Consider the following 115,343-nt stretch of genomic DNA (forward strand, 5'->3'; position numbering starts at 1 on the left):
GATTTGGATCGTGGCGATAAAGCTGGCGATCCTGCTGTTGTTCGTCGGTGTCGGTATTTTTGGCATCAACGCCTCCCGAATCGCGCCAGGCTCATGGTCGCCGCCGCTGCAACTGGCCGCAGGCGGGATGATCATCTTCCTGGCTTACGAAGGCTTCGAGTTGATTGCCAACACGGCCAACGATGTGCGTGACGTGGCAAAGACCCTGCCACGCGCGTACTACACGGCGGTCGGGTTCGTAATCGCGCTTTATGTGCTGGTTGCGCTGGTCACGGTGGGCAATCTGCCGGTGGACAAGATCGTTGCGGCCAAGGACTTCGCCCTGGCGGAAGCGGCCCGGCCGTTTCTCGGGCAGACCGGCTTCACGCTGATCGCGATTGCGGCGATGTTGTCCACCGCTTCCGCGATCAACGCCACGCTCTACGGCGCGGCGCGCTTGAGTTACTGCATCGCGCGCGACGGCGAATTGCCGGCAATCCTGGAGCGCAAAGTGTGGGGTCAGCCGGTGGAAGGACTGCTCATTACCGCCGGGCTGACGCTCATCGTGGCCAATGTCTTCGACCTGACCAGCATCGCGACGATGGGCAGCGCCGGGTTCCTGTTGATCTTCGCCGCGGTCAACAGCGCCAACGCGCGCCACGCGCCGCACACCCATAGCCGCGGCTGGATATCGGCTGCCGGCGCGCTCGCATGTTTGCTTGCCCTGGGCGCGCTGGTCTGGCAGACGGCGACGACCGGGCCGGCCAAGTTGTGGGTCCTTGCGGCGATGCTTGCCTTGGCGCTGCTGATCGAGGGCGCTTTCCGGCTGGCGAAACGCGAGATCCGCTTGCATGAATAAGCAGTCAACGCAAGGGCGCCGGGCCCCATCACGGGTCCTGACGATCAACGGCGGCTCCTCCAGCATCAAGTTCGCGCTGTTCGAGCCGGGCGAGCCGCCCCGCCTGGTGCAGTCCGGTCAAATAGAACGTATCGGGCAACCGACGGCGAGGTTTTCGGTCAAGGGCGCCCCTGCGAGAAACATCGCCGCGCCGGATCACACGGCGGCAGTGAATGTGTTGATGGATTGGCTGGAGAAATCCACGGCCCGCGGCGCGCTGGCCGCGGTGGGACATCGCGTGGTGCACGGCGGGCCTAAGTACAGCGAGCCGGAGCGAATCACCGCGGAATTAGTGGAGGAGCTGCGCCGGCTCAGTCCCTTCGATCCTGAACATCTGCCGGAGGAGATCCTGCTGACCGAAGCGTTCCATCGCCGCTTTCCTGAGTTGCCCCAGGTGGCGTGTTTCGACACCGCTTTTCACCATGATCTGCCGCGCGTGGCGCAGTTGTTGCCGATTCCGCGCCGCTACGAGGCGCAGGGCGTGCGGCGCTACGGCTTTCACGGCTTGTCGTATGCGTTTCTGATGGAAGAACTCGCGCGCCTCGCCGGAGCGGAAGCGGCACGCGGCCGGGTGATCCTCGCCCACCTCGGCAATGGCGCGAGCCTGGCGGCGGTGTGTGAAGGCAAACCCATGGACACGAGCATGAGTTTCACCCCGGCAGCCGGAGTGCCGATGAGTACGCGCTCCGGCGATCTCGATCCCGGACTGGTTTGGTATCTGGCGCGCACGGAAAAGATGAGCGCGAAGCAATTCAACGAAATGGTCAACTTCCATTCCGGACTGCTGGGCGTCTCGGAGACCAGTGCGGACATGCGTGATCTGCTGCAGTGCGAGGCGCAGGACGTGCGCGCGGCCGAAGCGGTGGCGCTGTTTTGCTACCAGGTCAGGAAATGGATCGGCGGCTTTGCCGCTGCGCTCGGTGGATTGGACACGCTGGTGTTTGCCGGCGGCATCGGCGAGAACGCACCGATAGTTCGCGCCCGGATTTGCAAGGGATTGGAGTTCCTGGGCATCGAACTGGACGACCCGAAAAACGAGGCAACTGCCGGGGTGATTTCCACGCCAACCGGCCGGGTCGCGGTGCGCGTCATCCACACGGACGAAGAACAGATGATCGCCAAGACGGTTTGCAGCGTTCTCGGCCTTGTCTGAAATTGGGGAGATGACCCATGGCGAAATCCAGGACTAATTCGTTTTTCGGCTTGCTGCTCAGCCCCAGCATTGCCGGCGCCGCGATGAGCTTGAGTTCCGCGTCGATCACATTGCCGACTGGAGAACATTCATGACTACCAACGCACTCTCGCCTGAGCTCTTGCACAAGATCGACGCCTACTGGCGCGCCGCGAACTACCTGTCGGTCGGGCAGATCTATCTTTACGACAATCCGCTGCTGAAGCGGCCGCTCGCGCTCGTGGACGTGAAGCACATGCTGCTCGGGCACTGGGGCACGACCCCGGGGCAGAACTTCATCTACGCGCACCTGAACCGGGTCATCAAGAAATACGAGCTCGACATGATTTACGTCGCCGGCCCCGGGCACGGCGGCCCGGCAGTGGTGGGCAACACCTACCTCGAGGGCACTTACAGCGAGATCTATCCCGACATCAGCCAGGACGAGGCCGGGCTGAGGAAGCTGTTCATCCAGTTTTCCTTTCCCGGCGGCATTCCGAGTCACGCCTCGCCCGAGTGCCCCGGTTCGATCCACGAGGGCGGCGAGCTCGGCTATTCGCTCAGCCATTCCTTCGGCGCGGTGTTCGACAACCCCGATCTGATCGTCGCCTGCGTCGTCGGCGACGGCGAAGCGGAGACCGGGCCCCTGACCACGGCCTGGCATTCCAACAAGTTCCTCGATCCGGCCACAGACGGCGCGGTGCTGCCCATCCTGCACCTGAACGGCTACAAGATCTCCAACCCGACCGTCCTCGCCCGCATCGAGCACGAGGAACTGGAACAACTGCTGCGCGGCTACGGCTGGACGCCCTATTTCGTCGAGGGACACGAGCCCGAACTGATGCATGAGGCCATGGCCGCGACGCTGGACACGGTAGTGGAGCAGATCAAGCACATTCAGCACAAGGCCCGCGTCACGGGTGACTTGACGCGCCCGCGCTGGCCGATGATCGTGCTCAAGTCGCCCAAGGGCTGGACCGGACCGAAGGTGGTCGACGGCCTGCAGATCGAAGGCACCTTCCGCGCGCACCAGGTGCTGCTGTCCGATCCGGCCACCCATCCGGAACACCTCAAGCTCTTGGAAGACTGGCTCAAGAGCTACCGGCCAGACGAACTGTTCGACGCCGAGGGCCGCCTGAAGCCGGAACTGGCCGAATTGGCACCGAAGGGCGAACGGCGCATGGGCGCGAACCCGCACGCCAACGGCGGCATGCTGCTGCGCGATCTGAGGATGCCGGATTTCCGCGACTACGCCGAGAACGTGCCCACCCCCGGTGCGCCCGGCGCGGGCGACACGTTCGTGCTCGGGCGCTTCCTGCGCGACGTGATGAAGCTGAACGCCGAGCAGCGCAATTTCCGCGTCTTCGGCCCCGACGAGACGCTCTCCAACCGCCTGAACGCCGTGTTCGAGGCGAGCGATCGTCAATGGGACGCGAGGACGCTGCCGAACGACGAGTGGCTCGCGCCCAGCGGCCGCGTGCTGGATTCCATGCTGAGCGAGCACCAATGCGAGGGCTGGCTCGAGGGCTACCTGCTCACCGGGCGCCACGGACTGTTCAACTGCTACGAGGCGTTCATCCACATCATCGATTCGATGTTCAACCAGCACGCCAAGTGGCTCAAGGTCACCGCGCACCTGCCGTGGCGGCGCAAGATCGCCTCCCTGAACTACCTGCTCGCCTCGCACGTCTGGCGCCAGGACCACAACGGCTTCACCCACCAGGACCCCGGCTTCATCGACCATGTCGTCAACAAGAAGGCCGATGTCGTGCGCGTCTACCTGCCGCCGGATGCCAATTGCCTGTTGTCGGTGATGGATCACTGCCTGAGGAGCCGCCACTACGTCAACGTGGTGGTCGCGGGCAAGCACCCGGCGCCGCAGTGGCTGACCATGGACGCCGCGCTCAAGCACTGCGCCGAGGGCATCGGCATCTGGCAGTGGGCGAGCAACGACCAGGAACGCGCCCCCGACGTGGTCATGGCCTGCTGCGGCGACGTGCCCACGCTGGAGACGCTCGCGGCCGTCTCCATCCTGCGCGAGCACCTGCCCGAACTGAAGATACGCGTGGTCAACGTCGTCGACCTGATGAAGCTGCAGCCGCAGACCGAGCATCCTCACGGGCTTTCCGACATGGATTTCGACGAACTGTTCACCAAGGACATGCCGGTGATCTTCGCCTACCACGCCTACCCCTGGCTGATCCACCGGCTGACCTACCGCCGCACCAACCACGACAACATCCACGTGCGCGGCTACAAGGAGGAGGGCACCATCACCACGCCCTTCGACATGACGGTGCTGAACGAGCTGGACCGCTTCCACCTGGTGATGGACACGATCGACCGGCTGCCGCAGACCGGCGACAAGGGCATCTACCTGAAGCAGCAGCTGAAGGACAAGCTGCTCGCGCACAAGCAGTACATCGACAAGCACGGCGAGGATATGCCGGAAATCCGCAACTGGAAATGGAGCGAGCGCAAATGAAATCCAATGCCGACCAAGGCAAGGCTCCCGAATCCAGGCCAGGATCGAAACCCGAGGCGAAGGACGATCTGAAATCCCTGCCGCTGGAGGAAGTGGAGAAGAAACTCGGCTCGTCGCCGGACGGCCTCACCCAAGCCGAAGCGGCAAAGAGGTTGACCCAATATGGGCCCAACGAGATCGAAGAAAAGAAAACCAATCCTCTGCTGAAATTCCTCACCTATTTTTGGGGTCCGATCCCGTGGATGATCGAAGCCGCCGTGATCCTGTCGGCGGTAGCCCGGCATTGGCCGGACTTTTTCATCATCCTGGTTCTGCTTCTGGCCAACGCCATGGTCGGATTCTGGGAGGAACACGCAGCGGGCAATGCCATCGAGGCCCTCAAGGCCAAGCTGGCGGTCAAGGCCAGGGTGATACGTGACGGCAAGTGGGTCAACCCGGCGGCGCGCGAGTTGGTGCCGGGTGATGTCATTCGCATGCGCCTGGGCGACATTGTGCCGGCGGATGCGCGCTTACTGGACGGCGATCCCATGTCGATCGATCAGTCCGCGCTGACCGGAGAGTCCTTGCCCGCCGAACGAAAACCGGGCGACGCGGTGTTTTCCGGTTCGATCATCCGCCGGGGTGAGAGCAGCGCGCTGGTGTACGCCACGGGTGCGAATACCTACTTCGGCAAGACCGCAGAACTGGTTCAGGACGCGCACACCGTTAGCCATTTTCAAAAGGCGGTGTTGAAGATCGGCAACTACCTGATCATTCTCGCGGTGGTGCTGGTGGCGGCGATCATTGCCGTCGCGATTTACCGCGGTGACCCGATCCTTACCACGCTGCAGTTTGCCCTGGTGCTGACCGTGGCCGCGATTCCGGTGGCGATGCCCACGGTGTTGTCGGTCACGATGGCGGTCGGCGCGCGCCTGCTCGCCAAGAAGCAAGCGATCGTCAGCCGCTTGGTGGCCATCGAGGAACTGGCCGGCGTGGACATCTTGTGTGCGGACAAGACCGGCACGCTGACCCAGAACAAGCTCACGCTGGGCGATCCGTTCAGCGTGAACAATGTCTCTGCCGAGCAGGTTATCCTCGACGCCGCACTGGCGTCGCGCGCGGACGACAAGGACACCATCGACCTGGCCGTGCTGGGCGGCCTGAAGGATGACAAGGCCCTGAAGGGCTACCAGGTGGTGCATTTCCAGCCGTTTGACCCGGTGCACAAGCGCACCGAAGCGACCGTCAAGGGGGCGGACGGAAAACCATTCAAGGTGACAAAGGGCGCGCCGCAGGTGATCCTGGCGCTGGCGGCAAATGCGGGCGAAGTCAAGTCCGCCGTCGACAAGGCAGTCAACGACTTTGCGGCGAGCGGCTTTCGGTCACTAGGCGTCGCCCGGGCAGAGGAGGAAGGCAAGTGGATGCTTGTCGGCGTATTGCCCTTGTTCGATCCGCCACGGGAGGATGCCAAGGCAACCATTGCCACCGCGCTGGCGATGGGCGTGCAGGTCAAGATGGTGACGGGGGACGCACTGGCCATCGCCAAGGAAACCGCCAAGAAGCTGGACATGGGCGCCAATATCCTCGATGCCTCCAGCCTCGGCGACTCCAAAAAGGAAGAGACCGCAGAGGTGGCCGAGTCCATCGAAAAGGCCGATGGTTTCGCCCAGGTGTTTCCCGAACACAAGTTCCACATCGTGGATGTCCTGCAAAAACGCGGCCATATCGTCGGCATGACCGGCGACGGGGTGAATGATGCCCCCGCGCTGAAGAAAGCCGACTGCGGCATCGCCGTATCGGACGCGACCGACGCCGCGCGCGCGGCAGCGGCCATCGTGCTGATGACGCCGGGCCTGTCGGTGATCATCGACGCGATCAAGGAAAGCCGGAAGATTTTCCAGCGGATGAACAGCTACGCGATTTACCGCATTGCCGAAACGCTGCGCGTGCTGCTCTTCATGACGCTCTCGATCCTGATCTTCAATTTTTATCCGGTGACGGCGGTCATGATCGTGATGCTCGCCTTGCTCAACGACGGCGCCATCCTGTCCATCGCCTATGACAACGTGCATTACAGGGACCAGCCCGAGGCCTGGAACATGCGCATGGTGCTGGGGATTGCCACAGTGCTGGGCCTTGTCGGCCCCATCGCCGCGTTTGGCCTGTTTTTCCTTGGCGATCGGGTCTATCACCTCAACCATGCGCTTCTCCAGACAATGATGTATCTGATGCTCTCCGTAGCGGGGCATCTGACTATTTTTCAGACGCGCACGCGCGGTCCATTCTGGTCGATACGCCCCGCGCGGATTTTATGGATGGCGGTACTCGGCACCCAAACCGTGGCGACGTTGATAGCGGTGTACGGGCTGTTCATGACACCTCTGGGCTGGAAATGGGCCGGGTTCGTGTGGGGTTATGCACTGCTATGGTTCTTCGTGACCGACCCTGTGAAACTGCTTGCCTATCGGATTCTTGATCCAGTCAAAGCTGGAACCAAGCCCGGTTCCAAAGTCGAGGTCAAGCCGGAAGCAAAGGACAAGAGCAAGCCTGATACCAAAGCCGATGCCAAACTCGAAGTTAAGCCCGAATCCAAAGCGGAGGCCAAGCCCGACGCCAAGGACGACTCGGAACCTGACGCTAACCTCGAAACCAAAGCTGTTGACACTAAGCCTGATGCAAAGGTCGAGCAGAAGCCGTACGCCAAAGCTGAACCCAAACCTCAAGCCCAAGCTGAGGTTGAAGCCAAACCGGCCGTCGAGCCAAAACCTGAAGCAAAAGCCAAAACAACTTCCGATCTGACACCGCAGATCGCCACACGGGCGTATGAACTCTATGAGGAGCAGGGCCGCAGGGACGGTCAATCAGTTCAGAATTGGGATAAAGCGGAGCGGGAGATTCGGAAAGCTGATGTCAAGGCTAAGCCCGAAGCGAAAGCCGAGGCCGAGCCTGAAGCAAAGGCATCTGCCATGCCCGAAGCCAACGCCGCGGCCAAGCCAGAAGACAACGCCAGGACACCAACCGATTTGACGCCAGGACTTGTCAAGCGAGTTCATGCGCTCTACGAGGAGCTTGGGCGCAAAGACGTTCAAGCAGTTGAAAGCATGGAAAAGGCGGACCGCGACAATCGGTCAGATGAAGCAAAAACTGATGCCAAGCCTGAAGACAAGGCGAAACCTGTGGACGGAGCGTAATGATCATTCCGTACTGGCTCTACGTCGCCTCTATTTTCGCGCTGGTGTTCGGTTTCGCCGCCGCCGGGGTGATCATGATTGACGAGATGCGTGATCCGCAACACATGTGGATTATGAACGTCGTCTGGCCGGTCGTGGCATTGTTCGGAACGGTGCTGGCGGTCTGGGCCTATTTCCGTTATGGACGGCGCGCAACCATGGAGGCGGGCATGAACGCGAAAACCGACGCGCGCGAGCCGTCGGGCAAGAGCGTGACGCCATTTCCCGTGATGGTCGGCAAGGCCACGCTCCATTGCGGCAGCGGCTGCACACTTGGCGATATTGGCGCCGAGTGGCTGGCCTTTGCCTTCCCCGCAATCGCCGTGTGGTTCGGTTGGCACTGGCTTTTCAGCGAGAAGCCGTTCGCCGTCTGGGTACTCGACTTTATCTTCGCCTTCGTGATTGGCATCGCGTTTCAATATTTCACGATCGTGCCGATGCGCCATTTAACGCCGACGGAGGGAGTCAAGGCGGCGCTAAAGGCGGATGCGCTGTCGCTGACGGCCTGGCAGATCGGAATGTATGGCTTCATGGCCTTTGCGAACCTCTATTATTTCCCACACGTATTCGGCGTCAGACTTGAAGTTGATAGCGTTGAGTTCTGGTTCATGATGCAGATTGCAATGCTGTGCGGTTTTTTTATCACCAGCTACCCGGTCAACTGGTGGCTGCTCCGCTCTGGCATCAAAGAGATGATGTGAGGTTCATGAGAAGAATCAGAGAGATGAACCCGATAAATAAACAGCGCCTGGCAGCGCAGATGACTGACTGAGAGGATGAAGATGAAGATCAAATCGCAGGATTTCTGTGTACAGGAAGGCGAACAGGTCGATTTGAATAAGTGGCCGACGCTGGTGAAACCAGCGTACAAGTCGAAAAAGGAGTACAAAAAATGCCTTGATGAACACGTGGAGGAGCTAAGTGAGCTGCAACGCCTTCACTACGCATCCAACCGCTATGCGTTGTTGCTGATTTTTCAGGCCATGGACGCCGCTGGCAAGGATGGCGCCATCCGGCACGTCATGTCTGGTGTCAACCCACAAGGCTGCCAGGTATTCAGCTTCAAGCATCCGAGTGCTGCGGAACTGGAGCACGATTTTCTGTGGCGCACCACGCGTGATCTACCGGAACGCGGCCGGATCGGCATCTTCAACCGGTCCTATTACGAAGAAGTGCTGATCGTTCGTGTGCATCCTGAGATTCTCCGCGGTGAGAGGCTTCCAGATGAGTTGCTCGACGAGAAAGCGATTTGGCAGGATCGATATCGATCCATCGTGGACCTGGAGAACCATCTCTATCGCAATGGCACCCGGATCATCAAATTCTTCCTTCATCTTTCCGAGGAAGAGCAGCGCAAGCGCTTTCTCGATCGCATCGATGAACCGGAAAAAAACTGGAAATTCAGTCAGGCAGACATTGTAGAGCGGGGATTTTGGAAGCAATACATGCAGGCCTATGAGGCATGCCTGAGCGCAACGAGTACCAAAATCGCGCCCTGGTATGTGGTTCCCGCCGACGACAAGGAGAACGCCCGGCTGATTGTTTCCAAAATTGTCCTCGATGGGCTCAATGAACTTAAGATGACATATCCCAAGACCACTGCAAAACGTCGGCGGGAATTGAAATCCATTCGCAAGCTGCTGGTGAAGTAACGTTTGAATCATGGACTCTCAATGGAGCAGAAAAAAACTGGCCATCGAAACCGAGCTGGAAATTCTTCAGCGCGAAACATTCAGCTATTTTGTGCATGAGACCAATCCCGTCAACGGGCTGGTTATCGACAAGACAGCGCCAGACTGGCCTGCCAGCATTGCCGCCACCGGCCTCGCCCTGGCGTCCTATCCGGTCGCGGTCGCGCGCGGCTTCATCACGCGCGCGACCGCGACCGCGACAGTCCTCGCCACGCTGAGGTTTTTCCGGGACAGCCCGCAAGGCCCCGAGCCGGACGCTACCGGCTACCACGGTTTTTATTATCATTTTCTCGACATGCAGACCGGACGGCGTGCGTGGCAATGCGAATTGTCGACCGTGGACAGCGCCATTCTGCTCGCCGGTGCATTGACTGCCAGCGCGTATTTTGATGCGAACACGACTGAAGAAAGGGAAATACGCGTCGTCGCTGACGCCCTTTATCGCCGTGCCGACTGGCCGTGGGCGCAAAACGGTGGTCTAACGGTTACGCACGGCTGGAAACCCGAAAGCGGATTTCTCAAATACCGTTGGGAAGGCTACGACGAGGCGCTTGTGCTGTACATCCTGGGACTAGGCTCACCCACCCATCCGCTGCCGGCAAGCAGCTACGCGGCGTGGGTTTCTACTTACGAGTGGAAAAATAACTGCGGATACGATTATCTTTACGCAGGGCCGTTGTTCACGCATCAGATTTCTCATCTCTGGATCGATTTTCGTGGCATTCAGGATGCATTCATGCGCGAAAAAGGCATTGACTACTTCGAGAATACCCGCCGCGCTACCTATGCGCAGCAACAATACGCGATTGACAATCCGCTCAAGTTTGTAGGATATGGAAAAGACTGTTGGGGCATCACCGCGAGCGACGGACCCGGTCCCGACACCATCAAAGTGAATGGCATCGAGCGGCAGTTCTTCAATTACCTCGGGCGTGGCGTACCGTACGGACCGGACGATGGCACCGTCGCACCATGGGCGGTGGTGGCGTCGCTACCGTTCGCGCCGGAGATCGTGTTGCCGGCAATCGACTATCTGGTGCATCACGTCGACTTGAAAAAGAGCAACCCTTACGGCTTCAAGGCGACGTTCAACCCGACCTACCCGGACAAGTCCGCCAATCCCTACGGCTGGGTATCGCCGTGGCATTACGGCCTGAATCAAGGTCCGATCGTGCTGATGATCGAGAACTATCGTAGCGGCTTGTTGTGGCAATTGATGCGCAACTGCCCATATATTGTCAGCGGCTTACGGCGAACCGCTTTCACGGGAGGTTGGCTATGAATGCATCGGTGACATGGCAATTGTGGGCAGATGGCCGCGGATACTGGTCCACTTCGGTAAATTTGGGTCAGAAGTGAGTCAGGCGGCCTTTTTGCAGGGCGGGTCATCGGCGTCGGCCCAAAAGGCGGGGGTGGAGCACTGGAATTTCCCGGACTTCGGGTCGAAACCCTTCCAATGGAAGATCGGTTCGATCTGCCGGCGGTTGCTGTCGAGGGAGACGATTTCGCTGGCGGTCAAGTGGGTCTCGGAAGCGAGATAGCAGCACGGTATCTTGCGCACCTGGCCGATAAACTGGCCGTGCTGACGCAACAGGGGCAAGAGCAGGCGCCGCCGCATGAACCAGGCATCCGTCAGCAGTCGAACAGGTACAGGAATGTGGGGTATAAATGCCCGCAGTTAGGAAATCCACTCTGAGAGGCGGAGGGCAACGAGACGATGAAAGGGCATGGTAGTGATTCCGAGAAGCCTAAAACGCTTCTCATTGCCGACCCTTTTTTACAAGGGGCGGCCGCACGGCGCCATCACCGTGTCAAGCACTTTCGCCGGAAAAAAGGCGATAAAAAACCCGGCGGAGCCGGAGAGGTTCATACATGTCTAAACTTCAGCCATCAGTCCTGGTATACATGTACTCACGATTGAACGGATAGTCGCATTGCACCGCGCGCAGCTTGGCCGGGCTGGACTCGCGCGTCTCCACCACACTGTCAGGGCGCGAGCCCAGTATCTGGAACAACGACATCCAGCCCTGCTCGAAGCCCATGGCCGAACCCGCCAGGTATAGCCGGTAGGCCCGCAGGATTTTCTCGGCATGCGCCCCCAGCACCTCGCGGGCCTCCCTCTCACGAGCTTCCAATGCGTCGAGCCAGTGCCACAGAGTCTGGGCATAGTGCGGGCGCAGGCATTCGGCGTCCAGCGCTTCGAGTTTGCCGCGCGCCATGGCTTCGAGCATCACGCTGGCGTGCACGAGTTGGCCTCCGGGGAAAATGTATTTTTCGATGAAGTCGCCCATGCCGCCAGCGAGTTGGGGATTGTCGGTGCCGCCGGCAGTAATGCCGTGGTTGAGCACGAGGCCGCCGGGCTTGAGCAGTCGGTAGATCTTGGCGAAGTATATCGGCAGATTGGGCCGCCCGACGTGTTCGCACATGCCGACCGACGCCACCTTGTCGTAGGGCTGGCTTTCGTCAATGTCTCGGTAGTCTTGCAAGAGCATTTGTACGCGGCTTTGCAGACCTTTGCGCTCGATGATCTGGTTGACATAGGTGTATTGGTTTTGGCTGAGGGTAATGCCAGTGGCGTGCACGCCGTAGTGTTCTGCGGCCCACAGCAGCAGGCCGCCCCAGCCAGCACCAATGTCGATAAAGCGCTCACCAGGCTGCAGCCGGAGTTTTTTGCAGATGTGGTCGAGCTTGGCTTCCTGGGCTTGGGCCAGGCTCATATCGGGGGTTTGGAAGTAAGCACAGGAGTAGACGCGCAGAGGGTCGAGCCAGAGCGCGTAGAAGGCGTCGGAGATGTCGTAGTGGCTTTGCACTTGTGCGGCGTCTTTGGCGCGGCTGTGGTGGCTGCGCTCCCATAAGCTGCGCTGCATGCGACCGAGCAGGTGAGGAAGCATGTTGGTGGATTCGTGGGTGGGATCGGTACCGAACAGCGCGGGCACGGCGAGCATCAAGTCGCGCAGTCGGCCCTCAATCTCCAGTCGGCCTTCGACATAATCTTCTGCCAAGCGGCCGATGGCACCCTGGGCCAGATGCATGAAGGCGCGCCCATCGCGCACGATAAAACGCAGCCGGGGTTGGGCGGCACCGATACGCTGGCCGCCAGGAAGTTGGACGGAGCACGGTAAGGGCAAGTTCGCGAGGCGTTCCTCGGCGGGCTGCAGCAGAAACCGATTGAAGAGGGGCATATATGTTCCTTTGTCCAAGGGGCATTCCAGAAGTCGAGCCTGATCTCAAGAATGCACAGGCAGAGGTCGGCTGGACAGCAGGCGTTCATGGCTGAGCGTTCTATTGCGCAGGCTCTTTGCGGATTGGTCACCCCCCTTCAAAATGCCCAGAATTTAGGCTCGGATAAGTCAACTGTCGATACCAAGCCCAGTCAGGGTCTCGGTACAGGCGTGATTGCATAGCGCCACTTCCCGGGCCTTTATCGTGGGTGGAGATGTCCATGAGAGTGTAGATCAAAGTCTCCTCTCCGGCATACATTGCGGGCGCCGTGTCTGCTGCCCGGTGTCCACCGCACCTTCTGGGGCCAGATGCTGCGCCCGCGTGATCGGTCCGTAAACTCCGACCCCGTCCGGCGCGAAACCGGGAACCGAATGGAGCACCCCTTCCCACCCTCTGCATTTTGCTTCGGTACATGGCCATGTCGGCAAGATCAATCAGTCGCCCCACATCGGCACCGTCATCCGGATAAATGCTGATACCGCTAGCTGTTGGATTACGGTTCGCTGTTGTGAGGTCGAAACATTATCCATAGAAATGATTGCACGCTATGAATATGCCGGATGGGAGTTTGAACTACACTATGTTTGTTAGGACAAGGCTAGGCTTTTATAAATAATCTATAAATGATGTTAGCCCTTCATATTTTAAATGATTCAGTAATCCTTGACCGCTCGAAGGAGTCATCATGGCCAACCCACGCGATCAACTATGCATCAACACGCTGCGCTTCCTGTCTGTGGACATGGTGCAGCACGCCAACAGCGGCCATCCGGGCCTGCCGCTCGGCGCCGCACCAATGGCCTATGTGTTGTGGACGCGCCTGCTCAAGCATCACCCGGCCAACCCGCACTGGTTCAATCGCGACCGCTTCGTGCTCTCGGCCGGACACGGTTCGGCGCTGCTCTACAGTCTGTTACACCTGAGCGGTTATGACCTTGCGCTGGACGACATCAAGCAGTTCCGTCAGTGGGGCAGCAAGACGCCCGGGCATCCCGAGCGCGGACACACGCCAGGCGTGGAAACCACCACCGGACCATTGGGGCAGGGCTTTGGCAATGCGGTCGGCATGGCGATCGCCGAGGCGCAGCTCGCGGCCCGCTACAACCGACCCAATCACGCGCTCATCGATCACCATACGTTTGCCATCGTCAGCGATGGCGATCTGATGGAGGGCGTGGCCTCCGAAGCGGCCTCCCTTGCCGGTCATCTCAAGCTCGGCAAGCTCACCTGCCTTTACGACGACAACTACGTCACCCTGGCTGCCGGTACTGATATCAGCTTCACCGAGAATCGAGCACTGCGCTTCGAGGCCTATGGTTGGCACACCATTTCGGTGGCGGACGGTAACGATGTGGCCGCGATCGAAGCCGCGCTGACCGCTGCACGCGCGGAAACTGCACGGCCGTCTCTGATCCTGGTGCGCACCCATATCGGGTTCGGTTCGCCCGAGCAGGACAGTTTCAAGGCGCACGGCTCACCACTCGGCGTGGACGATGTGCGCAAGACCAAACAGAAGCTGGGCTGGCCGACCGAGCCGGACTTCCTGATACCGGACGAAGCACTGGCGCATTTCCGCGAAGCGGTGGAGCTGGGTGCGCAGGACGAGGCAGCGTGGGACGAGCGCATGAGTGCCTACGCCAAGGCGTTCCCGGACATGGCAGAAGAGCTTCGGTATCGTTTGCGCGACGAACTGCCGCCGGGCTGGGACACGGACATCCCAGTATTCGAAGCCGACGCCAAGGGTCTCGCCACGCGCGATGCATCTGGCAAGGTGATGAACGCCATTGCGCCCAAACTGCTCGCGCTTACCGGCGGCTCGGCCGACCTCGACCCGTCGACGAAAACGGCCTTGAAGGGCATGGGCGACTTCAACCCGCCGCAGCTGAATAATACAGACAAACAAGGCTCCGACAGCGCTGGCTGGAGCTACGCCGGACGCAACCTGCACTTCGGCGTGCGCGAACATGCGATGGGTGCCATCGTCAACGGCCTCGCCGCGCACGGCGGTTTTATTCCGTATGGCTCGACCTTTTTGATCTTCTCCGACTACATGCGCCCAGCTATCCGGCTGGCCGCACTGATGGGGTTGCACGTCGTGCATGTATTCACGCACGACAGCATCGCCGTCGGCGAAGACGGCCCCACGCATCAACCGGTGGAGCAACTGGCGAGCCTCCGCGCCATTCCAAACCTCATCGTGATTCGTCCCGGCGATGCCAACGAAACCGCAGTCGCCTGGCGCGTCGCACTGGAAACACGCAAGCGGCCGGTGCTGCTGGTGCTGACCCGACAGGCGCTACCCACGCTCGATCGCAGGCATTATGCCGAGGCGGATGGTTTGCGCTGTGGTGCCTATGTGTTGAGCGATGCTCCGACCGGCAGGCCGGATCTGATTTTCATTGCCAGCGGTTCTGAAGTCGCACTGGTCGTGGCTGCGCAGCAGAAATTGCTGGGGGACAAAATCCAGGTGCGCATCGTCTCGATGCCAAGCTGGGAACTGTTCGATGCTCAGCCTCTCGAATACCGTAACGCGGTACTGCCGCCGGTGGTTGGCGCCAGGCTCGCGGTCGAAGCCGGCGTGTCGCAGGGCTGGCATCGTTATGTCGGCAGTCACGGCGATGTGCTCGCCGTAGATCGTTTTGGCGCATCGGCTCCTGGCGAGCTTGTGATGCGCGAGTATGGCTTCACCGTCGACAAGGTTTGCGCGCGAGCAAAGGCCCTGCTGGTCGGCTGATGCGCTGTCTGCGTTGCTCTACAGCTGGATCGCAACACACGCTTTTTCGAAACATTTTTTGTTATCGGTGGTAGCTGAAGAAACGCAGCAAGCGAGATCGGGATCACCCACCTCAAATAAGGAAACCCAAAGATGCAGATCGGAATGATAGGCCTGGGACGTATGGGCAGCAATATGGTGCGACGGCTGATACGGGGAGGACACCAATGCGTGGTGTACAACCGTCATCCCGGAGCCGTCAAGGCGCTCCACAGCGAAGGTGCCGTTGGCACGAACTCGCTTGACGATTTTGTCGCCCGTCTGACCAAACCACGCGCGATCTGGATGATGGTGCCGGCGACGGTTGTGGATGAGGTGCTGGCGCAGCTGGTACCGCTGCTTGAAGCGGGCGATATCGTCATTGATGGTGGCAATTCCTACTACCGCGACGATATTCGGCGCGCTGCTGAATTGCAGCAACATGGGCTCCATTATGTGGATGCGGGTACCAGCGGCGGAGTCGCGGGTTTAGAACGCGGCTATTGCCTGATGATGGGCGGTGAGAAAGATACCGTCCAGCACCTTGATCCGATCTTCGCCACGCTTGCCCCCGGCCTAGGCACGGCAACTCCAACCCCGGGCCGGGACAAGCCCGCAGCCACCGCAGATCAGGGCTATCTGCACTGCGGTCAGCACGGTGCCGGGCATTTCGTCAAGATGGTTCACAACGGGATCGAATATGGCCTGATGGCGGCGTATGCCGAGGGCCTGAATATTCTGCACAATGCCAATGTCGGCAAGCGCTCGCACGATAGCGATGCCGAGACCGCGCCGATGCGCAACCCGGAATTTTATCAGTATGACCTGGATCTGCCCGAGATCGCGGAAGTCTGGCGACGTGGCAGCGTGGTGGCGTCATGGCTGCTTGATCTGACTGCAGCTGCGCTGGTTGAGGATGCTGATCTCACCGGGTTCTCGGGGCGGGTGTCGGATTCGGGTGAGGGCCGCTGGACGGCACTGGCCGCTATCGATGAGGGCGTGCCGACACCGGTTATCAACGCGGCGCTGTTTGAGCGTTTTGCTTCGCGCGGCGATGCTGATTATGCCAACCGGATTCTGTCCGCGATGAGAAAGCAGTTTGGTGGGCACGACGAGAAAAAAGGCGAGCGCTGAGATGGAGCATACCGCAAACCGCATGATGCCGGCGGATGCGCTGGTGATCTTTGGCGTAACTGGCGATCTTGTCCACAAAATGATTTTCCCTGCGCTCTATGCGATGGCCAAGCACCGTGTACTCAACGTGCCGGTGGTAGGTGTTGCCGGTTCGAAGTTGAGCCTGGCGCAACTGCGTAAACGGGCGAAGGATAGCATCAAGCAAACCGGCAAGATCGATGACCGGGATGCCCTCGAACACCTCCTTTCCCTACTCCAGTATGTGGGCGGCGATTACAACGACCTGGAGACGTTCAAAGCCCTGAAACAGACCCTGGGCGATGCACAGCATCCTGCGCATTACCTTGCCATTCCCCCCGCACTGTTCGCGAAGGTGATCAAAGGGCTGGGTTCTTCTGGTCTGGCAGATCAGGCGCGCGTCATCGTCGAAAAGCCGTTCGGACGCGATCTGGCCTCGGCGCGGGAGCTCAACCGTATTGCGCTATCAGTGTTTAAAGAAGATTCGATTTTCCGCATTGACCACTATCTCGGGAAAGAGGCGATCATGAATATCCTTTATTTCCGATTCGCCAATTCGTTTCTCGAACCGATCTGGAACCGTAACCACGTGGCCAGCGTGCAGATCACCCTGGCCGAGGATTTCGGTGTAAAGGGTCGCGGAAAGTTTTACGAAAGCGCCGGTTGCCTGCGCGACGTCATCCAGAACCACATGTTCCAGGTTGCCGCGCTGCTGGCCATGGAGCCGCCGGCCTGTCAGGGCTATGGCGCCGTGCACAGCGAGAAAGCCAAAGTGTTTCAAGCCATGCGCCCCTTGCAGCCGGACGACATGGTGCGCGGCCAGTACGCGGGCTACCGCAAAGAGCCGGGCGTGGCGAAGGACTCGGACGTCGAGACATTCTGCGCATTGCGGCTGTTCATCGACTCGTGGCGCTGGCAAGGGGTGCCGTGGTACCTGCGTTCCGGCAAATGCCTGGCGGCAACAGCGGCTGAGGTTCTGGTGGAACTGAAACCACCGCCACAAAGGCTGTTCGACGATTCCGCACCGGCGGATGGGCGCGCCAATTACCTGCGCTTCCGGCTCTCTCCCAACGCTGCCGTCGCCCTCGCCGTGCGCGTCAAGCGTGCTGGCAAAGAGTTCGTCGGCGACCAACGCGAGCTCTCCCTGCTGGATGAACAGCCGAACGAAGAAACACCCTACGAACGACTGCTGGGTGATGCCATGGCCGGCGATGGCGCGCTCTTCACCCGTGAGGATGCGGTGGAGGCTGCCTGGGCGGTAGTCGATCCGGTCCTTGAAACGCACCACCCGGCGCACTCCTATAAGCCGGGCAGCTGGGGACCGAAACAGGCTGACGCGCTGATTGCGGCAGACGGAATCTGGCACAACCCGAGGTTTTCTGATGTCACTTCCGATTGAAGACTATGCCCTGATTGGCGACTGCCATACGGCAGCGCTGGTCGGCAGCGATGGATCTATCGACTGGCTGTGCTTTCCGAGATTTGATTCGGGTGCTTGTTTTGCTGCACTGTTGGGCGAGCCTGAACACGGACGCTGGTTAATCGCGCCAGTCGCAGAAGTGCGTAATATCCGGCGCAAATATCGCCCCGGCACACTGATTCTGGAAACCGATTTCGAGGCCGACGCAGGCGCTGTGCGGATCATCGACTTCATGTCGCTCTCGGAAGATCGTTGGGATGTCCTGCGTATCGTTGAAGGATTGCGTGGGCGAGTGGCCATGCGCATGGAGCTCATCATCCGCTTCGATTATGGTTCCATCATGCCTTGGGTGCAGCGGTCGGGCGATACGCTGCTGGCGACCGCCGGGCCGGACCGGCTGGAATTGCGCAGCGAAGTCGCCGTCCACGGAGAAAACATGAAAACCATGGCCGAGTTCCACGTGAGCAAGGGCGAGAGGATAAACTTTGCGCTCAATTATCGTCCTTCTTATGAAGCAGCTCAATCAACCATCGATCCGGAACAGGAACTGGTGGCAACCGAGAACGAGTGGCGTAAATGGTCCAAACGCTGCACCTACCAGGGACGCTGGCGCGACGCCGTCTTGCGCTCGCTGATCACTCTAAAGGCCCTGACTTATGCGCCCACCGGAGGAATTATTGCAGCGCCCACAACTTCGTTGCCGGAGCAGCATGGTGGCGTGCGTAACTGGGACTACCGTTACTGCTGGCTGCGTGATGCCACCTTCACGTTGAACGCGCTGCTGCTCGCCGGTTACCACGAAGAGGCCGTGGCCTGGCGCGAGTGGTTACTGCGCGCCATAGCGGGTAGCCCCGAAAGTCTGCAAACACTCTACAGCGTGACGGGGGAGCGGCGTCTGGAAGAATACGTGGTGGACTGGTTGCCCGGCTATGGGCGCGCGGTGCCTGTGCGGCTGGGCAACGCGGCATCTAAGCAGTTCCAGCTTGATGTCTACGGCGAAGTCATGGACACATTGCATCTGGCGCGAACCGTCGGCCTGGACCCGGAGCCGGCCGCCTGGCGGGTACAAGTCGCCATACTCCAATTCCTGGAATCGAACTGGCAGCAGCCGGATGACGGCATCTGGGAAATGCGCGGGCCGCAGCGCCATTACACCTACTCCAAAGTGATGGCATGGGTGGCTTTCGATCGGGCGGTCAAGGATGTCGAGGCCTTCGAGCTTGACGGCCCGGTTGAGCGTTGGCGGCAGGTGCGCGATGCGATTCACGCGCAGGTTTGTTCGGAGGGCTATGATGCGCAGCGCAACACATTCGTGCAGTTCTACGGCGCGCCGCATCTTGATGCAAGCCTGCTGTTAATTCCGCAGGTGGGCTTTCTGCCATCGGACGATCCGCGCGTACTGGGTACGATAGAGGCCATCAAGCGCGACCTCGTGGTCGATGGATTGGTGTTGCGTTATAAGACCGATGCCGACATAGATGCACTGCCGTCTGGAGAGGGCGCGTTTTTGCCTTGTTCATACTGGCTGGCCGGCAGTCTTGCGTTGATTGGACGGCGCGAAGAAGCTGAAGCCTTGTTCGAGCGCCTGCTTGGCTTGAGTAACGATGTTGGATTGCTGGCGGAAGAATACGATACACGCGGGCGCTGCATGCTGGGTAATTTTCCGCAGGCGCTGACGCACACGGCACTGATCAATACGGCCTATTTGCTGTCTATTCCAGAGGAACAGGCCAAACGCGCCAGCGAGGCAGGCGAACGGCCAGCCGCTGTGCTCCAAACGTCATGAAGCTGCAATTGGGGAAGAATATGAAGATACTTGTTATCGACGTCGGCGGCTCGCACGTCAAGTGTATCGCTAGCGGGCAAACAAATCCCGTCAAATTCAAATCCGGGCCGAAGCTGACCCCGCACCAGATGGTGCGAAAAGTTCTGAAGATCACCAAGGATTGGCAATTCGACGCGGTTTCGATTGGTTATCCCGGCGTGGTTCGCTACGGCAAGATTGTCCGCGAACCGCACAATCTGGGTTCGGGCTGGATTGGCTTCGATTTTCAAGCGGCCTTCGGGCGCCCGGTAAAGGCCATCAACGATGGGGCAATGCAGGCACTCGGCGGCTACGAAGGCGGAAAGATGCTGTTTCTTGGCCTGGGAACGGGGCTGGGATCGGCACTCATCGTCGATGGTGCGATTGCGGCGATGGAACTTGGGCATCTGCATTACTCGGAGGGGTGCAACTACGAAGACTATCTGGGCAAACAGGGGCGCAAGCGGCTGGGAAACAAGAAATGGCGTGGCAAAGTAATGGATGCCTTGGAGGGTTTCCGCAAGGCACTGTTGCCCGATTACATCGTGCTGGGCGGAGGCAATGCCGCAAAGCTGAAGCGAATGCCGCCGCAGACCCGTCGTGGCGACAACGCCGATGCGCTTCTTGGCGGTTTCCGTTTGTGGGAACGGCAAAACCGGAATGCTGCAGGGCCAAGTGGAAATGCATGGACCTTGCCTATCTGGTTTGTTGCCAATCATGCTATCGAGTGAATCCGTTGAGCGCTGCGGTGCATTTCTGCAGATGGCGCAAACAAGCACATCCTGCTTCCGCATCCGTCGCGTATTCGATTATCTGCGCATGACGAATACTCGGCGCCCGCAACGCTCGGAGGTGGCTGAGAACAAATTTACCGCAACCTATTTACTGATACAGGAATCTATGGTATGAGTTGTAACTCTTCAGTGGTTTACTATTATGGGGGGGTAGCTTTCGTATGACCCAGCTCATCGTCGCTGTGCCTCCAATACTTTGGCCGCTAGTCGTCTATTTTTTTGTTGTTATTGCTCTCGTTGTCACGATCCTCGCTGTCTCTTCGATACTCGGCGAACGCACGATCGGCCGAGCAACCAACGACATATTCGAGTCCGGCATTGTCACGGTCGGCAATGCCCGCTTTCGCGTACCGGCAAAATTTTATCTTATCGCCATGTTCTTTGTGATATTTGATCTAGAGACGGTATATCTCTTTGCATGGTCCGTCGTTGTGCGCACGGTCGGTTGGCCCGGCTATTTTGAGGCGCTCGCATTTATCATGATGCTCGTGGCGGCATTGGCATACCTGTGGCGAACAGGGGCACTTGAGTGGGCGCCAACCGGACGTCGGCCACTGGTGGTCACCGCAGAACGACGAGGGGAAACGAAGCAATGAAGTGGCAATTAACTGAAACATCTAACAAGCCCCCTGAATCAATCGATACAGGGACGATCGACGACAACGTCCGGCGCAACGTGCTGCTAACGCGCCTTGAAGATCTTGTTTCCTGGGGTCGCAAAAACTCTGTCTGGCCTTTTAACTTTGGGCTTTCTTGTTGCTATGTAGAAATGGCAACAAGTTTCACCAGCAAATACGACATTGCACGGTTTGGTTCGGAAATCATTAGAGGCAGTCCACGACAAGCGGACTTGATGGTCGTGTCAGGGACTGTGTTCATGAAGATGGCGCCCGTACTGAAGCGCTTATATGAACAGATGATGGCCCCACGTTGGGTGATATCCATGGGCTCCTGCGCTAATTCTGGGGGGATGTACGATATTTACAGTGTCGTACAAGGGGTCGACAAGATTATACCCGTCGACGTGTATGTGCCAGGTTGTCCGCCTCGGCCGGATGCCCTGTTGCAAGGCCTCATTTTGCTTCAAGAATCAATAGGAAAAGAGCGGCGTCCATTGAGTTGGACTTTAGGGCCACAGACCACAGAGCGGTCTCCGAAACCAAGCCAACGCGACTTAGATAACGCTGAAAGAATCAAAGTTACAGGTCTTAGACATATGGATAAGGTTTAAGGGACATACTGCTTGAGCTGCAGATTGCCAGTTGTTTGCACAAGAGCTGATGTTGAGCACGTGAATTTACCGGATACTGATGCAAAGCGTTGACGCAATGTTAACTGGCGCACGGACACAAGACAGACTATGCCTGCAGACTGTTTTGTAAAATAGGATGCGTTAGGAGAGATGCTGGATCTCGGGGAGTTCACGCGGAACTGCATACGGTACGCCGCCCCTCGCCCTTAAAACATTCTTGGTGGCTCATGCCACCCGCAGAACGTCAGGAGCCACAATGGGCAGTTCGGATGCCGCCATCTGCGATTTACACCGTATATTCGGGCAAGATCATTTCGTCTCGCAACCTGCATGCGATGCAGACATTCCCATGATTTGGGTCGCGAAAGATACATTTCATGCCGTGCTTCGCTACCTAAAATCGAGCATCGACAGGCCGTACCGGATGCTATACGACATGACCGCCATCGACGAACGGGTACGCAATCACCGTGAAGGCCAGCCGCCAAGCGATTTTACGGTTGTCTATCACCTCCTATCTTTTGAGCGCAATGCCAGTCTGCGAATAAAAGTGGCCCTGCTCGGGGAGTATCCGTCGCTTCCAACCATCACCGATACGTGGCCCGCGGCAAATTGGTACGAGCGTGAGGTTTGGGACATGTTTGGCATCACGTTTGATGGGCACCTACACATGACACGACTCCTGCTCCCACCAACATGGGACGGGCACCCACTGCGCAAAGAGCACCCCGCACGCGCTACCGAGATGGGCGAGTATAGGCTCCCCGACGACAAACAGGATCGGGAACAAGAGGCTTTGCGGTTCAAGCCTGAAGACTGGGGCATGAAAAGCGGCGACGGCAATACCGACTTTATGTTTCTTAATCTTGGACCCAACCACCCCGGCGTACACGGCGTATTCCGCATTATCTTGCAATTGGATGGTGAGGAGATCGTCGACGCCGTGCCTGATATCGGGTATCACCACCGTGGTGCCGAAAAAATGGCGGAGCGCCAGTCTTGGCACAGCTATATCCCCTATACCGACCGCATCGATTATTTGGGCGGCGTGATGAATAACTTGCCCTATGTTTTAGCAGTCGAGAAATTGGCGGGGATCGTGGTACCCGATCGCGTCAAGGTAATTAGGGTCATGATGGCGGAGTTTTTTCGAATTGCGAGTCACCTCGTTTTTTACGGTACGTTTGTCCAAGACATCGGTGCCCTGTCGCCGGTGTTTTATATGTTTTCTGACCGCGAGCGCGTTTTTGACATTGTCGAAGCGATTTGCGGTGGCCGCATGCACCCGAGCTGGTTTCGCATTGGCGGGGTCGCGCATGACTTACCGGAGGGCTGGGATCGTTTGGTGGCGGATTTTTTGACGTACTTCAAGCCGCGCATGGATCACTACGATCGCATGCTTATGGGCAATAAGATTTTGAAAAAACGCACCCAAGGGGTCGGTCAGTATACCGTGGATGAAGCCATCGAGTGGGGTGTCACGGGTGCCGGCCTGCGGGCTTGTGGCTTGGAGTGGGACTTTCGAAAGAAACAACCGTATTCCGGGTACGATCAATTCGAGTTCGACATTCCTATAGCCACGCATGGCGACTCTTATGACCGGTGTTGGGTCCGCGTCCAGGAGCTCCGTCAGAGCGTGCGCATAATAGAGCAGTGCCTTGCCCATATGCCAGTAGGCGAATATAAGGCCCGTCACCACCTTACGACACCGCCGCTCAAAGACCACACCATGCACGATATAGAAACGCTGATTAACCACTTTTTAGGCGTCAGTTGGGGCCCAGTTATGCCTCCCGGCGAGGCATTCCAGAATATTGAGGCCACCAAGGGGGCGAATGGCTATTACTTGGTAAGCGATGGAAGCACGATGTCCTACCGCACGCGCATTCGCACACCCTCTTTCCCCCACCTGCAAATGATTCCTTTGATTTCGCGCGGATTCATGATTCCCGATCTGATCGCCACACTCGGCAGTATAGATTTTGTTATGGCCGACGTTGACCGCTGAGGATGCCCATGCTGACTATCGACGAACAACAGGAAATAGAGGCCCAATACCCCCGTTACGCCACCAAACAAGGGGCGAGTGTTGAGGCATTAAAAATTGTCCAACGCCGCTGTGGCTGGGTGTCCGACGAAGATGTCAAAGAGGTGGCTGCGTTTTTAGATATGCCTTACGAGGAATTGGAGGGTGTGGCGACTTTCTATAACTTGGTGTTTAGGCGGCCCGTCGGAAGACACACCATTCTTATCTGCGACAACGTCAGTTGCTGGATTACAGGTTATCGGGCCATACGCGATGCCCTCATTACCCGTCTGGGCGCTGAACTCGGCGAAACAACCGCCGACAAGCGATTTACTCTCTTGCCGATACCGTGTTTGGGGGCCTGCGACCATGCACCGGCTATGATGGTCGGACTGGATCTACACGGTGACCTTCAGGTGGATCAGATCGATGTAATTTTGCAGAAATATGAATAAAAACATTATGCCATACGACAAACCCCTTACGGCCAACATCGATCCCGGTCGTGAACCTCTTAACCTGCGGGAATATGAACAAGCGGGGGGGTATCGGGCTCTGCGTACCGCACTTCTCAGTCTGGAGCCCGCCCATATTACGAACTTGGTGCTCGATGCCGGCTTACGCGGTTGCGGCGGCGCCGGCTTTCCTACGGGAAAGAAATGGAACCATATGGAGCTCGGCAAGGACGCGCGGCACCCGAAGTATTTGGTCGTCAATGCGGATGAAATGGAACCGGGAACATTTAAAGATCGCTTCCTTTTAGAGGGGGATCCGCATCAGATGATTGAGGCGACCATCGTGAGTGGTTATGCCATTCAAGCTGATATTGCCTATATATTTTTGCGCTGGGCCTACAATCGTGCCGCGCAGCGGCTCACGAAGGCCATAGCCGAAGCCTACGACAAGGGCTACCTCGGAAAAAATATCCTGGGTTCCGGATATAGCTTGGATATCTATCTGCACACCAGTGCAGGTCGCTACATATGCGGAGAATCGAGCGCCATGTTAAACGCCATTGAAGGGAAGCGCGCCATGCCGCGCAAAGATAGCCATGCCACAGCAAGTGGCTTGTGGGGCAAACCGACTGTTGTTAACAACGTTGAAACCCTTTGCAATGTGCCGCACATCGTGAATAACGGGGTCGCCTGGTACAAGGGCCTCAGCATCACTAAAGCCGGCGGCACGAAGATCTATGGTGTGAGCGGCAAGGTGCGGCATCCGGGCGCGTGGGAACTGCCGATGGGCACTTCCATGCGTGAAATTCTTGAAGAACATGCCGGCGGGATGCGCGCGGGACTGAAGTTTCGGGCGCTGTTACCGGGCGGCGCGTCGACCGCGTTTGTCCTTGAAGAAGGGTTAGACGTCAGCATGGATTTTGATTCACTGCAGGCGTTGGGGAGTCGTATGGGCACCGGCACGATGATTATCCTCGATGATAAGACCTGTCCGGTGGATATGTTGGTGAGCCTGCAGCGCTTCTTTGCGCAAGAATCTTGTGGCTGGTGTACCCCCTGCCGCGAAGGGCTCCCATGGATCGCGAAAATGCTGGTTGCGATTGACGAGGGCGCAGGCAAAACAGAGGATTTAGACGAACTGGCGGTTCATGCGAAATTTTTGGGTTCCGGATATACCTACTGCGCACTGGCTCCAGGCGCAACTGCATCCCTCGAAAGCGGCCTAAAGTATTTTAAAGCCGATTTTGAACGTCATGTGCACGACAAACATTGTCCTTGGAGAACGTAAATGGCGACAATCTTCATTGACAACCAGCCTTACGAGGTCTGTTCGGGCCAGAGCCTGCTTCAGCAGTGCCTAACGTTGGGTATGGATATTCCCTACTTCTGTTGGCATCCAGCACTGGGGGCAGTCGGCGCTTGTCGCCAATGTGCGGTAAAAGAGTTTCGTGATGAAAAGGACACCCAAGGACGCGTGGTCATGTCTTGTATGACGCCCATAAAAGATGGTATGCGCATTTCTGTGAACGATCCGCAAGTGCGGGAATTTCGCGCCCACGTCATTGAATGGCTTATGGAGAATCACCCCCATGATTGTCCCATCTGTGACGAAGGCGGTGAATGTCATTTGCAGGACATGACGGTGATGTCCGGTCACACTTATCGCCGGTACCGATTCAAGAAACGGACGTTTCGCAATCAGGATCTCGGCCCGTGCATTAACCACGAGATGAATCGTTGCATTACCTGCTACCGGTGCATCCGCTTTTATCAGGATTACGCGGGAGGCCATGACCTTCGGGCCTTTGCCTCCAAAGATCATGTCTACTTCGGGCGTCATACGGACGGTACCCTAGAAAGCGAGTTTAGTGGCAATCTTGTCGAGATCTGCCCGACCGGTGTTTTTACTGACAAGACCCTAAAAAAACACTACACGCGCAAATGGGACCTACAGACATCGCCATCGGTATGCGTCCACTGTGGGTTAGGTTGCAACATTATTGTCGGTGAACGATACGGGAAGGTACGCCGCATCTTGAATCGTTACAATGGCCAGGTAAACGGCTATTTCCTTTGCGATCGGGGCCGGTTTGGCTATGAGTTTGTCAACAACGATAACCGGTTGCGCCAACCTTCGCTGGGCACTTATGAACGATCGGCGTTGGCGACGAAGCCGCAGACGTTGGCGGCCATGGCAGACCTTGTCCGTAACGACAGGAGGCTTATCGGTATAGGCTCGCCGCGCGCTTCCCTTGAAGCCAACTTCGCACTCAAAACACTGGTCGGCGCCGATCGGTTCTATTTAGGTACGTCGGACACTGATACCCACCTCGTGGCGATCATCCTCGATATTCTACAGCGAAGCCCCGCCAAAATTGCCTCTCTCTACGATGTAGAGCGAGCCGACGCGGTCTTTATTCTCGGCGAGGATGTGTCCAACACCGCTCCCCGCTTGGCGCTAGCCTTACGCCAGGCCCTGCGTACCGCGTTTGGTGGACTTCTTGAAACTTTGCACATCGCGCCCTGGCTTGATCGTGCGGCGCGCCAAGCCAGCGCTTTGGAGGCCGCCTCCCCGATTTACATCGCGACCCCCAATGCCACACGTCTTGACGATATCGCAAGGGGGCTTTTTCGCGCCGCGCCCGACGATATCGCACGGCTGGGATTTGCCGTCGCCCATGAACTGAGCACCCAAGCACCGGCAGTAACGGACTTGACCGACGAGATGGGAAGCCGGGCCGCCGCGATCGCTGCGGCGCTGCGGCAAGCAAGTCATCCGCTGATCATCTCCGGGATCGGCTGCGCCAGTCCGGCAGTGATCCACGCCGCGGCCAATGTGGTGGCGGCACTCTGCGAAATCGGCAAGGACGCCCAACTTTGTTTAACGGTCGCCGAAGTCAACAGTTTGGGATTGGCGATGATCGGCGGACACCGCCTCAGTGAAGCCTTTGCGGTTGTCCATGAGGACGGGGCGCCAACAGTCATTGTTCTGGAAAATGACCTTTACCGGCGGGCGTCTCAGTCTTCGGTAGATGCGTTTCTGAAAGTAGCCGGTCACGTGATTGTCATCGACCACACGGCCAATAACACGACCGCCCTGGCCGATTGCCGATTGCCGGCGGCCACGTTTGCCGAAGGGTCGGGCACTTTCGTCAGCAGCGAGGCGCGTGCACAACGGTTCTTTAGTACAGTAGGGCCTAGTGAAAATGTTCAAGAGAGCTGGCGATGGGTCCGCGACATTGCCGCGATACGCGGATCTGAACCGGCGTCCGGTTGGAATCGTCTTGATGACGTGACGGCTGCTTGCGCTCAGACTGTACCGCTACTGCATTCTATTCCCGAGGCGGCACCCAATGCCAACTTTCGGATCGTTGGGCAAAAGATCCCGCGAGAACCGCATCGCGCCAGTGGCCGCACCGCCATACACGCGCAGGAACACATAAGCGAACATCGGCCACCAACCGACCGGGATTCCCCTTTTGCATTTTCCATGGAAGGCGCCCTAAACCCGCCGCCTGCGGCGCTGATTCCGGTCTACTGGGCGCCGCGCTGGAATTCGGTGGCGGCGACCGCCAAGTTTCAGAGTGAAGTGGGGGGACCGTTGCGCGGTGGTGATCCGGGCGTACGGCTTATCGAACCGGCGCCAACGGCCATACCCATCTATGCTGTCGAGGTGCCCGCCGCATTCCAGCGCCGAAGTCAGGAATGGTTGGTGCTGCCGCTGTATTATGTGTTCGGCAGTGAAGAACTGAGCGCCCAGGCACCGGCAGTGGCGGACCGCTCACCGACGCCCTATCTCTGCTTAAACCCCGAAGATGCTGCCGCTTTTGGCGGTGCCGGGGATTGTCGGGTAGGCCTGACTATCAACGGCACTGTTTATGACCTACCCATCCAGCTTATGAACGACCTGCCCGTTGGTATCGCCGGTTTGCCCGCCGGCCTGCCGGGTATCCCGACAGCATCGTTGCCCGCCTGGGGTACGTTGGCCCGAGGGTTGCCTCTATGACCCCCATCGCCGCCGGCCTCCTAAACGTCTTCGGTATCCTTTTTGCGGTACTTGGCATGAGCGCTGGTCTGATCTGGGTTGAACGGCGTCTACTGGCATTATGGCAGGATCGTTATGGGCCTAACCGAGTCGGCCCGTTCGGCTTACTGCAAGTTGTGGCCGACATGATCAAGATATTCTTCAAAGATGATTGGATACCGGCGTTTGTCGACAAACCAACGTTTGTATTGGCACCAATGATCATTGTGATTACGACACTCCTGGCATTCGCCGTGATACCTCTGGCTCCCGCTATCGGCGTTGCTAACCTCAACATCGGCCTTTTGTTTGTGCTCGGTATGTCATCGCTGAGCGTCTACAGTATCGTATTGGCGGGCTGGTCCTCGAATAATAAATACAGCCTTTTAGGTGCCCTCCGTGGTGCCGCTCAAATGTTAAGTTATGAAGTCTTCATGGGCCTGTCTCTACTAGGTGTAGTCGCCCTATCGGGGTCATTCAATCTCCGCCAGATCGTCGAATCCCAGAAAGGCCTGTGGTTTTGTATTCCACAGGTTTTCGGGTTTATCGTTTTCGTGATAGCGGGTATCGCGGAAGCGCGGCGACTTCCTTTTGACCTGCCAGAGGGAGACGCCGAATTGATTGCCGGTTTTCACACCGAGTACTCAGGGCTCAAGTTCGGTCTGTTTTTTGTTGGTGAGTACATCGGCGTAATTCTTATAGCGGCCCTGATTACGACCCTTTTCTTTGGTGGCTGGCTAGGTCCGTGGCTGCCGCCTATCGTCTGGTTTCTTATTAAGCTCCTTTTCTGGATCGCCTTTTTTATTCTGTTACGCGCGGCGTTGCCGCGGCCTCGTTACGACCAGATAATGGCCTATGGCTGGAAGGTTATGTTGCCAGTTTCGTTAGGCAATCTGGCGATAACGGGTGCCGTAGTATTGGTGTTGCATCGGTAATGGACAAGGATACGTCAAATGATACTTGATGGCCCCATTGGGAGTTCCTTAAAAACGATCTGGGAAGTTTTACGTCACACGTTTGCACGACGCGTGACCATCCAATACCCCGATGAACAACCCTATCTGCCACCACGCTGGCGTGGGCGCATCATTCTTTCGCGTGATCCTGATGGCGAGGAGCGTTGTGTCGCCTGCTATCTCTGTGCGGTTGCGTGCCCCGTCGATTGCATTGCCTTGCAAGCAACCGAGGATTCGGAGGGGCGGCGTTATCCAGAGTTCTTTCGCATCAACTTCTCGCGTTGCATTTTCTGCGGGTTATGCGAAGAAGCGTGCCCAACATACGCCATTCAGCTTACGCCTGATTTTGAGATGTGTGAGTACGACCGAACGAACCTTGTTTACGAGAAAGAGCATCTGACTATTAGCGGAACCGGCAAATATCCGGATTATAACTTCTACCGTGTCGCGGGCGTCGCTGTCGGCGTAAAAGACAAGGGCAACGGAGAAAATGAAGTGTCACCAGTCGACGTCAAGAGCTTGATGCCTTGATGAGGCATCGCGTTCACGGTTGGGAATATTATTTTCAGAGGATCGTTTATGGAAATCTCTTTCTACATTGCCTCTATAGTTGCTGTCGTGGCAACCGTTATGGTTATCACCGGACTCAATGCCATCCATGCACTTCTCTATTTCGTCGTCTCGCTGCTCGCCGTGGCGGTAGTCTTTTATATCCTCGGTGCACCTTTTATCGCTGCGCTAGAGGTTATCGTTTACGCAGGCGCGATCGTGGTGCTGTTCGTGTTTGTTGTCATGATGCTCAATATCGGCAAAGAGGTCATCGCGCAGGAGTGGCGGTGGCTAACGCTAAGAATTTGGGTGGGGCCCACTATTCTCTCAAGCATTCTCTTCATTGAACTAATAGACATGCTCAGTCAGGGTGGGAACCATCCCGCAGGTCAAACATTAGTGGGACCCAAGGCCGTCGGGGTCCTGTTGTTTGGCCCCTATCTCCTGGCCGTGGAGATAGCCTCCATGCTGCTACTTGCAGGGCTCGTCGGCGCCTACCGTATCGCTCAACCCGAACGGAAAGGAGAAAGCTAACCCATGTCAACCGTACCCATGACATACGGACTTTTTCTGGCCATGGTCCTTTTCGTGCTCGGTCTTATTTGCGTGCTTGTTCGACGCAACATTATTTTCATATTGATAGGACTAGAGATCATGCTAAACGCCTCGGGACTTGCGTTTGTGGTGGCGGGCGCACGCTGGGGGAGTGGTGATGGGCAAATTATGTTCATTCTGATTCTGACGCTGGCCGCGGTCGAAGTGTCTATTGGGCTTGCCCTCATTCTCCAGATGGACCGGCAGCAGAAAACGCTCGATATCGATTCCATCAGCAAAATGCGAGGCTGAGATGCTAGACCTCTTGTGGCTTGTGCCGACCTTTCCGCTTCTTGGATTTTTGATCCTCTTTGTGACAGCCGGTGCGCTCAGTCGACGCGCAATTGCGATCGTCGGTGTGGGCTCGGTGGGACTGTCGATGTTGGTATTTATGGCTGTGGTCGCCACATTTCTTCACACACCCCCGCTGGGGCATGCGTATACGCAGACACTTTGGACGTGGGTCAATGTCATGGGCTTTGATCCGAAGATCGCCTTCTATCTAGATCCCCTGTCGCTCATTATGACGCTGGTGGTGACCTTCGTCGGTTTTCTTATTCACCTTTACTCTACTGAGTTTATGATCGACGACGACGGCTACAACCGCTTTTTCGCTTATATGAATTTGTTTGTCGCGTCCATGCTCATCCTTCTTTTGGCTAACAACCTGTTATTGCTGTTCGTCGGCTGGGAAGGCGTAGGCCTATGCAGCTATCTGCTGATCGGATTCTGGTATGACAAACCAGAAAACGGCGCAGCGGCCCAAAAAGCCTTTATCGTCACCCGGATTGGCGACGTCGCCATGGCGGTCGGATTGTTTCTGCTGTTTACCCACCTGGGAACGCTCAACATACAAGAACTGATGCAGCGCGCCGTCCGCGCGTGGCCGGTCGGCACTGATTTACCGATCGCCGCGGCTTTGCTGTTACTGGGCGGCGCCGTGGGGAAGTCTGCCCAACTTCCTTTGCAGACCTGGCTCCCGGACGCCATGGCCGGGCCTAGTCCTGTCAGCGCCTTAATCCACGCCGCGACCATGGTAACCGCCGGGGTCTATCTGATCGCCCGTATGCATGTCTTGTACGGTCTGGCGCCCTCAGTCGAACACCTTATCGCGATCGGTGGCGCACTCACACTTCTCTTGGCGGGCTTTAGTGCCTTGACGCAGTGGGATATTAAGCGCGTCTTGGCCTATTCCACTATGAGCCAAGTGGGATATATGTTTCTGGCCAACGGGGTGGGGGCCTATTCACCGGCCATTTTTCACTTCATGGTTCACGCCTTTTTCAAGGCGCTCCTATTCCTCAGCGCGGGCCTCGTCATCCAGGCCACAGGGGATGAGCACAACATCTTTAAGCTCGGTGGCTTACGGAAAGAGCTACCCTTTATATTTTGGCCGTTCCTTATTGGTGCCTCGACGTTAGCGGCGGTGCCCCTGGTGACCGCGGGATTCTATAGTAAAGGGTTAATTCTCCAAGACGTCTGGTCATCGACCAACGGCGGCCCGTGGCTGTGGGCCGCCGCTTGGGTTGGCGAATTTCTCACTGGCATGTATGCCTTTCGCCTCGTTTTTCTCGTTTTCTTTGGAGAATCGAAGACCCCGATTCGGCCACAGTACCGGGCGGGCTACCGCGTAATGATCCCGCTCATCGCCCTTTCGGCACTTTGTCTCGTCGGAGGGTTTATTAACCTTCCACCGGGCCTTGGTAACACGCCGTGGTTCACACATTTCCTCCACACAGCCCTGCCACCGACGCCCAAGGTGTCCGCACACGGCGATATGGAAACCCGTTTTACCTTGATGGGACTCGCGGCCGCTGCTTCGCTCGGTGGTATTTACTCTGCCTGGCTCTTTTTCCGCCATGGTCGTGGCATGCATTGGCTTGCGAACACGGGGTTCGGTGCGGCCGTGCACCGCCTGTGGTTTACGGACTGGGGCTTTGATGGGTTATACGACCGGGCATTGGTCCGTCCGTATCGGTATTGGGCGCATCTCAATCGTAACGACTTTATCGATAGCGTCTACGACGGCGTCGCATGGGTCACTCGACGAACTCACCGGCTAGCCGCGACGACGCAAAACGGGCAACTACGCAGATATACGATGGTTCTCGCCACCGGTTCCGTGATCTTTATCACTATGGTGGTCTTTCTATGATCCTCATTAGCCTTATCGCGGTGTTATTTGGCGGGGGGCTTCTCGCCTGGGCATTGGGACGCTGGAACCCTCAGGCGTCACGGTGGGTATCGCTGCTCGCGCTCACCACCGACCTTGTTCTGGCGTTAGACTTGTGGAAGCGGCATGCCGATGCTGTGGGGCTATCAGGAAAAGGGCCGTGGATCACAGCGGTGAACCTGGCTTGGATCCCCCAACTCGGTATTCGTTTTCATCTCGCGCTTGATGGCCTAAGCCTTCTGTTGGTCGTCCTTACGCTCTTTTTAGGCCTCATGTCGGTCGTGACGTCGTGGCGGGAAATTAAGACACATGTCGGCTTCTTTCACTTTAACCTGCTATGGGTACTCGCCGCGGCTCTCGGGGTGTTTCTTGCCCTGGATCTCTTCTTATTCGCTTTTTTCTGGGAAATGATGTTGGTGCCCATGTATCTCCTGATTGGCATTTGGGGCCACGAAAATCGCGCTTACGCGGCTATCAAGTTCTTTATCTTTACCCAAGCAAGCGGGCTTCTGATGCTGGTCGCCATTATTGCGCTCGCAATGATCCACTATGCCGATACTGGAGTACTCACGTTTGATTACTTTCAGCTTTTGCACACGCCCCTGAGTCCAGCGATCGCGACCTGGCTCATGCTCGGCTTTCTTGCTGCGTTTCTGGTGAAACTGCCTGCCGTGCCGTTCCATACCTGGCTCCCTGACGCCCATACCCAAGCACCGACGGCCGGCAGCGTGATCCTCGCCGGGGTATTGCTACAAACGGGGGCCTATGGCTTGCTCCGTTTTATCGTGCCGCTGTTTCCGCATGCCGCTTTACGCTTTACGCCGATCGCGCTCACGATCGGTGTCATTGGTATCCTGTATGGTGCGTTTCAAGCGTTTGCGCAAACCGACCTCAAACGCCTCGTCGCATACGGTAGTGTCAGTCACATGGCGTTCATTCTTTTAGGGGTTTTTACCTGGAACGCCCTCGCGCTGCAAGGGAGCGTTATGCAAATGCTGGCCTCTGGTCTTAGCACCGGCGCACTCTTTATGCTGGTCGGTTCACTGCAGGAACGCATTCACACCCGCGATATGACGAAGATGGGCGGGATATGGTCGATCGCACCACGCATGGGTGCCATCGGCATGTTTTTTGCTATGGCCGCTCTCGGAATACCAGGGCTTGCAAATTTCCCGGGGGAGTTCCTCACGCTGCTCGCTACCTATCGTGCACATGTGACGCTGACGATCCTCGCCACGGCAGGGTTCGTCCCGGCAACCATCTATGCACTTACGCTCGTCCAGAAAACGTTTCACGGCAAAAAATCGCAGGATATGGTTTTCGTGGACTATTCCGTTCGGGAAATGTCGATGATGTCGGTGTTAATGTTGGTCGTCATTTGGCTCGGCGTCTACCCACAGTCGGTACTGAGCCTTGCCAGTCCGGCATTAATGGGGCTACAGCATATGGCTGCGCTACCGCATACTCTGGCGGGCACCAGGCCATGATAAATTCAGACGGGATCGCGCTGTTACCGCTTATTATTCTAGGGGTCTCAGTGGTGGTTGTCATGCTCCAGATTGCCTTCTATCGGCACCACGGGACGACCCTTCTGTTAACGTTGTTGGGGCTTATCGGGGCTCTATCCACCATACCGATGGCCTGGCATATCACGCCCATTGCTGTTACTCCGTTGTTGATGATCGATCGATACGCGCTCTTTTATGCCGCGCTTATCATCGTGGCCGCCTTTTTTATTGCCGTGCTTGCCTATGGCTATCTGGAAGAACGCCCGGGCCGTCGGGAAGAATTCTATATCCTATTATTACTGGCGACCCTGGGATCTGCAGTAATGGTGGCGAGCAGCGATTTTGCGTCGTTCTTTCTCGGGTTAGAACTCCTAAGCGTTTCTTTGTTCGCTTTGGTTGCCTACCCCATGAGCGAGACCCTCTCGCTTGAGGCGAGCATCAAATATCTCGTACTTGCCGGTGTTTCCTCATCCTTCCTTTTGTTAGGAATGGCGTTAGTCTATGCCCAACTGGGGACTATTCAGTTTCATCAAATCGGACTGATACTGGCAAGCAACCATTTTGCAACTGATTATTTCTGGCCGATTGGCTTGGTGATGATTGTCACGGGCGTGGGCTTTAAGCTCGCGCTAGTGCCTTTTCACATGTGGACACCTGATGTATACGAAGGCGCGCCGGCGCCGGTAACCGCCTATGTTGCCACCGTCTCCAAGGGCGCGATGCTCGCGCTATTACTCCGTTATTTTATTTTGACAGGCGCGCATCACGACTATCTGATATTTTTGGTACTCAGTACCATCGCTATCGCATCAATGTTGGTGGGAAACATTCTCGCGCTCCTTCAAAACAATATGAAAAGAATTCTCGCCTACTCGTCTATCGCTCACTTTGGCTATGTACTCGTAGCATTTCTGGCCGCAGGGGCCTTGGGCATCGAGGCGGTCACGTTCTACCTCATCGCCTACTTTGTCGCGATGCTCGCAGCTTTTGGCGTCATCACCCAATTGTCGATACATGAGGGTGCGAAAGATCGGGCTCTTATTGAGGATTATCGCGGTCTTTTTTGGCGGAAACCAGCGTTTGCGGGCATATTCGCAATAGCGCTATTTTCACTGGCGGGCATGCCACCGACGGTCGGATTCATAGCGGAATTTTACGTGATTCTGGCCGGCGTCGCTGCGCAACTGTGGCCTTTGATTTTCGTCTTAGTGGTCGGGAATGCCATTGGTTTGTACTATTATCTTAGAATCATTATCGTTATGTTTGGGTCACCCACAACAGAAAATATCGTGCGCGATACCACGCCATTTTGGGCCGGGAACCTAGTGCTGATATCGCTCACTGTTTTAATGGTGTCGTGGGGCGTTTACCCGGACATGCTGATGCAGATCGTGAAAACGGCAGCGACAGGATTAAGTCATTGAATCCGTCTTCGCCTTGCCGTCTTCGTGCACGCTCAAAAAACATGCGGAGCCTGTCGCGTCCGTATCGAAAGGTCAGCAGAAACCACCGCGGGCACCGACCGTGGCCCAGCGGCCTGCCTGGCGTCTTCTCCGCAGACGGGCCTCACCTTCCCATAAGGCAGACGGATCGCTACCCGCGGACCCGCTGCTGCGCTCGACGGCACCTACAGAACGCGGGTTGCCTCGCCCGTGTCGCGGGGCCTGCTTGCAGTGACTTCATCGACAAGTATATCTTTCCCGATGGCGAAATCCCCCATCTGTGGCGGGTGATCCAAGATATGGCAGGACAGGATCTCGAAGTTCTAGATGTGGAAAATAATCTCCATCCCCATAGGGCGGGCGAGGCATTGACTCCCCGGCACTGGGAACGCCGTTATCAGTATCAGAAGGACCGCTTCCGGCTGGCGGAACCGGATTGGTGTGATCTGTGAGTGATACTCTGCAGAGTATCACCCTGGTGCGCCACGGAATGACCGAATGGGCAGCCGATGGTCGCCACACTTCCGTGACCGACATCGGGCTCACCCGCGAGGGTCGGGAGGAGGCTTTGGCGCTCTGGACCATCTTTCGCGATAACGGGCACCAATTTGACGGCATCTACACGAGCCCTCTGCGTCGCGCCCGCCATACGGCCATTCTGACAGGTTTCACTGACGCCGAGACGCAGAAAGAATTACACGAATGGCGTTATGGTCGCTATGAGGGTAAGACCACTCCTGAAATCCATCAAGAGGTACCAGACTGGACCATCTTTCGTTGTGGTGCTCCGGAGGGGGAAAGTCCGGAGGATATCCAGCAGCGCTGCTGCAGGTTGCTGGAAGGCTGGCAGGAACACGGGCATCACCGTGTGCTCTGTTTCTCCCACGGGCACATCCTGCGGGCTCTGGCCTGCTGCTGGCTGGAAGTCGATCTGGCCTTTGGCGATCATCTGCACCTCGATGCCGGCAGCATCTCCCAGCTGGGTCATGAGCATGACACGCCGGCCATCATCTTCTGGAACCTGCTTCCGGAACCCAATCTGCGTCCCCGGTAAATGGTCACCACGGCCGACGGGATAGCGGAAGTGAGCGCGGCCACAGTGATGGCGGACGATCTCTGTGGTACCCAGCGCAGCACCCTCGGCGACAACAAAAGCTGCGATTATCGTGACTTCGTCCAGGTGTTGCGGGAGAAGCACGTTACTCCCCATATGACGCGTAAGCGTCAGGGATCGGCCGTCGATGGACTTACGACGCGCCATCCTGGCTATGTCATGAACATCAATGCTCGTCGCAGTATCAAGTCAATCTTTCGTTGTATGAAGACCGTGCGGGAAGCTATGAAAAACCCGTTACCGGGGCCTGTAGCGCGTCCATCTTCACTTCGGCGTGACGGCAACGGCCTACAACATCCTGCATATTTCTCGGCTGATGATGGCCTGACAGGGATTGGCGTGCTTGACATTCGCGAATCGGTGAGAATCCTCGCCGAAACGGTACGAAGAGCCCCTGTTTCAGCATCCTGGAGCGGGGTTCTCGATTCTGGAACAGTAATAAAATGTTTTACAAAAATTTTTCAGCACGCTCTTAAACCCCGTGGTGTTGCCATAAGGAGAAAAACATGGTTCAAGTCAGCAAAGCGCCATCCGCCACTTGGCGCAACCCCGTCTGGTCAACCGCCCAGAAGTCCTGTGTGGGCACGGCTCTGGGCAATGGAAAACTCTGGTTCACCATCGGCAAGGGTATTGTCACCGAAGTATTTTACCCGCGCATCGACATTCCCCAGATCCGCGACCTCGGCTTTATCATCGCCGATGGTCAGGGATTCTGGCAGGAGTTGAAAACGCTGCCGGAACCACACCTGGAGTTGGATGATCCCCATATTCCCCTGCCCGTCATTCGCCATCATCATGAGCGCTTTGATTTTACGCTGAAGATCTGCACCGATCCGGAGCGCGATGTACTGCTGCTCGACTTCCGGCTGGCGGGTGATGCGGCGCTGCGGCCTTATCTGCTCTGCTCCGCCCGCCTCGGTGAAGACGCTGAAAACAATCGTGGCTGGGTGGGTGATTGGGAGGGTCGACCGGTGCTTTGGGCGGAACAGGGTCCATTTGGACTGGCCCTCGCTTGTCGCAACGTTGATGGCTACCCCGCGTTAGAACGCTGCTCGGTGGGCGAGGTTGGCAGCAGCGATCTTTGGCAGGACTTTCACCAGAACGGGCGGATGCAGTGGGATTATCAGGAGGCCGGTCCGGGTGAGGTTGCCCTCGCCAGTCGCCTGCCCCGGCAGGGCACGCTGGCCTTAGGTCTTGGCACCAGCAAAGAAGCCGCCGCCACCAACGCCTGGTCCTCCCTGGCTGAAGGCTTTCAGAGTTGCGCTACAAATTACCGTACCGGCTGGGATGCCTGGCACCAACGCCATCCGACCCCGCGCCACTTCGCCAGAAAGTTGCCCGCAGCGGCCAACGCCCTCTATGTTCGCTCGGCCACTGTCCTCAAGGTGCATGAAGACCGCACCTTTCCCGGTGCCCTGGTCGCGAGCCTCTCGATACCCTGGGGCGAGGCCAGCGCCAGTCGTGGTGGTTATCACCTGGTCTGGTCACGGGATTTGGTAGAAAGCGCCGGGGCGTTGGTGGCCTTGGGCGCCATGACCGAGGCACGACAGGTACTCACTTACCTGATCAGCACCCAGCAAGCCGACGGTCACTGGTTGCAGAATCAATGGCTGGGCGGCAAACCCTTCTGGCAGGGTGTGCAACTGGATGAAACCGGATTTCCCGTGCTCCTGGCCTCGCTGCTGCGCCAGTACAAGGCGTTAAACGATGTCGCCGTCACCGACATGATCACCCGTGCCCTGCACTTCATCGTCCACGAAGGACCCGTGACCGGGCAGGATCGCTGGGAAGAGGATGGCGGCGTCAATCCCTTCACCCTGGCGGTCGCCATTGCCGCGCTGGTCGAGGGCGCGGACTTCCTCGGCGGCAAAGCCAGCGACTGTGCCCTGATGCTGGCCGATTACTGGAATGCCCGACTGGAAGAGTGGACCTTCGTGCAGGGCACGGACCTTGCGGAACGCTTCCAGGTGCCCGGCTACTATGTGCGTATTACCCCCGCGGACGTCCTGGTGCAGGATGGCGCCAAAAATGAGTGGGTGCTCATCAAAAATCGCGCCCACGACCCCCACCTGCCCGCCTGCGAACAGGTGGCCAATGATTTCCTGCAACTGGTGCGCTACGGACTGCGCAGGGCCGATGACCCACATATCGTGGCGTCGGTTAAAGTCATGGACGGAGTGCTCAAGACCGACACCCCAAGCGGCCCGGTCTGGCACCGCTACAACGGGGATGGTTACGGCGAGCACGCCGATGGCAGCCCATTCGATGGCACTGGCATCGGCCGTGGATGGCCCTTGCTGGTAGGTGAACGGGGTCATTACGCCCTCGCCGCCGGGGAAGATGCCCTGCCCTACATCAACGCCATGGTGGCCATGACCGGCAAGGGTGGCTTGCTCCCGGAGCAAGTCTGGGATGCGGCCGCCATACCCGAAAAGGGCTTGTTTCCCGGCCACCCCAGCGGCTCGGCCATGCCTCTGGTCTGGGCCCATGGCGAGTTCGTCAAACTCTGCCATAGCGCTGTGCAGGGTGCGCCGATAGATCGTCCGGCGAATACCTGGAAGCGCTATCAGGGTAAGGTTCCGAAGATTGGCTACCGGCTCTGGCGCCTGCGTCAGCGCCCGCGTCAACTGCTCGCCGGACAAGAGTTGCGGGTGTTATTGCAGGCGCCCTTCACCCTGCATTGGGGCATCAATGGCTGGCAGTCGGTACAGGACACCGACTCGGAAGACTGGGGCCTCGGCCATGTCGTCCTCCTACCGGTGCAGAAATTATCGGCCGGGGACAGCGTGCAGTTCACCATTCACTGGCGCACCAGCGGCGACTGGCAGGGTGAAGATTTTCATATCGATATCATTGGGGGTGCGGCATGATCAATCTGGACTTACAGGGCCGGCGGGCGCTGGTCACCGGTGGGAGCGGTGGCCTCGGGCGGGCTATTGCCGAGACACTAGCAGCGGCCGGGGCACAAGTGGCAGTACATTACCGGAAAGGTCTGGACGAAGCCGAGGCAGTGGTCGCGGCCATTCAGAAACTGGGCGGCAGAGCACAGGCTTTCCAGGCAGATGTGTCTGATCCGGCGGCCGTGGAGAAACTGCTGCAGGAAATTGAATCCGCCTTCGGCGGCCTGGATATCCTCGTCAACAACGCCGGCATGGATGGTCCGCGCGCCAGCGTCGGCGAGGATGATCCGCAGGTATGGGAAAAGGTTCTCGCCGTCGATCTCATGGGTCCCTACTATTGCGCCCGTGCCGCCATTCCGCGCATGGAGAAGGCCAAACGCGGGGTGATCATCAATATCACCTCCGTGCATGAGTTTATTCCCTGGGAAGGCTACAGTGCCTATACCAGCGCCAAGGCAGGCTTGTCCATGTTCACCAAGACCCTCGCCCAGGAAACGGCGGATAAGGGCATCCGGGTGGTGGCTATCGCTCCCGGCGCCATCCAGACACCCATTAATCAGTCGGTCTGGGCTGACCCCCAATCCCTTAAAGACCTGGACGAGAAAATCTCCATGGGCCGTCTTGGCAGGCCCGAAGAGATTGGCAATGTGGTGGCCTTTCTCGCCAGTGATCTGGCCAGTTACATTACCGGCACCACCCTCGCGGTGGATGGCGGGATGCTGATTTACCCTGAATTCCGCCACGGCGGCTGAACATGGACGCCGATGTCATTATCATCGGCAGCGGCGCTGGCGGCGGCACCATCGCCCGCGCTCTGGCCGAAGCAGGCCTGAACATCCTCATCCTGGAGCGCGGCGACTACCTGCCCCGTGAATGGGGCAACTGGGACGCCAGGACGGTCTTTGCCGAACATCGCTATCACACCGATGAGCAATGGCGCGATCAGGACGGCAAGCCTTTCTCACCGGTGGCCGGCTATCATGTGGGCGGTAATACCAAGTTCTATGGCGCTGCGGTACTGCGCCGCCGGGAAAAAGATTTTCACCCGCGCCAGCACCGCGATGGAGTGACGCCTGCCTGGCCCATCAGCTATGCCGATCTCGCGCCCTTTTACGATCAGGCCGAGGGCTGGTATTTCACCCACGGCACCGCCGGGTCTGATCCCACGGAGCCGCCACGCAATCCCTACCCTTATCCGCCCTTCCCGCACGAAGAAGACGTAGCTCTGGTCGATAAGGCCCTGCGCGAAATGGGCCTGCATCCCTTTCCCCTGCCGTTGGCCCTCCACCGTCTGGAAGACGACCCCCAGCATAGTCCCTGCGTGCGCTGCCCTACCTGTGACGGCTTCCCTTGCATGCTCCATGCCAAAGGTGATGCGGAGGTCTGCGGGATCGCCCCGGCGCTGCGACACAGCGGGGTACGCCTGCTTACCGGACAGCGCGTCCGTCGCTTACAGTCCAGCAGCGACGGCTGCCGCGTGGAAAGTGTGGAAACCGATCAGGGTCGCTTCAGTGCCCACCTGGTGGTTCTCGCCGCTGGCGCCGTCAACAGTGCCGCCATCCTCCTCGCCTCTGCCAACAAACAGCATCCCCAAGGCCTTGCTAACCGCAGTGATCAGGTGGGGCGCAACTACATGTGTCATCTCAACAGCGCCTGCATGGCCATCAAGCCAGGCCGCGAGAACCGCACCATCTTCCAGAAAACACTGGCCATCAATGACTTTTACAATGATTCTGGTGACGCCGACTATCCCTATCCCCTTGGTCATATTCAGAGTCTCGGCAAGATTACCCCGGCGCTGCTGCATGCCCAACAACCCCTGCTGCCCATCCCAGCCAGTGCCTGGACCGCCAGCCATTCAGTGGACTGGTGGCTGACCACCGAAGACCTCCCCGATCCCGACAACCGCGTCACCCTCGACCCTGACGGCGACATCCGTTTGTACTGGAACCCCAAAAATCGTGAGAGCCACCAACGGCTCTGCAGGAAATGGCGGCAGATACTGCATCAGGTCGGCTTTTTTGCGGTGTTTTTTCAGCCCATGGATATTTCTGCCACCGCGCATCAAGTGGGCACCTGCCGCTTTGGTAAAGATCCGACCACCAGCGTCCTCGACCCTTTCTGTAAGGCGCATGACCTGGATAACCTCTATGTGGTGGACGCCAGCTTCATGCCCTCCATCAGCGCAGTGAATCCCTCTTTGACCATCATCGCCAACGCCCTGCGGGTGGGGGCGCAGATCAGCGCCCGCTTTGCTACGGGAATGCCATGAAACGCGGCACCACGGCGGTTTATGGCGCCGGTTTCCTGCAGGGGGCGGCCTTTGTCCTTATTCCTGCCCTCGGCACCACCCTGCGCAGTGCCCCCTATGACATGAGCAACACCACCTATGGCCTCCTCTATTTTCCGGAGATCATCGGCGCCATTTTGGCCGCATTAACGGCGGGCAGTGTGCACGGACGACTGGGGAGCGCGGGGTTGTTCCGGCTGGGGGTGCTCTGTAATGCTATCGCCATGGGCTTGCTGGTTACCGCCTCCTTCACCCACGGTTTTACCATTATCGTACTGCTCCTCGCTGAAACCTTTCTGCTCGGCATCGGCTTCGGGCTGACCAATGCCGCTATCAACCGTGCTGCCTCCCTGCTCTTCGCCGGAGCGGCGGCGGCGGCCGTCACCATCCTCAATGCCGTCATCGGTGGCGCCACCGCCATCTCGCCAATAATTCTCGCCGGCTTCCAGACCGTTTTGACCTGGGATACCTGGCCTGCTGTGCTGCTCACTCTTTGGCTGGGGCTGATGTTATTACCCCAAGCCGGGGATTCCGAAAGTAATGAACAGGGGGGGGTGGGGGCGTGGCGACGGTCGATGCTCCCCTTCGCCGTGGGGGTAATGATCTACGCCATCTGCGAAGGCAGTTTTGGTAGTTGGGCGAATGTGCTGGTCAGCGTTGACCGCCACCTGCCCGCGGCTACAGGTGCGCTCGCCCTGTCGGTGTTCTGGGGTGGGATGACCATCGCCCGCTTTGGCCTCGGCGCCATTCCGGATCATCTGATCCATCGTCGCATTGCTTATCTGCTGGCACCGCTGGGGATGGCCGCCTGTTTCTTCATCATCCCCCAGCTGCAGGCGGCGGCGGGGCTGCTCGTCGCTTTCACGGCTGCCGGAGTCGCCTGCGGAATCTACTATCCCTACAGCATGGCCTACGGCATTGCCGCGCACCCGCAAGAAGGCACGCAAATGGCCGGCTTACTGGTCGGCGCCCTCATGGTTGGCGAAGGCATTGGTTCTTTCGGTCTCGGCCCACTGCAACAATTGATTTCGCTGGGTAATATCTATACTTGGTCAGCGCTCTGGGCCTTGCCCCTGCTCTGGCTGGCCTGGTGGAATAGCAGAGCACCCAAAAAAACGGCTTGATGCGCTTGGCAAAGATTATTTCCAGATGGACATCGCGCATCTGCAAACGCTGATTTTTCTCAAACTGGCAATCGCCGGGCATTTGACTTTGTTCATTGCGCGGACGCACAACTCTTTTTTGAGGAAACCCTATCCCTCAACGACACTCCTTTGGTCTGCCATTTTGACCAAGGCTGCGGCGACATTTTTCGTGGTTTACCCCATGGGTCTGGTGCCCTCTATCACCTGGGGGGAGGCTGGTGCGGTATGGATCTATTGCATTCTTTGGATATTCATTGAGGATTGGGCCAAGGTCAGGGTCTATAAGCACTTGGAGATCAATACGCCGAGGCATCAGGATTTTATAGCGCTGACTCAAAAGAATCTCGGGCCAACGGTGTAGACGAGCCCATAAGGTCCAAAAAAACCGACAAGGTACGTGAACGTCTTGCCGGATTGGGAATAGCTATATAACTCTGCCATATCAACTGCGAGGATGTGATAGGCTGAGAGATCAGGTCCCAATCTGGTCTCTGCTCAAACACGGTGCGCGTCATAAAACCTATCCCCAAACCCGCCTTCACCATAGCGCCCACGGACTCCACATCGGCTACTTCAATGAAATGCGCAGGCAGGATATCCTTTTTTCTGAATGCCTTCTCCAGTATCCTCCGGACTCCGGAAGAAGGTTCACGCCAGACGACAGGAAAAGGTTGCACGTCTTTCAGGCTCAGCGCCGATGCCGATGCCAGTGGATGCGTCTTGGGCATGACCGCGATGATTTCGCCTGTCAGCCATGGTTGTATTTCATAACTGTCCGGTAGATGAGGTATATCCATCTCTCCTTCAAAAAAGAAGACGTCCAGTTCGGAAAGGTTGATATTTTCCCAATAAGCCACTCCGCTTTTTATAAAGAGATTAACCCCTGGATTTTTCTTCTGAAAGCTTTGCAAATATTGTGGTAGTAAATAATTGGCGATAAGACTGGTAGAAGCGATGCGGAGTTCTCCCACTTGCAAGGATTTTTGGCGCATCAGCAGGTTCTCAATGTCTTGCAATTTCGCGCGTAATTGCCGGATATCGGGAATAAGTGCCTGCCCTGCCGGAGTCAACTGAATACCACCTCCCTCACGGACATATAAAGGCTCACCGATTTCCCGTGTCAGTTTATGCAGGCGTTCCGAGATGGCCGGTTGTCCCCGTCCCAGGCGTAGCGCGGCTTCGCTGACACTGCCGGTTTCTGCAACCGTGAGGAGGGTGAGCAACTGCTCGGCATCTATCGTCATCGGGTTCTCCGATATTGTTTTCAATTAAGTCGATTTGATTAGGCAGCAAGAATAGCATATTTTTAAAAGTGAGTCCCCGGAGTGTACTGATGGCCAACGATACGTCCCTGCCCGCCAACATGGATACCCTCGTTATGGAGCGCAATGTCAGAGGATGGCAGGGGGCGTTTCGGACGAACCCGGCCTTTCATCTGATTCTGGCGTTCTTTGTGGGGATTGTCGCGGGCTTGGGTGCGGTCGTTTTCCGGCGTCTTATCGGCCTGATGCATAATGCCTTCTTCTTCGGTCAGATTTCCTCACGCTTTGATGACTTGCAGCATTCCGCAGCCAGCTTCTGGGGTTTTGGGGTGGTGCTGGTCCCCGTTCTCGGCGGGCTTGTGGTGGTCTGGCTCGTCAGAACTTTTGCGCCGGAAGCCAAGGGGCACGGCGTACCTGAAGTTATGGATGCCATTTATTATGGGAGCGGCGTTATTCGGCCCGTGGTGGTTCTGGTGAAGGCGCTCGCGTCTTCTATCAGTATCGGCAGTGGCGGATCGGTAGGACGGGAGGGGCCGATTATTCAGATCGGAGCCGCCTTCGGCTCCAGCCTGGCCCAGTGGTTGCGGTTGCAAGAATGGCAGAGACTGGGACTGATTGCGGCGGGAGCGGGCGCCGGTATTGCCGCAACATTCAACACCCCGGTGGGCGGCATATTGTTTGCGATCGAGCTTATGCTGGTGGAAGTCAGTGCACGGACCCTTGTTCCGGTCATGATCGCCACAGGTACCGCCGCCTTCGTATCACGCCTATTTCTGGGTAATTATCCGTCGTTTATCATCTCTCAGCATATTATCGACCAGACGCTGCACCAAAGTGCCAGTGCCTATGCCGCCTATGTTCTGCTCGGTCTTTTGACGGGCGGGGCCGGTCTGCTGTTCACAAGCAGTCTGTATTGGACCGAGGATCGCTTTGAACACTGGATCAAAAATCCCTACGCACGACATGCTGCAGGCATGCTAGGCGTGGGCTTGGTCATTTATTTCATGATCACCTTTACCGGTCATTACTACGTGGAAGGTGTGGGTTATGCGACGGTTCAGGATATCCTCGACGGCGTCATTACGCAGCCCGGTTTTCTCCTGCTCCTGCTTTTACTGAAAATACTGACTTTTTCCGTTACGCTGGGTTCCGGTGGGTCGGGCGGTGTGTTCTCTCCCGCGTTGTATGTCGGAGCGGTGCTGGGCGGGCTATATGCCGTCATCGCCAATCATTTACTGCCGGGAATCGGGATCAGTATGACCATCGCGGCCGCCTTGGGAATGGCCGGGATGGTCGCCGCATCTACCGGTGCCGCCGTTACTGGTGCCGTGATGATTTTTGAAATGACCAGCGACTACCACATTATTATTCCCTTGATTATCGTCGCCTCTCTGGCCTTTGGGGTCCGTCGATTGATAACCAGGGAGACGATTTACACGCGCAAACTGATCCGCCGCGGTCATTTCATCCCTGAGGCGCGGCACAGCAACCTCTACCTGATGCGCCCGGCTGGAGAGTTTATTGAAACCCCGCTGATCCGCGTAAAAGGTGGCCGGACGCTGGCGGATATCTCGGTGCTGCTCCATCGCGGCCGTGAAATACCACACATCCTGATCGTCGAAGGGACGCAACCCCGTGCGGTACTGACCGCCCCGCGCGTACGTGAGCTGCTGCGACACCGACAAACCTCGACCCCCATAGAAAATCTGGCCAGCGAGGATTGGTTCAGCGTGCTCCTGGACTGCCAGCTATATGATTTGGTCGCACGGTTTCGCGACACACGTCAGGAATGCGCACTCCTCTGCCGTGTCAATCCACCAGAACATCACGAAGATGTGGTGGCCATCGTAACCGTGGAGGATGTGTTAGCTTACGCCTCCCTGCCCGTGCGCTTACTTCGCCCTCACACAGCCTGACAAAAAGGAGACTTTCATGCAGGAAACATCATGGAATAGTGGAACGAGGTGGTTGCATATGGGATTGTCAACCACATTGACTTTTGAATTGTTCGAAGGCTTTTGGACCTCTGACCCGAATACTAGGATGTACTTCATTATTCACGAATGGGTTGGGCTTTTGGCCGCTGCCGTCCTATTGGTAGAGTGGTTATGGATTTATCCTAAAAAAAGCAGTTAAGGTCCGGCAAGTGCCGGAAAAGTCCCCGGCGGTGACCATGGTGATCGCGTAATTTGCGCAACGATGTAGCTCACGAGGAGGTCCCAGGGCTGGTGTTCCAGGAACTGCTCCGCAGTCTCCCGAACTATCCGCAACCCTCTACGGATATTCTCAATTCCGCGCTCCACCTTTTTCTGCGCGGCATGCATGGGTGTCAGAAAAAGATGAATCTGTCCAGCGTGTTTGGTGCTGCGACCTATAGCGGAGAGCAGCAATGGACGACTGGTGATGGCTTCTCTCCGTGACCCCGGAAAAGCCAGTCGGGAATACCAGCTCCACCAGTTGTAGACCAGCCCCACGGCACGCGCGGAGAGCCGACAACGGGCCAGATCACGAGTGGTGTACCCGCCCCATCCCCACTGGTTCTTGAGTTCGTCAAAACCGTTCTCCGCATCGGCCCGGTCGCGGTACAACTGCGCGATACTCAGAATGCCTTCTTGGATATCCGTCACCAGTACGGCGTATTCGTAGACCTTGGTCTGGCGACGGTCCACGAAAGCAAATTCCAGCTGGCCTTGATGTTCCTGGGTGGCGATTAGATGGTCTTTGAGTAGGCGACGGAGAATGACTACCCGGCGGCTCTGCTGCCACCCGGCCAGTTGAATCGTGTCTTCGCGGCCTTCCCAGCCTTGTCCTGCATCCGCCCAGTCACGGCGGGTAAATTCCCGCTGTAACAGGCGCTTGACCCGGGGCGATTGACGCAATTTGAAGAGATAGGACTGCTGCCGCGCTTCCATCTCGCGGATAACCGCATCATTGCCAAAGCCACAGTCGCCACGGACCAGATAAGGACGCTGTTCGGCACTCAGGGTGTCCAGTACGCGGTTCAGCCCCGGTTGGGCATGGTTGGAGGCCGTGGTGTTGCCGGCTGTCACTTCTACATCCAGCAATAGCCGCAGATTACCGACCCAGTACGCATGATAGGCATGGGATGGACGCCCCGGTTTGTGCGGATTGTAGCCTACTTCAGCCCCTTGCTGATGCCCGAATAACGTTTTGATGGTGGTGTCGATATCAAGAATCCAAGGCGTGTCACAGGCTGCCTTTGCGCTTTTGAACAAGTGCTTGCGCATCCATTCGGTGCCTTCGCCTTCGGGGATTTTACCCAGCGCCCGGCGCAGGGCGTCTTCGCTGACGATCTTGCTCATCCCCAGAATCTGCGGACTGACACCATCACTGCGTAATCCAGTGACATGTGCATAGCGTCGGTGACCCGCCAGTATGGAGAGATCCCAAGTGCCCAATACATCGCGCTTCTTGGGTGCGTTGGGGCTGTTATAGATCAAGGGACATTCTTCTACCCAAGCATCAAACAAACCACTGACTTTCTGAAACTCGGCAAAGAACACCAACTGGCCAAAGGGAGTGGCTGCCGATTCCTTATCCCAGGATACCTGAACACGACCGCCCATCGTATCCACAATCATGCTCTGTATAGCCTCAGGAATGGGCTTTTGGGGCCGCTTAGTGCGTTCACCCATTGGGTGAGCCTCCAACACAGGGGAAAAATCAATCCTATCAGAGGAATCCTGCCAAATCAGCAGGGGTAACTGCCGAATTTAGGTTTATGCGGATGGGCAGTCGTCCATTCTTTTCCCATGGAACGCTAACGGGTTATCCATGATAAAAGCGGACATGACCACCCTATTTAAAGGGAGGCTGCCGCAGGCAGGACGCACCGTTGGTTTGCCTGGTTTCTGGCATGGTATTGGGATACTTACCATGACCGCATTAGCCATTACCGGTGTGCTTATTTTCCTCGTAATACCCGGTGGGCGCGGCGCATCCTCGTCCCCTGCTGGAGCCGCTGCTTTTACCACGCTTTCTGGCATCCATAGATACATTTCTTATATGGCATGGGTTTATTGGATTGGTCACGTTTCAGCAGCTATTCTCCATCAAGTAAAGGGTGATCCTGTCTTTCGTGCAATTTTTATTGGTACAATAAAGGCTGCAAATGATAGGCGTTAGCTGGTCCCATGGGGACTGGATCTACCCACTCGATCTGACGATGGACCCGATATTTGTTAAATTTTTAGTGCGGAAGTGGCGTTTCAGCTTGCAATTCTTGATGTATTTTATTGGAGAACCATTTGTGATGCTTCGTTGTCTTAGGCTTTGAGTTAATTTTGTTTCCAACAAACATATAAGGAGAACAAGTATGGCCGCAGTGCAAAACGTGCTGGAGCGACGGGAACGTCGCTCTATTTTCGCCTTGGCCGGGATTTTCGGTCTGCGTCTTTTAGGTTTGTTCCTGGTATTACCGGTCTTCTCTGTCTATGCCCATGGATTGCATGGGGCTATGGAGCATCCGGCCCTTATCGGCATCGCCTTGGGCGCCTACGGTTTGACCCAGGCGATGTTCCAGATTCCCTTTGGCAAACTGTCCGATAAATGGGGGCGGAAACCAGTCATCGCCGCTGGATTGGTAATCTTCGCTATTGGCAGCGTCATCGCCGCCCAGGCCACCAGTATTGAATGGCTGCTGGTAGGGCGCATCGTTCAGGGAGCCGGAGCGGTGGCCGCCGCCATCATCGCATTGACCGCCGACCTGGTGCGTGAGGAGCGCTGGACGAAGGCCATGGCCATCATCGGCATCACCATTGGCATAAGTTTCAGTGTTTCGTTGGTGCTTTCCGCGCCGTTGGCGCATTGGATTGGCGTGCAGGGGATTTTCTGGGTGACAGCGGCGCTCTCCATTCTTGCCATCGGTGTTTTGTATAAGGTAATACCGGAAGTCCCGGCACGCTTTCACCGCGACGCTGAGATGAATCCGGCAGTCCTTGGAACCGTGTTGCGGGATCCGAATTTATTGCGTCTGAATTACGGCATCTTTGCCCTGCACACCGGGCTGACCGCTATTTTTGTGGTCTTGCCCCTGGTTCTGGTGGATTCCCATCATCCACTCTTATCTCAGGCCGACCAGTGGATGCTGTATTTACCGGTGATGTTGCTTTCCTTCGTGGCTATGGTGCCTTTCATCATCGTGGGCGAGGCCAAACGCAAGCTCAAGGAAGTATTTGTCCTGGCCGTTGCCATTCTCGTGGCTTCCGTAGTCTGGATGGCGCTCTCCGGCCATAATATTTGGTCTATCGCCATCGCCCTTTTTCTGTTCTTTGTGGGTTTCAATATCCTCGAAGCGAGTTTGCCTTCCCTAGTCGCCAAGTTTTCACACCCCGGAGCCAAGGGGACCGCGACGGGAGTCTATACGACTGCTGAATTCTTCGGGGCCTTTTGTGGCGGGCTCCTCGGAGGTTTGCTCTATTTGCCAGGTCAGCGCAACTACAGTGACGTCTTCTGGGCGGTTGCCGTTATTTACCTGATTTGGCTGGTGGTTGCCTTGACCATGCGATCTCCGCGTTATGTGGCGACGCGGATATTTCCATTACCCGATGGTGATAGGGATATTGACGGCCTGACACAGCGACTCCTGCAGTTGCCGGGTGTGGCGGAGGTGGCCGTATTCCCGGATGAAGGGGCGGTATATTGCAAGGTGGAAAGCAAAGTCTATGACGAGGAGCGTTTGCGCGCGATCATCACAGCTACGACTTGAACAGGCTGTAACAACGGGTGGCGTGGATTGACGCCACCCTGTACCTGTTATGGTCAAAGATGGGGGGTGATCATGGAATCAGAGGCAAAAACGGTAGAACCAAAAGACCATGTGAGCGGTGATAATCTGGAAAAACTCTCTCACCGGATGACGAGAGTCACTGAAGAGGCTGAGCTGACATTGGCCGAAACAACAAAGGCTGTGGTTTCCTTGACCGCTGTGATGGAACTCATTCGCTCTCAGGCGGCAAATGTGGAAAAAATGGCCGAAGAAGTCAGTGAATTGGCAGGCATGGCACAAAAACGGGCAGAATCGGCCAGAACATTTAGCATGCTCGCCACGATTTCGAGTACGATCTGCACCGGTCTTGCTGTGATCTTGCTGGTCCTGCTGATCCAGGTTAAAGGCTAGGTAAATGCCAAAAGCGGCAATAAATCCGCCCAAACCACCTGCGGCAACAGATTGAAACGCTGGATAAATAGGGGCCTCGTTATGAGTGATATGGAAAGGGAGCAGTCATCATGAGCGTCAAAGAATCGTCAATTCCGCAGCAGTCTATTGCATTAGAGGTAGATGTTATAGCGCAGAGGCTACCTCCTTTGGCGAAATCAATGATGAAGCATGTGGCAAATGCCAGCCACCCTATGGCGGAAGCCGCCCTGATTATGAATGACATAAAATCTCAGCTATATTCCATAAATACCGCGCTGAAATTAGTTAAACCCGTGGCGAGGGTGGTGGTAAAAGCGACCAAACAAAGTCAGACTTGGAGCCTTGCCGCAGTTGTGGCCGCCAAGATTAGTGTGACAGTCATGCTATTTGTTTTTATTTTTTTAGGGTTCCTGCTGTTTTAGCAGTTTTCCCGGAAATGCTAATGATATTGCTGTCAGTGCATACAGCACGGCAGCCGAAGGCGAACTATCGCAGGTGCAACCAGGAAAAAATAGAGTTCTCTCTAAATGCAGACAATGATCTTGTAGTGCCATTGCTAAAAGGATAATTATGACGGCAGATCGGTCGCGAATAGGTGTCAGGACCTACGTCGACAGCCTCAAGAGACTATTCGGTGGGTTTTTTGGCAACGGCTCCATCGGCGAACTAAGGTCGTGGCTTCTGAGCCACAATCCCATCATGCAGTTTTTCATGGCTCTTTTCGTCGGGATCGTGGCTGGAATAGGAGCGGTCGCCTTCCGGCGCCTGATCGCTTTCTTTCATAACCTGTTTTTTTTCGGTCGAATTTCCTTCGTCTATAATTCACTTGAGCACACGGCCACTAGTGTATGGGGACCATTCATCATTCTGGCACCGGCCTTGGGAGGACTATGTGTAGCCTGGATGATCCAGAAGTTTGCTCCGGAAGCCAAGGGGCACGGCGTACCGGAGGTAATGGACGCCATATATTACAAGAGAGGCCTAATGCGCCCTCAGGTCGTGCTGATTAAAGCCGTTGCCTCGGCACTGAATATCGGCTCGGGCGGTTCGGTTGGGCGCGAAGGTCCCATCATTCAGATGGGCGCAGCCTTCGCTGCCAACTTGGCAAGCTGGTTGCGCCTGGAGGAATGGCAGCGTTATGCCCTGATCGCTGCCGGGGCAGGTGGCGGGATCGCTGCCACATTCAACACCCCTATCGGCGGGGTGCTGTTCGCTGTCGAGCTTATGCTTCCAGAGATTAGTGCCCGCACCCTGGTGCCGGTTATGATAGCGACTGGAACAGCGACTTATATCAGCCGTATTTTTCTCGGTCACCACCCCTCCTTCATCATCCCCACCCTGCACATTGCTGCGACCGCCCAAACATCACCCACAGCTTTCGCTGCCTACCTCTTGCTTGGGATAGTGATCGGACTGGCGGCGTGGGTATTCATGCGTTCGATCTATCTTTTCGAGGATATATTCAACGCAGTTCCGGGTAACTATTACACCCGCCATGTACTCGGTATGCTTCTGGTTGGAGTAACCATATATCTGCTTGAGCGCTTCACCGGTCATTACTACGTAGAGGGTGTGGGCTATGCTGCCGTGCAACAGGTGCTTACCGGACAGCTCCTGTTGCCGGGCCTGTTGCTGATCCTGGCCCTGCTCAAGCTTATGGTTACCGCACTGACCCTGGGATCAGGTGGTTCGGGAGGGATTTTTTCACCGTCATTGTTCATTGGAGCGACCGTCGGCGGCGCTTTCGTGGTACTTGCACATCTGCTATTCCCCGCACTCAGCCTCAACATCACCACCGCAGCAGCGCTGGGTATGGCCGGTATGGTCGGCGCCGGAACCGGCGCCGCATTAACGGGTGCAGTGATGATTTTTGAAATGACAAGAGACTATAACATCATGATACCCCTGATTGTTGTTGTCTCTGTGTCCTATGGAGTGCGTCGGCTAATCACCCCCGATACCATATATACGATCAAGCTCATTCGCCGCGGCCACTCCATTCCAGAGAGTCGGCAAAGCAATCTTTATCTTTCTCTCCAAGCAGCCAGTTTCATCCGAATCCCGTTTGTACGACTTTCCGCTGATGCAGACTGGTCGTCACTCCTGAACCGCCACAGATTCAGACAACAAGCTCATGTGCTGATTGAAGAGTGTGGGCATATCGTAGGCGTGATTCCGGCCGAGAAGCTTGCCGCCCATCGACGCTGTGGCGCTGGTGTTGGTGCCTTGGCTGGGGAGGTACGTCGTGATCTGTGCCTGATCGATGATCAATCGCTGTTGGTCGACTTACTGGCGAAAATGCGTGATGACGGCTGCGAAATATTTGTCCTCAGTCGCAACAAGAGCGCAGATCCCACCGATGTCACCGATATCCTGACCTGGAACGATATCGTTCGTGAAGGCTGCCTGCCAGAGAATCTGCACCCAACTGTAGTACCAAAGACTACCTGATGGCACTTTCATCATTTCTGCTCAAGCGCTTACCCAGACAACGAAGCAGGGTCCAACCGGCCCCCGGCGGCAGCCTGGGTTGTGGACGGCAAGCTGCGACGTGTCGCGTCTGGTCGTTACGCAGTATCGAGCCGTCCACAAGGCTGTGGAGTTTATGGGTAAGGCGGTGTCTCGGTATCTTATGTCTTGGAACCAGCCGTACAGGTTGGTACCCTTCGGTTGATCTCCGGAGCGAGGCAAGATAGATTCTTAGCAGCCTAAGGACTTGATCCTGTACGACAGATTAATCACTTGCCTCACCTTTGCCACCAGTTCGGACGGTATCCGAGGCCTGTTTAGCGCATGAGCCTGTACAGATAAGGTTGAACCGGCATTGCCCCTTGAGATCGACATCATTTCTTATGATTGGAGGCGGTTATGACGCACACTATTCTTCATGTCGGTATTGATCTCGCCAAGCGGAAATTCGATGTGGCCTTGCTGAATGCAGACGGTAAGTATCGCAGTAAAGTCTTCCCCAATACCCCACAAGGGTTTGATCTGTTACATGACTGGCTGAGCGAGCATGACGCGCTGGAAGCCCATCTTTGCATGGAAACAACGGGGGCTTACGGCCGTGACCTGGCCCGATTCCTCGCCTATCACAAGCTCTGGGTGAGCGTGGTCAATCCTGCCCAGATCCATGCCTTTGGCAAAACTGAACTGGTCCGTGCCAAGACGGATAAGGCCGATGCGCGTCTCATTGCCCGATATTGTAAAACCCATAATCCTGCTCAATGGATACCGCCTGCTGATGAAGTTGAAATACTTCAGGCGCTCGTTCAACGGCTTGATGATTTGCTAACGTTGCAGAACATGGAAAACAACCGCTTGGAGAATGCGGAGCTTCCCGCAGTGCCTTCCATACGTAAAATTCTGACGGTTGTCTGTCAGGAGATAGAGACCATTCGCCGGCAAATTCAGGAGCACATTGACGATCATCCAGACCTTCATTCGAAAAAGGAACTGCTTTTAAGCATCCCTGGCATCGGTGAGGCTACTATTGCCACGCTGCTAGCCTTTCTCAGCCCCTTTGAACGATTCGTGTCACCGAAACAGATGGTTGCTTATGCTGGACTGAATCCCAGAATTCGACAGTCTGGGCAATGGAATGGGAAGACTTCCATCGCCAAGACGGGCAATTCCCAGCTACGCAAGGCCCTTTATATGCCCGCCGTTTGTGCAAAACGCTTCAACCCCGTCGTTGCGGTCTTTTGTGAACGATTGCTCGCTCGTGGAAAGTGCCAAATGCAGGTGATTGTTGCCGCCATGCGTAAACTGCTGCATATCGTTTATGGAGTACTGAAATCTGGTCGGCCGTTCAGTTCTGAAATAGCGCTTGCATAGGGCCCATCAAGACAGCCTGTCGGGCTTTCACGGGCCAGCCTATTGATGTATAGTTATTTATAATTCAATATGATGAGTGAACGATGGCCCACTTTATCGACCCCGACCGCAAGACCAGTTATCTCCTGCCTCCGTCCATGGAGGACTGGTTACCCGAAGGGCATCTTGCCCGTTTTATCGTCGAGGTGATTGAGCAGCTGGACCTCTCCCGATTGGTTAAGCAATATGCTGGCCGAGGCTGTAAGGCCTATCATCCGGCAACATTGCTGGCGATTTTAGTCTACGGTTATGCCAACGGGGTGTTCTCCAGCCGCAAGCTGGAACAGGCCACCTATGATTCTGTAGCCTTCCGTTATCTCGCTGCAGGCGGCCATCCCGATCACGACACGCTGGCGAACTTCCGCCGCCGTTTCCTGGGTGAGCTGCAAAACCTGTTCGTACAGGTGCTGGAACTGGCACAAGAAATGAAGCTGCTGAGGGTTGGCCGGGTTTGCCTGGATGGCACCAAGATCCACGCCAACGCCTCCAAACATCAAGCCCTGTCCCACGGACATATCGAACAGATGGAGCGGCAACTGAAGGCCGAAGTGCGGGAATTGTTCGCGCTGGCAGAGCAAGCAGATCAGGCAGTCATTCCTGATGGCGTGAATCTGCCGGAGGAAATACGTCGCCGCGAAGACCGGCTGGTGGTGATGGCCGCCGCCAAGGCCAAGATTGCCGAATGGGTTCAATCCCGTTATGAAAAGGAAAAAATCCTTTACGACGAGAAAATGGCCCGCCGCGCTGAACGTGAAGCAACCGGCCAGAAACGTCTGGGCAAAGAACCCAAAGCACCCGATCCCGCCCCGAAAGCGCAGGATCAGATCAACCTCACCGATGAGGAATCCCGCATCATGCCGGTCTCGGGTGGCGGCTTTGAGCAGTCCTATAATACCCAGGCCGCCGTCGATGACCAGACCATGCTGGTGGTGGCCACGGGTGTCAGCCAGGCACCAAATGACAAAGAGCAGGTACTCCCCATGCTGGCGACGCTGCAAACCCAAGCTGCGGTATTGGGTCCCATAGAGACGCTCGTTGCCGACACTGGCTACTGCAGTGAAAAGAATGTCGAAGCGTGTGAGGCGCTGGGCATCACCCCCTTTATTGCCGTGGCCCGGGAAGATCACCATCCGGACTGGCGACAGCGGCATACCGAGCCTGAAGAATTGGCTGAAGATGCCACCCTGATGCAGGCCATGATTCATCGTCTGAAGACCCAGGCTGGCCGCAGCGTTTACCGGCTACGCAAGCAAACGGTAGAGCCCGTCTTCGGCATCATCAAATCGGTGATGGGGTTTCGGCAGTTCTCATTGCGCGGCCTGCGCCAGGTACAGGGGGAATGGAGCCTTGTTTGTCTGGCGTGGAATATAAAACGTATGGCCGTATTGCGCCTGTAGGGCAGGAAAATGAAGAAAATAGCAAAATATAGGGCAATAATGGGTAAAATCACCCAAAAAAGGTGTTTTCAAAAAAACCTGGGCGAAAATGGGCGGCAGTCGTGAGCTAAGCCCGACAGCTGCTAGGTGATGTGTTGTCATTATTGACATCGCCGCCACGGAATTACATGATAGCCTCCATGAAAGCCACCTTGATCACCAGCTTCAAGGATGTTGCGCCGAACGGCGATCTCATGGAGATGGTGGTGTGGCGCGTACCAAAGCCTGTGCCGCCATGTGGGCACAGCTTCAAGTACCGGCTGGTCTACGTGGTCAACGGCACAAGGGTGATCGGCTATGACAACGAGCGTGGCAAGGGCGACCATCGTCACGTCACCGGCGAGGAAAATGAATATACGTTCACCAGTGTGGACCAGTTGATTGAGGATTTCATCGCGGAGGTGGAACAATGGAAATGCGAACACTGACCATTACCGTACAACCGGACTGGAAAGCAGCCCTACGCGCTGCGGGTAAAGCTGCGCAGGCGGAAACCTACCAGGGGGAAACCCTGAACTTTGAATCGCCGGATGTGTTCCTGGGCCGACTGACCGCGCTACGATGGTCTCTGGTGCGTCAGATCATGAGTGCGGGGGAAGTATCCATCAGGGAGCTGGCCCGGCGGGTAGGCCGGGATGTGCGTCGCGTTCATGACGACGTGCTGGTGCTCGCCGAACTCGGACTGATAGAGCGCACGACCAGCGGCGGGGTGCGCTGCCCGTTCGCCGACATTCATGTGGATATGCACTTGCGCAAGGCGGGATAACGCGGTGACGGAGAAAGGAATATGACACGGCGCATGATTGTACAGACAACCGATCCTTATCAAATCCAAGAGGTCATTGAAAAGGATGGGCGGATTCATTGGGAGATTTTTGGTCCCTATGGATTTCTCAGTGATCATACATCGTTAGCTGATGCGGAAGCGAAGATAAAGGATCTCACCAAAGGTGTTACGCAGTAACGAGCCGTCTGCAAGACGGTAATCGGGCTGGTGCATGTGTGAGTACGGTCAAAGATATTGATGGCCTTGGATACGCTGATGGTCACGTAGCGTGAGGGGCTGGGGGTAAACCCCCTCGAAGAACTTGAACAAACGCGCCTGTTGGGGAGTGTCATTTTCCAGCCAAGAAAAGGACCCCGCCAGTGTGCCATAACCTTCTGCATGATCCCAAAATATTTCAGTTGTTGTACCGCGTTGATGAGGCCTTTGCCGAAGAAGCCAGGACCACCCGGTGTGGCTGTGGTGGGAAGTGGCATCGGGCAGACTACCCGCGCAAGCCCACCCGAGTTCGACAGTTGATCTCGCAACTAATTGATATCGCCAATAGAAATTTCAAAGCGCTCCACTACAACAGCGTCAGTTGCTGAGACGCGGCTGGTTTTTTTACCCGGAGGGCATGCAGAACCTCGCTTTGACATTTCTGGATGGAAGACACCCCGGATACGGGTGGGGCGCCATTGAGACGAACGCGGTGATGCTGAATGCGGCGGAGTTGCTCCAGGGCCCGTTCCGGCGTCAGCCCGGTGTGAGCAGCACGTAAACGACTGCGCATGACTCTATGCAGAATCAGCGCCATGAAACAAATCGCTGCGTGCGCCCGTATCCTGTCGGGCAGGCGGTGGTAGACCGGACCGATCTCCAGTTCGGATTTGAGCACCTTGAAGCCCCGCTCGATATCGGCGAGAGACTTGTAGCGCGCGACGATTTCTTCGGGGGATAGATCTTGCACATTGCTCACGAGCAGAAGCTTGCCATCCATGCGTTCCGCCAGCGTTCGTGCGCCCTCGTCGATATCGTAGCTAAACTGCTGTGCGGCCATATCGACTTGGATGATGCGCGACAAATGCGCCTCGCAGACGGCATGGTAGAAGCGTGCCTTGGCACCGCTGTCGGAGAGTTTGCGGCCCCGGTGTTTCTTGCCGTCGTCCTGATCATCCAGTTTGCCGGCCCACTGGTCGCCCTGGGTAATCAGCGCTTCGATCCGCGCGTTTCGTTTGGTGGTCTGGTCCGCCGCCGTAACCGGATTGTGGGCGATCACCAGCCGCAGGTCGTTCCAAGTGCGCTCGCCGATGACTTCTTCGGTGGCCGTGTTGCACAACTCCCGCTGGAAACTATCCAGCAGGGCGGCAAATTCATGATAACGTCGCCCGGGTACGGCCAGGATAAACTCCAGAGCCTGCCCGTTAGCCAGCCGGATCGCCTGCAACGCCTCCAGATTGTCCAGACTCAACAACCCGCGATCCGCGATGAGCACCAGGCGCCGCACTGTCGGAAAGCGCTCCAGCACTTTGCCCAGGGTCGGCAGCAGCGTTTTGGTCTCTGCGGTGTTGCCATCGAAGACCTCATGGTAGATCGGCAAACCCTCTGCAGTCTGCACGACCCCCAGCATGAACTGGCGAGCGATTAGAGCTTCCTTGGCCATCCCGAATTGCCGGACGTCCTGGGGAACCGTGACGAGGCCTTCACTGCGGATCGTGGTGAGGTCATAGAAGACCACGGACAGGTTCTGATCGATCAGGGGGCGCAACAGACCGGCTACCACAGCATCTACGGCACGTTGTTGCTCCATCAGGGCATCCATGCTGCGCAGGAGTTGCTGGTGGGTAATCGTTGTCACGGTGACATCCGGCAAGGCGACGGTTTCCACCCAGCGCAGTACGCCCAGTTTCGATTCGGGATCGCAGAGCCGGTTGAGGACCATCACCCGTATCAGAGCTTCCACATCGGTCGTATGGCGCGTCTTGCGGAATACCCGGCGCAGAGCCCCGAACCCCAGTTCCTTCCACAGTTCAGTCAGGGTCCAGACATCGCCAAAGGCACGCGCCGTTTCAAAAGCGATGGATGGTGAAGAAATCGTTGACGTCGGGGTGGGTACCTGGCCGCTGACCTTCATCAGGCCCTGAATCACGGCATTCAACTGACTGTCGACCTGATCCAGCCGCCCAAGTGTGGCGACGGTACGCTTTTTGACCTTTCCGGCATCATCCCGGTAGGACTCAACAAGCTGGACATAGCGGCGGCTGCCGGAGGTGGTTATCTTCACATGCATGCCGCCACTTTATCAGCGTTCATAGGCATGTCAATAAAAGAGCCTAAGTGATAAAACGTGCCACCACAGAAGTTTTAGAAAATAGGCGCTGAAACCCCTATGAATGCTGGGGCGACGTTACGAAATTGACGATTTTTGCCGATGAACTGTCGAACTCGGGAGCCCAGAGGCTGTTTACGGGGTTTCAGAATGCGGTACGCCTCGCGCTTCAGTTTCTGCTGCAGGAGAGAGTTTTTCCGAACTGCGACCGAATCGCCAGCGCTGCAGCTTGGCGATGGTGCTTTCCAGGCGGGCGATGGTTTCATCGCGCAGGGCGATAGCCAGTTCCTGTTGGGCGATATACCGGGCGCGTTCTGCCCATTCCGCTTCCTTTTCCTGTTGCGTCTGCAGCAGGCTCAGCACCAGAGCGCGCAGCGCTTCTGGCTCTGTAGGAATGGGGGTGGAAGTCCTTGGATTCATGGAAGAATAGTACCAGAAATGGGGTCTTTATACAAGCAATTCCAGTCACTTACAGCAGTGTAGGCGTGCATTTTTCAAGGGTCGGCAACGGGGTCCACGGCCCCCCTCCACCAGCATCGCCCACTGCGCGGCCGATAGCTCTACGGTGCCCGTATCGGCTCTGGGCCAGTGCAGTCGCCCCTGATCCAGGCGGCGGTAGATAAGCCAGAAACCCAAACCGTCCCAGAGCAAGAGCTTCAGACGGTCACCGCGGCGATTGCGGAAGACGAAGGCGTGGCCGCAAAAGGGATCCGCTGCCAGTACCCCCTGCACCTTGGCCGCCAGCCCATCAAAGCCCAGCCGCATATCCACGGGTGCTGCCGCCAGCCAGATGCGGCTGCCCGGACTCAACCACATGGGCTTTCGAGGACGCGCACCAAGGTTTGCAACCAGCCGGTATCCATCGGCCCCGTCAGTTTCAGACTGCGGCCCGACAACAGCATAATCTCTACCGGCGAAACAGACGGCCGGACCGGCGCCAGAGTGACTGGCAAAAACCCCTTGGTCTTATGGACTATTGGCCGCGGTTCTACCGCATCGGCAAATCGCTTGCGCCAGTAATGCAGCGTGGCTACGGCGAGCCCTTCCTGCGCACAGTAATTCTTGACGGAAAGACCGCTCGCCTGAAATCCATCTACTTGTTGCCGCCAATAAGCGGCCTTCTCGTTCTTCGTCATATCCACCCCTCCTCGCTGAACGCGGATCAGGATCGGTCAGGTCAGAAAGTTTGGGAAGGTGGGTTGCCTAAACGCTTACGCCCAGGGGTTGCCGCAGCCTTCAGGATGCAGTTTTTGCGTAAGGTACCCCGCCGGGTTATTGGCCACCCGAGTACGGAGATGATCATGCGTTGTCATTTTTTAATTGTGGTGGAAGTGCCCGTCGTCCTGACTTTTTTGTGTCGGTGGTGTCTGCTCCAGATCGGTGACGGCCTGTTTTAAATCCTTCAACAGCAAATCTGCCATATCCCGGGAAAACCCCTCGCGAATGACCATCCGTAATACGGCCAATTTCGTGGCGTCTTCCGGCAAGGTATAGGCTGGCACCTGCCAGCCACGCATCCGTAACTGTCGCGACAAGTCGAATACCGTGAAGCGTGAACTGTCTTTGAGCCGCATGGCGAACACCGGAATACTGCTACCGTCACTGAGCAGCACGAAGGGACCCATGCGGGCAATACTCCCAGAAAGCCACAAGGCCGTATCACGTAGATTACGCATAATCCGCGTGTAACCCGCGCGGCCTAAGCGCAGCAGGTTGTAGTACTGACCGATGATCTGATTGCCCGGACGTGAAAAATTGAGGGTAAAGGTGGGCATGTCTCCGCCCAGATAATTGACATGAAATACCAACTCCTCAGGCAGGTGGGCTTCGCCACGCCAGAGAGCCCAACCCACGCCCGGGTATACCAAACCATACTTATGGCCTGATGTGTTAATGGAAACGACATTAGGCAGACGAAAATCCCAAAGCAGATCCGGCTGCAAAAAAGGCGCGACAAAGCCTCCGCTGGCGGCATCCACGTGGATGGGCACCTGCAAACCGGTCTTCTGGTTGTGGACAACCAGTGCGTCATGTATTTCGGCAATAGGGTCGAATTCACCGGTAAAGGTCGTCCCCAACACCGTCACCACGCCAATGGTGTTTTCATCTACCAGTGCCAGCACTTCCTCTGATTTAAGGGTGTAACGATCCTCATGCATCGGGATATAGCGCGGCTCCACCTCCCAATAGCGACAGAACTTTTCCCAGACCACTTGCACACTGCGACCCATCACCAGATTGGGGGTGGCTGCCGATGCCCCTGCCTTCTCACGACGCTTACGCCAGTTCCACTTGAGCGCCATGCCGGCCAGCATGACCGCCTCACTGGAGCCTATGGCAGAAACACCCACCGGGTGTTCATCCGGATGCGCATTGAATAAACGGGCCAGCATATTTACACAGCGCGTTTCGATTTCCGCCGTCTGAGGATATTCATCTTTGTCGATCATGTTTTTATCGAAAGTTTCTGCCATGAGCTTTTCGGCTTCCGGCTCCATCCAGGTGGTAACGAAAGTGGCCAGGTTCAGGCGGGCATTACCATCCAGCATCAACTCGTCATGGATGAGCTGATAGGCGGTCTGGGCGGGCATCTCGTTGTCTGGCAGACGGTATTTAGGAATCGTATGGTCCATAGTGCGTGAACCATAAGCAGGAGTAAGATTGCTATCTTCGGTGAAGTGTTTAACCATGCAGTAACTCCTTAATTATACGATGGTGGCAGTACCTTGAAGACAGTGGGTGTTCAGCATTTCAGATGGACGCCTTCGCAGAAGGGAGGTGCCGGAAGCGATACAGCAGTAGTGGGCACAGGACCATGACCGCGAGAGATCCCAGTATGGCTGGGGCATAAATGCCTTCCCGCATATGTCCTGGCGGAATTAATCCAATGAAGAGACAGGTGAGTGATGTCAGAAAACCGGTACTGGCAACTAACCAAAGACCCCAATTGCGTCCCCCGGGTACACGATAAGGGCGCCGTACATCCGGATGGGTATAGCGTAGCCGTATAGCTGCTGTAAAAAGCAATAAATACATAAAGCAATACAACACCACCGCGAGTGAGGTAAGCAGCAGAAACGCCATGTTTACCGAAGGCATCACGAGAATGAGCAGGGCCACGGTGCTCATGAAAACAGCCTGAACCAGAAGCAGGTTGCGAGGAACCCCATGCTGGTTGGCTTCCTGAAATGATGTAGGCAAAATTCCAGTACGGGAAGCGGCCCATATTCCCTTGATAGGCCCCAAAATCCAGGTGCTTACCTGTCCAGCAGCGCCAAAAGCTATGAGTATGGCGGCGAAAGGCAACAACATGCCCAGATGCCATGCGGTAAATAGGTGTTGAAGTGCCTGTACCGTGCCGGACACCATATTTAGCCGGGTGGCAGGCACTACGATAGCGACCGCGAGTCCCCCAGCAGGGTAATGATAAAGCCGATGATGGCGGCAGCGAATACGGCAATGGGGTAATTGCGTTGCACGTTTTTGACTTCTCGGGCGTGCCCAGCGGATACCTCAATGCCCACCACCCCGAAAATGAAACTGAGAAAGAGTAAAAGATGGTGTTGCGGATTCAAAAGCGGCAACCAGTTGTCCGGGGTGAGCGCTAGGTTCAGATGAACAGGATGGTCAGTGATCACGTAAACAATGGCCATGACAATTAAAACCAAGCTGGGAACCAGCACCCCGCTGCTCAGGCATACCGCCGAAATGATGCCAGAAGCGCGGGTGCCTCGGAGATTCGCTAAGGTGGCAACCCAGTATACCAGGATGATCACGCTGAAAACGAACCAGCGGTTGCTAGCGAACTGCGGTGCAAAGGCGTAGCTCAGGCTTGCGGCAATATAAGCAAGAATAGATGCGATACCAAATACGCTCTGAACCCATTGCAGCCAGACCGCCGTAAAACCCCATTGCGTTCCATAGGCCTCTTCCACCCAGTGAAATACCCCATTTTTAGGCCATGTGGTGGCGAGTTCCGCAGCCACCAATGCTATGGGTACCAGGAAAGCAAACACAGTGACGATATTGAAAAAGATCATTTGCAGACCGGTAGCAGCCATCATTGGCATGTTGCGCAGAGTAAAGAAGAGCGCCGCAGTCATCATGGTGAGCGTCACGATCCCAAGGTTTTGGCCACTCGACGGCGTTGCCGGGGTGGCACTGCATATCAATGAAGGCTGTGAGTCTTGATCCACCAATGTAAACTCCTTGGTAGTGCCTGGATGAAAAGTGGCTTTCTATTCGGTAAGGCTATGCGTTAGTCTGTCGCTATAACATAGACGCCTTGATCTGGTCCAGCTGTTTCATGGCACTGATTCTACATTGGGTCATGCGCAGTCGTTTACGTGCGAGTTACACCGGACTGCGCCAGAACGGGCCTTTGGAGCAACCCCGCCGTATTCATCATCACCAGACTCGTCTCAACGGCGCCCCACCCGTATCAGGGGGTGTCTTCCATCCACGAGTGTCAAAGCGAGGTTCTGCATGCCATCCGGGTAAAAAACCAGATGCGTCTCAGCAACTGACGCTGTTGTAGCGGAGCGTTTCGATATTTCTATTAGTAACATCAATAAGTTGCAAGATTGCTGTCGAACGCTGGCGCCTCGGAAAGGTTCACTCCCTGTGAATTGACCAAAAATATGCTAACATTAAACTAATGGAGGAGCGTACGTTGGCACGGGCACGAGAGCCATAAGGTTTTCGTATATGATTGGGGGCGCAACAACGCTATAACTTATTAGACAACGTTTCACGTCTCCACAGAACAGGAGGGCATGAAAATGTCAAAGTCTGCAAGCAACGCAATAAATTATTTTTTAATTTTTAGTATCACTCCCATGGTTGCGTTAATCGTGTATATTTCATTCCAAGCATTTGGGATAACCATTAGCCTTATGTATGTCCTGTACATGCTGTTATTAATTCTTTTTATAAAGATCATTCTCGCTGGCGCGATTATTGGTGCTTCTAAAACAACCGGTCTCTCTCTATTTAAGGACCGTTGACACCAACCTTGCCTGAAAGACGAGGATTACTTTCTGTAGATAACGGCACACGGCAGCCTTTATTGTCGGTCGTTATCGCTATGAGAAACCTCGAATAGCGAAAGCTTTGCCATTTCCAGGAAGATTTTATGCGTTATCAATACATTTTGTTGGCGATTTATATGGTTTTTTAAATGTTTGCGGATTTTGGACGGGTTGCCCCCTACCAAGTCACTTCCTGTTTTGGCAAGCAGGTAAAGTGTCGCATGTTATAGGCCAGATTCTTCATCCTAATCTTGAAGCTGGTCATTTTTTGCTCGTCTGTAAAGATTTATGTCAACAGCAGGATATGCAGGCTGAAAGCTGAATGTGAGATGGACCGGGTTTCCATCATCTTGAGAAATATCAAAAATAGAGCCGTTATGCAGATTGTTGGAGAAAAGCTAATTATCATTTCTGGCAAGCATGCATCGCATTTCTGTTTCATGACCGCCGTAATTCTGACTGCTTATTTGTTGAATCACGTCAATCAAGGAGAGGAATGATGAAAATACCTGATTTCCGGAAAGAGGAATCTGTTCATAATAATCAAGCGGTCCTTTTCGCGTCGCCGGCGTTCGGATCGCGTGATCACACCGGTGCTGATTTATGGAGTGTCCAAAACCTGCGATGGCAAAAATTCCTGACACTACTTGCGACCGGCCTGCTTGTCACTGGTCTGGCTGGATGCTCTTCTTCCACACATGCAGGGCAGGGACCTTATTCTGGACATAACGCCACCTGGTTTGCGCGGGGCAAAAATGCGGATGCTTTACATACTCAAATGGTGTGGTGTGCCAAAAATAACCCACAAATGACGGTTTCCTCGTGCGCTGCAGCCAAAAAGGGATATACAATGATTGGTGGCCATTGGAATCAAAGTGTGATCGATATGCTCAAGTAACTATTGCAAGGCGTGTATCCACCCATTAGAGACGGCTACTGGTCGCAGGTGTCCCTGACAAAACCTGGAAAATTCTTTGCTACACTTCAAGGGGTGGGAATCGAGGTATTCACCACACAACGCCTGCGAGATGCAATGGCTGATGACACGCAACCTGCCGTACTCCGCCAGCGCATAAGTGGATTACCGTCTGCCTTCGCCCATACCGCTGCCTACGCTTTCTGAAGATGGTGGATACGTACCATGACCATAGATACCGTCTTATCCGGAGTCCCGGATGTGGTCCTCGACCCACCGCATGGTGTGGAGATCTGTCCTGATTGCGGATTGGTGCAACACTTACCGCCTATTGAGAACAGAAGTCGATTGTTGTGCCCGCGCTGCGGACACATCATGGAGCGCACCGCGGGCCGCAGCCTGAATGCGGCCTTGGCCATTACCCTCTCTGCCCTGTTTCTGCTCATTCCCGCCAACTTTCTACCACTGCTGAAGGTGAACATTTTTGGGGTTCATCACCAAAGCGTCCTCGCCTCAGGCATCTGGGGCGTGGCAGAGCAGGGTTGGCCGCTGGTAGCCCTCATCCTTGGCGCAGAGTTGCTGGCCCTACCTCTTCTGCGCTTCACGACCTTGGGCATCGTGCTCCTGGAACTTTATGTGGGCCGTAATCCATACTGGCTGGGCAAGATGTTCCGCTGGTCGGAACAAATCGATCAATGGGCCATGCTGGATGTGTTTCTCATTGGTTTTGGTATTGGTTACGAGCGTGTGGCGCCGTTTCTGCCTATTGAGGTGGGTATTGGCGGCTGGTGTGTCATTGTTCTAGCCTTTCTCACCATGGTAACGCGCGCCACCCTAGAACGCCGGGAAATCTGGCGACGAATCGGCCCGACTTATGAATCGATATTTCCGGAAATCGAGCATATCGGCTGCGCCTTTTGCGGTTTACCGGCACCTACGCATCATGAAGGCAAAGACTGCCTGCGCTGCGGCACCAAAGTCTGGCGATACCAGCCCAATGCGACCATGCGTACCCTGGCTTTGACACTGGCCGGTTTTTTTTGTTATCCCTTTGCCTACATCTACCCTATGGAGTACAACTATCAATTAGGCCGTTTGCAGGGATACACCATCATGACCGGCGTCATGAAACTCGTTGACGCCCATTTTCTATTATTTGCGATTATTATTTTCTGTGCCAGCATTGTGATTCCATTTCTTAAGCTTTTCATGCTGAGTTGGTTTTTTATATCTATTCACCATCGCTCGACAAAGCTGTTACGCCTCAAAACCCATGCCTATCGTATTATCAAAGCCATCGGACGCTGGTCCCATGTGGATGTGTTTACGGTGACCGTGTTTTTACCGCTGATGCATCTCTCCGGCCTGCTGGCCGTTTATGTGGGCTACGCCTTACCGGCCTTTCTGGCGGTGGTGATACTCACCATGATCGCTACAGACGTTTTCGACCCGCGCGTGCTTTGGGCGGAATACGAGAGAATACATCATGCCTGAACTTGCTACCCCTCCTGCAAAATTACAGCGCACCCGCTGGCCGGGCCTGATCTGGGCCGTGCCGATTGCCGCCTTGGCCATTGTCGGATGGCTAGCCTTGCGCAGCTATATGGCGCAAGGCCCTTCGGTAACGGTACGCTTTAACACCATAGGTGGCATCAAACCTGATCATACCGTTGTCAAGTATCGCGGCGTGATCGTGGGTCATGTCAACGCCGTGCGACTCTCCAAATCCCTTGACGAAATATCTGTGACCATGCGTTTTGAGCCCTATATGGCTGGTCATTTAGGCAAAGGAACCCGCTATTGGATAGGCGGTGAGTCAGTAAGTTTCGCCAATCTGAGCTCCTTAAAATCCCTGATCTCCGGACCATACATCGGTATTGACCCACACCCAGGCCATACCGTCACACCTGTTGTTGGCCTGAATCAGGAACCCGTTTTGAAGAGTGAGCCTAAAGGAGTCACCGTTGTCTTAAAGGCCAAGGGACTGGGTAATATTTCTCGAGGCGCGCCTTTGTTTTACAAAGGCTATAGAATCGGTGAGATTCGCGGCGAAGCCATGCTGCCCGATGGGAGCGGATTTGACATTTACGCGTTTATTCCTGAGAAGTATCTTAAGCTTATAAACAGTCGAAGTCGCTTCTGGAGTTCCGGCGCCATTGGCGTGCGTTTGTTTGGAACCCATCCCGGGGTACATGTGCCGGCCATTCCCGCGCTGCTGAGTGGGGCTGTCACCTTGTCCACCCCGGAATCAGGGAATGCCGTGCATGATAACGAAACGTTCCCACTTTATGAAAATGCGGCCGCCGCGCGCAGTGCGCCCGACCGGTATGCCGTGCCTTACCGGCTGGTGACGACGGGTGGCCCGCAAGGCTTGATTGTTGGTGCTCTGGTCCTGCTCGAAGGTGCGCGGGTAGGCAGCGTAACCCAGGTGCATATGTACTATGATACGCTTCACCATGTCCTGCGCACGGATATACTGATTGCGCTTGACCCAAAGCGTATCCCCCTCAGCAAGGGAAGCATCTGGCGTCTCAACGATCCGCAAACCCAGATGAATAGTCTCCTGCGCCACCTGATTGCTCATGGTCTACGAGCCGAATTAAGTAGTGAAGTCCCTTTGCTTGGTCCCAAATTGATTACCCTCAATCAAATCACGGGTGCCCCTCCGGCACGATTACTCGCGGGCAACCCGCCACAAATCCCGATGGTCAGCAGCGTCGGCATTCATGACATCGTTAAGCATATCAATGCCGTGATGCAGCAAATTCATGAAATGCCCTTACCAGAAATCGCGCGAAATATTCATACGCTCACTGCCAAACTGGCGCAACTCAGCCGTTCTCCCCAAACCCGGCAGACCCTAAAGCATCTGGATCAAAGCATGACTCATTTGGATCAATTGATGCAGACTGCCAATGCGCGACTGCCGGACATTCTGAAGACACTTCATGACACCGTGCAGCAGGCGGATGAAGCGCTCCATGCCAGTAACGCCCTCTTACACAGTGGCGGCGCAGCGGCCAGCAATCCTGAGTCGACCACCCTGCCGCATACGCTCTACGAGCTTTCCCGGACGGCGCAATCCCTGCGCGCCCTGCTGGATTACCTGGACAGCCATCCCAACGCCCTCGTTTTTGGAAAAAGACCATGAACCTCAAAATGCTGCCGCTGCTGCTCGGTGCCGCCTGCGGACTCAGTGCCTGCGCCTCTGTACCCACGCAATATCTGACTTTGACGCCAGAGACCCAGGCGGCCCGAGAGGTGTCCTTCGGTACCTTGCAGGGTAAGGGACTCCCCTTGCTGGTCGCCCACGTCCAGATGCCGGCGGATCTGGATCGCCTCTATCTCACCCGCGAGCAGAGCAGGAACCGTTTTAACGTCGCTGATCACGTCCGCTGGATCGCGCCCTTGAGCGGAATGGCCCAACGGGTATTGGCCCAGGATATGGCGGCCGTCCTTCCGCACAAGACAGTGTTCATGCCGGGCGATCCCACCCCACCGGGGTCCTACCTGCTCCTGCGGGTGGTCGTTCAGCGCTTTATGCCGACGGATTCGGGACAGGTTGAGCTAAGCGCTGACTGGTTCGTACTGAATACGTCAACGCAACACATTCTTGCCCACGGACGCAGCAGTTGGCAGGTCGCCAGCAGGCAGCATCCCAGGGACCAGGCCGCCGCCATGAGCCAGTTACTGGCAAAGCTCGCCCAAACCGTTGCCGCGCATCTACGATGAGCCACAGAGCACCCCGCTACCTTCTGTACGGCCTGCTGAGGGAAAAGAAAGTAAATCTGAGCAGCCTGTTTGACGCCTTTTCCCGCCATGAAAAGATCTGGCTGACCAGCATACCCCGCCCGCGTGCCATCGCTCTGCTGGCACTGACCCAAGGACTGGCCAGCGTCAATATTGCGGCTCTGGGTGCCGTTGCCCCCTCGCTGGAACACGAGCTCGCCATCGGTAATGTGGCTTTTGGCTTACTTTCAGCGGCATCCATTTTAACTGGAGCCCTGGTCTCACTGCCGATCGGTATATTGGGTGACCAACAGGCGCGCGTTCCTTTACTGACCAAGCTCATTTATATCTGGGCGGCGGCCATAGCTATCAGTGCGATCTCACCAGACTATGCATTCCTGTTGGTTATGCAGATGGTGGCAGGGGCAGCCGGAGTGGCTGTGGGACCAGTTATTGCGTCCTTATCCGGAGATCTTTTCCCGCCATCCTGGCGCAGTCGCGCTTTTGGCCTGATTGTTGGCGGTGAACTGCTAGGTGCGGGCATTGGAATGGCCGTTGCAGGAACCATCAACGCACTGGGCAATTGGCGCGTCACTTTTTACGTCCTCGCAGCCATGGCACTTATTTTGGCCTATCTGCTTAAAAAAGGTATGCGCGAACCGACGCGCGACAACATGGGCAAGCTCGCACAGGATGTTCTTATCGACCATACACCCTCCTCTGTATCGACCCCGGTGGGTAGCGTCAAGGCAGACACCAAGCGATACCTTCTCGAAGACATCAAAGAAAAACAAATCCAGCCGGTCGCTACGCGCATTTTGCGTGAGGATCCCACATACTGGCCCTGGTTAAAATCCGCTCGCACCATTCTCTCAATTCCCAGCAACGTCATTTTTATCTCGGCCTCATCTGCTGGGTATTTTTATTTTACAGGACTCATGGCCTTTGGTGTGCTCTATCTGACCCAGCGTTTTGACCTCAATACCATGAGCGCCAGCCTGATATTTGTGGGTATCGGCCTGGGGGGCATTGGTGGCGTCATCGCGAGCGGGTGGCTTGCCGACTATCTGCTGCGACGCGGTATTATCACCGCCCGTGTCTGGGTGACCGGTATTTCTTTTTTGCTGACGATTCCTTTTTTCTTTCTGGCCCTGCAAACCAGCCATAAATGGCTGGAGATAACCTTACTTTTTTTCGGAGCCGCAGCACTGGGCGCGACAAATCCCTCTCTGGATGCGGCGCGCCTCGACATCATGCATTCGCGCCTTTGGGGACGTGCCGAAGGAATCCGTATCTCCCTGCGTTATATTCTGGAGGCCGCGGCACCTTTGGCCTTCGGTTGGGTTTCCGAATATTTCCCAGAACAGTCCTGTCATCTAGCGCAATGTCGTCATGGTTATGGCCTGCAAATCAGTTTTCAGATTTTTCTGGTACTTCTCGCCGTGGCAACCATACTATTGCTAATCGCCACCCAAACCTATCCCCGCGATGTGGCTACGACACTTTTCTCTGAGCAGCCCACCCGTTCGTGACTGCGAACGACGTTCTTTCCCGAATTTTGTTCAGGGACTTGCTTCTCCGGTTAGATCCCAAGCCTGTCGGACAGCGCGACCCAATCAATGCAGAGCAGTGGTTCGGCGATTGTTCTGAACAGATTGACACTATCTCTCAAGCATTAACGTGATGGACAATCCAAATCCGAACACTATAAAGGAAAGAACGGTCATCCCGGTGATGGCACCTTTTGAAACCTTCACCATCTCATGATCCATCGACGATCCACCGTTTTCGTGGCCAGGATCGGTGTGGTCATGACTAGCGGATGGGTGACGCAATGATTGAACTTTGTCGCCGATCCCAGTCTCGTTTTGTGGTCGTACCGTCATCATGCCGTGCTTCATGTTCCGGGAAACCAACCACCAATTCATCGGATACGCTGCGACAAAACCGACCAAAAGGGCCATAGACATGATGAACCAAAATCCCGGTGTGGAGGGGCTTTGACTTGACGGAGCACTTTTCATTGCCAGCATCATTACGGGGACCATGCCGGCCATCAGAAAATTCATCGACAGCAACTCGGAAAAGAAAGTGCTGATAAGTGCGCGCTTATATGAGCCACCAGTCATATCTCGCATGAACAATGCCTGGAAAATGGCCCATCCGAAGGCAAATCCTAAAATATACTCTAAAGCGATATCCGTGGTTTTAGAAAAATGGAGCAAACTGGCGATGACAGCACCGGTCAGAATGCCAACCCCATCCCCGGCGACGCAATGCATAGTGGAGCCCAGCACCTGCCTCCAACGTGTCGAGACATACCTCTCGTGCAACCCAGGTAGTGGTTCTCGACAACCCAATACGTACAGGAACGCGCCGAGCGGCCCTGTATACGCGGTGAGCAATACAAAGCCCCACTTGAGAACCTTGGACTCTGGTGTGGCGCGAATATCAACCGCAACAAACAGTACTGATAACGCGGTAAGGATAAACCACAAAAGCATCACGCCATTAAACATCCCCCCTCCTCCTGCGCCCATCCCCTTGAGCCACGCCCAAGTGATCGCGTTGCCGACAGATAGCACTTACATCTGGATCTGGAGCATCTCCAACCACCTTGCCCGAGTCAGAAGGCGCAATATTAAACGAGGAGAAGCATCCAGCTTGCTCTACGGTCCATCCTATGGCCGTTTGTAGCCATTCATGTGCTTTTATCCCCATGTTCAGTAAAGTTTTAGGTCCCGGCCAGCAATTCATCAAGCCGTGGCTTCTGATGGGCAAATGTTCCCCATAACGCCTCGCCAGCGATCACCGTGATTGGCGCGACCCGCACTCCGTAGCGTGATTTGGCCTCCTCAGCCACGCCGGGAGCAGTCACGTCACGTTCCTCGTATGCGACATCGTGTTCCTTGAGGTAACGGCGCACGGCGGCGCAGTCGGGGCAGCCGTGACTGGTGTAGAGCAGTACCGGATCAGACATGACGGTCGATGTGCGGGACTTCAGCCCCGCACATCCGCCTCATAGCCTTCTTCCTTGACCGCAGCGATCAGTGCGGCGGTGCTCGCCTGACCATGCACTACAGCTTCTCCTGGTATGAGAGTAACGTCCGCTTTTTCAACGCCGGGCACGCCTTCCAGCGCCTTCGTCACGGCCCGTACGCAATGCTCGCAGGTCATGCCGGTGATCTTCAGATTGATATTGCTCATGGGTTTTCTCCTGTTGGGAATGAAGTGAAAGGAATTATTCAAAGCGCTCGCATAAGCGTTATTCAACCACGCACGGCATCAGCCACACGCTGGAGTTTGTCGCGCACCTCGATGCCGAGCGTGGTAATTTGCGGCCTGTCCACCATGCCGAGTACGGCGGCAGGATCCATGAACACCACGCTCACCTTGCCATTGTCGTCTTCACGCACCACCACGTTGCAGGGCAGCAGGGCGCCGATGTCGGGCTCGGCCATCAACGCCTGATGGGCGTAGTGCGGGTTGCAAGCGCCAAGAATGATATAGGGCTGCCCCTCAATGCCCAGTTTGGCCTTGAGCGTGGCGGCCACGTCGATCGTGGTGAGCACGCCGAAGCCTTCCACCTTGAGGGCCTCGGTGACCTGCGCCACGGTGCTATCAAAATCGCCCTTGGCGGGTACGCTGAAAACGAACTGACTCATATTGATTCTCCTCGTTTGAATGATCGCTCAGGAATGAGCAGGTTCGAGTGCGGCATTCTGTACCGCGCCCGGGGTTACCGTTGGTACATAAGCCTTGAGCCGTTTAAGGCGCAGGCTGTTGCTAAGCACGAAGACGGAGGACAGCCCCATGGCTACGCCAGCCACCATCGGATTCAGATGGATGCCGATAGGCACGGCCACGCCAGCCGCAACCGGGATCAGCAGAATGTTGTAGAAAAAGGCCCAGAACAGATTGCCGCGGATATTGCTCAGTGTGCGCCGTGCCGCAGTCAGTGCCGTGACCACCTCGCCGAGCTGCCCGCGCGTGAGGGTCACATCTGCTGCTTCGATGGCGATGTCCGTGCCTGAGGCGAGTGCAATGCCGACATTAGCCTGTGCGAGCGCTGGAGCGTCATTGATACCATCGCCGACGAAGGCGACCCGTCGGCCCTGTTCCTGCAACTGGGTGACGACTTTCGCTTTATCCTGGGGCAGCACCTCAGCATGCACCTGCTCGATATGTAATTGCCTGGCAACAGACTGAGCGGTAGCCCGCGCATCACCAGTGACCATGGCCACCTGTAGCCCACGCGCGCGTAATGCCTGTACAACCGCATACGCCTCCGGTTTGATGCGATCGGCAATGGCGAGCCACCCGAGGAGCGTTGCGTCGACCGCGACGAACACCACCGTGCGCCCGTCATTCTCTATTTGTGCCGCAGCCTCGGTGTTATCCCCCAGCAGTACATTTTCACGTTCCATAAAACGTCGGGCGCCAACACGCACCATACGGCCTTCCACTTCACCTTCGATCCCATAGCCGGCAATAGAGCGGAAATTTTTGACTGTAGGCAAGTGTATGCCGCGCTCGCCGGCCGCAGTGACAATAGCCCGCCCGAGCGGATGCTCGGAAGCCGATTCCAACGCTGCAGCCAAACGCAGTGCTGTAGCGGGATCGGGGCCACCCTGATCAACGAGGGCAGGACGGCCTTCGGTCAACGTGCCGGTCTTGTCGAATAGCAGGGTGTCAACATGTGATAGCGTCTCCAGTGCCTCGCCTTTGCGAAACAGCACGCCGAGTTCCGCCGCACGTCCGGTGCCCACCATGATCGCCGCCGGTGTTGCCAATCCCATGGCACAGGGGCACGCCACCACCAGCACGGCGACTGCCGCGACCAGTGCGATGCTGACATTGCCCGTCAAGGCTATCCAGACGCCGAAGGTTGTCAACGCGATGACCAGCACGACTGGGGTGAACACCCGTACCGCACGATCGGTCAGCCCCTGAATCGGAAGTTTGCCGGTTTGTGCGCTCTCTACCAGGTGGATGATATGTGCCAGTACGGTGTCGCGCCCGACGGAAGTGGCCTCTACGACCAATCGCCCATCCTGGCAGATGGTGCCACCCACTACGGTGTCATCCATGGTCTTGGCCGAAGGCAGGGGTTCGCCGGTCAGCATAGCCTCGTCTACATGCGCGCGCCCCTCGACTACGCGTCCGTCCACTGGAATGCGTTCACCGGGGCGCACCACGATGCGCTCGCCAGTGCGCAGTCGCGATACCGGCACCTCTTGCTCGATACCGTTCGCATCGAGCCTATGCGCAGTCTTTGCCTGCAAACCGGCCAACTTGCGAATGGCCGATGAGGTGCGGCCCTTGGCCAACCCCTCCAGGTACTTGCCAGCGAGTACGGCTGCGATAACGACTGCGGCTGAATCGAAATACACATGTCGTGCATCGAGTGGAAACCATGCGGGCGCCACCAACACCAACACGCTGTAAGCCCAGGCCGCGCCCGTGCCGGTAGCCACCAGGGAGTTCATGTCTGGCGACAGGTGGCGGTAGGCGATCAGGCCTGGCCTGAAAAACCGCCGACCGGGCACGAACAAAACGATACTGGCAAGCACAAACTGCACCCACTCCCAGAAATGCGCAAAGGGACTCGCGACCATCAGCGCGTGATCAAAGGCTGGGACGAATGAGGCGCCCATGGACAGCACCAGAATCGCCATGGCCAGCACCGCAGCTACGATGACATCACGGCCCATGGCGCGCAAACTCACACGGCGCTGGTCTGCCTCGTTGACATCCTGCTCCCCATCTTCCTGAACAGGATGCGCGGCGTAACCCGCCGCGCTTACGGCGCTGGCCAATTCGTCCGTACTGATCATCGCCGGGATGTAGCGCACACGCGCACGCTCAGTAGCCAGGTTAACCACAGCCTCCAGCACTCCGGATTGCTGTCTGAGTGCACGCTCTACGCGGCCCACACAGGAAGCGCAGGTCATGCCCTCCACCACAAGATCAATCTCATCGGTCACCGGTGTGTAGCCGGTCTCGCGGATCGCCTCGGCGATGCGGGCGGCATCGAGCTGTTGTGGGTCGAAAAACACCTCGGCGCGCTCGGTCGCCAAGTTCACGCTGGCCGAGGTGACGCCGGGCAGTTTGCCCAGCGCCCGTTCCACCCGCGCGCTACAAGAGGCGCAGGTCATCCCGTCTATGCCAATCTCAAGGTGTCCACGGATTTTGTCATCCATGAATACACCTCCTCGTGGTGATACCCGCTGTGTATAGTGGATCACGTCTTACAGATAGCTCCTGTAAAAACTACATATAGCCCACCACCAGTTCATGATAACCATTAAGACCCACTGCAATGTCAAGAGTGATTTTATTGTGCTGAGATCGCGCATTCTCTCACTGACTGACCGGATAACGCATAGTGGGGTGGGGGACTGCTAACAAGATGAACACCCTCAGCATTGCTTAAGTCTGGCTGATAAGCCAATCGAGGACGGCCCTCTGCCCTTGATTACTTGGCCCACAGGCGTCGTGTTTCTGAATGATTCATGGATACCCTAATGCTTGAGTTGTGCCAGTTGAGCGGGATTTGCCTGATACATCACCCTACCCTATTCTCCACATCCGAAAAACCGCGACATAACGCCGCCGATTTGCCGCTTACGCTACAACAGACCTCGGGTTGTGCCAGATTCCGTCTGCCGCAATCAGCGCGTCAGCCTGTTTCGGTCCCCAGCTGCCCGGCTTATAGGAGTGCGCCGGGTGGTGCGTTTCAAGGACCGGATTGACTACCGCCCAGGCAGCCTCCACCGCATCCTCACGGGTGAAGAGCGCGCCATCGCCGGCCATGGCATCACCCAGCAGTCGTTCGTAGGGTGTTTCTTCGTTCGGCTGTTCATCCAGCAGGGAGAGCTCGCGTTGGTCGCCGACGAACTCTTTGCCAGCACGCTTGACGCGCACGGCGAGGGCGACGGCAGCGTTGGGAGAGAGCCGGAAGCGCAGATAATTGGCGCGCCCATCCGCCGGTGCAGAATCGTCGAACAGTCTTTGCGGTGGCGGTTTTAGTTCTACCAGAACCTCAGCCGCTGTTGCTGCCAGGCATTTACCGGAACGCAGGTACCACGGCACCCCTTGCCAGCGCCAGGAGTCGATGAACAGCCGCAAGGCGCAGAATGTCTCGACGTCCGAGTCCTTCGCCACGCCCGGCTCTTTGCGGTAGCCGGTGTACTGACCGCGCACTACGTCATCCTGTTGAAGCGGGCGCATGGCCTGGAATACCTTGGCTTTTTCACTATGCACTGCCCCAAATCCCTGATAGGCAGGTGGCTCCATGGCCAGCAGTGCGACGATCTGGAATAAATGATTCTGGATGACGTCGCGCAGACAACCGGCGCTTTCGTAAAAGGTACCGCGACCCTTGACACCGAAACCCTCGGCCAGAGTGATCTGCACACTGGCCACGTGGTTACGGTTCCAGATTGGCTCCAGAAATGAATTGGCGAAACGGAAATAGAGGATATTCATGATCGCCTCTTTTCCGAGATAGTGGTCGATCCGGAAAATAGAATCTTCTGGAAACACCGATTGCGCGATACGGTTAAGTTCCCGCGCGGAGGCCAGATCGCGTCCGAACGGCTTTTCGACGATGACGCGCGCCTGATCGGCCAAACCAGAAGAACCCAGCCCTTTGATCACCTTCGCGAACAGTGCAGGGGGAATGGCAAGGTAATGAGCAGGACGCTGTGCATCGCCCAGTGTCTGTTTCAGGGCTTTGAACGTCACCAGGTCGTTGTAATCGCCACCCACATATTTAAGCAGGGAAAGCAGGTGGTGCGACATGAAGTCGCATAAGTAGTTGTATTAATTAGACTGTTCTCCCTTGAAAGAGAACCTGGTGTTCGTCCACCAGTGCCCACCGGCACATGCGACCAAGGGGTAACCCTATCGTGTGAAGCTGTCGGAGAAGTACCCGCGGGAAACCGTAGGCCGAGCCGCGAGGTGAAGCTCACACTGCCAGTCCAAGGCGGTAAGGGGCGAGGGCAAGGACGGTATGGTCAACGCAAGTGAACTGCTGATAAACGTCGTTATTCCCAACAAGCCAAAAGGACTGAGTATGGGAACGAGGCTTGAACCAAAAGGTAAGGTGAGTTGGTGATGAAGGGTCATTTGTCCTCATCCGACGATAAACACTCCCCGGCGAATAGGTAGGACCCAACCCGTCCGTATGTCACTTATGCGGAACATGGTAATCCCGTAGCCCCGCCCAGAATATCGGGCAAAGCCGACCGCAAGGAAGGCTCATGAGGATGCGGGTATAGGATGGGGGAAAACGCGAACGCCGTTCTGTAATGGAACGGATACGGGGTGCAACATTCCTCGACGCGAAAGCGGGCAGACTTCCCCTTGGTCTCTCATCACGAGAACTTTTAGAACCTCTCAAGGAGGGAATGGCAAATGAACGCAAGAACATCGGCGTGTGCGCCCTCTCACGGCGTGGACTGGCACGGTACCAATTGGTCCCAGGCCACGAAACAAGTGCGGAGGCTGCAAGCGCGTATCGTGAAGGCAACGCAGGAAGGCCGATGGGGCAAGGTGAATTCCTTGCAACACCTGCTGACCCACTCGTATAGCGGCAAGGTATTAGCCGTGCAGCGGGTGACTTCCAATCAAGGCAAAAACACGCCTGGGGTGGACGGGGCAACCTGGTCCTCTCCGGCAGACAAAGCGCAGGCCGTGTTGTCACTTCGGCGGCGGGGATATCAACCCCAACCGCTCAAACGGGTGTACATCCCCTGTTACGTCCCGCAATAAATTAGGTGCCTTGTCCCGAGCTATTTGAGGTCGAAACGACGGGGTTATCCCACGGTCTTTCGGCAAGAACACGCACCCGGAGAAGCGCGGGACAGCGATGGCTATCCCGCGCGGGATGGTTACCGTCAGAAGGGCTCTTTCTGCGCTTGAGGGGGACAGTGCCGGTAATGGCTTATTTGTCGCCCATAACGGCTTTCAATCAGGCTGGACAATGCCGTGACGAACTGACTCAGGGCTGCCGCCGCTTCATCGGAGAGATTCTGCGGGAACAGTAGCGCCCAGTCCTCCAGCAGCGCCTCTGCCTCATCCATTTCTTCATAGGCTTTCATCGCAACGCCTCGATAGCCGCCTGCAGCAGATCATCCGGCAGATGGTTGAGTCCCTTGGGTACGGCCAGGCGCAGAGCAGTATGGAGGATGTTGCCAGCCTGTCGGGGAAATCCTTTGGACGCCTGCCGGAGAAGCTCCAGTCCGGAGTCGGATAACATCGTGTGCTGGCTTCCGGCGGACTTCAGGGCATGGGTGATGAGGGCAGTAAAACGTTCCCGTTCAAGGACGGGTGCCAGGCGGATGCGTACCTGGATACGGCTGGCCAGGGCGGCATAGGGCACCCGGTCCAGAGTTTGGGCCAGATGAGGATGTCCCGCCAGCCAGACGGTGAGCATGCTCCGGGAATCGAAGGCGAAGTTCAGGAAGGCCGGGAAGTCCCGGAAGAATTCCGGCGGCAGGTTCTGCGCCTCGTCGATGACCCAGACGGGGAGGACCTGCTTGTGGTCCATCAGGTCATGGATATGCTCCTTGATGTCCTTCCAGAGCTGGGCGCGGCGGTAACTGGGTTCGACCCCCAGACTCCGGGCCAGCCCGCGGTAGATGTCGATCCGTCCGAAGTCCGTATCCGCCTGGTAGATCACCAGATAACGGTGCGGATTCAACGACGCGGTGAGACTGCGCAGGGCCGTGGTCTTGCCCACCCCGGGCTCACCGATCAGCAAGCCCACTCCAGGAGACTGCAGAAGCCACTGGAAGCGCTCCCGCAAAGGCGCCAGGGCACCATCATCCCAGAGTTCCGCCGTATCCTTGTCCAGAGGCAGGCGGGTAAAGCCGAAGTGCTGGAGGACCTGGCTCATTGCTCATCCTCCCCGTAATACTTCTTATGGGCGATTTCCACGAGGCTGGTCGAATCGGCAGGCTCTTCCACGACCGTATCGGCTGCACCCGGCTGATGGCGCTTGCGGTGGGCATTGGCTTCCCGGTCCAGGGGCGTGGCCCGGCCCAGATCTTCTCCTGCGGCGCTTTCTACAGACACCACCCGGCCGGCATGGGCGTCGACCACGAGAGTGACGGTCTTGCCTACCAGCGCATAGGGGACTTCGAAGAACTGACCCAGATAAGAGACGGTCCCATCCTTGCGCACCCGACGGGCCTCGCGGTGATAAAACAGCGCATCGAGGTGGGCCGCCTGGGTGCCGAGGCTGCGGATCCGGGGCAGATCCTGCTGGTAGCGGAACAAGGGCGTCAGCCCCTCCAGCCCCCCATGGGGCCGCTGGTGGTAGACCTGCTCCAGCCAGGCCCAGAGCCGCGCATTGAGATCGTCCAGATCGCGGATCCGGCGCGTGTCCAGTTCGGTCAGAAACTGATCGCGGAAGGTCCGGTGCCAGCGCTCGATCTTCCCTTTGGATTCTGGGGTATAAGGGCGACAGTAGATCAGTGATATCCCCAACCGGGCACAAATCCCTTGCAGGGAGCCCGAGCGATAGGCGGCCCCGTTATCCACCACCAGTTTATAGGGTAATCAGCAGGACCAAATAATGTTAAGGAATGCCTGGAATACCAAGGGCCGTCTTAATTTGGTCAGAATTTCCTGCACATAATTTTGGAGGTGTCATCCTTGACTTCCGTCAACCAAGGAGGCACATCATGTCATCTGATCAATCATGTAATGAATCGTTACTTTTACTATTCGACGTCCACCTGAGAACCGAAGGCTATGCGCAAAAGAACAGCCGCGTATACATTGCTCAAGCGCGACGCTTTCTTGAGTACCTTGCAAAGCACAACATCGCCGTCGCCGATACGGAACTGACGGACGTTTCGCGATATTTGCGCAATGAACGGCAGCGCTATCGTCGCAATCATGGGCATCTACCGAAATCAGGCTATATAGCCTGGGAAGCGCACAGGCTAGTAGTCTACACACGCTGATGCGAGTCATCCGTGGTCAGTGGCCACCAACTGCTGTTCCGTCAACACCGACCGAAGTATTCCAACAACAGATTTGCCAAGGGTACGCGCAGTGTCTGATCACTGACCGCGGACTGGCTATGGAGACCATTGCTGGCCGTCGTAATGAAGGAGAGCGATTCCTAAGATGGCTTGGTGAGCGTGGCGGTTCAGTCAGAATGCTGGACCTTACCTGTGAGCTTGTCGATGCGTATGTGACCTTCCGTGCATCGACATTGAGTCGGCGAAGCAGGAAATTGATGGCCTGCCAGCTACGCTCCTTCCTGTGTTATCTATATTCGAACGGGCGAATCACGCGCGACCTTGCACGGCTTGTCATTGCGCCGAAGCTGTACGCGTTGGAGACCATTCCTTCAGCATTCCGCGATGAAGAAGTGCGCGCCATTATCGAAGCGGCACGCCAGGATCGCTCTCCCAAAGGATTGCGCGACTACGCCATTCTCCTTTTACTCGATACCTACGGCCTGCGAGATTTGGAAGTTGTGCGTCTGCAACTTGAGGATGTGGATTGGCGTACGGACAGGCTGTATATCCGACGATCTAAGACCGGCAGCGAATCAATCCTGCCGTTGCTAAGCACCGTGGGAGAAGCAATCTTGGCTTACTTACGCAATGGCCGTCCCAAGACATCCGGGCGCGAAATATTCATTCGCACACTTGCACCCTATCATCGTCTATCTTCGCTCTACCAGATGATCCAGGGCCGTCTCGCGCAGGCCAACATTCGTCCAGCAGGCAAACATGGTGCCCATGCATTTCGTCACGCCAGAGCAATAAGCTTGCTTCGCGCCAATGTTTCTCTAAAGCAGATCGGAGATATTTTGGTCCACCATACTCTGCCCACTTTGGCCCGAGACCGTCGAATTGCTCAAGGCATTACTCAAGCGCCAACCACGAGCCAATACGGAACCGATTTTTACCAATCGATATGGCGAGCCGCTGGGCGCGTCGGGCTTCCGTTACAAGCTTGCCCAATACGTCGCTGCTGCCACCAAGCAAACTCCTTCACTCAACAGTAAAAAGGTTACACCACATCGTTTTCGGCACGCGATGGCTGTCCATTTGATCGCCGCTGGGGTTGACGTGACTGTGATTCGTAGCTGGCTCGGGCATGCGAGCTTGGATACGACCAATCATTATGCTCAAGCGAACATGGAAACCAAGCGGAAAGCACTTGAAGCAGTCGATACCATCGTTCGACAAGAGAAATCACCAAGTTGGAGGAAAAATGCCGACATATTGACTTGGCTCGATTCACTTTGAGGCATCGAAATAATCACGAGGAAATCCTGGTCCCAATAATGCTACGCTTGGGCGTCCCGGGTTTCCTTAACATTATTTGGTCCTGCTGATTACCCTATAAACTGGTGGTGGATAACGGGGCCGCCTATCGCTCGGGCTCCCTGCAAGGGATTTGTGCCCGGTTGGGGATATCACTGATCTACTGTCGCCCTTATACCCCAGAATCCAAAGGGAAGATCGAGCGCTGGCACCGGACCTTCCGCGATCAGTTTCTGACCGAACTGGACACGCGCCGGATCCGCGATCTGGACGATCTCAATGCGCGGCTCTGGGCCTGGCTGGAGCAGGTCTACCACCAGCGGCCCCATGGGGGGCTGGAGGGGCTGACGCCCTTGTTCCGCTACCAGCAGGATCTGCCCCGGATCCGCAGCCTCGGCACCCAGGCGGCCCACCTCGATGCGCTGTTTTATCACCGCGAGGCCCGTCGGGTGCGCAAGGATGGGACCGTCTCTTATCTGGGTCAGTTCTTCGAAGTCCCCTATGCGCTGGTAGGCAAGACCGTCACTCTCGTGGTCGACGCCCATGCCGGCCGGGTGGTGTCTGTAGAAAGCGCCGCAGGAGAAGATCTGGGCCGGGCCACGCCCCTGGACCGGGAAGCCAATGTCCACCGCAAGCGCCATCAGCCGGGTGCAGCCGATACGGCCGTGGAAGAGCCTGCCGATTCGACCAGCCTCGTGGAAATCGCCCATAAGAAGTATTACGGGGAGGATGAGCAATGAGCCAGGTCCTCCAGCACTTCGGCTTTACCCGCCTGCCTCTGGACAAGGATACGGCGGAACTCTGGGATGATGGTGCCCTGGCGCCTTTGCGGGAGCGCTTCCAGTGGCTTCTGCAGTCTCCTGGAGTGGGCTTGCTGATCGGTGAGCCCGGGGTGGGCAAGACCACGGCCCTGCGCAGTCTCACCGCGTCGTTGAATCCGCACCGTTATCTGGTGATCTACCAGGCGGATACGGACTTCGGACGGATCGACATCTACCGCGGGCTGGCCCGGAGTCTGGGGGTCGAACCCAGTTACCGCCGCGCCCAGCTCTGGAAGGACATCAAGGAGCATATCCATGACCTGATGGACCACAAACAGGTCCTCCCAGTCTGGATCATCGACGAGGCGCAGAACCTGCCGCCGGAATTCTTTCGGGACTTCCCGGCCTTCCTGAACTTCGCCTTCGATTCCCGGAGCATGCTCACCGTCTGGCTGGCGGGACATCCTCATCTGGCCCAAACCCTGGACCGGGTGCCCTATGCCGCCCTGGCCAGCCGTATCCAGGTACGCATCCGCCTGGCACCCGTCCTTGAACGGGAACGTTTTACTGCCCTCATCACCCATGCCCTGAAGTCCGCCGGATGCCAGCACACGTTGTTATCCGACTCTGGACTGGAACTCCTCCGACAAGCGTCCAAAGGATTTCCCCGACAGGCTGGCAACATTCTCCATACCGCTCTGCGCCTGGCCGTACCCAAGGGACTCAACCATCTGCCGGATGATCTGCTGCAGGCGGCTATCGAGGCGTTGCGATGAAAGCCTATGAAGAAATGGATGAGGCAGAGGCGCTGCTGGAGGACTGGGCGCTACTGTTCCCGCAGAATCTCTCCGATGAAGCGGCGGCAGCCCTGAGTCAGTTCGTCACGGCATTGTCCAGCCTGATTGAAAGCCGTTATGGGCGACAAATAAGCCACTACCGGCACCACCCTCCCCCTCAAGCGCAGAAAGAGCCCTTCTGACGGTAACCATCCCGCGCGGGATAGCCATCGCTGTCCCGCGCTTCTCCGGGTGCGTGTTCTTGCCGAAAGACCGTGGGATAACCCCGTCGTTTCGACCTCAAATAGCTCGGGACAAGGCACCTAATTTATTGCGGGACGTAACAGCTACCCCAGTGATGACAGCCTTCCCCGTATATGTGGCGGGTCGGCTTCCGCATTACGCTTTTCGAGGCCTGCTCAGTGTTCACTCACGTTGCAACCTGCATACTTACCAAGCCACTTTTCATGGCCCTCTACACCGGAGGCTTCAGCCGCTTCGTTACCTCCACGACTGCCCCGATTGCTACCGGCTGGAGCGACAGTTACCGGGCGGGATTCACACCCGCTGAAAGACCGTTCCTTTGCACGGCGCACACATAAGCAGCGTTATGTATACCTCGCGATTATGTATAGCGGTACAGCTGAGAGCCTTGCTGCGACGGGGTTGTAAGGACGAACCTTGCTCGCGAGCTCTACATAATAAACGCTGTTTTGGAGACTTCAGCAAGATGACTGCCTACCGGCGGTGCCGAATATTGCTGTCAGGCTTCCGGAACAGAAGGAGTGCTAGGATTCACAGGCAACCACCTTCCCGAGCAGTAAGTTAATGGTGATCCAAAGATCTCCGATCAGCATCGTGGCCATGGATCAGACCGGCAGTTGGGGTGTTGATCTGTGGCGCATGTGGAGCCCTGTCGTGGTGACTACACACCGAATCGACCAATTTTATGTATAGCATCTCGATACCGCTCCTACCAAATGGCCAGCATTGACAGGGCTTACAGCCAGCTCGACATGCGCACTATACATAATCACATAGTATACATAACGCTGCATACCGACCATTGGTGATGCCCGCCAGCATGAGAGCTCGGATGAACCGCACACAGAAGCCGTGGGTCGTCGGAGTCTCTTGTTTTCACTTAATGCCCAAAATCGTCCCGGCTATGACGCGGCTGTCTACGAACAGTCTCCCTGGCCTTTTGCTGTGACGATTCATGCTGTTTTTGCGCGTGCAGGGGTTTAGCCCCATCAGGTAAAACTCGTGATATATCCTGCTGTGGCACCCGCTTTTGCTGGAGCTTCGGCTGCGTTGCTAGGCGCGCTTCCTGCCATACCCGTTGCAGATCTTTGTCCCGGACCGGAAGACCCAGCCGCGCGGCTTGCCGTGCGGCCTGCCCACGGAAGGCAGCGCTGCCCGTAATGTCCACTGCACCATATTTCTGCGCGGCGATACGCAGGGCGGCTTCCACCGACGCCGCTGCACGGTCGTGCATTTCAATCCTTGGGCCGGTATCCGTGAACAACTTTGCACCCTGGTCATTCCGGTAATGGATCAGTTGGCGGCGATGGTCTATCTCGTGGTGTAGCTCGGACAGAATAGGCTTGAGCTCTTCCAGCTCTTCGCCCTCAATACCGTTTTTCTCCTGGCTGGCCTTGCGGCCTTCCCGGTAGCGGATCCCGCGCAAGGCTGCCAGAGCCGCCTCATCGCCCATGGCAGCCTGCTGTTCCAGCCAATCCCGCCATACCATCGTGTGTGGTAGGGCGTGGCGCTCTTTCAGGTGCTTTTTCTGTAGCGCCTCTTTTGCGCGAGCGGCTTCATAGGCCCAGAGAGACTTGCCCATGGCCGCCGACGTGCCCTTGGCTGCTTCCTTGGCCATGAATGCCTGCTTGTGAGCTTTGGTGCTGACCTGCAAAGCATCGCGCTCCGATTTCTGCCGCCACATCAGCGACTGCCGGATATCCCGGCGGGTGTCCTTGACATGCTGCTGATCCGCCTTGTAGCGATCGTGCAGGCCTTCACGTTCGACCTGTCGCTCCGCGCGGCGCTTTATGCGCTGACCTTTTTTATCGTCATACGGCGCAGGGCCATCGGACTGCATGCCAGTCTGGTGGGCGTGCAGGAACTTCTCGTAGGTTGTGGCGGAGCCAAGAAGAAGAGAAGGGGCTGGGGTGAATGCTCCTAGGTGCTGTTCCAGCTTCATCTTCGTAAAGCCCCGGTCGAGCTTGGAGACCTGGCAGGCCAACACCCGCCCACTTTCCAAGGTCGTGGATACCACCATGCCCGATCCTCTGGGCTGGATCACCATGCCGTGACCGGCCAGAGCGGTATGTACGTCCTGCCAGGTGGCCCAAGGATTACTCAGAACATTACGAAGCGCCCGCGCCGGCGTGCCCTGTGCCCACTCCTGAAAGCTCGGTGCGCCCTGACTACGCTCAGCAGCCTTGGCCGCCTGGGTCATGGCTGGACCGTGCTCATCACCACTTTTCAGCAACCCCTTCTCCAAACGCTCCTTGCGGGACATCCGGACGATCTGGGGTCCGCCCTTGCCGTCCAAGGTAATGAACGGGCCATTGTCTCGCGCAAAGCCGTGTTTGATTTCCAGTTCCCGCATGGCCTTGTCAATGATCAGATAGTCTCTGCGCGGAGGCCCCATCACGACGCCCTTTTCGGGATGCACGCGATTGACGGCGATATGCACATGATCATCGTCGGTATCCCGGTGAATAGCCCAGACAACCTGGCACTCGTCCATGCCAAGGGCTTTCAAGGTGTGCCGGACACAATCTTTGATTTGGCCCGGCTTCGGGATGTCTTCCGGGCGCCAGGACAGGACCATGTGATATACCGGGTCACCTTTGAACTTGGCTTTGCGATGCGCCTTGTCAGCGATGCCATCCATCTGCGCGATAATCGCGTCTGGTTCGTCCAGATTGCCCGGCATATTCATGACACCCATTTCAGTGTCAGGTACTTCGCGACCCTTACCATCGACTTCGCGGATAATATAATTGACCACATCCCCGAACTGACTCTTGCTGCCGGTCTTAGCTGCTGTGCGGCTTTTACCGACTTTGCCAATCATGGCATATCCATTAACTGCTCTTGCTGATGAATTACCGCTTCCAGGCGATAGGCGTTACCCAATGCAAACTTGAACAGGGCCTTTAATTCTTGCCTGGGCAGTGGGGTGTATAGATTCATGTCATAAGCGGCTTTGAGTAGATTGCCAATCCGTCGCTGCTCAAGCAAAAGGTCATGCGCCTTGTTCATAGGGTCTACGGCAGTCAGGACGAGATGTTTTATCACTTGGGCTCGCGACAGATCCGCCGCAAGGCAAAGACTATCCAGCGCCGCGAATTCACGGGTCGTCATGCGCACTGCAAAGACTGTCGTGGGTTCTGGGTTTGCCATGGCACAACCTCCAGATAGGGATTCCTGTCTGGTAATGGCCATCGGCAACCTGTTTGTGCTGCCATCATAAACAAGGCATGCACTGGTCCGTAGCCAGCTTGGTAGCGATCAGAAAGAACAAGGCGCCGGACGGCAAGAAATAATGGCTGTGACAAGCGAAGCGCGGAATGGCCGGGGTGTCGGGGCTTGCCCTGATCAGGTGGGATGTTAAACGTGGTCGGCGAAGCCGTGCCATGTTTACACATCCCCTACCCTGCCCCTCACTAAGCGTTCAGGGTATCGGTAGAAAAGTCCAGAAATGGATCACATAGGAGCCATAAAAACCGTATCCGGCCCATGAACAGAGCACAAAAAGACCAGTCCACGATCACAACATTGCCACCATCCGTTCAGTAGAGCCACAAAAAGACCATCCGCAACCCATAAGGCCATCACTAGCAATTCATTGCGGACCCATCAAAAGCCGAAAGATCGCCTGGAGAGCTCCATAGTCAGGCCACAAACAGGTCCCCGATGGCCATTACCAGGTAGAGAGCAATGTTGCTCTTCAACTGGAGAAAACATCATGAATGGACATAATGAACTGATTCCTATTGAAAAAGTTAAAGGTGTAATACAAAACCACGACCAACCGTTGTGCAACGCCCGCGACCTCCATACCTTTCTGGAAGTAGGCAAGGACTTCTCCACCTGGATCAAAGATCGCATCCAGCAGCATGGATTCTTGGAAAATCAAGACTTTATAGTTATCCCCAATTTTGGGGAAAACCCCAACGGCGGTCGCCCATCGAAGGAATACCACCTCACGATTGAGGCCGCCAAGCATATCTCCATGGCAGAGCACACCCCCAAAGGTCAGGAAGCCCGCCAGTATTTCATTGAGTGCGAGCGCATCGTCCTTGAAGAACTCCGGCGCACGCCAGGTCTTCCTTCTTTGGATGAGCCGCCCATCTGCATGTACATCCCACAGGAGACCGAGATTCTTTGTATCGGTGATGACGGACTCATGGAAATCGGTTTTCGGGTGAATTGGAATGACGGGAGTAATGCGCGAATCGTTATCGGTCAGCCGACCCCGCTGTTCATCGCCATGGCCAACAGCCAAGTAAAACTCCCACATCCAGATGCCTTTGGACTTCCGCTCTGGCTTGAAATGCATGGGAGGGAAGCATTCGTGACAATGCCCAAAGACACCCTCAATGGTGAACCGAAAGACCATCTCATGTTGCAGCACTCAAAGACGCTCATCATCGGACATCATGGTGCAATAGATCGGCTAATAAACGAACGAGGCTATACCGTCACTCATTTTCTGTCCCTCAACTATGGGCAAAGGGGCTAATTCATGGCCGAGAGAAGGAAAACACACGGCGCGATGACCATTCACCAGATTTTTGAAATAGACGCGAAAATCGGTGATCTCTACAAAAATGGTGAACCGGGCGTGGTGGCTGAACGTTCCGTTGGCACAGCCATAGCAAAATTGATGGCGCGCAGGATGGCGAATGACGGAAAGGCCCATATTGGTGACGTCGCCCATGTGCAGCAACTGATGCAATGTGGCATCGCTAAAACGACTGCCAAGCGAATTGTTAAAAAAGCGAGGAATCTCGCAACAGACATGCCGCCCATGCCTGATCCGGAGATCCAGCCACAAACTCCGGAAAAGAGCCGGACCCTCTCACCAAAGGCCAAGGCTGGCGACAACATCGCCGTACCCATCACCACAGAATCCAGTCAGGTAGAACGCCTTAAAGGCGACGCCAGAGAGTCGGATGGATTCGTTTGGGATCCAAAAGTTGGCGATCAGGGCGATTACGTTGCCCCCCAAACACTGCTTAGTGGCTTCATTCGAGGCCGAGACGGGGATGTCTGGGATGCCCGTCATGGGAAATTCCTTAAACGGAGCACCCTCCAGGATGGGTATAAACGCAAGGAAGATGACTGGATTTGGAACAGCACCATGGGCATGTACAGGGATCCCAATCCCAAAGCCACAAACCCGTATGGCCTGCCGGACGGATAGGCCACAAACAGGTTCCCGATGGCCATTACCAGGTAGGCAGAAGCCTTTTTAAGGAGACGCACACAATGAAGACGATTATTTTTTCACACGGTGATAAGGGCGGGGTCGGCAAGTCTGTCGTGGCAGCCTTGTTGGTGGATATGGCCTTGCAGCGTTTCAGCCGCGCTTCACTGATTGAGGGTGACGCTAAGACCCCCGACGTTTTTGCCCGGTATCAGGATGATCCACAAGTCGTAAAGAAAATGATCTCCTTGAATCTGGCCGGGGATGCCGCCACGGCGGTAGGTGGTCTGGCAGAATGGCTGGAAAACGAAAACCCGGACGACCATCTGGTCACCATCGTGAACCTTCCGGCTAATGCAGGGGAAACGCTGGACGGATTGGTGGACCTGATTATTCCAGTCTGCACAGACTTGGGTTACGACGTCGCCGCATGCTATTCACTGGGCAAGGGCGCTGAGGCATCGCTGTCACTTCAACAGTCCATGGATAGCGGATTACTGTCAAAAATCGACGAAAGCCGCCGATTGATCATCATCCCGGAGTTTGCTGGAACACGAGACTCGTTCATCTACACCAATAAAGCGGTCGCCGAAAAATATCTCTATGAAAAAACGGTACTGCCAAAGCTGGCCCCCGTCCCTACCGCTGACGTCATTTTCAGCTCCCCAGGCGCGTTTTCGACGATGGCCAAAAGGAAGCCGGAAGGCTTTGGGGTATTTCAGGCACACACCCTGAAACGCTGGTTGAAAGACTGCTTTGCCGCCCTTGATCCAGTTTTTCCCGAACCGCTTTTCCCCGAACCACCTGCACTACACGACGACATGGTTGATGGTGAGCGCGGACCCTATGAATGATCTTAAAACCTTTCTGGTAGATGGCGGTATGGCGGGCCGCGGCGGCGGGCGGTCCCTCGCCGTCCGCGGCCTTGTGGATATGTATCAGCATGGTGCCGACCCGGGCTATCAGGCGTTAGCGGGAAACAACATTCCGACCGGGAGTAAGGTGCTTGTCTGGGATGCCTGTCACGATGAGAAAACAGGCTTTCACCTCTGGGAAAAATACACGTCCACACACCAACCCGGTTGGCGGAAGAACCCTGGCCAAGTTGTCGTCAAGTTCGGAAGATTTGGCACCGAAATAGGAAAAATCGCCTATGGCGCCATAGCAGATCTCGCTTTGGAATCTGCCCAGCGGCGTCCGACACGCCTGATTATTGATCTCCCATTTGTCTCTGCTAGCGAGACACTTGAACAGACGTTAATGAGCGGTTTGCTCCACGACCTAAATGCTATCCCCATCTGGCTCATGGGCACAGGTGTTGCCGACACCGCCACACTGGCTGACCGAGTCATGGCATTGCCAGAGATATACGGGGATCGCGGTGTCGTTCTACGAAACAGCCATTGTGGCCCATGGGAGGCTTTCAACGTTTGGCAATCATCAGGGACACGCCGGGTACTGGTGGATCGCGAGAACTGGCTCGACCTGTTCATGCTGCATCTCAGCGAGTGGCCTGAGAAAAAGATGCGCGAAGTATGTCTAAACATGCCGCTTGATCTGGCCAATGGCAAAGCGCTCAAGGACGGGAGCTGGATCGGATTGTGGCGTATGTCCATTCAGTTGTGGCGTGGCGCATTCATGAATCGCATAAATGTCATTGAAAAACTTTAGGATGGATTAAACATGGCGACAAAAGCTGAAGAGGCCAAGCAGCACTTTTTTAATGGCAACAAAGGGTGGGCCGAAGAATATGCTGCAATGCAGGCCGGACTTACTATGGATGCGAATGACCCGATGTGGTGGTTCATCTTCCAGCAAGTGGCCCCAAAGGGGGATGGTACCGCAGAAAATGTGCAGCTTCACGAATTCAAAGAAGCCGTGGACAAGCTCGCAGAAATTAAAAACGGGCTGAAAGGCGATGTAGGCGAAGAAGTATCAAGGGCGCTCAGGGAAATAACCACAATTAAAAAGAATCTGGAGGCACAGATTAACAGCCAGATTGACACGGAGAAAGACGGTGAGCGTGCCGTAATAACGTTGACGCAAAAATATGAAAAGATGGATAAAGAGGCGGAACTGCTTCAGAAATCCATCGATGCGGCCGTAAAAATTTATGGCCTGAAACCACCAGAAAATCATCTGTCGCGCTATCTGGTAGAGAACGTCAGCAATCGACGCCTCCTGTTCTTCCTTGGGGCCATCCCTGTCAGCATCATCGCACTTGGCATTGTCGAGTGGCTGGCGATTACCTATGCCTAACAAACGGAGGTCAGTCATGAAAAAAAAGCCGAGACTCGCCGATGTTGTCGTGTCCTTTGATTGGGTTGTTCCGAACCCGCGCTTGAAAGGTTACCTGTACTCTATGGATGGCCCTGGGGTGGGCACGCTCACGGCCTGCGTGGATGTTGTTACATGCACCAATATTCCGTTAGGTGACAGAGAGGTATTCGTCATGGGCATCAGGCACGGCGGAGAAGCCAGGCTGTTCAGAAACATGGCCTGGCACAATGAGGACATGTGCGGATTTTGCAGATGGGCGGGTCAAGTTCTGACCACGTTCACAAGGATCTCCGAAACGTTACTGGACAGCCACCCGTGCGATAGCAGCGAGGAAGGCATAGTCTGCTTTCTTGCCAGTGACAAGGCGCGGCACACCGCGTGCGAATCGACCGAGTGGGAAGGTCCGTGTGCGGCGTTTTCCATCGGCTCGGCGACACATGCGGAGTTCAGGAACAGGCTTCTTCACGAGTTAACCAGCATCGGGCGCAAGTAAAATGCGCACCCTTGATATTTTCTCTGGAATTTTCTGGCGGAGCCAGTCTGGTATCCTGCCTATGCGCTGCTGTTCATGCTGGCGGTGATCGCCATCGTAGCCTGGCTTGGCCGATGACCGCCGCAATGAAAAACAGGATAGCCCCATTCCCGTTCGTCGCGCGGGCGATCTTCGCCGCGCTGCTGGGTGTGTCGTGGCAATACGGGCATTGGGGCCCGGTGCTTTCCCTGCTCCTCATTCCGCTGGTGGTGATGGGACCCTCCAGACGGGACCGGTACGGAGTCGCCCTAGCCTATTATCTGGCTGGCAGTCACGGGCTCATATTAGGCTCCGCGTCGTTTTTCGGACCTGGGCATGTTCCGATGGGCGTTGCCCTCTGGCTCGCCAGTTCGGTGCTGCTGGCAGCGGGATGGGTCTTTGCCGATCGGCCATGGCGGGTGCTGGCCGTGTTGCTCATCGATGCGCTGCCGCCCTTGGGGTTATTTGACTGGTTGTCACCCCTGGCGAATGCAGGGGTACTGTTTCCCGCATTAGGTATATTCGGTCTACTGGCCTGGCTGCTGCTGATTTATGTCGCGCTGCATGGCCTGTCCGCGTATCGGGACCGGCATGCGCTCTCCGCTTCTCTGGATATTATCCCGGTATTGCTGATCGCGTCCTTGGCCGCGAACATGGTCATCCCCAACGAAACGCGGCCTGTGGGTTGGATGGGTATGGACCTGCATCTGGGACCGATCACGCGAAATATCATGGCGGATATGGCTCGCAATCAGGAATGGATCAGCCAGACGCAAGCCAAAGCGGGGCATCACAGGGTCGTGCTGTTACCCGAAACCTTACTGACCTGGTGGGCCGGTAATGCCGCTGAGGTCAAATCCGCCGTGCCCATGGGGCAGACGTGGCTGGTCGGCGCTTCGGTACCAGTTGGTCCGGCGCTACTGGCCGACGGCATTGAGGAAGTGCGTGGTGGGGTGGTGGATGGAAAAGGAAAATCGGGGCGTCTAATCTTTGTTTCCCCTTTCCCTGTACCCGTCTCCATGTGGCACCCCTGGTATCAGGGGCATGGCTATGTCCGGTCAGACGGCGTTGGTTACGAGGCCGGCTGGTGGGAACCGATACGGAAGGTAGACGGTGTGCGCGCTTGGGCATCGATCTGTTATGATCAGCTCCTGCCATGGGTTTGGGCCGAATGTGTTGCACAGGATCCGCAAGTTGTTCTGCTGACGAACAATGAATGGTGGGCCGATGGTACCGGAATCCCGGAGATCCAACGAGCTACGGCATGGGCTTGGACGCGGCTGATTGGGTCGCCGGTGGTGGAAGCCGAGAATGCTGAAAACCGTTAGTACTACTGGTTAGCAACGTCTATTCTTCTTGGGTTTGTCATAGAAGTGACGATCGTCACTGGGCACAAGACACTCCAGATGCTCAAGCGTTATACTCATCCAAGTGCCGAGGATTTGGCAAAAATGTTAGGATGACACTTTAAATGGAGAGCACATGAGAATTGATCTAACCGACAAAGAACGTTTCGCACTGGCAATCCAGTATGAAATTTTGGATGCTCTAAAACCCGAGGAGGGATATGGCAAGCATTCTGAAAGCCTAATGAGTGGCCACAAATGGATTTACGACGATATATTTAGGCTAATGTCTGAGAATTTGCCTGACGAAAAGGCAAGATATGTGCTGGATGTTCTTGATCTATACCGTGACCTGACAATCAGTTTTGGGCACCTTGAAAACAAATCCAGCATCGAAGAATATGAAATCAAGTTTCCGGGATTTGATGGCAACCATGAGGCTGAACTTCTTAATTTCGCAAGAGATTTGCTGAATTATCATATGTACGAGTCTGTGCTGCATGACAATGAACTAGACTCCCATTCCCAAACAACAGAAATCTATCAAAGAATGCTCTCCAAGTGGAGTGAACTTGGTAGACCACGAGCACCGCTGACCAAAGAAACCATACAAGACATACTGGCGGCTAGACGCTACCCCGGAAACGAATAGAACCATTATCAACGAGGACTCGATTATGATCGAAGCGCTTTGGTCAGTTGTATTTAATAGAGTCGGCAATCACGGGCCACTGAACCACGGTGCAGGCGTGGTGGTTTTTGAAACGGAACGTATTTTCGGTGGTGATAGTCGATACTTTTACACTGGCAATTATAGCATCAGCAATGGCGTGGCTACAGCAATGCTTACATCTACGCACTATGCTGGACTTAGGGAGTCCATTATCGGGCCGGATGAAATAACAACATTCCAGCTAACCGGAAAAATTGAGCAGCAGAGGATCGCCGTTTCTGGGCATGTTGTTGGCCGACCAAATGTAATGGTGATGGCAACCCTCACCCGCCGTGCGGAATTGCCATAAATAGTGACATCATTTATTAAGGAAAACGAGTGGTTGACGCATTCAAATCCATAGACCTGTTCGCTGGAGCGGGGGGGCTTTCGTGCGGCCTTCAAAAAGCAGGTTTTCACCCCATTTTCGCCGCTGAAATAAACGAAACCTACGCGGCCACCTATGAACGTAACCATCCGGGGATTCCGGTAGCAAAAAAAGACATACGTGACCTGTCAGATCAGGAAGTATTGGATGCGACGGGGTTGAAACCAGGTGAACTGGATTTACTGGCAGGTGGTCCACCGTGTCAGGGATTTTCCATAAACGCGCCTATCCGATCATTAGATGATCAACGTAATCACCTGTTCAAAGAATACCTCAGAATCGCAAAAGCGTTGAGGCCAAAAGTTCTGATCATAGAGAATGTCCCCGGTATCATATCGCTGGGGAAAGGGACGGTCGTAAAGGCGATCTATGAGGAACTGGACAGCATGGGTTACTCTGTGCAGCACAAGATTCTGTTTGCCGGGCACTATGGCGTTCCCCAAATGAGATTCCGAACCGTGTTCATAGCTGCACGGGATCGCGGCACCATCTTCTTCCCTACGCCAGAATACAACTCAACCGCGAGGGCAAATTTTTTTGGTGCCAAAGAATTGTGCTTCAACGCAACTAACTTTATTGACCAGCATCTAAAGCCACAAACGTCTACATGGAACGCGATATCTGACCTGCCAGAACTCAGACCCGGTGATTCTATTGATGCTGGCAAGTACACTAGCCCCCCCCTCTCTGATTATCAAAATATTCTCAGAGAAGGATCAGAGAGGCTATATAACCACACCTGCGCAAAACTGGGGAAACAGAACTTGGAACGCCTGAAATACATACCACAGGGCGGAAGCTGGCGAGACATTCCACATGATCTATTGCCTGCCGGGCTAAAGCGGGCGAGGAGATCGGACCATACTAAACGCTATGGCAGGCTTCACCCGGATCAACTATGTTCCACCATCCTGACGAAGTGTGACCCACATTGGGGCAGCTTCTTTCATCCGACTCAAGACAGAGCCATATCCGTTCGGGAAGCGGCCCGGATACAGAGTTTCCCAGATAACTATATATTCACGGGCAATCTCACAACGCAATATGAACAAGTGGGAAATGCTGTACCCCCATTGATGGCTGCTGCCATCGGCAGATCAGTTAAAAGGATGATTTCATAAATGGCTGCAAAACAAACCGAACGACAATTGGTTGAGGTATTCGGGCATGATCCACGCGATCATAGCTCTGCTGCAAGGACATTCTGGCAGTTGAATGCCTGCCCCTTCATCGGGAAAGAATGTACCAAGTTTGATCACACTAGAACGATTTGTTATGGCACCTGCTCCGTCACCAACGCCGGGCAAGAAGTGGTGATATGCCCGAACCGCCTGTATGAAAATAATTACGAAGCCATCAGGAAGGTTGGCTCAGATGTGTTTGGTGATATTCCATTCATGCTTTTTGATGAATACATCAGAACCGTGGCGTCAGGGAATCATCAGATAGATTGCTTAGTAGCCCTTGGTCACAATTCCGGCAAAGAAGTAAAAATCAGCCAACTTAGCATGGATTGGGTGATTGCTCACATCAGTAACCAACAGCTTGTGGAGTATGTTGGTATCGAAGTTCAGAGTATTGATATAACCGGCAACTATCGCGATGCGTGGTATGCAGCACGGGATATGCGCGACGATATTCCAACGTCAGGGCACGGCCTCAATTGGGCGAATGTACATAAGCGATTGATACCACAGATCATCCGCAAAAGCCTTGTTTACTCAAAGTCGCTACTGGTAAAGAACGGCTTGCATTTTATTGTGCCTGAACCAGTCTATCAGCGGTTTGAGGCCATTATAGGCGCAAACATACCTCTTGTAGATAGGCCGGGAAAAGAAGTTATCGTTGTTCATACCTATGACATTGGGTCTCGTGTCGAACCGGGAAAGATGCGTACGCTGGTCTTGAATAGAGAACTTATGTTTGACCTTAATGAGTTTTCCAAGCGGTTTATATCTGGCCCCAACCTCCCGACCGGGGTTGCACTGGACGACAAGATCAGATCCATTCTCGCTGTGTCGTGAAGCAAAGTATATATTGCTCGGCTATCGGTTCAGGTGTAGCGAAGGGTGGATTCGTGGGAATAAAAGTCGGCGAGATGCTCAATCAGATTCAGCCCATCGGCCAACCCGCTCAAATCGACAGTGATCTGCGGCAAAAATTGGGGCTGGGAAAAGGGTGCCGGACCGTATTTACTTGAACTCTATCCGAAATCGTGAATACTGAGGTTATGTTGGTTTTGCGTGGTCATCACTTACTATAGCTGGAGAAACATCAAAGGTTATCACATCTTCTTTATACCCTTTTTCACGCAACAATTTCATAACGGCTTCAGATTGGCATTTTACATTCGCTATATCGCTTCTAACAGGATCAGGCAACTCCTTTTTTAGTTCTCGATTGCAAGCATCACTAATGAATGACGCTGGCATATAGAATAAAACGTATTCTGCTGAGGTGCTACGATCATAGTGCTTGATGAGATAGGTTGCCAGGGCATCGTAAGCATTTAATGACGATATAATAGTGTTTAAAAGAAAGTTATGAAGATATGCGAACGGGCTATCATTCATTCCGAAAGACTTGCCCTGCGCATATGATGACATTGCGCCGTAAGAACCCGTGACTGACATTAATGTTAGCTTGTCCAAGGTTGAATATAGTGTGGCGGCATGAGTGCGAAACATTAATGACATATCATCGGAGACCGGTGGCAGCGATTTTTGTGATATATACATGTTTGCCGCCAAAACCGAGGCCGTCACACGATTCATCCATAGTAATATTTCTGTTTGTACTGATGTTATGGATTTTATTTTCTCCTCACGCTCTTTTCGCAACTCATGCTTCTCAGATATTTTCGACGTAATATATCCACCAAATAACGTGCCCAATATTCCGAATAAACCAGAAAAAATTGTTGATTCCATATTCATGCCTCTATCGCTCTAAACAGTGGAAGTGGGCCAGGATATCGTGAACGGTGGTTGCGGACATCCACAAACCTTCTATGTTTTGTGGACTATTGTGGTGGGAGATGGTAGCAGCACTAGGCGGCGCTATAAAGTGATATGGGTCTCTGCCAAAGCCTTATCCCCAAAATCCACGGCCCTTGCCCAGACAACGGAGATCCCCGACAAGGGGTCGGTTGCCGTCTGGGTTGTGGTCGGCAAGCTGCCGCGTGCGCTGGCCGGTCGTTACGCAGCAACGTACCATCCACAAGGCGGTGAGGTTTGTGGGTAAGGGGGCACGCCCTGCCGCATACTTGATTCTGGGTGTTCCACACTCATAGTGTCCGACACCCCCATCCCGCAACCATTTAAACCGCCGCTCGCAGACGGCATTGAGGATCTGTTTCGCACGTCTTGCATATTATGCAGATAGTATCCGCCATTTCAGCAATCTTCGCCATGAAGCATTCTTTTGTTTCACTATGGATACCAACGCCTAAAGTACGAACTTGGGCGACACCGATAAACCAGTCCAATATGTCCTTAATCTCGCCTGTCTTAATGCATAGCCTCGAATAGGTTATATGCACTTTGGTAAACCTTCACCATCGTTCCAATATATCGATTCCGCCTATCAATTTCATGCAAATCCACCATAGGCCGCCCCAGCAATCCCCCAGAATGACAAATCGCAGCTCATCGCGAGAATATGTTGTCGGAAAATCCGGCCATAGTGCGGCAGATATGCCATCGCAGACCCCAATGGCAATCACTTCCAAGTGAACACTGCGTGCATTATCTAGAATATTGATTCCGTTGGCACTCAATAGGAAAGCAACAAGTGGGACCGTGCGCTTACATATTGCGCTGAGAATTTCAGGGCTAGGACTGTGATGAAGTTCCGGATTGTTGGCAACTCGCCGTATTTCCGCGAAACACTCGTCCACGCTGTAAAAGGGGATGTTCGCTACATCCTTACACCAGCGCTCCACTGCTTCAGCAGTGCGGTGCCGCTTCTCAGCATTTATTCTTGCTTCCTTTCCCATGTTTGACTCCATTTGTTACGGACACGATTGCCACCTCTTGCACAAAGCGAGGGAAATCGAGAAAGAGATATCAAGCGCACCCCCCCTCCCGGCCCCTTTTTTTACCTATTAGGCTCTGAGACGGGGGTGTTTGTTGTGGTCACAGTGACAGGAAAGGCAACATCTTCTTCTCCCAAATCCACACACCATATCCCTGACCTGGACCACAGTCTCCGGATATCTCCCCAAAAATCTCGTTCTGTCCACTCAAAAACCTGCGCGGATCGCCCCCGTTCGGGGATTGGGAACGAGCCCCCGTACAGATCCCAGCACAGCATGCACGGCACATTCTCCGGAGGCCACCGGAAGGGGGAAATTGCTGGGATGGGTGTTGTCTAACCGGGTGGCGCGACTGGTGGCTCTGGCGTGAACGTGCCCTCATAAAGCATGTCTAGCACCGCCTGTGCGGCATCGGCCCATGGCCCCGTGCCCATGAACATTCGGCACCATCGGCCACGATCCTTGAGCCGCTCCAGATAATATCCGGCAGTTTCCGGAAAGGCTCTTGGGTCCGGCAGGAACCGGTCCTGAATATCGCGCACCAGCGCCTTTGCTGCTTCCTGCAGGGATAGATGGTGCTCCCGGGCATACGCCATGACCTTGTTGGTGATGGCGCGCGCGACCCGCCGTCCCAGCCGGTCGCCGGGATCGAAGCCAAAGGCGTTATTTACCGCCTCGCGGATAGCCTCCATCACGACGTGCTGGTCAGGTGACAGTTCGGCTATCGTTTGCATGACGGACACTTCTTTGGTCGCCTTTTTAGCCATGGCGCTACCCAAATCGGTCACGTACTCAATGTTGGGCAACATATGATCGTGACCCACGGCTGCCACCGGAAAGTCCCCCATGAACAAATAAATATCCACCGGGTTCTCGGCGGTCCGGCGCACGCCACGCCACCGGCCTATCCCCTGGGCGATCTGGGCATTGACCGAATCCAGCACAAAGGCGCGGGCTTCCGGCACAGAGGGGAGCGGGAAGTTTGTGGTGATGCTGGCTTCTCCTCCATTGGTCAGGATGACCTGGCCGCGGGTCACGGAGCCGTCCCATTCCGGCCAATCGATGCCGTACCGAGCCATGATGACCCGATGAATAGCGTACCGAATCTGGTATTCCTCTGTGGGATCATAGGGGACCCCCCAGCAAAATCCCGCTTTAGCATCCTTCCAGCGGTTGTGGCCTCGGTCATCCTTGCCCCAGTGGCCCAGCATCCAGGCATCGTCCACCGTGATGTCGCGTTGGGTGCGGGCACGGGCCGGATCGTCTGGAATACCCAGCGTTCTGAGCAGGATTTGCCAGTCTTTACTGCCGGGCTGGCGGTTCTTTTTCTCCAGTGCCTTCAGCGCCTTCTCAATGGCCGCATCAGGGTCTGGCTGGTCGCGCAGAAAGATAGCCGTCATCAGATCATGGATGTCTTTGTGGACCAGGCCTGCCGCCTCGCCATGCCCCCCGGCGGCAATCATCTGTTTCCATGCTGCTATGAATTGCCGGACTTCACTGGGCAGCGCGTGCCCCTTCAGTGCCGCTTTACCATGCTGTTGCCCATCTATGACCTGAAACTCCGCGAGATGAGTTTGGTGGACCGGTATGGTGTAGACGGCGCTGTCGGCCCGATGGCTGATGATCGCTTTTTGGGTCAGCCCCATTGATGCATCCAGATTTTGACCACCCTGGTTCATGAAGTTCTTCCAGAGACCGCCCTCCTTACCGATGACCAGATTTCCGTTATGTATCCAGACCATGCGGTCATTCAGCCCCTCGACCAGGGCGGCCATCCATTGTTTCGGGATAATGGGCGCCGCTGTTCCGTTATTCAGGACCGGGCGTTCGGCCAGCGTGGAACCATCCATCAGTGTCAGCTCCTTGGGGAGTTTGCGGTAGGCATCCACAAAGTCACGCCAGGCGCCGGACATCCGGATCTGTATCGGAGTGCGCGATTTTTCTGGATCCCGCCATTTGCTGTATTCTGTGTTTAATGCCGTCAGCGCATCACGGAAGACTGCATATGCGTCCAGATTCTTCTGCAGTTTTTCTTCTGTGAATTCTTTTCCCAGCGACCCCTTGACGCGGCTCCTTATCCAGGTGGGTTTACTCAGCCAGTGGACCAGGGTGCTGATATTGTCGTCCACATTTTTATGGTCGAGCGTCAGCGACGTCGCTGCAGGTGTTTCTTCATCCACTGTGACCAGACGTTCGATACCCTCTCCATTTTCCCATTCACCGGTTTCCGCATCCATAACGGGCTCAGGCACCCAGGAAAGCAGACTACTGTCGCTGGCCGCTGCGGCGTGGGGAGCGATGAGAATCTCTGCGCGGCTGTCCAGACGAATCCCATGCAGATAGACACAGTTTTCGGCATGTTCACAGTCGCCCGGGATGCTGTCATTCAGGTCGGCCATTTTGCAGGCCTGCGCGTAGGGGCCGCGGTTGGCATCCTGCAGCAACATAACCTTGGGATAGCGCGCACAGGTGTCCGGGCCGCGGGGAACATGCAAGCGGACCGTGCGGTCGCAATTCTTTGGCATCATCTCTGTGATTTTGGTGTAGGCCTCGTTGGCCAGGTTCACGGTGGGTGTTACCAGCATCTCCGGAAAATCGTTGACAATCATCTGTGATAGCACGGCGTGGGTCTTGCCCTGACCGGGCTGGGAGACAATGCCAGCGACATGCAGGTGTGTGGCTTTCTCCAAGGATTCATCCAGAAACAGGCTGGCCGCGTTCAGGTTATCGAACCAGTGATCGCGGTCGGTCCGGGTCTGTCCGGTTGGTTGTGCGGTTTGCAGGAAGCGCTGGACTTTATTGCTGGCAGGGTCTTCCGTCCTGCCGGTGCCTGACTCCACGGGTTCTGGTTTGTAGACCGTAATGCTGAGGGTTTGAAGATGTTTTTTCAGGCCGGACACTCCATCAGTGCAGATAATGTTCCATGCGAATGCCCGGTGCGGGGCTTTTTCGTGGGTGCCTGCAGAACTCTCATGCTCTGCCATCTCGACCTGGATACGTTGAACCATGCCATACCAACCCGCCTGCTGGGCAAAGTCCTTAATGGTCTCCACTTCGGATTCTGTGAGGCCAATGGTGATGATCCGGTTCTTGCCAGCGTGGGTCCAGTGGTGGATCAACCATTGCGGAATGCTAGGGGTCGAGATGGCATACACGTCCGCACCATGACTGGCCTTATGGGCGGCCATGGCATCCAGTGGGCTGGCCGTCAGAAAAACCGTATGCCGGCTTTTGCCCGCAGCGTTGGGATCGCCCTTGATGGTAAAAAGTGCCGCCTCCTGGATGCGCCGGGAGATTACTGCGTCTTCGCGGGCACCCACAAAATCCTGATCGGTCTGGCACTGGGTGTGCAGGTAAATGGCTGACAAATCCATTTGTCCGCCTGCCTGGCGTGTCTTGTAAGGCCAGATCAGCGCGATTTTCCCACGACGAGCTCGACTGTCCAGGCGTGGGGCATAAGGAGATCGTGCTATAGCCTCTGCCATATCCGATGAGCACATGGCCACATCTGCAATCAGATCGGCTGTAGCGTGAGAAGCCGCCAGCCATCGTCGCGTAGCGGTTGACTGGCGGGTGCTGGGAAGATTGGGATTAGAATGCGTAGGATTTAGGGAAGAGTTGTCACTATCTGTGTTGATTTCTGAAGAGTTACCAATCATAATCTATACACCTTTTGCAGGGTATGAAGTAAGGGGCCAGTCTGATTCACTGGCCTTTTTTTGCGGGTGCTGGTTGCCTGTTACGCGGCATCAATCGGCGGTTTCGGATGTTACAGCGCACTTCTTACGGGTTCGGCTGCTGATCGTTGGGTTGTCCGTCAACGCCGAACGTAGGCCGAGCGCTTTTGCGGAGAGTTCTACGAGCCAGTCGGCAACATCCTGGGGATGAAACCGGAACCCCCTACACCCAGGAATCTCCATGGCTGGGGGAAAATCTTCCGGATGGTTCTTGAGGCGCTCGGACAGTGTGCTGTCTTTGGTTTTGATGACCTCAGCTAGGTCGGTGACGGTCAGCAGAAAAAGGTGTTTGACGCTTTCGGTGGACATGACAGGCTCCTTAGCTTGGTGATGTACTCACTAGCTAATGGCCATCGGGAACCTGTTTGTGGTGACTTTATGAATTGTGTTGGCAATGGCGGGCTTGCTGTATCGCTTCGGCGTTCCATAGAAACCACAAGACAGTGGCTATTGCTTATGCCGGATTCCAAATTGCAGTAACCGATGACGCCCCTCTCTCCATCGACCCACTACCCACTGGTTTTCCAGTCACCGCGAAATCCTCATTGGCATTCAATGGCTGCCATGACTTCGGAGGCATCACAATCACCGGTCGCACCGGAGCACGGGATGGTGACGTAGCTGATGGTAGGAAAGCGCTCTGCTTGGTATCTCCAGACAAGGCGACCTGATGATTCGCCCAAGACGCAAGATGGCCGCCGGGTATAGCGGGCACCTCGACGCCTGCATAGCGGCAAATCACTTTGGCATAGTGCCCATCGCCGGTGATCTGACCTGAGTTATACCCTTCAAAGGTGCCTTTCAGGCTGCGCACGCCCGCCGCTCCAGCCGTGTGATACGCATTGAGCAATATGGTCTGCGCGGCATGGATATTCCGACACGGATCAAATGCCTGGGGGATACTGAGATGCAGCCACCCCAGATTTTCACTATCAACCTGGGCAATGCCCATATCGACTTTGTAACCCATGCGGATATAATGGGTAGCGGCATGGATTGCCGCCTGCTTATTGGGGAAGCGCATGGATCCCTGCGGTAGGCCGTTGACGTTGATGGACCACGGATAACCGCCGGACTCGCCCTGAATGATGGCTGACATGGTGACGGGGGAGACCTGCCGTGCGCATATCTGAAGCAATTGCAGACCGATCATATATACCTCGTAGTTTTTGTCGGTGAGGATTCGCCCGGCTGCCAGTCGAGCTCCAGCGATTCAGTGACACATTTCCATCCGCCAATCATCATTGACCCGGCAAGCATCCAGTCGAGCTTGAGGATGGCGAGAGAGAACAGCAGCATCAGCACGATCACCATGAATCCGAACCAGGCGCCTACGGAGATTGACCAATCCACAAGGGCGACTACCGCCAAATAATTCAGGTAGAAGAGCGCCGCAACCGCCATCAGGCGTCCAGACATAACGACCAAAAAGGTCAGGACAACGATGAGCCAGCGAACCGGCCAAATCTGGCGGCGTTTCCAGAGGAAAAAACGCAGCTGATAGGTTAATGCAGGCTTCAGGACATTGGTGGATGCCGGGTCCGGGCACCGAGCCACAACCGGCGTAACGGACAGTGATTTTGGGGACTGCGGCTTTAAGGCTTTGTACTCTGCAACCCTCGCGTCCTTGTCGTGCGCCATAAAGTAGTTATGCGCGACCGCCAAACTGTCCATACGGTTCTGATCTGGCGCCTGTACATGGGAGGCCAGAAAGACTGATCTTACGACCAGGTATTCCGCATCGTGGCGCACGTTGAGTATTTCGGTGGCGGTGATGATATTCATGGCAAAGGCTCCTTGCTGGTTGGCTCTACCCATTGCCTGAAGCGAGGGAAATGGATATTCACCACGGCAGGAACTCCATTCCCCTGAAAATAGAGCTGGCAATGCTGATACTGAAAGTCAGGGGAATACTATGTGGTTGCCCAAAAACGAGCTCACAAATCCCGCAAAAATAAAGCACGTCCCACAACGCAAGTCGTATAAGGATGAATCCGGGAATGATGTAATAGTGGCCATTTCTCCTGCGCTTTCGTACCCGATGTTCATGCTTCAGCCAGGCGAGTATGTGGTTGAGCGGAATGTCTTTATGGACCATTGCCAGATCATAGACCGTCATCCCAACAGGAAAGGACCGTCTCAAGCTGGCTGCGAGCGCGCCATACACTGAACAGCGGTCAGAGTGCTCATGTGATACAGACAAGGGCTTAGCCTATGGCTCCGGATGATTGCGTGACTTCTGCACGTCACGCATGAGGATGATGACCGCCCGCTGCGCCGATTGGCGCTGGCCTTCAGGCATCTTTGCCACGCTGTCAGCAATAGCACGAGTAGCATCGGTCGCTGTGCGGCGCACCACTTTATCCCGGGGACCATACGATTGACGGGCTTGTCGCACCACCCCTGGGGAGACCCCCAGCGCTTTGGCGAGACGCTCTGCATCTACCTGCCCAAGGGCGTCCGGTTCCAATTCGGCGATAGGCGATGATGGGGGAAGCACGGCTTCTGTCATCATGAGATCCGGATTATCCGGTTCCATCCAGTCTTCGTAGGCGATAGGCAGTGGACGATTGTGGCGTCGTCGCTGGCAAATCAGCGTCACCTCGTCACCGTCCCGTCGTATGGGCAGATAACGTCGGATGCCGCCACCCGAGTCAAATGCACGCTGGATACAGGCCTCGAAGTACGCAGAGGCATCTGCCGTTACCCATTGCTTCGGGATCCCTTTATGGGCAGAGAGAGAAACCGACTCCGGGATCTGGACAACGGCCTGCGCCGGAGCCAACCGGGAGCTTGTGACGGTGACCCACTCCCTGAGTGTTTGTACCGCAATATCCTGATTACCCGCTGCACCGGGCGTCCTTGGTATCATGCTTGCCGCTTCGCTACGGAGTTTTTTCGCAGCTGTTTTTGCGGGAGATCGGGCATGGATGTGTCGCCCGACCGCCCATTCCCAGCAGAGGGCGATGTAGTCAGATATATGATCATGTTTCAGCCCTGCGCGCGCCAACTGCTCAATGTCAAAAACCAGCAGCACTTCGGCCATTCGGCAATCTGGTCCGACCGGATCAGTGGATGCCCGCGCCTTGGTCATATAACTGTTTCGCGCTGTATCGTAGACCGTGCCGACCCACTCAGGATCAGTCATGGGCCGCTTTTTATGATGCCTGTTATAGCCCTGCCCTATTACGCCATCAGCCACACGGACTGACGGACTGCCAAGGTCATCCTCTCCATCCTCAGAAGAAATAATACGCAACCTGCCCGTATCCCGTTTTTTGGCGGCCACGCGCTGCAGGAAAGACCCAGATCCCGTCTTGTCGTCCAGACGGATCAGGGAGAACAAGAATCGGGGAACGCGGGAGCAGAATGTGTCTTTTAACTGGTGAAGGAGCCGGAGCGCCGGGGCACTGACCCGCCGAAAAAAATCATGGGTGCGCTCAAATCCGGCTATCAGAATGTCCGCGAGGTACTCGGCCGACCAGTCTATAAAATGCCGCGCTTCCTGGAGTGCGGCTTTGCCGTTATGCAGCACATAAAGCGCCACCAACGCGGGGAATGCTCCGTAATCGTCCGCCAGGCCGTATTTGAATCCGGTTTTACACTCGCGCCCAAACAGGACACTCCGAATGGCATGCCCACTGGAGTCCGAGGCGTGCAATCGCTGTTCATACCAGGTACGCACCTTGTAATAATATGGCAACTGATGGAGGTATTTGACCTCACTGTGCATGACGTGCGCGGCTTCCTCTGCATCATCAAAGAGTTGAATCAAACGCATTGCGGTTTGCTCGGCAACGCCGATGACTTTCATGATCTCCAGGATAATTCCCGGGGTACTCCGTCCGTTGCGATGCTGGATGTAGTCTAGCGCTTCGATGCGCGCGTCAGCACCGGCTTGTCCTGGGCACACCCAGACAGGTTCCATTTTATTTAAAGCCATCATCAGCGATATGGAAGTCATGCAGCACCTCGGGTTGTCAAGATTGGTAACCGGTAAACATCAGTTGTGGGGCCCATACGCCCGGGCATCCCGCCCATGACGAAACATCGGAAAAGATTCATTCAGCATGGCCTTGTGAATAGAGGGAAGCTTCCGAAATAGTCGGGTCATTAGGGGTCGATGAATGCTCATCTCCGTGAGCGCATAGCAAGTGGGAAGGACGCAGGTCATCAATGGTTACGGCAGAAACTGTTGCCTTCTCGATGAGTTCAGCATATTGCGTTTCGCCGGTGTAATCCGTGCGAGGGAGTCGCGCCTTGCGAACCCATTTCATGACCGCTTTCCCCGATACACCGCAGACACGGCCAATAGCTTCATAGCTACCGAGCATATTTTTCGCCTTCAGAAGTGAAGCTGCCACATGAGAATGTTCCATACACCGAAAAATAGAACTTGTGGTAACGCTTGTCAAGAACTGTTCGTGTCTGCTACTCTGGTAACCATTGGTTCCAAGGAGGCGCCGACGCCATGACAGAAAAAGAAGCCGGACTGAAAGCATTTGCAGATCGCCTGAACATCAGCCTGGATGCCATCCATTTTGCAGCCAGCGGAGAAGGCCGTCAGGATGCGCTCGCAAAATATATGGGAGTGAGCCAAAAGGGTGCTCGAAAGTGGTTGGTAGGCGAGAGTTACCCCGTTGAGGACAAAAGAAATAGACTCGCAGCGCTTTGCAAGGTGCGCTACGAGTGGCTGATGACTGGCAACGGGGAGCGATATGCAGACGACCGTACGCTGCGCTCTCAGGCAGAAAACATAGAGACCAGGGTTTCAGACTCCTTGATTCGTATCCCCGTCATGAATGTTGAGTGCTCGCAGGGATGCGGGAGATACCCGCCAGATTATGAAACCATGATGGACGAAATCTGCATCAGTGAAACATGGCTTCGCCACAATGCACTGTTTAGCTCCCCATCCAACCTATCCATTATCGTTGGGGTCGGTGACAGTATGAAGCCCACCTATCAAGATGGCGACTTACTACTGGTAGATCGGGGAATAACAGAAATAAAAGTGGATGCCGTATATGTTTTTCGGCTTCACGATGAGATGTATGTGAAAAGACTGCAGTCCCGGCCAGATGGAGCGCTACTGATGATCTCCGACAACAAAGCGTATGAACCTTTTGTGATTACGATCGAAAACCGGGCAGAACTAAAAATCCTTGCACGAATCTTGTTTGCGTTGAACGTCAACAGGCTTTGAGAACGTAACTTATTGTTCTTGACTTTGCGATATTCATAGTTCTATCCTCTTCCCATCGCAGCATTGCGCTGCATGGGAGAACCAACAATGCCAAGCCACGTTGCGCAACCGGCGATCCACCCTGCCCCCCATCCCAACTTCATCACCCTGACTATAAAGCTACCGCATGATGCGCCCATCCACACAATCAACAAAGCCATGCAGGCATTCCAGAGTGAGTTCGGCCATCGCCTGATTCGGGACGACCTGGATTTTATTGTGCCAAAAATATCACGGCGTGTGGGTGTGGCATGAATTACATCAGATCGCGCAAGGCTGATCTACGTTTCGGAAGTGGAAGCTGGAATTACATCTGTCATACGGCACCACCATCATGCTCTACGAAGCACAGAAAACGTAACGCTGCCTATCCCATGAGACTGCGACAAAAATGTTGCTTATAAAAATAAAGGAGCGTAAGGGCATGAATGAAAGTATGGATGAACCCACTCCGGGAAAACGATCAGTACTATTGCAAATCGCACCCGAGCGCGAAATAGCACGAGCAATAACGGGCAGACACGCTCAGTGGTCTGCTACCGGCCAGATGGGTGATTCGTTAATCCGCACCATGCATCTGCTGAGAAATCTATATCGCTTTTGCGTATCGGTGCCATGACTTTTCTGGAGGATCAACCTGACATCGGTAATGTGGCGACCTCTGCGTTGACCTGCCTGCCAGCACTGCCAGATCGACGTTATACGGGGGCCTGAAAGCTCCGGAGATCGATCTAGTAGACATTGGAGATCCGATGGATTAGCCGGTGCTGGTGGAAACGATGCTGCGACGGACACGGCTGGTAGATTAAGGAATACCTATGAACACAGTCTTTTTACTCATGGCGGAATTTGGGCAGGCCGATATACCCCTTGAAATATTGGCCAGTAAATACCTGGGCATGAGCCGCAAGGAATCAGCCATGAAAGCTATGCGTGGTGAGCTCCCCTTCCCCGCGTTTCGCATGGGATCGCAGAAGTCGCCCTGGATGGTGCGCGTCACCGATCTTGCTGAGTACCTGGATTCCGCACGAAAGAAGTCCACACAGGATTGGGAGGCGCGGCAGAGCGCGCGCCATTAGCCAGCTCGCGCTTCAGCCGTTACTGATGTCCTAATAATGGTACCGGCAGGAAATAATAATCAGATCTATAGTCGTGGTGCGATAAACCAGCCGGTTAACGTCGTCAATACGCCGGGACCAGTATCCTGAGAGGTTTTCCCGCAGTGGCTCTGGCTTACCAATGCCCGAGTGCGGGTTCCGCAGGCAATCTCGTATCAGCGCATTCACTCTTCGGAGTGTTTTCCGATCCTGCCCTTGCCAGTATTCATAATCTTCCCAGGCGGCCAGCGTCCAGGAGATGCGCTCAGGCATCAGCCAGTCCACGGGGAGATGTTTGCCCTGCCTGATCTTGTGCTATGGATTGCACCAGGTGTGCAGCATTGGCCGGCGAGCGCAGCAGGTGAACCGTTTCCATCAGGCTGTCAAAAAGATCCTGCGAAAGCAAAACCGCGTTAGACGATCCACGCCTCGTAATGATGGTAACATCGGCATCTTCAACGGCTCTGTCCATTACCGCCTTCAGATTGTCACGGGCTTCCGAATAACTCACAACGTGCATAACCATCACTCCTGTCCAACAATACGTACAAGTATGATGGGCGATCGCCCTGTGGTCAACCGTACCCGCCTTAGCTCGAAATGATGTATGTGCTTGGACAGATTCAAGGGGGGAAATCCAACATGAGTACAACATTGCAGATGGATAGAACGTAACACACTGTTTATAAATAGGTTTTTATTTTTAGTCGTCCAGTCGAGCATGGGGGCGACAGATAATATGCTATTTCTTGTTTTCTCTGCATTATTGTTGATTGTCATAGGGTTTCCTTGCTTTCCCTCTTTCCATAATATCGTTCATACGGGGCTTTTGTGCATCACCGAGAATGCGCGAGTCGGCAAAAACCGGCCGGCGAGGCCTGCAGGTTTCCCGCGAAGGGACTATCCTTCAGATCGACGCCACATGCCGCCCCATTCTGACAGGAGATGCACCATGATTTTTCCTCGACCATTTGCCATAGCTGCTCAGCGGCCGTGTGGCGGCCTTCCCCCAGCCTGCTGGAGTACACTCTGGTTCTGGGCCACCTTTTCTGGCACTAGTGAACAGATTGGCTGGTAACGCCCATCCCGTCGCCGAACCTTCCGGTTGGCTCAACAAAAATGTGTTGCTCCTGTCTTTATCGGCGTTCTTTGCCGACGGGGGCTATCAGGCGGTCACCGCTGTTTTCCCCCTGCTGATCATTTTTGGGATGAAAGAACCTCCCTATGTCTATGGCCTGCTGCTGGCGCTGGCCTTCGGCGGCGGATCCCTGTTCGCCTTCCTGGGGGGAATGGCCGGCGACAGATACAACAGAAAAACCGTAGCGCTCGCTGGCAATCTGCTCATTCCCCTGATGTCCATCGCTGGTTTTTTCTCCAATGTCTGGATCGTCGGCATCCTTTTTACCTTGGGCTGGTGGGCGCGTTTCTTCCGGACGCCGGCGCGGCGGGCCATGCTGGTGGAGGTATCCAAGCCGGAACACCGCGCAAAGGTTTTCGGGTTTCTTCATGCGCTGGATGTAGGGGGCGGTCTGGTTGCGGTGATCTATGCCATCATTCTGATCCTATACCATGTTTCCTACCACGACATCCTTCTCGTGAGCATTTTTCCCATTCTGATCTCCAGCGTCTGCCTAGCCTTCGTGCACTACGTGCCATTCGCGGCGGCTACGCCGTCCACAGGCACTGTCCCCGCCTCGAAGGTTCAGTTTCCCCAATATCCTCCGCGCATCAACCGGCGAGTCTTCCGTTTCGTGCTTCTGGCCGCGACGCTCTTCGGATTCAGTTACTACGCGCTGGGCTTCCCTATTCTTTCGGTGGCAGAGACACAGGCCAGCGCCGCACTGGGTGTCCTGACCTTCGGCATCTACCTGGGTTTTTCTTCTATAGCCGGCTACGTACTGGGGTCCAGCGCCCTGCGTCCTATCCGCGCCCTTTGGACGACCGGCTACGCCCTGGCCGGGGTGGGCTCCCTGATTATCGGAGTATCCTATCTGGTGGACTCCGGTCTCCTGCTGTTCTATGTGGGGGCAGCCGCGTTGGGAATCGCCACCGGAGCCGTTGAGACATTTGAACCGGTGCTGACCTCTTATCTGGTGCGGTCTGGCGATCTTTCTGGAGGGATGGGATTACTGAGCATGAGCCGGGCGCTGGGCTTATTCGTCTCGAATGTCATCATGGGGGTCATTTTTACGGCAGATCAACTGGATTCGTATCTCTACGCCTGTATTACGGCGATTCTCGGCGCCGGCATTCTGGCACTCACGGAACGCTGGCTACATCGGCAAAAGACGCTCTCCTCCGACTTTCGCTCCAAAGCGTCCTCGGAACCGTGACCGGCGGTCCAGCATATCTGGTTACCCGATGGCAAGGTGGCATATCTTGGCGTTGCGCTGAATAAAGCGCCTAACGCACGGGCCTGCCGCGTCCGCCACGCCGGCCACGACAGGCTTCCACACGATTTTTCCGCACTCCGCGCGGCAAAGGCTGATCATCCAGATAAACCAACAGGGATTGCAGAGTGGCCGATGTGCCCAGGGCAATCAGTTTGACCCCCTTACCCTTGGGTAGGTTTTTGACCTCGGTCAAAGGAAACAGCAGGCCACGCCCGTCTGAAGATAGACAGAACGCTTCCGCCTGAAGGTCGGTGACGCGGATCAAAGGCAGGGGGCGCTCCTTCGCGTCCAGGGTCAAGAAGGCCTTGCCCGCCCGGTTCCGGCCGGTCATGTTTTCCAGCGTGGTCAGGAATCCATAGCCACCGGTTCCAGCCACCAGCCAAAGGCTGTCGCCGGCGCCGCAGGCTACGCAAGCCAGCACGCCGCCCGGTTGAAAATCCACCTGGCTCGACACCGGAATGCCGTCGCCCCGCCCGCCCGGTATTTGCGCCACGGCTATGGAGTAAGCACGCCCCGAATGATCCAGCAGGACCAGAGTATCCACGGATCGCACCTCGAAGGCCTGCAACAAGGCATCACCTTCCTTGAAACCCAGGGTCGCCGTATCCAGCCCGTGGCCGGAGCGGGTACGCAGCCAGCCTTTTTGGGAGACGATCACCGTAACGGGTTCATCCGCAATGGCAGCGGCAATGGTCTGAATGGATTTGTTGGTGATGGCAGTATCGGCTTCCAGCAGGGTGCGACGATCATCGCCAAATTTTTGGGCGTCGGCCTGGATTTCTGCGGCGATCAATGCCCGCAGTCGCGACTCATCCTGCAGGAGTGCGCTCAGGTACGCGGCCGTTTCCCGTTTGTCGGCCAGTTCCTTTTCCAGTTCGATGCCGGCGAGTCGCGCCAGTTGCCGCAGACGAATCTCCAGGATATCTTCCGCCTGAATCTCGCTGAGGTCGAAGTGGGCCATGAGGTCGGCCTTGGGGTCGTCGGACTCGCGGATTACACGGATCACCGCATCAATATCCAGCAGCACCCGTAAACGACCTTCGAGAATATGAATGCGCGTCAGGGCCTTGTCGAGGCGGAACTGACTACGCCGCCGTACGGTAGTCACCCGATAGCGCACCCACTGCCGTAATATCCGGGGGAGCGGCATACACGGTGCTTTGCCATCCAGATCCAGCACCGTGAGATTCACCGACTGATTGGTTTCCAGCGAGGTGCGGGCCAGCAGGTAGGTCATCAGACTCTGCGGGTCCTGGTTGCGCGAGCGCGGCTCGATGACGATCCGCACGGCATGGGCCTTGCCCGACTCGTCGCGCACGGTATCCATCTGAGACAGCATGGCGTTTTTTGTCGTCTGCTGCTCCGGGGTAAGCGCCTTTTTTTTGCCTTCCCCTTTGGCTTGCGGGTTGGAAAGGGTTTCTATCTCCGAGAGGATTTGTGCGGTGGACACCCCCGGTGGCAGTTGCTGTACCGCGATACGCCACTCCCCGCGCGCCAGCTTTTCGACCTCCCAGCGGGCCCGCACCCGGATGCTGCCGCGCCCCGACAGATAGGCCTCGCGGATTTGCCCGGGCGTCGAGATAATCTGGCCACCGCCAGGGAAGTCGGGACCGGGAATCGATTGCAGTATTTCGTCATCGGCCATGTCCGGGCGCAGGACCAACTCCGCACAGACCTGCGCCAGTTCGCGCAAATTGTGGGGCGGAATCTCCGTAGCCATGCCGACCGCGATACCGGAGGCGCCGTTCATCAGTAGGAAGGGCAACCGAGCAGGCAAGGTGACGGGTTCTTCCAGTGTTCCGTCATAGTTGCTGCGAAAATCGACCGTGCCCTCGTCCATTTCTGCCAGCAGCAGTTCGGAAATGGGGGTCAGATTGGCTTCGGTATAGCGCATGGCGGCGGCCGAGTCGCCGTCCAGAGACCCGAAGTTGCCCTGCCCATCCACCACCGGGTAGCGCAGGGTGAAGTGCTGGGCCATACGCACCATGGCGTCATACACCGAAGTGTCGCCGTGGGGGTGCCACTTGCCGATCACCTCGCCCACCACCCGGGCGGACTTGACATGCTGTGGGGAGCGTTGCAGCCCCATGTCGCGCATAGCATAGAGAATTCGCCGTTGCACTGGTTTCTGGCCATCGGCCAGCGCCGGAATCGCCCGCCCGGTTACCACGCTCATGGCATAGGCAAGGTAAGCACGCGCGGCATATTCCGCGAGCGGCGGCTCCCCAGGTTCGCTAGGGTCCGGGGCGCCCTCCCCGGGTGGCGGAGGCGGTGGTGCTGGCGAGGCAGCAGATAACGCTGCGAGCCCCTGTACCGCTTCGGCTGATACCGGAGCAGGCGTGTCGTCGGTGACCGCCCCGGTTTCCGAGGGGTGCGCATTACCGATGAGATCAAAAAGATCCCGGGTATTATCCATGTCCGAAACTCCCCGTCTCAAATATCGATATCCGCCGTCCAGCCGTCCCGCTCCATCCATTCGCGACGCCCGCCGGCGGACTGTTTGGCCATCAGCAGGCTGAAGCGGGCATGCAGCGCCGCCTGATCGGCCGCCGTCATGGACAACGGGACGAGGGAACGGGTGTCGGGGCACATGGAGGTTTCCCAGAGTTGATCCGGGTTCATCTCACCCAGGCCTTTGAAACGCTGCACCGAGATGGCACTTTCCTTGACGCCTTCGGTGCGCAGGCGCTCTATCGCCGCGTCCCGCTCCGCCTCTGCCTCGCAGTAGATTTTACGGGCCTTGCCGCGCCAGGTGGTATCCACCCGGTATAAAGGCGGCTTGACCACGAATACATGGCCGCGTTGCAACAGCGCCGGGAAGTGCCGCAGAAACAGGGTCAGAATCAGCACCTGAATATGGCTGCCGTCCACATCGGCATCGGATAGGATCATGATTTTGCCGTAGCGCAGCCCGGCCAGCACCCGATCCGGGTCCGCCTGGAAACCGTGTGCCTCAATGCCCAGGGCTACCGCCATATTGTGGACTTCCTGGTTCTTGAAGATCTGGTCTGCGTCCACTTCCCAGGTGTTGAGCACCTTGCCCCGCAGCGGCAGCAAGGCCTGATATTCCTTGTCGCGCGCCGCCTTGGCGGAACCGCCGGCAGAGTCCCCTTCGACCAGAAACAACTCATTGCGCTGAATATCCTCACTTTCACAATCCGTCAGTTTGCCGGGGAGTGTCGCCAGCCCCGAGCCTTTCTTACGCTCGATTTTTTGCGCGGCGCGGGTACGGGCCTGGGCATTCTGGATCGCCAGATCCGCAATCGCCTTCCCCGCATCCGGATGGCTGTTGAGCCAGAGTTCCAGCGGATCACGCACGGTCTGCGCCATCAGCTTATAGGCGTCGCGGCTGGTAAGCTTGTCTTTGGTCTGCCCCTGAAACTGCGGGTCCAGCACGCGCGCCGACAGCACCAGCGCCATCTTCCCGGTAACATCATCCTGTACCAGTTTAAGCTTGGCGGGGACGAGACTGTGATGCTCCATGAAACTGCGCACCGCCTCGAAAACCCCGGCCCGAAAGCCCGACTCGTGGGTACCGCCGTCCAACGTCGGGATCAGGTTGACGTAAGTTTCCGGGTTAGGTGCGGCGCCGTTGATCCAACAGAGCGCCCAACCCGCACCCTCCCCTTTCGCAAAACCGTTACTATCCCCGTCCTGGTAGGAGGCTCCTGCAAAAATCGGAGTGGCCAGTTCGAGATCAGCGACGATTTCCGCGAGGTATTCCGCCAGACCTTCGCTATATTTCCAGACGACGGGTTCCTGCTCCGGGAGGGTGAGGCTCACTTGCAGACCAGGGAGGAGAATGGCCTTGGCGCGCAGGAGATGGGTGAGCTCGCGGATATTGATTTTGGCGGAGTCGAAATACTGCCCATCCGGCCATACCTGAACCCGCGTACCGTGGGTGCGCGGGCCGCAGTCCTCCAGCCGGGTCAGCGCCTCGCTCACGTCCCCCTGCGTAAACACCAGCCGATAGCGACCGTTTCCCGATCCCTGGGGGTCGCGGGTTTTGATCTCGACTTCCACCCGCTGGGACAGGGCATTGGTGACCGCCACGCCCACCCCATGCAAACCGCCGGAAAAGCGATAGGCTGACTCCAGGTCCGTCTTATCGAACTTGCCGCCTGCATGCAGGGTCGTGAAGGCCAACTCGGCCGCCGGACGAGACTCGCCGGACGGAATGCCGACGGGGATGCCGCGGCCATTGTCCTCGACGATCACCGAGCCATCGTCACGGACCGTCACGTCGATGCGCGTCGCCTGGCCGGCCAGGGCTTCATCGGCGGCGTTATCGATCACTTCCTGAATGATGTGGGTAGGGCAGGTGGTACGGGTATACATGCCCGGACGCAACTTGACCGGTTCGAGTCCCTTGAGGACGGTGAATTGTTCGGCGCTATAGCTCAAATGGTGGTTTCCTTCTGCCTCCCCCTATCATAAGGCTGAAAAGGCCGGATGGGCAGCCCTCTGGCGCCACGCGCAGTGGCCGCCATATGAGCTATTCCCTTTCATAGATCACCATGATGGTAAGCAGTCTAGACTATTTTTTGGCGATAGATGAAATGCAACCCCGATTGTTCGCGTCGGGAACGCAATATAATTTGTCCGCCCAACTGTTCGGCAATGGCGCGAACAATGGTTAAGCCCAGACCGCTCCCGTCTCCCGTTATACCGGGGATACGATAAAAAGGATCAAATATGCGTTCCGACTCCTCAGCCGGAATACCCGGCCCACTATCTATAACTTCCAACAGCGCATATTCCCCTTCCCGATAGGCACGCACGGTCACCTCGGAATTTTCCGGACTATAGCGCAAGGCGTTATCCGCCGCGTTGCGTAATAGGCTGTAAAAGGCGGCAGCGCTTCCCTGTACCCACAACGCCGTTGAGGCATCCAGTCCAAAATCTATTTTTTTCTGCTCTGCCAATGGATAAAGATCTTCCACTGTTTGGCGGGCGATTACCGCCAAGTCCACTGGCTCAAAGCTGGACGGGGCGGTCTGCTGCCGGGCCAGACCCAGTAACTGATCGAGCAAATGACGGGACCGCTCCAAGCCACTTTGCAAAGGCAACACGCGTTTTCGGCATTCCGAGAGAGAATCAGCCCGCTCCAGATTCTGCACCTGGAGCGACAATGCGGTTAACGGGGTACGTAGTTCATGGGCGGCGTCGGCAATGAATCGACGCTCTTGCTCCAGCAATATCCGAATCCTTTCCAGCAACCGATTGATGGCCTGAAGAAATGGGGCAATCTCCTCCGGCACTTGCTCTAGAGAAAGCGGCTCAGGACGATCGGCATTTTGCCGATCCATGACTTGGGCCAGACTCTGGATCGGGGCCAAACTACGCCGCACAATAACGTGCGAAAAAACAATCAACAAGGGCACCAAAAACAACAAGGGCAGCAGGGTGCGCCGTGCGCTGGCAATAGCCGCGTCGCTACGCAAATCGGTGGACTGGGCCACTGCCAATGCTTCACCAGGCCCCTGTCGCCGAACAAAAACCCGCCATTCCTGACCATCCACTGCAAGCGTATGAAAACCTGATGACAATTGCGGAGGAAGTTTCAGGGGAATATCCACCCCCTTGCAGTTTACCAGGCATAACGGCTCAACGACGATGCGCACATCCGAGTCGGCATCCACCGGCTGTCGACCATAGCGATAGGTATTCCGCCAGATCTGGGGAGGCACCAGTGCAGCGATCTGCTGCAGTGAGGCATCCTGGTAATCCTGTGCTTCATTCAGAGCCAGAAAGAAAGACGCCAATCCGGCAAACAATCCCATACAGACAATAGCGATACTCAACCCAAT

The 115,343-nt window shown here is 56.1% G+C and carries 97 protein-coding genes and 7 pseudogenes (2 of these 104 cut by a window edge); 70 read left to right on the forward strand and 34 right to left on the reverse strand.

The window, feature by feature from the left end; genetic code table 11:
• The 7 genes from AFERRID_RS00275 to AFERRID_RS00315 form a co-directional block, all read left to right on the forward strand.
• A protein-coding gene (locus tag AFERRID_RS00275; protein WP_126604111.1) for an APC family permease crosses the window boundary here: on the forward strand, nucleotides 1-838 show its 3' portion. The gene continues 455 nt to the left of window position 1, outside the view; only the last 838 of its 1,293 coding nucleotides appear in the window; its start codon lies off the left edge, out of view; it ends in the stop codon at nucleotides 836-838.
• Entirely contained in the window at nucleotides 831-2,030 is a 1,200-nt protein-coding gene (locus AFERRID_RS00280; RefSeq protein WP_126604112.1) for an acetate/propionate family kinase, read from the forward strand. The genes AFERRID_RS00275 and AFERRID_RS00280 overlap by 8 nt, the downstream gene beginning before the upstream one ends.
• A gap of 130 nt (nucleotides 2,031-2,160) precedes the next feature.
• Nucleotides 2,161-4,533, forward strand: coding sequence for a phosphoketolase family protein (locus AFERRID_RS00285; protein WP_126604113.1), 2,373 nt, complete (start codon nucleotides 2,161-2,163; stop codon nucleotides 4,531-4,533).
• Nucleotides 4,530-7,703 carry a plasma-membrane proton-efflux P-type ATPase gene (locus AFERRID_RS00290; RefSeq protein ID WP_197722459.1) on the forward strand — a complete coding sequence of 1,058 codons (3,174 nt, stop codon included), beginning with the start codon at nucleotides 4,530-4,532 and terminating at the stop codon, nucleotides 7,701-7,703. Before AFERRID_RS00285 ends, AFERRID_RS00290 begins: the two co-directional genes overlap by 4 nt.
• Nucleotides 7,703-8,443, forward strand: a complete 741-nt coding sequence (locus AFERRID_RS00305; RefSeq protein WP_197722460.1) for a DUF4396 domain-containing protein — start codon at nucleotides 7,703-7,705, stop codon at nucleotides 8,441-8,443. Before AFERRID_RS00290 ends, AFERRID_RS00305 begins: the two co-directional genes overlap by 1 nt.
• 81 nt (nucleotides 8,444-8,524) lie before the next feature.
• Complete coding sequence (locus AFERRID_RS00310) at nucleotides 8,525-9,394, forward strand: ADP-polyphosphate phosphotransferase (protein ID WP_126604114.1); 870 nt, start codon at nucleotides 8,525-8,527, stop codon at nucleotides 9,392-9,394.
• Nucleotides 9,395-9,404: 10 nt separating this feature from the next.
• Entirely contained in the window at nucleotides 9,405-10,715 is a 1,311-nt protein-coding gene (locus tag AFERRID_RS00315; protein WP_126604115.1) for a glucoamylase family protein, read from the forward strand.
• A 78-nt stretch (nucleotides 10,716-10,793) separates the two neighbouring features.
• Here the strand turns inward: AFERRID_RS00315 and AFERRID_RS15225 are convergent.
• Both AFERRID_RS15225 and AFERRID_RS00325 read right to left on the reverse strand, forming a co-directional pair.
• A pseudogene (locus AFERRID_RS15225) lies at nucleotides 10,794-11,111 on the reverse strand (hypothetical protein); the annotation flags it as partial.
• 205 nt (nucleotides 11,112-11,316) lie between these two features.
• The gene (locus AFERRID_RS00325; protein WP_126604116.1) at nucleotides 11,317-12,615 is read right to left on the reverse strand and encodes a class I SAM-dependent methyltransferase; all 1,299 of its coding nucleotides are present in this window, start codon (nucleotides 12,613-12,615) and stop codon (nucleotides 11,317-11,319) included.
• Nucleotides 12,616-13,340: 725 nt separating this feature from the next.
• Here AFERRID_RS00325 and tkt point away from each other — a divergent pair.
• From tkt to AFERRID_RS00445, 24 genes are all read left to right on the forward strand, one after another.
• Nucleotides 13,341-15,389: a transketolase gene (gene tkt, locus AFERRID_RS00330; RefSeq protein ID WP_126604117.1), complete on the forward strand. Its 2,049-nt coding sequence runs from the start codon at nucleotides 13,341-13,343 to the stop codon at nucleotides 15,387-15,389.
• A 132-nt stretch (nucleotides 15,390-15,521) separates the two neighbouring features.
• A complete protein-coding gene (gene gnd / locus AFERRID_RS00335; protein WP_126604118.1) occupies nucleotides 15,522-16,541 on the forward strand; it encodes a phosphogluconate dehydrogenase (NAD(+)-dependent, decarboxylating) in 1,020 nt (339 codons plus the stop codon).
• Between the two features lies 1 nt (nucleotide 16,542).
• Entirely contained in the window at nucleotides 16,543-17,958 is a 1,416-nt protein-coding gene (zwf, locus tag AFERRID_RS00340; RefSeq protein WP_126604119.1) for a glucose-6-phosphate dehydrogenase, read from the forward strand.
• The gene (locus AFERRID_RS00345; protein ID WP_126604120.1) at nucleotides 17,942-19,765 is read left to right on the forward strand and encodes a glycoside hydrolase family 15 protein; all 1,824 of its coding nucleotides are present in this window, start codon (nucleotides 17,942-17,944) and stop codon (nucleotides 19,763-19,765) included. The genes zwf (AFERRID_RS00340) and AFERRID_RS00345 overlap by 17 nt, the downstream gene beginning before the upstream one ends.
• Before the next feature lie 20 nt (nucleotides 19,766-19,785).
• A complete protein-coding gene (locus AFERRID_RS00350; RefSeq protein ID WP_126604121.1) occupies nucleotides 19,786-20,514 on the forward strand; it encodes an ROK family protein in 729 nt (242 codons plus the stop codon).
• A 224-nt stretch (nucleotides 20,515-20,738) separates the two neighbouring features.
• On the forward strand, nucleotides 20,739-21,173 hold the full coding sequence (gene ndhC / locus AFERRID_RS00355; protein ID WP_071183027.1) for an NADH-quinone oxidoreductase subunit A: 435 nt from the start codon (nucleotides 20,739-20,741) through the stop codon (nucleotides 21,171-21,173).
• Nucleotides 21,170-21,808, forward strand: a complete 639-nt coding sequence (locus AFERRID_RS00360; RefSeq protein WP_071183026.1) for a NuoB/complex I 20 kDa subunit family protein — start codon at nucleotides 21,170-21,172, stop codon at nucleotides 21,806-21,808. Before ndhC ends, AFERRID_RS00360 begins: the two co-directional genes overlap by 4 nt.
• Nucleotides 21,809-22,085: 277 nt before the next feature.
• Nucleotides 22,086-23,837, forward strand: a complete 1,752-nt coding sequence (nuoC, locus tag AFERRID_RS00365; RefSeq protein WP_126604122.1) for an NADH-quinone oxidoreductase subunit C/D — start codon at nucleotides 22,086-22,088, stop codon at nucleotides 23,835-23,837.
• 8 nt (nucleotides 23,838-23,845) lie between these two features.
• Nucleotides 23,846-24,310, forward strand: a complete 465-nt coding sequence (gene nuoE / locus AFERRID_RS00370; protein WP_065414331.1) for an NADH-quinone oxidoreductase subunit NuoE — start codon at nucleotides 23,846-23,848, stop codon at nucleotides 24,308-24,310.
• Complete coding sequence (locus AFERRID_RS00375; protein WP_197722461.1) at nucleotides 24,303-25,598, forward strand: complex I 51 kDa subunit family protein; 1,296 nt, start codon at nucleotides 24,303-24,305, stop codon at nucleotides 25,596-25,598. Before nuoE ends, AFERRID_RS00375 begins: the two co-directional genes overlap by 8 nt.
• A complete protein-coding gene (nuoG, locus tag AFERRID_RS00380; protein WP_071183023.1) occupies nucleotides 25,599-28,316 on the forward strand; it encodes an NADH-quinone oxidoreductase subunit NuoG in 2,718 nt (905 codons plus the stop codon). It abuts the gene before it with no gap.
• Nucleotides 28,313-29,269, forward strand: a complete 957-nt coding sequence (gene nuoH, locus AFERRID_RS00385) for an NADH-quinone oxidoreductase subunit NuoH (protein WP_071183022.1) — start codon at nucleotides 28,313-28,315, stop codon at nucleotides 29,267-29,269. Before nuoG ends, nuoH begins: the two co-directional genes overlap by 4 nt.
• Nucleotides 29,270-29,287: 18 nt before the next feature.
• Complete coding sequence (nuoI, locus tag AFERRID_RS00390; protein WP_035195059.1) at nucleotides 29,288-29,821, forward strand: NADH-quinone oxidoreductase subunit NuoI; 534 nt, start codon at nucleotides 29,288-29,290, stop codon at nucleotides 29,819-29,821.
• Between the two features lie 48 nt (nucleotides 29,822-29,869).
• Nucleotides 29,870-30,373, forward strand: coding sequence for an NADH-quinone oxidoreductase subunit J (gene nuoJ, locus AFERRID_RS00395; protein WP_071183021.1), 504 nt, complete (start codon nucleotides 29,870-29,872; stop codon nucleotides 30,371-30,373).
• Between the two features lie 3 nt (nucleotides 30,374-30,376).
• A complete protein-coding gene (gene nuoK / locus AFERRID_RS00400) occupies nucleotides 30,377-30,685 on the forward strand; it encodes an NADH-quinone oxidoreductase subunit NuoK (RefSeq protein WP_035195063.1) in 309 nt (102 codons plus the stop codon).
• A gap of 1 nt (nucleotide 30,686) precedes the next feature.
• Nucleotides 30,687-32,588, forward strand: coding sequence for an NADH-quinone oxidoreductase subunit L (nuoL, locus tag AFERRID_RS00405; protein ID WP_071183020.1), 1,902 nt, complete (start codon nucleotides 30,687-30,689; stop codon nucleotides 32,586-32,588).
• On the forward strand, nucleotides 32,585-34,093 hold the full coding sequence (locus AFERRID_RS00410) for a complex I subunit 4 family protein (RefSeq protein ID WP_071183019.1): 1,509 nt from the start codon (nucleotides 32,585-32,587) through the stop codon (nucleotides 34,091-34,093). Before nuoL ends, AFERRID_RS00410 begins: the two co-directional genes overlap by 4 nt.
• A complete protein-coding gene (locus AFERRID_RS00415; protein ID WP_071183018.1) occupies nucleotides 34,090-35,538 on the forward strand; it encodes an NADH-quinone oxidoreductase subunit N in 1,449 nt (482 codons plus the stop codon). The genes AFERRID_RS00410 and AFERRID_RS00415 overlap by 4 nt, the downstream gene beginning before the upstream one ends.
• 41 nt (nucleotides 35,539-35,579) lie before the next feature.
• The gene (locus tag AFERRID_RS00420) at nucleotides 35,580-36,008 is read left to right on the forward strand and encodes a class I SAM-dependent methyltransferase (RefSeq protein ID WP_126604123.1); all 429 of its coding nucleotides are present in this window, start codon (nucleotides 35,580-35,582) and stop codon (nucleotides 36,006-36,008) included.
• Entirely contained in the window at nucleotides 36,005-36,610 is a 606-nt protein-coding gene (locus AFERRID_RS00425; RefSeq protein WP_083386388.1) for a histidine phosphatase family protein, read from the forward strand. Before AFERRID_RS00420 ends, AFERRID_RS00425 begins: the two co-directional genes overlap by 4 nt.
• A 566-nt stretch (nucleotides 36,611-37,176) precedes the next feature.
• On the forward strand, nucleotides 37,177-39,540 hold the full coding sequence (locus AFERRID_RS00430) for a glycoside hydrolase family 15 protein (protein ID WP_126604124.1): 2,364 nt from the start codon (nucleotides 37,177-37,179) through the stop codon (nucleotides 39,538-39,540).
• The gene (locus AFERRID_RS00435; RefSeq protein ID WP_014030457.1) at nucleotides 39,537-40,322 is read left to right on the forward strand and encodes a glucose 1-dehydrogenase; all 786 of its coding nucleotides are present in this window, start codon (nucleotides 39,537-39,539) and stop codon (nucleotides 40,320-40,322) included. The genes AFERRID_RS00430 and AFERRID_RS00435 overlap by 4 nt, the downstream gene beginning before the upstream one ends.
• A 2-nt stretch (nucleotides 40,323-40,324) precedes the next feature.
• Nucleotides 40,325-41,842, forward strand: a complete 1,518-nt coding sequence (locus tag AFERRID_RS00440; RefSeq protein ID WP_071182373.1) for a GMC oxidoreductase — start codon at nucleotides 40,325-40,327, stop codon at nucleotides 41,840-41,842.
• Entirely contained in the window at nucleotides 41,839-42,984 is a 1,146-nt protein-coding gene (locus AFERRID_RS00445; protein WP_126604125.1) for an MFS transporter, read from the forward strand. The genes AFERRID_RS00440 and AFERRID_RS00445 overlap by 4 nt, the downstream gene beginning before the upstream one ends.
• 341 nt (nucleotides 42,985-43,325) lie before the next feature.
• On the opposite strand, the gene AFERRID_RS00450 is transcribed toward AFERRID_RS00445, so the two are convergent.
• On the reverse strand, nucleotides 43,326-44,249 hold the full coding sequence (locus AFERRID_RS00450) for a LysR family transcriptional regulator (RefSeq protein WP_126604126.1): 924 nt from the start codon (nucleotides 44,247-44,249) through the stop codon (nucleotides 43,326-43,328).
• An 89-nt stretch (nucleotides 44,250-44,338) separates the two neighbouring features.
• Here AFERRID_RS00450 and AFERRID_RS00455 point away from each other — a divergent pair, with 89 nt between their 5' ends.
• Entirely contained in the window at nucleotides 44,339-46,183 is a 1,845-nt protein-coding gene (locus AFERRID_RS00455) for a chloride channel protein (RefSeq protein ID WP_126604127.1), read from the forward strand.
• A 216-nt stretch (nucleotides 46,184-46,399) separates the two neighbouring features.
• Here AFERRID_RS00455 and AFERRID_RS00460 read toward each other — a convergent pair whose 3' ends face one another.
• A complete protein-coding gene (locus AFERRID_RS00460) occupies nucleotides 46,400-47,923 on the reverse strand; it encodes a transposase (protein ID WP_226833168.1) in 1,524 nt (507 codons plus the stop codon).
• A 106-nt stretch (nucleotides 47,924-48,029) separates the two neighbouring features.
• On the opposite strand from AFERRID_RS00460, the gene AFERRID_RS00465 reads away from it, so the two are divergent.
• The 10 genes from AFERRID_RS00465 to AFERRID_RS15075 all read left to right on the forward strand — a co-directional run bounded on the left by AFERRID_RS00465 (nucleotide 48,030) and on the right by AFERRID_RS15075 (nucleotide 56,703).
• Nucleotides 48,030-48,413, forward strand: a complete 384-nt coding sequence (locus AFERRID_RS00465) for a cytochrome b/b6 domain-containing protein (protein WP_269149231.1) — start codon at nucleotides 48,030-48,032, stop codon at nucleotides 48,411-48,413.
• Nucleotides 48,414-48,603: 190 nt separating this feature from the next.
• Nucleotides 48,604-49,995 (forward strand): MFS transporter, encoded by a 1,392-nt coding sequence (locus AFERRID_RS00470; protein ID WP_071183047.1) that lies wholly within the window; start codon nucleotides 48,604-48,606, stop codon nucleotides 49,993-49,995.
• 72 nt (nucleotides 49,996-50,067) lie between these two features.
• Nucleotides 50,068-50,406: a hypothetical protein gene (locus AFERRID_RS00475; RefSeq protein WP_071183046.1), complete on the forward strand. Its 339-nt coding sequence runs from the start codon at nucleotides 50,068-50,070 to the stop codon at nucleotides 50,404-50,406.
• 110 nt (nucleotides 50,407-50,516) lie between these two features.
• Nucleotides 50,517-50,849: a hypothetical protein gene (locus tag AFERRID_RS00480; protein ID WP_071183045.1), complete on the forward strand. Its 333-nt coding sequence runs from the start codon at nucleotides 50,517-50,519 to the stop codon at nucleotides 50,847-50,849.
• A gap of 148 nt (nucleotides 50,850-50,997) precedes the next feature.
• The gene (locus AFERRID_RS00485) at nucleotides 50,998-52,878 is read left to right on the forward strand and encodes a chloride channel protein (RefSeq protein ID WP_223306938.1); all 1,881 of its coding nucleotides are present in this window, start codon (nucleotides 50,998-51,000) and stop codon (nucleotides 52,876-52,878) included.
• Nucleotides 52,879-53,295: 417 nt separating this feature from the next.
• The gene (locus tag AFERRID_RS00490; protein WP_126604129.1) at nucleotides 53,296-54,264 is read left to right on the forward strand and encodes an IS110 family RNA-guided transposase; all 969 of its coding nucleotides are present in this window, start codon (nucleotides 53,296-53,298) and stop codon (nucleotides 54,262-54,264) included.
• 83 nt (nucleotides 54,265-54,347) lie between these two features.
• Nucleotides 54,348-55,700: an IS1182 family transposase gene (locus AFERRID_RS00495; RefSeq protein ID WP_126604130.1), complete on the forward strand. Its 1,353-nt coding sequence runs from the start codon at nucleotides 54,348-54,350 to the stop codon at nucleotides 55,698-55,700.
• A 179-nt stretch (nucleotides 55,701-55,879) separates the two neighbouring features.
• Nucleotides 55,880-56,167, forward strand: a complete 288-nt coding sequence (locus AFERRID_RS00500) for a toxin-antitoxin system TumE family protein (protein WP_126604131.1) — start codon at nucleotides 55,880-55,882, stop codon at nucleotides 56,165-56,167.
• Nucleotides 56,149-56,505, forward strand: coding sequence for an HVO_A0114 family putative DNA-binding protein (locus AFERRID_RS00505; protein ID WP_083386395.1), 357 nt, complete (start codon nucleotides 56,149-56,151; stop codon nucleotides 56,503-56,505). The genes AFERRID_RS00500 and AFERRID_RS00505 overlap by 19 nt, the downstream gene beginning before the upstream one ends.
• Nucleotides 56,506-56,526: 21 nt before the next feature.
• A complete protein-coding gene (locus tag AFERRID_RS15075; RefSeq protein ID WP_172804386.1) occupies nucleotides 56,527-56,703 on the forward strand; it encodes a hypothetical protein in 177 nt (58 codons plus the stop codon).
• Between the two features lie 385 nt (nucleotides 56,704-57,088).
• On the opposite strand, the gene AFERRID_RS00515 is transcribed toward AFERRID_RS15075, so the two are convergent.
• The 6 genes and pseudogenes from AFERRID_RS00515 to AFERRID_RS16130 all read right to left on the reverse strand — a co-directional run bounded on the left by AFERRID_RS00515 (nucleotide 57,089) and on the right by AFERRID_RS16130 (nucleotide 62,937).
• Nucleotides 57,089-58,792 (reverse strand): IS1634 family transposase, encoded by a 1,704-nt coding sequence (locus AFERRID_RS00515; RefSeq protein WP_126604133.1) that lies wholly within the window; start codon nucleotides 58,790-58,792, stop codon nucleotides 57,089-57,091.
• Between the two features lie 222 nt (nucleotides 58,793-59,014).
• A pseudogene (locus AFERRID_RS00525) lies at nucleotides 59,015-59,251 on the reverse strand (transposase domain-containing protein); the annotation flags it as partial.
• 45 nt (nucleotides 59,252-59,296) lie between these two features.
• Nucleotides 59,297-59,647 carry an IS66 family insertion sequence element accessory protein TnpB gene (tnpB, locus tag AFERRID_RS00530; RefSeq protein WP_126604134.1) on the reverse strand — a complete coding sequence of 117 codons (351 nt, stop codon included), beginning with the start codon at nucleotides 59,645-59,647 and terminating at the stop codon, nucleotides 59,297-59,299.
• Complete coding sequence (tnpA, locus tag AFERRID_RS00535; protein ID WP_126604135.1) at nucleotides 59,638-59,967, reverse strand: IS66 family insertion sequence element accessory protein TnpA; 330 nt, start codon at nucleotides 59,965-59,967, stop codon at nucleotides 59,638-59,640. The genes tnpB and tnpA overlap by 10 nt, the downstream gene beginning before the upstream one ends.
• A 180-nt stretch (nucleotides 59,968-60,147) precedes the next feature.
• On the reverse strand, nucleotides 60,148-61,521 hold the full coding sequence (locus AFERRID_RS00540) for a glutamate decarboxylase (protein ID WP_126604136.1): 1,374 nt from the start codon (nucleotides 61,519-61,521) through the stop codon (nucleotides 60,148-60,150).
• Between the two features lie 61 nt (nucleotides 61,522-61,582).
• Nucleotides 61,583-62,937, reverse strand: a pseudogene (locus tag AFERRID_RS16130) (amino acid permease).
• A gap of 194 nt (nucleotides 62,938-63,131) precedes the next feature.
• Between AFERRID_RS16130 and AFERRID_RS00550 the strand changes: the two are divergent.
• From AFERRID_RS00550 to AFERRID_RS00580, 6 genes and pseudogenes are all read left to right on the forward strand, one after another.
• A pseudogene (locus tag AFERRID_RS00550) lies at nucleotides 63,132-63,368 on the forward strand (IS1634 family transposase); the annotation flags it as partial.
• A gap of 989 nt (nucleotides 63,369-64,357) precedes the next feature.
• Nucleotides 64,358-64,759: a hypothetical protein gene (locus tag AFERRID_RS00560; protein ID WP_126604138.1), complete on the forward strand. Its 402-nt coding sequence runs from the start codon at nucleotides 64,358-64,360 to the stop codon at nucleotides 64,757-64,759.
• A gap of 243 nt (nucleotides 64,760-65,002) precedes the next feature.
• Nucleotides 65,003-66,271: a paraquat-inducible protein A gene (locus tag AFERRID_RS00565; protein WP_126604139.1), complete on the forward strand. Its 1,269-nt coding sequence runs from the start codon at nucleotides 65,003-65,005 to the stop codon at nucleotides 66,269-66,271.
• Nucleotides 66,264-67,928 carry a PqiB family protein gene (locus AFERRID_RS00570; RefSeq protein ID WP_126604140.1) on the forward strand — a complete coding sequence of 555 codons (1,665 nt, stop codon included), beginning with the start codon at nucleotides 66,264-66,266 and terminating at the stop codon, nucleotides 67,926-67,928. The genes AFERRID_RS00565 and AFERRID_RS00570 overlap by 8 nt, the downstream gene beginning before the upstream one ends.
• Nucleotides 67,925-68,509: a PqiC family protein gene (locus AFERRID_RS00575; protein WP_126604141.1), complete on the forward strand. Its 585-nt coding sequence runs from the start codon at nucleotides 67,925-67,927 to the stop codon at nucleotides 68,507-68,509. The genes AFERRID_RS00570 and AFERRID_RS00575 overlap by 4 nt, the downstream gene beginning before the upstream one ends.
• A complete protein-coding gene (locus AFERRID_RS00580; RefSeq protein ID WP_126604142.1) occupies nucleotides 68,506-70,038 on the forward strand; it encodes an MFS transporter in 1,533 nt (510 codons plus the stop codon). The genes AFERRID_RS00575 and AFERRID_RS00580 overlap by 4 nt, the downstream gene beginning before the upstream one ends.
• A gap of 129 nt (nucleotides 70,039-70,167) precedes the next feature.
• Here AFERRID_RS00580 and AFERRID_RS00585 read toward each other — a convergent pair whose 3' ends face one another.
• From AFERRID_RS00585 to zwf (AFERRID_RS00610), 6 genes are all read right to left on the reverse strand, one after another.
• Nucleotides 70,168-71,025 (reverse strand): DUF4396 domain-containing protein, encoded by an 858-nt coding sequence (locus AFERRID_RS00585; protein WP_065974391.1) that lies wholly within the window; start codon nucleotides 71,023-71,025, stop codon nucleotides 70,168-70,170.
• A gap of 215 nt (nucleotides 71,026-71,240) precedes the next feature.
• Nucleotides 71,241-71,486, reverse strand: a complete 246-nt coding sequence (locus AFERRID_RS00590; protein WP_014028167.1) for a glutaredoxin family protein — start codon at nucleotides 71,484-71,486, stop codon at nucleotides 71,241-71,243.
• A gap of 20 nt (nucleotides 71,487-71,506) precedes the next feature.
• Nucleotides 71,507-71,713 (reverse strand): CopZ family metallochaperone, encoded by a 207-nt coding sequence (locus tag AFERRID_RS00595; RefSeq protein ID WP_014028166.1) that lies wholly within the window; start codon nucleotides 71,711-71,713, stop codon nucleotides 71,507-71,509.
• Between the two features lie 62 nt (nucleotides 71,714-71,775).
• On the reverse strand, nucleotides 71,776-72,171 hold the full coding sequence (locus AFERRID_RS00600; RefSeq protein WP_065974388.1) for a DUF302 domain-containing protein: 396 nt from the start codon (nucleotides 72,169-72,171) through the stop codon (nucleotides 71,776-71,778).
• 27 nt (nucleotides 72,172-72,198) lie between these two features.
• Nucleotides 72,199-74,709 (reverse strand): heavy metal translocating P-type ATPase, encoded by a 2,511-nt coding sequence (locus AFERRID_RS00605; RefSeq protein WP_126604143.1) that lies wholly within the window; start codon nucleotides 74,707-74,709, stop codon nucleotides 72,199-72,201.
• Between the two features lie 424 nt (nucleotides 74,710-75,133).
• The gene (gene zwf / locus AFERRID_RS00610) at nucleotides 75,134-76,312 is read right to left on the reverse strand and encodes a glucose-6-phosphate dehydrogenase (RefSeq protein ID WP_226858269.1); all 1,179 of its coding nucleotides are present in this window, start codon (nucleotides 76,310-76,312) and stop codon (nucleotides 75,134-75,136) included.
• 615 nt (nucleotides 76,313-76,927) lie between these two features.
• Between zwf (AFERRID_RS00610) and AFERRID_RS00615 the strand changes: the two genes are divergently transcribed.
• Complete coding sequence (locus AFERRID_RS00615; RefSeq protein ID WP_126604144.1) at nucleotides 76,928-77,284, forward strand: reverse transcriptase N-terminal domain-containing protein; 357 nt, start codon at nucleotides 76,928-76,930, stop codon at nucleotides 77,282-77,284.
• A gap of 125 nt (nucleotides 77,285-77,409) precedes the next feature.
• On the opposite strand, the gene AFERRID_RS00620 is transcribed toward AFERRID_RS00615, so the two are convergent.
• The 3 genes and pseudogenes from AFERRID_RS00620 to AFERRID_RS00630 all read right to left on the reverse strand — a co-directional run.
• Entirely contained in the window at nucleotides 77,410-77,613 is a 204-nt protein-coding gene (locus AFERRID_RS00620; RefSeq protein ID WP_126604145.1) for a hypothetical protein, read from the reverse strand.
• The gene (locus AFERRID_RS00625) at nucleotides 77,610-78,410 is read right to left on the reverse strand and encodes an ExeA family protein (RefSeq protein ID WP_126604146.1); all 801 of its coding nucleotides are present in this window, start codon (nucleotides 78,408-78,410) and stop codon (nucleotides 77,610-77,612) included. Before AFERRID_RS00625 ends, AFERRID_RS00620 begins: the two co-directional genes overlap by 4 nt.
• Nucleotides 78,407-79,075: pseudogene (locus tag AFERRID_RS00630) on the reverse strand (integrase core domain-containing protein); the annotation flags it as partial. The gene AFERRID_RS00625 and the pseudogene AFERRID_RS00630, both read right to left, overlap by 4 nt.
• 125 nt (nucleotides 79,076-79,200) lie before the next feature.
• Here AFERRID_RS00630 and AFERRID_RS00635 point away from each other — a divergent pair.
• The 6 genes and pseudogenes from AFERRID_RS00635 to AFERRID_RS00660 all read left to right on the forward strand — a co-directional run bounded on the left by AFERRID_RS00635 (nucleotide 79,201) and on the right by AFERRID_RS00660 (nucleotide 82,545).
• Entirely contained in the window at nucleotides 79,201-79,485 is a 285-nt protein-coding gene (locus AFERRID_RS00635; protein ID WP_126604148.1) for a hypothetical protein, read from the forward strand.
• A gap of 278 nt (nucleotides 79,486-79,763) precedes the next feature.
• A pseudogene (locus AFERRID_RS16135) lies at nucleotides 79,764-80,078 on the forward strand (tyrosine-type recombinase/integrase); the annotation flags it as partial.
• A 310-nt stretch (nucleotides 80,079-80,388) separates the two neighbouring features.
• The gene (locus AFERRID_RS16140) at nucleotides 80,389-80,787 is read left to right on the forward strand and encodes a tyrosine-type recombinase/integrase (RefSeq protein ID WP_404813269.1); all 399 of its coding nucleotides are present in this window, start codon (nucleotides 80,389-80,391) and stop codon (nucleotides 80,785-80,787) included.
• Nucleotides 80,788-80,876: 89 nt separating this feature from the next.
• Nucleotides 80,877-81,545: pseudogene (locus AFERRID_RS00650) on the forward strand (integrase core domain-containing protein); the annotation flags it as partial.
• The gene (locus AFERRID_RS00655; RefSeq protein ID WP_126604151.1) at nucleotides 81,542-82,342 is read left to right on the forward strand and encodes an ExeA family protein; all 801 of its coding nucleotides are present in this window, start codon (nucleotides 81,542-81,544) and stop codon (nucleotides 82,340-82,342) included. The pseudogene AFERRID_RS00650 and the gene AFERRID_RS00655, both read left to right, overlap by 4 nt.
• Nucleotides 82,339-82,545, forward strand: a complete 207-nt coding sequence (locus AFERRID_RS00660; RefSeq protein ID WP_126604152.1) for a hypothetical protein — start codon at nucleotides 82,339-82,341, stop codon at nucleotides 82,543-82,545. The genes AFERRID_RS00655 and AFERRID_RS00660 overlap by 4 nt, the downstream gene beginning before the upstream one ends.
• A 941-nt stretch (nucleotides 82,546-83,486) precedes the next feature.
• On the opposite strand, the gene traI is transcribed toward AFERRID_RS00660, so the two are convergent.
• Together traI and AFERRID_RS00670 are read right to left on the reverse strand one after the other, a co-directional pair.
• Complete coding sequence (traI, locus tag AFERRID_RS00665; RefSeq protein WP_126604153.1) at nucleotides 83,487-85,430, reverse strand: TraI/MobA(P) family conjugative relaxase; 1,944 nt, start codon at nucleotides 85,428-85,430, stop codon at nucleotides 83,487-83,489.
• The gene (locus AFERRID_RS00670) at nucleotides 85,427-85,759 is read right to left on the reverse strand and encodes a hypothetical protein (protein ID WP_126604154.1); all 333 of its coding nucleotides are present in this window, start codon (nucleotides 85,757-85,759) and stop codon (nucleotides 85,427-85,429) included. The genes traI and AFERRID_RS00670 overlap by 4 nt, the downstream gene beginning before the upstream one ends.
• 565 nt (nucleotides 85,760-86,324) lie before the next feature.
• Here AFERRID_RS00670 and AFERRID_RS00675 point away from each other — a divergent pair.
• The 11 genes from AFERRID_RS00675 (at nucleotide 86,325) to AFERRID_RS00730 (ending at nucleotide 95,049) form a co-directional block, all read left to right on the forward strand.
• Nucleotides 86,325-87,101: an antA/AntB antirepressor family protein gene (locus AFERRID_RS00675; RefSeq protein WP_126604155.1), complete on the forward strand. Its 777-nt coding sequence runs from the start codon at nucleotides 86,325-86,327 to the stop codon at nucleotides 87,099-87,101.
• A gap of 3 nt (nucleotides 87,102-87,104) precedes the next feature.
• On the forward strand, nucleotides 87,105-87,785 hold the full coding sequence (locus tag AFERRID_RS00680; protein ID WP_126604156.1) for a hypothetical protein: 681 nt from the start codon (nucleotides 87,105-87,107) through the stop codon (nucleotides 87,783-87,785).
• Nucleotides 87,786-87,850: 65 nt separating this feature from the next.
• Nucleotides 87,851-88,642, forward strand: coding sequence for a hypothetical protein (locus tag AFERRID_RS00685; protein ID WP_126604157.1), 792 nt, complete (start codon nucleotides 87,851-87,853; stop codon nucleotides 88,640-88,642).
• Nucleotides 88,635-89,459, forward strand: coding sequence for a hypothetical protein (locus AFERRID_RS00690; protein WP_126604158.1), 825 nt, complete (start codon nucleotides 88,635-88,637; stop codon nucleotides 89,457-89,459). The genes AFERRID_RS00685 and AFERRID_RS00690 overlap by 8 nt, the downstream gene beginning before the upstream one ends.
• Nucleotides 89,460-89,471: 12 nt before the next feature.
• Nucleotides 89,472-90,047: a hypothetical protein gene (locus AFERRID_RS00695; protein WP_126604159.1), complete on the forward strand. Its 576-nt coding sequence runs from the start codon at nucleotides 89,472-89,474 to the stop codon at nucleotides 90,045-90,047.
• A gap of 16 nt (nucleotides 90,048-90,063) precedes the next feature.
• A complete protein-coding gene (locus tag AFERRID_RS00700) occupies nucleotides 90,064-90,561 on the forward strand; it encodes a hypothetical protein (protein ID WP_126604160.1) in 498 nt (165 codons plus the stop codon).
• Between the two features lie 125 nt (nucleotides 90,562-90,686).
• On the forward strand, nucleotides 90,687-91,907 hold the full coding sequence (locus AFERRID_RS00705) for a carbon-nitrogen hydrolase family protein (RefSeq protein ID WP_126604161.1): 1,221 nt from the start codon (nucleotides 90,687-90,689) through the stop codon (nucleotides 91,905-91,907).
• Between the two features lie 154 nt (nucleotides 91,908-92,061).
• Nucleotides 92,062-92,577, forward strand: coding sequence for a YfbU family protein (locus tag AFERRID_RS00715; RefSeq protein WP_126604162.1), 516 nt, complete (start codon nucleotides 92,062-92,064; stop codon nucleotides 92,575-92,577).
• 25 nt (nucleotides 92,578-92,602) lie between these two features.
• Nucleotides 92,603-92,947: a GrlR family regulatory protein gene (locus AFERRID_RS00720; RefSeq protein ID WP_126604163.1), complete on the forward strand. Its 345-nt coding sequence runs from the start codon at nucleotides 92,603-92,605 to the stop codon at nucleotides 92,945-92,947.
• A gap of 29 nt (nucleotides 92,948-92,976) precedes the next feature.
• Nucleotides 92,977-94,146, forward strand: a complete 1,170-nt coding sequence (locus AFERRID_RS00725) for a DNA cytosine methyltransferase (protein ID WP_197722464.1) — start codon at nucleotides 92,977-92,979, stop codon at nucleotides 94,144-94,146.
• Nucleotides 94,147-95,049: a NotI family restriction endonuclease gene (locus tag AFERRID_RS00730; protein ID WP_126604164.1), complete on the forward strand. Its 903-nt coding sequence runs from the start codon at nucleotides 94,147-94,149 to the stop codon at nucleotides 95,047-95,049.
• Between the two features lie 204 nt (nucleotides 95,050-95,253).
• On the opposite strand, the gene AFERRID_RS00735 is transcribed toward AFERRID_RS00730, so the two are convergent.
• The 8 genes from AFERRID_RS00735 to AFERRID_RS15240 all read right to left on the reverse strand — a co-directional run bounded on the left by AFERRID_RS00735 (nucleotide 95,254) and on the right by AFERRID_RS15240 (nucleotide 105,162).
• Complete coding sequence (locus AFERRID_RS00735; RefSeq protein ID WP_126604165.1) at nucleotides 95,254-95,961, reverse strand: hypothetical protein; 708 nt, start codon at nucleotides 95,959-95,961, stop codon at nucleotides 95,254-95,256.
• Nucleotides 95,962-96,578: 617 nt separating this feature from the next.
• Nucleotides 96,579-97,022, reverse strand: a complete 444-nt coding sequence (locus AFERRID_RS00740) for a hypothetical protein (protein ID WP_126604166.1) — start codon at nucleotides 97,020-97,022, stop codon at nucleotides 96,579-96,581.
• 374 nt (nucleotides 97,023-97,396) lie between these two features.
• On the reverse strand, nucleotides 97,397-100,435 hold the full coding sequence (locus AFERRID_RS00745; RefSeq protein WP_126604167.1) for a hypothetical protein: 3,039 nt from the start codon (nucleotides 100,433-100,435) through the stop codon (nucleotides 97,397-97,399).
• A gap of 375 nt (nucleotides 100,436-100,810) precedes the next feature.
• Nucleotides 100,811-101,107 (reverse strand): hypothetical protein, encoded by a 297-nt coding sequence (locus AFERRID_RS00750; protein WP_126604168.1) that lies wholly within the window; start codon nucleotides 101,105-101,107, stop codon nucleotides 100,811-100,813.
• 145 nt (nucleotides 101,108-101,252) lie between these two features.
• On the reverse strand, nucleotides 101,253-101,951 hold the full coding sequence (locus AFERRID_RS00755) for a transglycosylase SLT domain-containing protein (protein ID WP_126604169.1): 699 nt from the start codon (nucleotides 101,949-101,951) through the stop codon (nucleotides 101,253-101,255).
• The gene (locus tag AFERRID_RS00760) at nucleotides 101,948-102,583 is read right to left on the reverse strand and encodes a hypothetical protein (RefSeq protein ID WP_126604170.1); all 636 of its coding nucleotides are present in this window, start codon (nucleotides 102,581-102,583) and stop codon (nucleotides 101,948-101,950) included. Before AFERRID_RS00760 ends, AFERRID_RS00755 begins: the two co-directional genes overlap by 4 nt.
• Nucleotides 102,584-103,010: 427 nt before the next feature.
• Nucleotides 103,011-104,762, reverse strand: coding sequence for a hypothetical protein (locus AFERRID_RS00765; protein ID WP_126604171.1), 1,752 nt, complete (start codon nucleotides 104,760-104,762; stop codon nucleotides 103,011-103,013).
• A gap of 97 nt (nucleotides 104,763-104,859) precedes the next feature.
• A complete protein-coding gene (locus AFERRID_RS15240) occupies nucleotides 104,860-105,162 on the reverse strand; it encodes a helix-turn-helix domain-containing protein (protein ID WP_197722465.1) in 303 nt (100 codons plus the stop codon).
• A 107-nt stretch (nucleotides 105,163-105,269) separates the two neighbouring features.
• On the opposite strand from AFERRID_RS15240, the gene AFERRID_RS00775 reads away from it, so the two are divergent.
• The 3 genes from AFERRID_RS00775 to AFERRID_RS00785 all read left to right on the forward strand — a co-directional run bounded on the left by AFERRID_RS00775 (nucleotide 105,270) and on the right by AFERRID_RS00785 (nucleotide 107,122).
• A complete protein-coding gene (locus AFERRID_RS00775; RefSeq protein ID WP_126604172.1) occupies nucleotides 105,270-106,004 on the forward strand; it encodes a S24 family peptidase in 735 nt (244 codons plus the stop codon).
• 87 nt (nucleotides 106,005-106,091) lie between these two features.
• Nucleotides 106,092-106,298, forward strand: a complete 207-nt coding sequence (locus tag AFERRID_RS00780) for a hypothetical protein (RefSeq protein WP_126604173.1) — start codon at nucleotides 106,092-106,094, stop codon at nucleotides 106,296-106,298.
• Between the two features lie 563 nt (nucleotides 106,299-106,861).
• Nucleotides 106,862-107,122 (forward strand): pyocin activator PrtN family protein, encoded by a 261-nt coding sequence (locus AFERRID_RS00785; protein WP_126604174.1) that lies wholly within the window; start codon nucleotides 106,862-106,864, stop codon nucleotides 107,120-107,122.
• Between the two features lie 30 nt (nucleotides 107,123-107,152).
• Here AFERRID_RS00785 and AFERRID_RS00790 read toward each other — a convergent pair whose 3' ends face one another.
• Together AFERRID_RS00790 and AFERRID_RS00795 are read right to left on the reverse strand one after the other, a co-directional pair.
• Nucleotides 107,153-107,413: a Txe/YoeB family addiction module toxin gene (locus AFERRID_RS00790; protein ID WP_126604175.1), complete on the reverse strand. Its 261-nt coding sequence runs from the start codon at nucleotides 107,411-107,413 to the stop codon at nucleotides 107,153-107,155.
• Entirely contained in the window at nucleotides 107,406-107,666 is a 261-nt protein-coding gene (locus AFERRID_RS00795) for a type II toxin-antitoxin system Phd/YefM family antitoxin (RefSeq protein ID WP_226832991.1), read from the reverse strand. The genes AFERRID_RS00790 and AFERRID_RS00795 overlap by 8 nt, the downstream gene beginning before the upstream one ends.
• Nucleotides 107,667-108,198: 532 nt before the next feature.
• Here AFERRID_RS00795 and AFERRID_RS00800 point away from each other — a divergent pair.
• Entirely contained in the window at nucleotides 108,199-109,473 is a 1,275-nt protein-coding gene (locus tag AFERRID_RS00800) for an MFS transporter (RefSeq protein WP_172959307.1), read from the forward strand.
• 70 nt (nucleotides 109,474-109,543) lie between these two features.
• On the opposite strand, the gene parC is transcribed toward AFERRID_RS00800, so the two are convergent.
• The 3 genes from parC to AFERRID_RS00815 form a co-directional block, all read right to left on the reverse strand.
• Complete coding sequence (gene parC / locus AFERRID_RS00805) at nucleotides 109,544-111,949, reverse strand: DNA topoisomerase IV subunit A (RefSeq protein ID WP_126604177.1); 2,406 nt, start codon at nucleotides 111,947-111,949, stop codon at nucleotides 109,544-109,546.
• Between the two features lie 17 nt (nucleotides 111,950-111,966).
• Nucleotides 111,967-113,937, reverse strand: a complete 1,971-nt coding sequence (locus tag AFERRID_RS00810; protein WP_126604178.1) for a DNA topoisomerase IV subunit B — start codon at nucleotides 113,935-113,937, stop codon at nucleotides 111,967-111,969.
• Nucleotides 113,938-114,065: 128 nt separating this feature from the next.
• On the reverse strand, nucleotides 114,066-115,343 hold the 3' portion of the coding sequence (locus AFERRID_RS00815) for a sensor histidine kinase (RefSeq protein ID WP_113525512.1). The gene runs 30 nt beyond the window's last position; only the last 1,278 of its 1,308 coding nucleotides appear in the window; the start codon falls outside the window, past its right edge; the stop codon is at nucleotides 114,066-114,068.

Origin of the sequence: Acidithiobacillus ferridurans (genome assembly GCF_003966655.1) — a bacterium.
Classification (GTDB): domain Bacteria; phylum Pseudomonadota; class Gammaproteobacteria; order Acidithiobacillales; family Acidithiobacillaceae; genus Acidithiobacillus; species Acidithiobacillus ferridurans.

Bases quoted from the DNA above. Each gene is read 5' to 3' on its own strand.
- AFERRID_RS00280 (WP_126604112.1), top strand. From the start codon at position 831: ATGAATAAGCAGTCAACGCAAGGGCGCCGGGCCCCATCACGGGTCCTG.
- AFERRID_RS00285 (WP_126604113.1), top strand. From the start codon at position 2,161: ATGACTACCAACGCACTCTCGCCTGAGCTCTTGCACAAGATCGACGCC.
- AFERRID_RS00290 (WP_197722459.1), top strand. From the start codon at position 4,530: ATGAAATCCAATGCCGACCAAGGCAAGGCTCCCGAATCCAGGCCAGGA.
- AFERRID_RS00305 (WP_197722460.1), top strand. From the start codon at position 7,703: ATGATCATTCCGTACTGGCTCTACGTCGCCTCTATTTTCGCGCTGGTG.
- AFERRID_RS00310 (WP_126604114.1), top strand. From the start codon at position 8,525: ATGAAGATCAAATCGCAGGATTTCTGTGTACAGGAAGGCGAACAGGTC.
- AFERRID_RS00315 (WP_126604115.1), top strand. From the start codon at position 9,405: ATGGACTCTCAATGGAGCAGAAAAAAACTGGCCATCGAAACCGAGCTG.
- AFERRID_RS00325 (WP_126604116.1), bottom strand. From the start codon at position 12,615: ATGCCCCTCTTCAATCGGTTTCTGCTGCAGCCCGCCGAGGAACGCCTC.
- tkt (WP_126604117.1), top strand. From the start codon at position 13,341: ATGGCCAACCCACGCGATCAACTATGCATCAACACGCTGCGCTTCCTG.
- gnd (WP_126604118.1), top strand. From the start codon at position 15,522: ATGCAGATCGGAATGATAGGCCTGGGACGTATGGGCAGCAATATGGTG.
- zwf (WP_126604119.1), top strand. From the start codon at position 16,543: ATGGAGCATACCGCAAACCGCATGATGCCGGCGGATGCGCTGGTGATC.
- AFERRID_RS00345 (WP_126604120.1), top strand. From the start codon at position 17,942: ATGTCACTTCCGATTGAAGACTATGCCCTGATTGGCGACTGCCATACG.
- AFERRID_RS00350 (WP_126604121.1), top strand. From the start codon at position 19,786: ATGAAGATACTTGTTATCGACGTCGGCGGCTCGCACGTCAAGTGTATC.
- ndhC (WP_071183027.1), top strand. From the start codon at position 20,739: ATGACCCAGCTCATCGTCGCTGTGCCTCCAATACTTTGGCCGCTAGTC.
- AFERRID_RS00360 (WP_071183026.1), top strand. From the start codon at position 21,170: ATGAAGTGGCAATTAACTGAAACATCTAACAAGCCCCCTGAATCAATC.
- nuoC (WP_126604122.1), top strand. From the start codon at position 22,086: ATGGGCAGTTCGGATGCCGCCATCTGCGATTTACACCGTATATTCGGG.
- nuoE (WP_065414331.1), top strand. From the start codon at position 23,846: ATGCTGACTATCGACGAACAACAGGAAATAGAGGCCCAATACCCCCGT.
- AFERRID_RS00375 (WP_197722461.1), top strand. From the start codon at position 24,303: ATGAATAAAAACATTATGCCATACGACAAACCCCTTACGGCCAACATC.
- nuoG (WP_071183023.1), top strand. From the start codon at position 25,599: ATGGCGACAATCTTCATTGACAACCAGCCTTACGAGGTCTGTTCGGGC.
- nuoH (WP_071183022.1), top strand. From the start codon at position 28,313: ATGACCCCCATCGCCGCCGGCCTCCTAAACGTCTTCGGTATCCTTTTT.
- nuoI (WP_035195059.1), top strand. From the start codon at position 29,288: ATGATACTTGATGGCCCCATTGGGAGTTCCTTAAAAACGATCTGGGAA.
- nuoJ (WP_071183021.1), top strand. From the start codon at position 29,870: ATGGAAATCTCTTTCTACATTGCCTCTATAGTTGCTGTCGTGGCAACC.
- nuoK (WP_035195063.1), top strand. From the start codon at position 30,377: ATGTCAACCGTACCCATGACATACGGACTTTTTCTGGCCATGGTCCTT.
- nuoL (WP_071183020.1), top strand. From the start codon at position 30,687: ATGCTAGACCTCTTGTGGCTTGTGCCGACCTTTCCGCTTCTTGGATTT.
- AFERRID_RS00410 (WP_071183019.1), top strand. From the start codon at position 32,585: ATGATCCTCATTAGCCTTATCGCGGTGTTATTTGGCGGGGGGCTTCTC.
- AFERRID_RS00415 (WP_071183018.1), top strand. From the start codon at position 34,090: ATGATAAATTCAGACGGGATCGCGCTGTTACCGCTTATTATTCTAGGG.
- AFERRID_RS00420 (WP_126604123.1), top strand. From the start codon at position 35,580: ATGCGGAGCCTGTCGCGTCCGTATCGAAAGGTCAGCAGAAACCACCGC.
- AFERRID_RS00430 (WP_126604124.1), top strand. From the start codon at position 37,177: ATGGTTCAAGTCAGCAAAGCGCCATCCGCCACTTGGCGCAACCCCGTC.
- AFERRID_RS00435 (WP_014030457.1), top strand. From the start codon at position 39,537: ATGATCAATCTGGACTTACAGGGCCGGCGGGCGCTGGTCACCGGTGGG.
- AFERRID_RS00440 (WP_071182373.1), top strand. From the start codon at position 40,325: ATGGACGCCGATGTCATTATCATCGGCAGCGGCGCTGGCGGCGGCACC.
- AFERRID_RS00445 (WP_126604125.1), top strand. From the start codon at position 41,839: ATGAAACGCGGCACCACGGCGGTTTATGGCGCCGGTTTCCTGCAGGGG.
- AFERRID_RS00450 (WP_126604126.1), bottom strand. From the start codon at position 44,249: ATGACGATAGATGCCGAGCAGTTGCTCACCCTCCTCACGGTTGCAGAA.
- AFERRID_RS00455 (WP_126604127.1), top strand. From the start codon at position 44,339: ATGGCCAACGATACGTCCCTGCCCGCCAACATGGATACCCTCGTTATG.
- AFERRID_RS00460 (WP_226833168.1), bottom strand. From the start codon at position 47,923: ATGGGTGAACGCACTAAGCGGCCCCAAAAGCCCATTCCTGAGGCTATA.
- AFERRID_RS00470 (WP_071183047.1), top strand. From the start codon at position 48,604: ATGGCCGCAGTGCAAAACGTGCTGGAGCGACGGGAACGTCGCTCTATT.
- AFERRID_RS00475 (WP_071183046.1), top strand. From the start codon at position 50,068: ATGGAATCAGAGGCAAAAACGGTAGAACCAAAAGACCATGTGAGCGGT.
- AFERRID_RS00480 (WP_071183045.1), top strand. From the start codon at position 50,517: ATGAGCGTCAAAGAATCGTCAATTCCGCAGCAGTCTATTGCATTAGAG.
- AFERRID_RS00485 (WP_223306938.1), top strand. From the start codon at position 50,998: ATGACGGCAGATCGGTCGCGAATAGGTGTCAGGACCTACGTCGACAGC.
- AFERRID_RS00490 (WP_126604129.1), top strand. From the start codon at position 53,296: ATGACGCACACTATTCTTCATGTCGGTATTGATCTCGCCAAGCGGAAA.
- AFERRID_RS00495 (WP_126604130.1), top strand. From the start codon at position 54,348: ATGGCCCACTTTATCGACCCCGACCGCAAGACCAGTTATCTCCTGCCT.
- AFERRID_RS00500 (WP_126604131.1), top strand. From the start codon at position 55,880: ATGAAAGCCACCTTGATCACCAGCTTCAAGGATGTTGCGCCGAACGGC.
- AFERRID_RS00505 (WP_083386395.1), top strand. From the start codon at position 56,149: ATGGAAATGCGAACACTGACCATTACCGTACAACCGGACTGGAAAGCA.
- AFERRID_RS15075 (WP_172804386.1), top strand. From the start codon at position 56,527: ATGACACGGCGCATGATTGTACAGACAACCGATCCTTATCAAATCCAA.
- AFERRID_RS00515 (WP_126604133.1), bottom strand. From the start codon at position 58,792: ATGCATGTGAAGATAACCACCTCCGGCAGCCGCCGCTATGTCCAGCTT.
- tnpB (WP_126604134.1), bottom strand. From the start codon at position 59,647: ATGTGGTTGAGTCCGGGCAGCCGCATCTGGCTGGCGGCAGCACCCGTG.
- tnpA (WP_126604135.1), bottom strand. From the start codon at position 59,967: ATGACGAAGAACGAGAAGGCCGCTTATTGGCGGCAACAAGTAGATGGA.
- AFERRID_RS00540 (WP_126604136.1), bottom strand. From the start codon at position 61,521: ATGGTTAAACACTTCACCGAAGATAGCAATCTTACTCCTGCTTATGGT.
- AFERRID_RS00560 (WP_126604138.1), top strand. From the start codon at position 64,358: ATGATGAAAATACCTGATTTCCGGAAAGAGGAATCTGTTCATAATAAT.
- AFERRID_RS00565 (WP_126604139.1), top strand. From the start codon at position 65,003: ATGACCATAGATACCGTCTTATCCGGAGTCCCGGATGTGGTCCTCGAC.
- AFERRID_RS00570 (WP_126604140.1), top strand. From the start codon at position 66,264: ATGCCTGAACTTGCTACCCCTCCTGCAAAATTACAGCGCACCCGCTGG.
- AFERRID_RS00575 (WP_126604141.1), top strand. From the start codon at position 67,925: ATGAACCTCAAAATGCTGCCGCTGCTGCTCGGTGCCGCCTGCGGACTC.
- AFERRID_RS00580 (WP_126604142.1), top strand. From the start codon at position 68,506: ATGAGCCACAGAGCACCCCGCTACCTTCTGTACGGCCTGCTGAGGGAA.
- AFERRID_RS00585 (WP_065974391.1), bottom strand. From the start codon at position 71,025: ATGTTTAATGGCGTGATGCTTTTGTGGTTTATCCTTACCGCGTTATCA.
- AFERRID_RS00590 (WP_014028167.1), bottom strand. From the start codon at position 71,486: ATGTCTGATCCGGTACTGCTCTACACCAGTCACGGCTGCCCCGACTGC.
- AFERRID_RS00595 (WP_014028166.1), bottom strand. From the start codon at position 71,713: ATGAGCAATATCAATCTGAAGATCACCGGCATGACCTGCGAGCATTGC.
- AFERRID_RS00600 (WP_065974388.1), bottom strand. From the start codon at position 72,171: ATGAGTCAGTTCGTTTTCAGCGTACCCGCCAAGGGCGATTTTGATAGC.
- AFERRID_RS00605 (WP_126604143.1), bottom strand. From the start codon at position 74,709: ATGGATGACAAAATCCGTGGACACCTTGAGATTGGCATAGACGGGATG.
- zwf (WP_226858269.1), bottom strand. From the start codon at position 76,312: ATGTCGCACCACCTGCTTTCCCTGCTTAAATATGTGGGTGGCGATTAC.
- AFERRID_RS00615 (WP_126604144.1), top strand. From the start codon at position 76,928: ATGAACGCAAGAACATCGGCGTGTGCGCCCTCTCACGGCGTGGACTGG.
- AFERRID_RS00620 (WP_126604145.1), bottom strand. From the start codon at position 77,613: ATGAAAGCCTATGAAGAAATGGATGAGGCAGAGGCGCTGCTGGAGGAC.
- AFERRID_RS00625 (WP_126604146.1), bottom strand. From the start codon at position 78,410: ATGAGCCAGGTCCTCCAGCACTTCGGCTTTACCCGCCTGCCTCTGGAC.
- AFERRID_RS00635 (WP_126604148.1), top strand. From the start codon at position 79,201: ATGTCATCTGATCAATCATGTAATGAATCGTTACTTTTACTATTCGAC.
- AFERRID_RS00655 (WP_126604151.1), top strand. From the start codon at position 81,542: ATGAGCCAGGTCCTCCAGCACTTCGGCTTTACCCGCCTGCCTCTGGAC.
- AFERRID_RS00660 (WP_126604152.1), top strand. From the start codon at position 82,339: ATGAAAGCCTATGAAGAAATGGATGAGGCAGAGGCGCTGCTGGAGGAC.
- traI (WP_126604153.1), bottom strand. From the start codon at position 85,430: ATGATTGGCAAAGTCGGTAAAAGCCGCACAGCAGCTAAGACCGGCAGC.
- AFERRID_RS00670 (WP_126604154.1), bottom strand. From the start codon at position 85,759: ATGGCAAACCCAGAACCCACGACAGTCTTTGCAGTGCGCATGACGACC.
- AFERRID_RS00675 (WP_126604155.1), top strand. From the start codon at position 86,325: ATGAATGGACATAATGAACTGATTCCTATTGAAAAAGTTAAAGGTGTA.
- AFERRID_RS00680 (WP_126604156.1), top strand. From the start codon at position 87,105: ATGGCCGAGAGAAGGAAAACACACGGCGCGATGACCATTCACCAGATT.
- AFERRID_RS00685 (WP_126604157.1), top strand. From the start codon at position 87,851: ATGAAGACGATTATTTTTTCACACGGTGATAAGGGCGGGGTCGGCAAG.
- AFERRID_RS00690 (WP_126604158.1), top strand. From the start codon at position 88,635: ATGAATGATCTTAAAACCTTTCTGGTAGATGGCGGTATGGCGGGCCGC.
- AFERRID_RS00695 (WP_126604159.1), top strand. From the start codon at position 89,472: ATGGCGACAAAAGCTGAAGAGGCCAAGCAGCACTTTTTTAATGGCAAC.
- AFERRID_RS00700 (WP_126604160.1), top strand. From the start codon at position 90,064: ATGAAAAAAAAGCCGAGACTCGCCGATGTTGTCGTGTCCTTTGATTGG.
- AFERRID_RS00705 (WP_126604161.1), top strand. From the start codon at position 90,687: ATGAAAAACAGGATAGCCCCATTCCCGTTCGTCGCGCGGGCGATCTTC.
- AFERRID_RS00715 (WP_126604162.1), top strand. From the start codon at position 92,062: ATGAGAATTGATCTAACCGACAAAGAACGTTTCGCACTGGCAATCCAG.
- AFERRID_RS00720 (WP_126604163.1), top strand. From the start codon at position 92,603: ATGATCGAAGCGCTTTGGTCAGTTGTATTTAATAGAGTCGGCAATCAC.
- AFERRID_RS00730 (WP_126604164.1), top strand. From the start codon at position 94,147: ATGGCTGCAAAACAAACCGAACGACAATTGGTTGAGGTATTCGGGCAT.
- AFERRID_RS00735 (WP_126604165.1), bottom strand. From the start codon at position 95,961: ATGAATATGGAATCAACAATTTTTTCTGGTTTATTCGGAATATTGGGC.
- AFERRID_RS00740 (WP_126604166.1), bottom strand. From the start codon at position 97,022: ATGGGAAAGGAAGCAAGAATAAATGCTGAGAAGCGGCACCGCACTGCT.
- AFERRID_RS00745 (WP_126604167.1), bottom strand. From the start codon at position 100,435: ATGGATTTGTCAGCCATTTACCTGCACACCCAGTGCCAGACCGATCAG.
- AFERRID_RS00750 (WP_126604168.1), bottom strand. From the start codon at position 101,107: ATGTCCACCGAAAGCGTCAAACACCTTTTTCTGCTGACCGTCACCGAC.
- AFERRID_RS00755 (WP_126604169.1), bottom strand. From the start codon at position 101,951: ATGATCGGTCTGCAATTGCTTCAGATATGCGCACGGCAGGTCTCCCCC.
- AFERRID_RS00760 (WP_126604170.1), bottom strand. From the start codon at position 102,583: ATGAATATCATCACCGCCACCGAAATACTCAACGTGCGCCACGATGCG.
- AFERRID_RS00765 (WP_126604171.1), bottom strand. From the start codon at position 104,762: ATGACTTCCATATCGCTGATGATGGCTTTAAATAAAATGGAACCTGTC.
- AFERRID_RS00775 (WP_126604172.1), top strand. From the start codon at position 105,270: ATGACAGAAAAAGAAGCCGGACTGAAAGCATTTGCAGATCGCCTGAAC.
- AFERRID_RS00780 (WP_126604173.1), top strand. From the start codon at position 106,092: ATGCCAAGCCACGTTGCGCAACCGGCGATCCACCCTGCCCCCCATCCC.
- AFERRID_RS00785 (WP_126604174.1), top strand. From the start codon at position 106,862: ATGAACACAGTCTTTTTACTCATGGCGGAATTTGGGCAGGCCGATATA.
- AFERRID_RS00790 (WP_126604175.1), bottom strand. From the start codon at position 107,413: ATGCCTGAGCGCATCTCCTGGACGCTGGCCGCCTGGGAAGATTATGAA.
- AFERRID_RS00795 (WP_226832991.1), bottom strand. From the start codon at position 107,666: ATGGTTATGCACGTTGTGAGTTATTCGGAAGCCCGTGACAATCTGAAG.
- parC (WP_126604177.1), bottom strand. From the start codon at position 111,949: ATGGATAATACCCGGGATCTTTTTGATCTCATCGGTAATGCGCACCCC.